This window comes from Streptomyces antarcticus (assembly GCF_026627255.1).
GTDB lineage: Bacteria > Actinomycetota > Actinomycetes > Streptomycetales > Streptomycetaceae > Streptomyces > Streptomyces antarcticus.
Genome location: NZ_JAPNLM010000007.1, coordinates 1 through 115343 on the forward strand (window position 1 = coordinate 1; position 115343 = coordinate 115343).

General features: G+C 71.6%; 87 protein-coding genes and 4 pseudogenes (1 of these 91 running past the window's edge). 57 read left to right on the forward strand and 34 right to left on the reverse strand.

Features of this window, described 5'->3' with window-relative positions; genetic code table 11:
• Nucleotides 1–133 precede the first annotated feature (133 nt).
• The 4 genes from OTB16_RS12855 to OTB16_RS12870 all read left to right on the forward strand — a co-directional run bounded on the left by OTB16_RS12855 (nt 134) and on the right by OTB16_RS12870 (nt 4582).
• Nucleotides 134–286, forward strand: coding sequence for a hypothetical protein (locus OTB16_RS12855; protein ID WP_267720263.1), 153 nt, complete (start codon nt 134–136; stop codon nt 284–286).
• A 77-nt stretch (nt 287–363) separates the two neighbouring features.
• Complete coding sequence (locus OTB16_RS12860; protein WP_324290807.1) at nt 364–2016, forward strand: hypothetical protein; 1653 nt, start codon at nt 364–366, stop codon at nt 2014–2016.
• On the forward strand, nt 2013–4163 hold the full coding sequence (locus OTB16_RS12865; protein ID WP_267720265.1) for an integrase: 2151 nt from the start codon (nt 2013–2015) through the stop codon (nt 4161–4163). Before OTB16_RS12860 ends, OTB16_RS12865 begins: the two co-directional genes overlap by 4 nt.
• A complete protein-coding gene (locus tag OTB16_RS12870; RefSeq protein ID WP_267720266.1) occupies nt 4160–4582 on the forward strand; it encodes a hypothetical protein in 423 nt (140 codons plus the stop codon). Before OTB16_RS12865 ends, OTB16_RS12870 begins: the two co-directional genes overlap by 4 nt.
• A gap of 1982 nt (nt 4583–6564) precedes the next feature.
• Here the strand turns inward: OTB16_RS12870 and OTB16_RS12875 are convergent.
• Nucleotides 6565–6948: pseudogene (locus OTB16_RS12875) on the reverse strand (PIG-L deacetylase family protein); the annotation flags it as partial.
• 147 nt (nt 6949–7095) lie between these two features.
• Between OTB16_RS12875 and OTB16_RS12880 the strand changes: the two are divergent.
• Nucleotides 7096–7257, forward strand: a complete 162-nt coding sequence (locus OTB16_RS12880; protein ID WP_267720267.1) for a hypothetical protein — start codon at nt 7096–7098, stop codon at nt 7255–7257.
• A 97-nt stretch (nt 7258–7354) separates the two neighbouring features.
• Here the strand turns inward: OTB16_RS12880 and OTB16_RS12885 are convergent, their stop codons facing one another.
• The 14 genes from OTB16_RS12885 to OTB16_RS12945 all read right to left on the reverse strand — a co-directional run bounded on the left by OTB16_RS12885 (nt 7355) and on the right by OTB16_RS12945 (nt 23506).
• Complete coding sequence (locus OTB16_RS12885) at nt 7355–8284, reverse strand: carbon-nitrogen hydrolase family protein (protein ID WP_267720268.1); 930 nt, start codon at nt 8282–8284, stop codon at nt 7355–7357.
• A gap of 67 nt (nt 8285–8351) precedes the next feature.
• The gene (locus tag OTB16_RS12890) at nt 8352–8534 is read right to left on the reverse strand and encodes a hypothetical protein (RefSeq protein WP_324290808.1); all 183 of its coding nucleotides are present in this window, start codon (nt 8532–8534) and stop codon (nt 8352–8354) included.
• A gap of 141 nt (nt 8535–8675) precedes the next feature.
• The gene (locus OTB16_RS12895) at nt 8676–9077 is read right to left on the reverse strand and encodes a hypothetical protein (protein ID WP_267720269.1); all 402 of its coding nucleotides are present in this window, start codon (nt 9075–9077) and stop codon (nt 8676–8678) included.
• The gene (locus OTB16_RS12900; protein WP_267720270.1) at nt 9074–11161 is read right to left on the reverse strand and encodes a hypothetical protein; all 2088 of its coding nucleotides are present in this window, start codon (nt 11159–11161) and stop codon (nt 9074–9076) included. The genes OTB16_RS12895 and OTB16_RS12900 overlap by 4 nt, the downstream gene beginning before the upstream one ends.
• Nucleotides 11158–12903 carry a hypothetical protein gene (locus OTB16_RS12905; protein WP_267720271.1) on the reverse strand — a complete coding sequence of 582 codons (1746 nt, stop codon included), beginning with the start codon at nt 12901–12903 and terminating at the stop codon, nt 11158–11160. The genes OTB16_RS12900 and OTB16_RS12905 overlap by 4 nt, the downstream gene beginning before the upstream one ends.
• A gap of 164 nt (nt 12904–13067) precedes the next feature.
• Complete coding sequence (locus OTB16_RS12910) at nt 13068–13643, reverse strand: site-specific integrase (RefSeq protein WP_267720272.1); 576 nt, start codon at nt 13641–13643, stop codon at nt 13068–13070.
• Between the two features lie 117 nt (nt 13644–13760).
• The gene (locus OTB16_RS12915) at nt 13761–14612 is read right to left on the reverse strand and encodes a type 2 periplasmic-binding domain-containing protein (RefSeq protein ID WP_267720273.1); all 852 of its coding nucleotides are present in this window, start codon (nt 14610–14612) and stop codon (nt 13761–13763) included.
• Between the two features lie 209 nt (nt 14613–14821).
• A complete protein-coding gene (locus tag OTB16_RS12920; RefSeq protein WP_267720274.1) occupies nt 14822–15040 on the reverse strand; it encodes a hypothetical protein in 219 nt (72 codons plus the stop codon).
• A complete protein-coding gene (locus tag OTB16_RS39535; protein WP_420717691.1) occupies nt 14970–15821 on the reverse strand; it encodes a CocE/NonD family hydrolase C-terminal non-catalytic domain-containing protein in 852 nt (283 codons plus the stop codon). Before OTB16_RS39535 ends, OTB16_RS12920 begins: the two co-directional genes overlap by 71 nt.
• A 242-nt stretch (nt 15822–16063) precedes the next feature.
• Nucleotides 16064–17224, reverse strand: a complete 1161-nt coding sequence (locus OTB16_RS12925) for an amidase (protein WP_267720275.1) — start codon at nt 17222–17224, stop codon at nt 16064–16066.
• A 327-nt stretch (nt 17225–17551) separates the two neighbouring features.
• Nucleotides 17552–19036 (reverse strand): peptidase M16 family protein, encoded by a 1485-nt coding sequence (locus OTB16_RS12930; RefSeq protein ID WP_267720276.1) that lies wholly within the window; start codon nt 19034–19036, stop codon nt 17552–17554.
• Nucleotides 19037–19294: 258 nt separating this feature from the next.
• A complete protein-coding gene (locus OTB16_RS12935) occupies nt 19295–21007 on the reverse strand; it encodes a glycerol-3-phosphate dehydrogenase/oxidase (protein WP_267720277.1) in 1713 nt (570 codons plus the stop codon).
• Between the two features lie 63 nt (nt 21008–21070).
• Nucleotides 21071–22588 (reverse strand): glycerol kinase GlpK, encoded by a 1518-nt coding sequence (glpK, locus tag OTB16_RS12940; RefSeq protein ID WP_267720278.1) that lies wholly within the window; start codon nt 22586–22588, stop codon nt 21071–21073.
• A 69-nt stretch (nt 22589–22657) separates the two neighbouring features.
• Nucleotides 22658–23506 (reverse strand): MIP/aquaporin family protein, encoded by an 849-nt coding sequence (locus tag OTB16_RS12945; RefSeq protein WP_267720279.1) that lies wholly within the window; start codon nt 23504–23506, stop codon nt 22658–22660.
• A 267-nt stretch (nt 23507–23773) separates the two neighbouring features.
• Here OTB16_RS12945 and dhaK point away from each other — a divergent pair, with 267 nt between their 5' ends.
• From dhaK to OTB16_RS12970, 5 genes are all read left to right on the forward strand, one after another.
• Complete coding sequence (gene dhaK / locus OTB16_RS12950; protein ID WP_267720280.1) at nt 23774–24778, forward strand: dihydroxyacetone kinase subunit DhaK; 1005 nt, start codon at nt 23774–23776, stop codon at nt 24776–24778.
• 88 nt (nt 24779–24866) lie between these two features.
• Nucleotides 24867–25472: a dihydroxyacetone kinase subunit DhaL gene (gene dhaL / locus OTB16_RS12955; RefSeq protein WP_267720281.1), complete on the forward strand. Its 606-nt coding sequence runs from the start codon at nt 24867–24869 to the stop codon at nt 25470–25472.
• A 95-nt stretch (nt 25473–25567) separates the two neighbouring features.
• Nucleotides 25568–25951 carry a PTS sugar transporter subunit IIA domain-containing protein gene (locus OTB16_RS12960; protein WP_267720494.1) on the forward strand — a complete coding sequence of 128 codons (384 nt, stop codon included), beginning with the start codon at nt 25568–25570 and terminating at the stop codon, nt 25949–25951.
• Nucleotides 25952–26376: 425 nt separating this feature from the next.
• Nucleotides 26377–26697: an SDR family oxidoreductase gene (locus OTB16_RS12965; RefSeq protein WP_267720495.1), complete on the forward strand. Its 321-nt coding sequence runs from the start codon at nt 26377–26379 to the stop codon at nt 26695–26697.
• 39 nt (nt 26698–26736) lie between these two features.
• Nucleotides 26737–27186: an MFS transporter gene (locus tag OTB16_RS12970; protein WP_267720282.1), complete on the forward strand. Its 450-nt coding sequence runs from the start codon at nt 26737–26739 to the stop codon at nt 27184–27186.
• On the opposite strand, the gene OTB16_RS39245 is transcribed toward OTB16_RS12970, so the two are convergent.
• The 3 genes from OTB16_RS39245 to OTB16_RS12980 all read right to left on the reverse strand — a co-directional run bounded on the left by OTB16_RS39245 (nt 27114) and on the right by OTB16_RS12980 (nt 29002).
• Nucleotides 27114–27290, reverse strand: coding sequence for a cupin domain-containing protein (locus OTB16_RS39245; RefSeq protein ID WP_324290231.1), 177 nt, complete (start codon nt 27288–27290; stop codon nt 27114–27116). The two genes, OTB16_RS12970 and OTB16_RS39245, sit on opposite strands and share 73 nt — an antisense overlap.
• A 2-nt stretch (nt 27291–27292) precedes the next feature.
• Nucleotides 27293–27418, reverse strand: a complete 126-nt coding sequence (locus OTB16_RS12975) for a cupin domain-containing protein (RefSeq protein ID WP_267720283.1) — start codon at nt 27416–27418, stop codon at nt 27293–27295.
• A gap of 255 nt (nt 27419–27673) precedes the next feature.
• The gene (locus OTB16_RS12980; RefSeq protein WP_420717683.1) at nt 27674–29002 is read right to left on the reverse strand and encodes an eCIS core domain-containing protein; all 1329 of its coding nucleotides are present in this window, start codon (nt 29000–29002) and stop codon (nt 27674–27676) included.
• Between the two features lie 439 nt (nt 29003–29441).
• On the opposite strand from OTB16_RS12980, the gene OTB16_RS12985 reads away from it, so the two are divergent.
• On the forward strand, nt 29442–29585 hold the full coding sequence (locus tag OTB16_RS12985) for a hypothetical protein (protein ID WP_267720284.1): 144 nt from the start codon (nt 29442–29444) through the stop codon (nt 29583–29585).
• 194 nt (nt 29586–29779) lie between these two features.
• Here OTB16_RS12985 and OTB16_RS12990 read toward each other — a convergent pair whose 3' ends face one another.
• The gene (locus OTB16_RS12990) at nt 29780–31387 is read right to left on the reverse strand and encodes a serine/threonine-protein kinase (RefSeq protein ID WP_420717684.1); all 1608 of its coding nucleotides are present in this window, start codon (nt 31385–31387) and stop codon (nt 29780–29782) included.
• A 167-nt stretch (nt 31388–31554) separates the two neighbouring features.
• On the opposite strand from OTB16_RS12990, the gene OTB16_RS12995 reads away from it, so the two are divergent.
• Together OTB16_RS12995 and OTB16_RS13000 are read left to right on the forward strand one after the other, a co-directional pair.
• Complete coding sequence (locus OTB16_RS12995; RefSeq protein WP_267720285.1) at nt 31555–33237, forward strand: FAD-dependent monooxygenase family protein; 1683 nt, start codon at nt 31555–31557, stop codon at nt 33235–33237.
• Between the two features lie 67 nt (nt 33238–33304).
• A complete protein-coding gene (locus OTB16_RS13000; protein WP_267720286.1) occupies nt 33305–33862 on the forward strand; it encodes a pyridoxamine 5'-phosphate oxidase family protein in 558 nt (185 codons plus the stop codon).
• A 100-nt stretch (nt 33863–33962) separates the two neighbouring features.
• Here the strand turns inward: OTB16_RS13000 and OTB16_RS13005 are convergent, their stop codons facing one another.
• The gene (locus tag OTB16_RS13005) at nt 33963–34298 is read right to left on the reverse strand and encodes a hypothetical protein (protein WP_267720287.1); all 336 of its coding nucleotides are present in this window, start codon (nt 34296–34298) and stop codon (nt 33963–33965) included.
• A 200-nt stretch (nt 34299–34498) separates the two neighbouring features.
• Between OTB16_RS13005 and OTB16_RS13010 the strand changes: the two genes are divergently transcribed.
• Entirely contained in the window at nt 34499–35473 is a 975-nt protein-coding gene (locus OTB16_RS13010) for a cysteine peptidase family C39 domain-containing protein (RefSeq protein WP_267720288.1), read from the forward strand.
• A gap of 71 nt (nt 35474–35544) precedes the next feature.
• Here the strand turns inward: OTB16_RS13010 and OTB16_RS13015 are convergent, their stop codons facing one another.
• On the reverse strand, nt 35545–36954 hold the full coding sequence (locus OTB16_RS13015) for an aldehyde dehydrogenase family protein (protein WP_267720289.1): 1410 nt from the start codon (nt 36952–36954) through the stop codon (nt 35545–35547).
• On the reverse strand, nt 36951–37172 hold the full coding sequence (locus OTB16_RS13020) for an MbtH family protein (protein ID WP_267720290.1): 222 nt from the start codon (nt 37170–37172) through the stop codon (nt 36951–36953). The genes OTB16_RS13015 and OTB16_RS13020 overlap by 4 nt, the downstream gene beginning before the upstream one ends.
• Before the next feature lie 101 nt (nt 37173–37273).
• On the opposite strand from OTB16_RS13020, the gene OTB16_RS13025 reads away from it, so the two are divergent.
• The 23 genes from OTB16_RS13025 (at nt 37274) to OTB16_RS13135 (ending at nt 79250) form a co-directional block, all read left to right on the forward strand.
• Entirely contained in the window at nt 37274–38188 is a 915-nt protein-coding gene (locus tag OTB16_RS13025) for a polysaccharide deacetylase family protein (protein WP_267720291.1), read from the forward strand.
• Between the two features lie 257 nt (nt 38189–38445).
• Nucleotides 38446–38751, forward strand: a complete 306-nt coding sequence (locus tag OTB16_RS13030; protein WP_267720292.1) for a phosphopantetheine-binding protein — start codon at nt 38446–38448, stop codon at nt 38749–38751.
• A gap of 99 nt (nt 38752–38850) precedes the next feature.
• Nucleotides 38851–39708 carry a fatty acid desaturase family protein gene (locus tag OTB16_RS13035; protein ID WP_267720293.1) on the forward strand — a complete coding sequence of 286 codons (858 nt, stop codon included), beginning with the start codon at nt 38851–38853 and terminating at the stop codon, nt 39706–39708.
• Nucleotides 39709–39780: 72 nt separating this feature from the next.
• Complete coding sequence (locus OTB16_RS13040; RefSeq protein WP_267720294.1) at nt 39781–42090, forward strand: M20/M25/M40 family metallo-hydrolase; 2310 nt, start codon at nt 39781–39783, stop codon at nt 42088–42090.
• A 51-nt stretch (nt 42091–42141) separates the two neighbouring features.
• The gene (asnB, locus tag OTB16_RS13045; RefSeq protein WP_267720295.1) at nt 42142–44007 is read left to right on the forward strand and encodes an asparagine synthase (glutamine-hydrolyzing); all 1866 of its coding nucleotides are present in this window, start codon (nt 42142–42144) and stop codon (nt 44005–44007) included.
• Between the two features lie 47 nt (nt 44008–44054).
• Nucleotides 44055–45944, forward strand: a complete 1890-nt coding sequence (locus OTB16_RS13050) for a non-ribosomal peptide synthetase (protein WP_267720296.1) — start codon at nt 44055–44057, stop codon at nt 45942–45944.
• A gap of 1 nt (nt 45945) precedes the next feature.
• Nucleotides 45946–48516 carry a condensation domain-containing protein gene (locus OTB16_RS13055; protein WP_267720297.1) on the forward strand — a complete coding sequence of 857 codons (2571 nt, stop codon included), beginning with the start codon at nt 45946–45948 and terminating at the stop codon, nt 48514–48516.
• On the forward strand, nt 48513–53021 hold the full coding sequence (locus OTB16_RS13060; protein ID WP_267720298.1) for a non-ribosomal peptide synthetase: 4509 nt from the start codon (nt 48513–48515) through the stop codon (nt 53019–53021). Before OTB16_RS13055 ends, OTB16_RS13060 begins: the two co-directional genes overlap by 4 nt.
• Nucleotides 53018–54811, forward strand: a complete 1794-nt coding sequence (locus OTB16_RS13065; protein WP_267720299.1) for an ABC transporter ATP-binding protein — start codon at nt 53018–53020, stop codon at nt 54809–54811. Before OTB16_RS13060 ends, OTB16_RS13065 begins: the two co-directional genes overlap by 4 nt.
• Nucleotides 54811–56685 carry an ABC transporter ATP-binding protein gene (locus OTB16_RS13070; protein ID WP_267720300.1) on the forward strand — a complete coding sequence of 625 codons (1875 nt, stop codon included), beginning with the start codon at nt 54811–54813 and terminating at the stop codon, nt 56683–56685. The genes OTB16_RS13065 and OTB16_RS13070 overlap by 1 nt, the downstream gene beginning before the upstream one ends.
• On the forward strand, nt 56669–58273 hold the full coding sequence (locus OTB16_RS13075; protein ID WP_267720301.1) for a class I adenylate-forming enzyme family protein: 1605 nt from the start codon (nt 56669–56671) through the stop codon (nt 58271–58273). Before OTB16_RS13070 ends, OTB16_RS13075 begins: the two co-directional genes overlap by 17 nt.
• Complete coding sequence (locus OTB16_RS13080; protein WP_267720302.1) at nt 58270–62193, forward strand: condensation domain-containing protein; 3924 nt, start codon at nt 58270–58272, stop codon at nt 62191–62193. The genes OTB16_RS13075 and OTB16_RS13080 overlap by 4 nt, the downstream gene beginning before the upstream one ends.
• Entirely contained in the window at nt 62190–64730 is a 2541-nt protein-coding gene (locus tag OTB16_RS13085; protein ID WP_267720303.1) for a lantibiotic dehydratase, read from the forward strand. Before OTB16_RS13080 ends, OTB16_RS13085 begins: the two co-directional genes overlap by 4 nt.
• A gap of 14 nt (nt 64731–64744) precedes the next feature.
• Nucleotides 64745–68290 (forward strand): amino acid adenylation domain-containing protein, encoded by a 3546-nt coding sequence (locus tag OTB16_RS13090; RefSeq protein WP_267720304.1) that lies wholly within the window; start codon nt 64745–64747, stop codon nt 68288–68290.
• Nucleotides 68291–68325: 35 nt separating this feature from the next.
• The gene (locus OTB16_RS13095; protein ID WP_267720305.1) at nt 68326–69897 is read left to right on the forward strand and encodes an amino acid adenylation domain-containing protein; all 1572 of its coding nucleotides are present in this window, start codon (nt 68326–68328) and stop codon (nt 69895–69897) included.
• Between the two features lie 219 nt (nt 69898–70116).
• Nucleotides 70117–71127: a hypothetical protein gene (locus OTB16_RS13100; RefSeq protein WP_267720306.1), complete on the forward strand. Its 1011-nt coding sequence runs from the start codon at nt 70117–70119 to the stop codon at nt 71125–71127.
• Between the two features lie 46 nt (nt 71128–71173).
• Entirely contained in the window at nt 71174–72478 is a 1305-nt protein-coding gene (locus tag OTB16_RS13105) for a nucleotide sugar dehydrogenase (protein WP_267720307.1), read from the forward strand.
• Nucleotides 72471–73457, forward strand: a complete 987-nt coding sequence (locus tag OTB16_RS13110; protein WP_267720308.1) for an NAD-dependent epimerase/dehydratase family protein — start codon at nt 72471–72473, stop codon at nt 73455–73457. The genes OTB16_RS13105 and OTB16_RS13110 overlap by 8 nt, the downstream gene beginning before the upstream one ends.
• A 5-nt stretch (nt 73458–73462) precedes the next feature.
• A complete protein-coding gene (locus tag OTB16_RS13115; RefSeq protein ID WP_267720498.1) occupies nt 73463–74542 on the forward strand; it encodes a glycosyltransferase family 4 protein in 1080 nt (359 codons plus the stop codon).
• On the forward strand, nt 74539–75294 hold the full coding sequence (locus OTB16_RS13120; RefSeq protein ID WP_267720309.1) for a nucleotidyltransferase family protein: 756 nt from the start codon (nt 74539–74541) through the stop codon (nt 75292–75294). The genes OTB16_RS13115 and OTB16_RS13120 overlap by 4 nt, the downstream gene beginning before the upstream one ends.
• Complete coding sequence (locus OTB16_RS13125) at nt 75291–76439, forward strand: DegT/DnrJ/EryC1/StrS family aminotransferase (protein WP_267720310.1); 1149 nt, start codon at nt 75291–75293, stop codon at nt 76437–76439. The genes OTB16_RS13120 and OTB16_RS13125 overlap by 4 nt, the downstream gene beginning before the upstream one ends.
• A complete protein-coding gene (locus OTB16_RS13130) occupies nt 76424–78361 on the forward strand; it encodes a beta-galactosidase trimerization domain-containing protein (protein ID WP_267720311.1) in 1938 nt (645 codons plus the stop codon). The genes OTB16_RS13125 and OTB16_RS13130 overlap by 16 nt, the downstream gene beginning before the upstream one ends.
• A gap of 31 nt (nt 78362–78392) precedes the next feature.
• A complete protein-coding gene (locus OTB16_RS13135) occupies nt 78393–79250 on the forward strand; it encodes an amidohydrolase family protein (RefSeq protein ID WP_267720312.1) in 858 nt (285 codons plus the stop codon).
• A gap of 10 nt (nt 79251–79260) precedes the next feature.
• On the opposite strand, the gene OTB16_RS13140 is transcribed toward OTB16_RS13135, so the two are convergent.
• Complete coding sequence (locus OTB16_RS13140; RefSeq protein WP_267720313.1) at nt 79261–80028, reverse strand: thioesterase II family protein; 768 nt, start codon at nt 80026–80028, stop codon at nt 79261–79263.
• Nucleotides 80029–80154: 126 nt separating this feature from the next.
• Here OTB16_RS13140 and OTB16_RS13145 point away from each other — a divergent pair, with 126 nt between their 5' ends.
• A complete protein-coding gene (locus tag OTB16_RS13145) occupies nt 80155–81465 on the forward strand; it encodes an aminotransferase-like domain-containing protein (protein WP_267720314.1) in 1311 nt (436 codons plus the stop codon).
• Between the two features lie 119 nt (nt 81466–81584).
• On the opposite strand, the gene OTB16_RS13150 is transcribed toward OTB16_RS13145, so the two are convergent.
• Entirely contained in the window at nt 81585–82241 is a 657-nt protein-coding gene (locus tag OTB16_RS13150) for an aspartate/glutamate racemase family protein (RefSeq protein ID WP_384126824.1), read from the reverse strand.
• Nucleotides 82242–82503: 262 nt separating this feature from the next.
• On the opposite strand from OTB16_RS13150, the gene OTB16_RS13155 reads away from it, so the two are divergent.
• The 6 genes from OTB16_RS13155 to OTB16_RS13180 are packed head-to-tail and all read left to right on the forward strand — an operon-like array spanning nt 82504 to nt 95103.
• Nucleotides 82504–83808 carry a condensation domain-containing protein gene (locus OTB16_RS13155; protein ID WP_267720316.1) on the forward strand — a complete coding sequence of 435 codons (1305 nt, stop codon included), beginning with the start codon at nt 82504–82506 and terminating at the stop codon, nt 83806–83808.
• Nucleotides 83809–83813: 5 nt separating this feature from the next.
• The gene (locus tag OTB16_RS13160; protein ID WP_267720317.1) at nt 83814–85211 is read left to right on the forward strand and encodes a condensation domain-containing protein; all 1398 of its coding nucleotides are present in this window, start codon (nt 83814–83816) and stop codon (nt 85209–85211) included.
• Nucleotides 85212–85215: 4 nt separating this feature from the next.
• A complete protein-coding gene (locus OTB16_RS13165; protein ID WP_267720318.1) occupies nt 85216–87825 on the forward strand; it encodes a condensation domain-containing protein in 2610 nt (869 codons plus the stop codon).
• Nucleotides 87822–90752 carry an excinuclease ABC subunit UvrA gene (uvrA, locus tag OTB16_RS13170; protein WP_267720319.1) on the forward strand — a complete coding sequence of 977 codons (2931 nt, stop codon included), beginning with the start codon at nt 87822–87824 and terminating at the stop codon, nt 90750–90752. Before OTB16_RS13165 ends, uvrA begins: the two co-directional genes overlap by 4 nt.
• Nucleotides 90749–91795 carry an alcohol dehydrogenase family protein gene (locus OTB16_RS13175; RefSeq protein WP_267720320.1) on the forward strand — a complete coding sequence of 349 codons (1047 nt, stop codon included), beginning with the start codon at nt 90749–90751 and terminating at the stop codon, nt 91793–91795. Before uvrA ends, OTB16_RS13175 begins: the two co-directional genes overlap by 4 nt.
• The gene (locus tag OTB16_RS13180) at nt 91792–95103 is read left to right on the forward strand and encodes an amino acid adenylation domain-containing protein (protein WP_267720321.1); all 3312 of its coding nucleotides are present in this window, start codon (nt 91792–91794) and stop codon (nt 95101–95103) included. Before OTB16_RS13175 ends, OTB16_RS13180 begins: the two co-directional genes overlap by 4 nt.
• A gap of 71 nt (nt 95104–95174) precedes the next feature.
• Here OTB16_RS13180 and OTB16_RS13185 read toward each other — a convergent pair whose 3' ends face one another.
• Nucleotides 95175–96107, reverse strand: a complete 933-nt coding sequence (locus tag OTB16_RS13185; RefSeq protein ID WP_267720322.1) for a LysR family transcriptional regulator — start codon at nt 96105–96107, stop codon at nt 95175–95177.
• A gap of 138 nt (nt 96108–96245) precedes the next feature.
• Between OTB16_RS13185 and OTB16_RS13190 the strand changes: the two genes are divergently transcribed.
• From OTB16_RS13190 to OTB16_RS13200, 3 genes are read left to right on the forward strand one after another with little or no spacing between them, the layout of a single operon-like run.
• Nucleotides 96246–97343, forward strand: a complete 1098-nt coding sequence (locus tag OTB16_RS13190) for an MFS transporter (protein WP_267720499.1) — start codon at nt 96246–96248, stop codon at nt 97341–97343.
• A complete protein-coding gene (locus OTB16_RS13195; protein ID WP_267720323.1) occupies nt 97331–98134 on the forward strand; it encodes a hypothetical protein in 804 nt (267 codons plus the stop codon). Before OTB16_RS13190 ends, OTB16_RS13195 begins: the two co-directional genes overlap by 13 nt.
• 50 nt (nt 98135–98184) lie before the next feature.
• Entirely contained in the window at nt 98185–98562 is a 378-nt protein-coding gene (locus OTB16_RS13200; RefSeq protein WP_267720324.1) for an SPFH domain-containing protein, read from the forward strand.
• A 146-nt stretch (nt 98563–98708) separates the two neighbouring features.
• On the opposite strand, the gene OTB16_RS13205 is transcribed toward OTB16_RS13200, so the two are convergent.
• The 3 genes from OTB16_RS13205 to OTB16_RS13215 are packed head-to-tail and all read right to left on the reverse strand — an operon-like array spanning nt 98709 to nt 102353.
• Complete coding sequence (locus OTB16_RS13205; RefSeq protein ID WP_267720325.1) at nt 98709–99521, reverse strand: hypothetical protein; 813 nt, start codon at nt 99519–99521, stop codon at nt 98709–98711.
• A 58-nt stretch (nt 99522–99579) separates the two neighbouring features.
• Nucleotides 99580–100896: a tetratricopeptide repeat protein gene (locus OTB16_RS13210; RefSeq protein WP_267720326.1), complete on the reverse strand. Its 1317-nt coding sequence runs from the start codon at nt 100894–100896 to the stop codon at nt 99580–99582.
• Nucleotides 100893–102353, reverse strand: coding sequence for a DUF4331 domain-containing protein (locus OTB16_RS13215; protein ID WP_267720327.1), 1461 nt, complete (start codon nt 102351–102353; stop codon nt 100893–100895). The genes OTB16_RS13210 and OTB16_RS13215 overlap by 4 nt, the downstream gene beginning before the upstream one ends.
• 324 nt (nt 102354–102677) lie before the next feature.
• Here OTB16_RS13215 and OTB16_RS13220 point away from each other — a divergent pair, with 324 nt between their 5' ends.
• The 3 genes from OTB16_RS13220 (at nt 102678) to OTB16_RS13230 (ending at nt 105351) form a co-directional block, all read left to right on the forward strand.
• Nucleotides 102678–103427 carry a hypothetical protein gene (locus OTB16_RS13220; RefSeq protein ID WP_267720328.1) on the forward strand — a complete coding sequence of 250 codons (750 nt, stop codon included), beginning with the start codon at nt 102678–102680 and terminating at the stop codon, nt 103425–103427.
• A 420-nt stretch (nt 103428–103847) separates the two neighbouring features.
• Nucleotides 103848–104891: a P1 family peptidase gene (locus OTB16_RS13225; protein WP_267720500.1), complete on the forward strand. Its 1044-nt coding sequence runs from the start codon at nt 103848–103850 to the stop codon at nt 104889–104891.
• 226 nt (nt 104892–105117) lie between these two features.
• Complete coding sequence (locus OTB16_RS13230) at nt 105118–105351, forward strand: hypothetical protein (RefSeq protein WP_267720329.1); 234 nt, start codon at nt 105118–105120, stop codon at nt 105349–105351.
• Between the two features lie 55 nt (nt 105352–105406).
• Here the strand turns inward: OTB16_RS13230 and OTB16_RS13235 are convergent.
• A pseudogene (locus OTB16_RS13235) lies at nt 105407–105502 on the reverse strand (IS5/IS1182 family transposase); the annotation flags it as partial.
• 194 nt (nt 105503–105696) lie between these two features.
• Here OTB16_RS13235 and kdsA point away from each other — a divergent pair.
• A complete protein-coding gene (gene kdsA / locus OTB16_RS13240; RefSeq protein ID WP_267720501.1) occupies nt 105697–106515 on the forward strand; it encodes a 3-deoxy-8-phosphooctulonate synthase in 819 nt (272 codons plus the stop codon).
• Complete coding sequence (locus OTB16_RS13245; protein ID WP_267720330.1) at nt 106512–107162, forward strand: SIS domain-containing protein; 651 nt, start codon at nt 106512–106514, stop codon at nt 107160–107162. The genes kdsA and OTB16_RS13245 overlap by 4 nt, the downstream gene beginning before the upstream one ends.
• Nucleotides 107163–107518: 356 nt before the next feature.
• Here the strand turns inward: OTB16_RS13245 and OTB16_RS39540 are convergent.
• Nucleotides 107519–107953 (reverse strand): annotated as a pseudogene (locus tag OTB16_RS39540) (DUF4158 domain-containing protein); the annotation flags it as partial.
• Nucleotides 107954–108182: 229 nt separating this feature from the next.
• Nucleotides 108183–108380: a hypothetical protein gene (locus tag OTB16_RS13255; protein ID WP_267720332.1), complete on the reverse strand. Its 198-nt coding sequence runs from the start codon at nt 108378–108380 to the stop codon at nt 108183–108185.
• A gap of 282 nt (nt 108381–108662) precedes the next feature.
• On the opposite strand from OTB16_RS13255, the gene OTB16_RS13260 reads away from it, so the two are divergent.
• Together OTB16_RS13260 and OTB16_RS13265 are read left to right on the forward strand one after the other, a co-directional pair.
• Entirely contained in the window at nt 108663–109271 is a 609-nt protein-coding gene (locus OTB16_RS13260; protein ID WP_267720333.1) for a serine protease, read from the forward strand.
• 832 nt (nt 109272–110103) lie between these two features.
• Nucleotides 110104–110874, forward strand: coding sequence for an ATP nucleotide 3'-pyrophosphokinase (locus OTB16_RS13265; RefSeq protein ID WP_267720334.1), 771 nt, complete (start codon nt 110104–110106; stop codon nt 110872–110874).
• Here OTB16_RS13265 and OTB16_RS13270 read toward each other — a convergent pair.
• Nucleotides 110858–111338, reverse strand: a pseudogene (locus tag OTB16_RS13270) (transposase); the annotation flags it as partial. The gene OTB16_RS13265 and the pseudogene OTB16_RS13270 overlap by 17 nt on opposite strands.
• Nucleotides 111339–111492: 154 nt before the next feature.
• On the opposite strand from OTB16_RS13270, the gene OTB16_RS13275 reads away from it, so the two are divergent.
• Nucleotides 111493–112128: a hypothetical protein gene (locus tag OTB16_RS13275; protein ID WP_267720335.1), complete on the forward strand. Its 636-nt coding sequence runs from the start codon at nt 111493–111495 to the stop codon at nt 112126–112128.
• Here OTB16_RS13275 and OTB16_RS13280 read toward each other — a convergent pair whose 3' ends face one another.
• Nucleotides 112129–113358, reverse strand: a complete 1230-nt coding sequence (locus OTB16_RS13280; protein WP_267720336.1) for an ATP-grasp domain-containing protein — start codon at nt 113356–113358, stop codon at nt 112129–112131.
• A gap of 64 nt (nt 113359–113422) precedes the next feature.
• A complete protein-coding gene (locus OTB16_RS13285) occupies nt 113423–113998 on the reverse strand; it encodes an isochorismatase family protein (RefSeq protein WP_324290810.1) in 576 nt (191 codons plus the stop codon).
• Between the two features lie 220 nt (nt 113999–114218).
• Between OTB16_RS13285 and OTB16_RS13290 the strand changes: the two genes are divergently transcribed.
• Both OTB16_RS13290 and OTB16_RS13295 read left to right on the forward strand, forming a co-directional pair.
• On the forward strand, nt 114219–114986 hold the full coding sequence (locus tag OTB16_RS13290; RefSeq protein ID WP_267720338.1) for an SDR family NAD(P)-dependent oxidoreductase: 768 nt from the start codon (nt 114219–114221) through the stop codon (nt 114984–114986).
• Nucleotides 114987–115010: 24 nt separating this feature from the next.
• Nucleotides 115011–115343, forward strand: the beginning of a protein-coding gene (locus OTB16_RS13295) for an isochorismate synthase (RefSeq protein ID WP_267720339.1). Its footprint extends 927 nt past the window's final position; 333 of the gene's 1260 nt are visible here — the first part of the coding sequence; it begins with the start codon at nt 115011–115013; its stop codon lies beyond the right edge, outside the window.

Sequence of the window (115343 nt, forward strand, 5' to 3'; positions counted from 1 at the left end):
GACGCCCGCGAGATCCACATCGAGTACTGCGACCAGTGGAAGTCATGATCGACAGTCGCCGAGCACGCGCCGGCTACGGAGGGCGAGACAGGCATTCGGACAGTTCCAATACCCCACGTCACCATTAGCACCCGTGTCGCACCTGCAACTGGAGTCCATCCTGGCGGCCGCGGAGACCACTGCCGACGGCCAAGACGTCGAGAGTCTGGACGATGTCTTCGCGCGCCTCGCTCGGGAGACGCAGGGTATCCAGGACATTGACAGCCTCCTCGAGGCGGCTCCGTGAGCCCCCGCGGGCGTCGTGCTGCCCGGCCACCATCTGGGCACCGCGCCGAGGCCCCGCTTGCTCAAGGCACACTGGTGGTGACCGTACTGAACAAAGCGGGCCACGCAAAGGAGTTCGACTTCGCGCAGTTGGCCGTGGCCGCGCCGATGCAGCAGTCCCTGGCTGCCCGTTTCGCCGCCCAGTCCGTCCGGTGGACGAGCCACGGAACGGCGGAGAGTACGTGGAAGAAGCTGCACCTGTTCGCGCGGTTCCTGTCCGAGCTGGAGAACCCGCCGTCGGACTTGGACGGCTTGACTGCGGCCATGCTCAAGCGTTGGCGCACGCAGCACATCGGTTCCAGTGCGGGGCGGAACGCGCTGCAGCTCGTCCGTGCCCTGCTCTGGCGGGATCCGCGACTGGCTGACGGACCGGTGGCCGAGGAGCTTGCCCGGCGCATTCCGAGTTCCAGTCCGAGTAAGCAGTCCTACGACGAGGAGGACCGAGAACGGGTGCGGCTGGCCGCGCAGAAGCAGTTCCGGGCGGCCCTGCTACGGATTCGGGAGAATTCTGAGCTGCTGCATCAGTGGCGGTCCGGCACCCTTGACGAAGGTAGCCGTGAGTGGCGGCTTGGCCAGATCCTCGACGAAGTCGCCCGCACTGGTGACGTCCCTCGCAAGGTCGGCCCGCAGGGCAAAGCCTTCATGAGGAACCACCGTCTCCTGGGCGGGAGGAGGCCCGAGGTCACCTGGGGGCGGCTGTTCCTCACCCGCGGCGAGCTGACGGCGCTGGCCGTCCTCCTTACGGACAGGTTCGGATGGAACCTGTCCGTCTATGACCGCATGCCCACGCCCACCACTGCGCCCGCAGTGGCAGAGACAGCAGCCAAGACCTACCAGATTCAGATCGAGAAGCGCCGCCGTGGCGGCGGACGTTGGTACTCAACGGAGAACATCACCGACTCCGGGGCCGACTCTCGCGGGCGACTGATCACCCAGGCCCTGGAAGCGACCGAGCACGGACGTCATCTGGCCGCCCGCCTGGCCCCAGGCACTGATCTGCTGATGGTCGCCCGCACAGGCCGGATCGGTCAGGAGCACGAGAACCTGGACCGCCCTATGCCGGTCGGTCCGCTCGCCTTCGGCGTCTCGGGCACCGACGGCAAGCGGTGGGCGCGGGCACACCAACTGGGCGGATCGCCGTTCCAGCGGACGCGCAGGACGACGGCGACTCGCGAAGGCCGTCCGTTGCAGCAGACGCAGGGGACACACGAGAGCGTCTACGTCCTGCCGGACAAGCACGTCCAACGAGCCGCCCAGAGCGTCATCGCAGACGGAGCGGCCGAGGCCCTGGAACAGGCCCGGGACGTCGTGTTCAGGGGCCGCCTGAGTCCACAGCGAGTGCCCGGGCACCAAGAAACGGCAACGGCCGACTGCGAGGACGCGGCGGCCAGCCCCTGGCCGGCCGCGGACGGCGACTGCGGGGCGGACTACCTACTCTGTCTGGCCTGTCCCAACGCTCACGTTCACCCTGACCACCACCCTCGTCTGGCCCATCTGCACCAACGCCTTCTCAGCCTGCGCTCCGCACTGCCCGAGGACTCCTGGACCAAGCATTGGCAAGATCACCTGCTCCGGCTGGACGACCTGCGCAGCAAGTTGGGCCCGGCGTCCTGGAGTGCCGCCCTCGGCCAGGTCGACGAGGACGACCACCTCGTCATTGATCTCCTGCTGGAAGGGAACCTCGCTCCATGACCAGCGCCCTCGCCCACCAGGACGACCCCTACACCTTGCCCCTGCCTACGGGCGACACACCGGTGGTGCTTCCTCAGTGGATTCGGCCCGGCAATTCGCACCACAACGCGCGTTTCCGGGACGTGCTCTGGCCGCTGGCACCGCTCATCGACAACCCCGGAGTAGACCTCACCGCGATCAACTGGGAGAAATGCCCCCGAGACCTCCACGGTCAGGTGAAGCTCGCCGCCTGGACCATGATCAACGGACGCCTGAGATCCACGTATCTGCAGACCCGCGGTGCACGGGCCCGAGCTCGCCGCTCCGCCGGCGTGCTTCAGGTCACCTGTCGTGAATGGATGCGGCTGGCCCGCTGGCTTCACGCGCATGGGATCACAGATCTCGCTCAATGCGACACCGACGCATGGCGGCGGTACATTGCCCAGCGCTGGACGGACAGATGCAGCCGGACGGAAGCCGAGAAAATCCTGGGGCGGCTGACAGACCTGTGGCTGTTCGACCAGCTCAGCGCACGTCCTGCCGGAATCGCCCGTCCCCCGTGGGACACCGAGGGCGCCGACGACTTCCTTCCCCCTGCCGACACCGCCAGTGCCGGGACCGAGAACTCGACCGAGCCGCTCGATCCCCAGGTCATCGGACCACTGCTGGTCTGGGCCATCCGCATGGTCGAAGACTTCGCCGACGACATCCTGGCCGGGTGGGCTGAACACTGTCGCCTGCGATCTCTCGCCACCACAAACCGGACAACGCTCTCTGGGCGAGTCGAACTGGAGGCTCTGGTGCTGCCACTTCTGCGCGCAGGGGCCCAGCTGCCCGCCATGGGAAGGCAGGGAACCCACAAACTCGCTCGCGCCTACCTCGCCGGCACAACCGGCGCTAGCCTCGCCCAGGTCGACCAGCTGAATATTCGGCACGGGCTCACCTCGCTCGCCGCCCAACGGCCTGGCCCCTGCCCCATGCAAGTACCGGTCACCGGTCGCATCAAGGGAAGCCCCTGGCGCGAATCCCTTGACTACCACGAAGCCGCCGAGTTGATGCGGCATCTCGGAACTGCCGCCTTGGTGATATGCCTATATTTGACGGGAATGCGTCCGCAGGAAGTCGCAGCCCTGCGGTCAGGCTGCTGTCCTGACCCGCAGCCTGCTTCAGACGGCACCGTCCAGCGCCACCTGATCCGCAGCCGTCACTTCAAGAACGTCACCGATCACGACGGCAACCACGTCTCCGCCGGTGAACAACGCGCTGTCCCCTGGGTTGCGATCACCCCTGTCGTCCGTGCGATCCGAACTCTCGAACGCATGGTTCCCCACGGTGAGCTGCTGTTCAGCGCCACCCATCACGACTTCCTGGGACGACGAGGCCGCCATGGAGCGTTGAAGAAACACGCCCTGAACCTTCGGATCGAGGACTTCATCGCATGGGTGAACCGGGAGGCCCAAGTGCAAGGGCTGTCGGACCAGTCCATCCACCAGGACCCCCACGGCGCGCTCGGCATGTCCCGCTTCAGAAGGACCCTAGCCTGGCACATCGCCCGACAGCCCGGAGGACTGGTCGCGCTCGCGATCCAGTACGGACACCTGCGGACCATCTTGGACGCCCGGACCTCGAGCGGTTACGGCTCCCGAAGCCGCGGAGGCATCCACTCCGTCCTCGACATCGAGACGGCCCTGGCGGCCGCTGACACCGCCGCCCACCTGCGCGACCGTGTCGCTGCTGGGGAGAAGGTCTCCGGCCCGGCCGCTCGCCGGGCATTGACCGCTGCTGCGATGACGCCGCGGTTCGAGGGCCGGATCGTCCCCACGACGTTCGCGAAGAAGGCCGCCAGGTTCCTCGCTCGGGACGGCGTCGTGCTTTACGACAACCCGGACGCCTTTCTGATCTGCGCGTTCAAGCGGGACAACGCGCTCTGCGAACCCGATCCGGGAGCGACCGCGCCGAGGCAGTACGCCTGCCAGCAAGGCTGCGGCAACACCGTCCGCACCGACTCTCACGCACAGCAGATGCGGGCAAAGGCCGACGAGATCGACCTCAAGGCCACCTTCGTCCCGGAGAAGCTCGCCAACCGGCTGCGTCGCAATGCCGACAACTTCCGCAAGATGGCCGACGCCCATGACGCCACCGCCCAGACCGCCGAGGCTCTGAAATGAACCAGCAGAACCAGGACGAACGCACCTTCATCCGCGAGGCGATGGACCGGCTGCTGGCTGGCAAGGCCACAGCTTCCAACGGCAGCCTCACCGCCGCCGCGCTCGCCGCCGAGGCCGGCGTCCACCGCATGGCTCTCTACAAGCGGCACGCAGACCTGAAAACCGAGTTCGAAGAACGCGTCCGCACGGAGACCAAGCAGGTCCCGGAGACGGAGAAGCAGCTGCGGGCGGCCGTCGCCAAGCTCAAGAAGTCGGTCGCGAACCAGAAAGCGGAGATCGAGGATCTCCGTCGGCAGGTGACCCTGCTCGCCATGGCCGGCGCCGTCCTCGTCGACGGACAAGGCACCCCGTCCGCCCCTGAACTGCCTCCCGTCGATGCCCCGGACAACGTCATCCCGTTCCGCCCGCCAACCACCTGAGCTCCTCAACTACGTAGCACGTGAGCGCAGGGCTGCCAGGTTGCCCTACGTCGTCGGGGGTGGGGCGTCAACCGAACCGACCCCTAGGTGCGTGTCAACAAGGCCAAGAACAAGAGGGAGCTCGCCGATCAGGTAGTACTCACGTCCTCGAACTGGCTGCTTCCCATGAGCTTTGAGTTCCCGTAGCAAGGTTTTCTCCAGGAGGGGTGCGTCGTTCCCAGGGAGGTCCGTGAGCAAGCGCACTAGTCGATCGAACCCGTCTGATTTGTGGAATCTCAAGCGCTGTCGTGGGTCACCGGAAGTAATGCCAAACTTTAGATGCCCATCGGACTCGTTCACGACCACGTAAAACACGTTCCATTCGTATCCTGCGCAGAACCTGCAGATTCCCTGCCCTTGCTGCACGCCGGCGGGCCTAACGGTGGTTGTGTGTCCATTCCTGCATTGCACGAGATGTGGGACCTGGCCACCCCGCCAAGATTTTTCCTTGACTCTACCTCCGAGTCCGGCTACCGTCTTCTTGAAATTCTCCCAAGCAGTCTTCGGGTCTTTACCTGCACAGCTGCGGCACATGGTATGACCTTGCTGTATATCGTTAGGCCTCGGCGAGGCTATGTGGCCTTTAGGACACAAAACTTGGTGAGATGCATTAACCCCCTTCCATGCCTTGTAGATGGCGACCCCGCCGAGCTCCTCTATGGCGTTTCGGAAATACGCCTCGGCAGTTTTTGTGTCCAGGCCGACGCAGATTCTACATATACCCCTACCTTTCCCTGCCCCGCTTGGCCAAACTGCTATTTCATGGCCGCCCTTACAGCGAACCTTGTGTGGCGTTCCGGATCCTAGCCACTTTTCCTCTAGGACCTCTGCTCCCAAAGCGGTCATTCTACTTACGAAACTTTCCCATGCTCTTACTGAGTCATTCCCAGAGCAGGTGAAACACATTCCCTGACCGTTCTTTATGGAGCACGGCCTAGGACTGCACGTGTGCCCTTTTGGGCACAAGCATCGGTGAGGGGTCTGCGCCCCCAGCCAAGCCTCTTCCAGAACTTGACCGCCCAAGGTGTCGACCAGTTCCTTAAATTCGCTCAGCATCTCTTTTTCGCGGGCTGCCCTATTGCAGACTTTGCAGATACCGTCCATCTTCAGGAGGTTGATTGGTTTGATTGATGACTCATGTCCTTCTGCGCAGCGGACTGAATACAATACCTTAGTGCCTGCCCACGGATTCAGAACCTCTCCGCCATGGTCGTCGATCTTCTCTTCGAAGTCTTTTTTCATCTGACTTGAAGAGCCCCTGCAGGCCGCACACGTGATGCGTCGCGCCTGCTGCACCGAATTGGGAACTAGAAATAGTTCATGCCCTTCCTTGCATTTCGCACGATGTTTTCCCTTAGATCCCAAATATTCCGATTCGATGACTTCGATGCCGCAGGTGGCAGCCTTGATTCTAAATTCCAGCCAAGAGCGCGCCCGGACTTCATTCATGTTCCCTGTGGGCATCAGCTACCCTCACCCCTCCCCTGTGGATCACTTTCTAGGCGATTATCGCCTAGAAAGTGATCCACGAGGGCCATTTCGTACTGGGCTTCAGCTCATGATGTCGGGGGACGCCTCTATGTCCTGATCCGAGACCGTCGCGCCTTGGACCTGCTTGCGCCAGACCTGCCGCCGCTCCATCGACCGCACGCTCACCCGCAGCACGTCAGTGATCTCGCCGTTCTTCTGCTCGCCTTCAAGTCGCTTGACGGCCGCCGCCGTAGTCGCTCCCGCATGGCTCTCTCAGCGTCGGTCAGCCCGTCACCCTGCGCCTACCTAGCGCCCCTTGCCTACCAAACCCAAGCAAACGTAGCTAGGTGAACGTCCATGACATCACTCAGTCAAGTTCAGTAGCGAGGCCGCTGGAGCCATCACGCTGTGGCGGCCGCGCCTCGTCCCAGGGCCCTTCGAGTAGCCAAAGAATCTGAACACAAGAACTTGACAGGGAAACCCGTCAGCTGGCCGTACGGGTCATGGGTGATCACGATGTCCGGGCGGACCTCACGCAGGTGTCCCACGATCCGGCCGATGACCTCCTCCAGCGGGGCATCGACCAGCCGGGCCCGGCCGGGCGCCGACTCGGGAATCCGGGCGTCGGCGTAGCCGAGCATGCGCGGTGAGCCCGCCCCGAGGGCCCGTACGGAGTGGGCGAGTTCGACGGCACGGTGGCTGTCCGGCGCCCAGGTGGCGGTGACGACGCCGGTCCGTGCCCCCGAAGCGGCGTGCTGTGCGAGGACGCCTCCGGCGACCAGCGCCTCGTCGTCGGGGTGCGCTTGTAGCCGGGGTTGTGAACTGACCGTTGACCGTCTTGATGCTCTGGCACCGATGGAGCTGGTGCCTAGCACAGAGCCGTGCTCTTCACCGTTCAACGAGGTCTCGTCCTGCTGCTGATGTTCGTCACCTTCGAGGCGGATTCAAGGGCTGTCTGAAGTCGTTGGGTGCGGAGGGCAAGGTGCTGGGCTAGGCTCGTAGGCATGGGAATCGACTGGGAGAACATGCTCGGCACAAGCGGCAACGGCCTCAACGACGCCTACGACAGCGCGGTCTCCGCGGTCATCTACAGCGATGACCCGGGGGAGGACCGCCGGCCACTCCCAGTCGGCGAAGAGCACGACGACACCGACGGCCTGCGCTGACCTGAGCGCACACACGAAAACGCCCCGGTGAGCCGGGGCGTTTTCGTTAGGGGTGCTACCAGAGGGTGGGGCCGACGAATCTGGCAGTAAGGCGGTCTCAGAACGCTGTGCGGACATCGCTGCGGGGGTCTCCCACGGGGGTCCGTTCGTCGTAGAGTCCGGCTCGGGCAGAGCGCCTCCAGGGGCGGGCGCGGCGAACGGCCATGTTGATGTCTTCGTCCTGCGAGTCGAGGTCGATGTCCGCGATCGCCAGGGCGGGATGTCCGTTCGCGGGGCAGCGCGCCAGCCACCGGCCGCCGGGTGCCACGATCCCGGACGGCGCTGTAGCGCTGAACTGGGCCGGGATGGCGTAGCCGATCCAGTAGTTGTAGAGCGTTCCGTACGCCTGAGCGACACGGGCCCGGGGCGCGTCGTCGACCATCACCGACAGCAGGACGCAGTCGACGTCCAGGCGTTCGTACTCGGCGAACACCTCCGGGAAGTTGGCTTCGATGGACAGCGCGAAGCCGAGCCGAATGCCGTCCACCTCGATGACGAGCGGCTGGTGTCCTGGGGAATACAGGTAGGACACCTCGGTGTGTGACAGGAACCTCTTGTCGTACCGTGCGACCAGCTGGCCGTGGTCGGAGACGACGTAGAGGCTGTTGTGCGGTCGGTTCGGCGGTGTGAGCGGGTGGATCGATCCGAACACCGTCCACAGGCCGAGCTTTCCCGCCAGCGCGGTGATCGACTCCGCTTCCTCGCGCATCACATCCCACGCGGCACGGCTCCAATCAGCAGGCACCAGCTCGCCGGCCGGGCCCGCCGCCATTACGTGCTTGCTCGGGTAGGTGATCGCCCCCTCGGGGAATTGCACCAACCGCGCACCAGCCTCGGCGGCCTCGACCATCAGGGCCCGGATCTCTTGCCCGGCTGCCCGCAGTGCGCCTCGATCAGTGGGATCTTCCGGCACCGTGCTCTGCGCGACCGCCAGCCGCAATGTCCTGGCTACACTGAGGGGTTCGTCGGGGGCAGAAGTCGTAGTCATCGCTCTCCGATGGGTAGGTGCTTGCTCGTGGGCGCGGTGAAAGGGCGGTCGGCACGCGGCCGAGGTGTCAGTGGGTCAGCTGGACTGGGTCGCCCTTTGCGTCGGTCTGGATGATCCGGTTCCGGTCGGCTTCGGGAAGGCGGGCGAGGATGCCGGGCAGGGGTCGCTCGCGTGCGACTTCGCCGCGGTGCGTGAGGATCGCCGCCCACTTCATGTCGGCCCACGGTGTGACGTCGACGCTGGTGGTCACGTACGAGTCAGGTACCGCGAGGATGGTCTTGCCGACGGCCTCCAGAAGCGGCCCGAGTGGGTTGTGAACTGACCGTTGACCGTCTTGATGCTCTGGCACCGATGGAGCTGGTGCCTAGCACAGAGCCGTGCTCTTCACCGTTCAACGAGGTCTCGTCCTGCTGCTGATGTTCGTCACCTTCGAGGCGGATTCAAGGGCTGTCTGAAGTCGTTGGGTGCGGAGGGCAAGGTGCTGGATCTGAGCTGCGGCGAGGGCAAGCTGAGTGACCAGGTCTCGGTTCTGTCGCCGGAGCTTCGCATTGCGGGCGATGAGCTTGTCGTGCTCAGTTGGCCCGCGGCGAGGAGTGGCGGGTGCAGCCCGCTGTTCGGAGATCTCTTGTGCGATCTCGGGGTAGCGGCGACGGAAGGTTGTGTTGGTCAGGTTGAGGCGTCGGGCCAGCGTGAGGACGCTGGGTCTGGCGTTGGTTGCCCGGCAGGCGTCCAGCATCTCCTGGAGGTGCTTGCGGACCAACGCTTCGGGCAGATCGGGGACTGGGCGGGTCATGCCGGGAGGATCTCCTGCCCGTTGGCCACCAGGAAGGCCACAACCTCAGCCCGCCGGTTTTGATGGAGTTGCTTCAGGCGGGGCGCCAGTGTCGGCCGTGAGTCGAGCCGCTTGTCGATGCGGGCGATCTCGCGTTGCCAGGCGGCGACATTTTCCGGCGTGAGCGTGACATTGCGGCAGGCCAGAGGCAGGCAGCCGCCGTGGGCAGGCAGACCCTCGCTGTTCCCGCGGCGCGCTTTCTCGCAGAGGGCCTTGGCTGGGTCGTTCACACAGGTGATGTACTCGCCGGGGTAGATCGCCGGATCGTTGCGCTTCATGATCCTTCTCAGGCGGTGCTTGTCCAGGGCGAGCTGGCCCTGGAACTGAACTCGATCTCCGAAGTCCGTCAGGCGCCGGGTGGCCTCTTCGGCTGATGGGCCGACGAGGTCGAGGTGCTGGTGGGCTTCGATCATTTCCATGTAGACCTCGCCGCGGGCGATGGCCTGCTCGCTTTCGACCTCGGCTCGGAAGCCGGAGTCGCTGGTGCCGGCGTAACCCTCGAACATCCGGATCGACCGGTGCCGGTATTGCAGGGCGCCGGCGATGACTCCGCCTGGGTGCCGCGCGATGAACCAGGCCAGGGTCCGTCGGAAGTAGCTGGTCTTGAGCTTGAAGGGCCGGCCAGCACTGTCCAAGATGAGGTCGCTGCGACCCCGGTCTGCGCAGAGCTGGTTCACGAACACCACGAGCTCGTTGAGATGTGTGTTGGTCGCTCTATTGCCCACCACCTCGTTCGATGACTTCTTGGTGCCGTTGCCGTGAAGGAGCCCCGCGAAGAGGTAGTCGCAGGTCGTGGGCTGGAGCTTCTCGAGCATCTCAACTGCGCGGACGACAGTTGCGCAGACCGTCCATGTCGCCGGGACGCCCTCCACCTCGTCCTCCCCCTTGAACGCGAGGCTGCTGAGTTTCCAGCGGTAGGGACGGCCGTCTTCGTCGTACTTGATCTCGATGCAGTCCCGCTTGATGTGCTTGACCTCGCTTTCTCGCATGCCACTGAGAAAGGCGATCACCACGTAGCAGGAAGCCTGGAGAATGCGGCCGAGCCGGGCCAGGCCGTTCGCTGTCTCGTGACTGGTAGCGATCGAGTCAACCCACGGTGCTCCGTCCAGACGCCCTTGGATGGTTCCGTTAAGGAATGCGCTGTCGACCACGCCGACGACAGCGGCCGCGGTCGTGAGGGCATCTGGGTGAGGACGGATGCTTCCCTGCCGGCAGCCAAGGAGACGGCCGAATTGGCTGAGGCTCGGCTGTCCGCGCCAGCCGGGCAGCGGACGTCCGGCGTCGACGTGTTCGTCAAGGATCGCCTGCAGACGTGGTCCGACATCGGCTCGGTCCCGGTTTGGGCCAACGCGGATGTCGCGAGTTGCCCGCCATTCCCGATCCGCTTCGAGGATGTCGGGGGCGAAGTCGTCGATGAAACGCAGTGCCCAGACCAACAAGGGCCCCATGACTTCCTCGGGCAGCCGGTCAGTCTTGTTCTCGCCCCGCGCGGTATGAGTCGACTCCCTCCATCCGTCGAGGTGGAGCGGGTCGAACCGCAGCGCATGTTCCCCCATCTGCAAACGCCAACGCCAGAGCACCCGCACTCCGCCTCGAGAGGACTCTCGCTGAGAGCGATTGTTCGGGAAACGGGCCAGGAGGTGTTTGCCGTAGTCCTCGAGATCGCCTGACGACAGCAGGGACAGTTCGTTCTGCTCCGGTGGCCACCGATTGTCGAGCCACATCACGAACCGTCGAATCTCAGTGAACATGCCTCGGATGGTGGCGACGGTTGGGAGTACTTCGCCGTCCGGAGGCTCCAGAGAGAGCAAGGTGTAGAACAGCTGCTTGGCCGCCGGCCGAAACCGCTGAGGCAGGGACAAGAAGTTGATGATCAACGCGTACTCGTGGATCTTGAGGCGCGCGGGCGTCAGATGCCAGACGTCGTGGCTGTAGCGGGAGGTGTCCTCCAGCCGGGTTCCCGGCCGCAGCGGGCGGCCGTGGAGAACGTATGGGTCTTCGAGCGTGACGGCGGTGGGGTTGGAGGCGAAGATCGCAATGCTCACGGCTGTTCCCAGGGTGGTTCGACCAGGTCGAGAAGGGCGTCGGGCAAGGACTGCTCTCGTGCTTTGCTGACCTCTGCCGGGGAGAACTTGGCGAGGATGTCTCGCCGGACTGCGACCCATGCAGGGCCGTAGCGTCTCCACCAGTCGTCCTCGCACACGCGTTGGCGTAGGACGCCCAGGGCTTCCAGCAGGGCCAGGAGCCGGGGGAGATGATCTCGGGTGACTAGGCAGTTTCCGCAGTGGAAGCAGGCGAGGAACGAATCGTCGCAGGGTGCTCCAGTCTCCGGGTTGTGATCGTGGTCCTCGCAGGCCGTCCAGGCGGTGTCCAGGTGCCCGTTGGAGAGATCGCGGGCGGTCTGCGGGGCGAGTCCTGCTTCCTCGAGCTGCTGGGCGGAGGAGTCGTCGGTGATCACCTTGGGGCCGCCGCCGCGGCGTCCGCTCACCGCCGCGTGAGCGTCCATGGCAGCTTGCTCCGCATCCCTGAGAGCCTCGGTGATCACTTCCTCCGCCCACTCGCGGGTGGATTCATCGGGCTTGAGGTAGTTGGTGAACAAGACCTGGGCGGTGTTGCTCTTCGCGGAGGAGGGCAGGTGACCACCCAGCTGACGAGTCCGACGGGCATCCACACTCGTTTTGATCTTGTTGAACGTCACTGTGAGCGGGACCGGAGGTCCTTTCGCCGGGCCATCTTCCGGCGCCTTCGCTTTCGGGGAAGGCCGCGGATCAGCGAGTACCGGTTTGGTCCTCGTGGCTGCCCAAGTAGACATTTCGATCCCAGAACCGAGTGCGAGGTCCATCTCAAACGGAGCGAAATGCTCCGCCCGGCCGCGTCTTGCGACGGCCCAGTTGTTGCGCCAGAAACAGATGGCCGAGGAGGAGCCGCAGATCTCCCGGCTGCGGCTCGTCAGCTCGAGCAGGAGGAGGTAGAGGCCGCCAGGGGTATGCAGCTCACGCGATTTGGGACCGATTTCCCAGGTCACCGTCTCGAACCACCGCTGGACTCCATGGCGCCGTTTCACCAGCACGACCTCGACCGCCCGGTCCTCCAGCAGTCGGTGCCTGACCGGAAGCTCCTTGAGGCTTTCCCCGTTGCGTTCAGTGACCACGGCGAGAAGAGCCATCACGGGTGCCAGGTCCGCCCATGTCATGAACAGATGTCCCGCTAGATCGGCTCTCCGCCGAAGCCAGTTTCGGTCGCCCTCCAGCAGAGGGATCACGCCGGTCTCCGCGATCCGGACGAGAGTCGCCCCTAACTCCCGCTGCTGAGCATCCAAGCCTCCCGGGTCGTCCCGCGCCTGGCGAAGGAGCTGTTCGCCGGCGCGGATGCGCCGGGCGATCCGGGACACGTCTGCTCGGGCCGCAGCCGTCAGCCGCTCCAACTCGCCATGCGAGTAGCCTCCGACTCCCGCCTGCTTGGGCCTGTTCAGCCTGCGCTTGAAAGCATCCCAGGTTTCAGCGGGAAGGCGGCGGGAAATCCGCTGGTTCTCGAACTGCTTGCACATCTCGCGCATCTGGATATGCCGCGTACTTTCGGCAAAGCCGGGGCGAGTGTAGAAGGCATCCACGTGTTCGCGAGTCAGTTCGTCTACGGCTTCCGGCGGCCGCTCCAGCGAGGCCAGGAATTGGATCCAGGCTTTGGCCGAGGACCAACTGGTCCGGCTTCCCGACAGAGTTCGGATCCCGCCGCTGTGCCCGACCCTCAATGCCAGGGCCTCGGCCAGAACCGGATGCCAGCCTGGCATCGCCAACGGTCCGAAGTCGTAACTCGCCCGGCGGTCGTCATCACCATGGAAGTCGACGACCAGACTGCCCGCGTTCCCTTCCCGGACCGGCGGCGGAGCTTCGTAACCACCGGGCGGAAGGGCGGACGGGCGTCCTGGACCAGTGCTGCCACGGCCGCGGCTTGTCATGCCGATGCCTTCATGGGCAGATCCTGCGGCGGCGTCTCGTGCCCGAGATCCATCAGCGGCGTGTCCCGGGGGTCCTCCCAGGCGTCAGGGACCAGGGCCATGCGTGTCTCCATCTCCAGTTCCTGCAGGGCATGCAGATAGATCAGGGTCGAAAGCTGCGAAGCGTGGCCGAGCCTGCGACGGATCCAGTCCATGGGATCGCCGAAGATCCGCTGGTAGTGGAGGCGCTGGGCCTGATTCATGTCGGCGAGCTGGGCGATGTGTCCACGCTGGAGTTGCTCGAGTGTGATGACTGCGAACGTGTGACGCAGGAGGTGGGCATGAGCTCGTAGAGCCAGGCCGGCCTCCTCGCACCGGCGGTTGGCGTCGGTGAACACGTCCTTCCACGTCGACAAGGACAACGGCAGCCCGCTCTCGCCGAGCCAGAACATCGCGGGCTCAAGGCCGTCCTCGGTATCCACCAGCAGTCGGCGTCGCTCACGCGGGTCGAGGAGCCTGACGTTGACCTTCTCGCCGCGGTTGACGCCGCTCGTGTACCGAGCCATGTGCGGAGTTCTCGGATCATCGATCACGAGAGGGCGCCGGATCTTCCCGTAGCGGCCTGCGTCACGGGCCTCCTCGACGACCCACCGTCGGTCCGCGGCCTCGTAGGCGGTCAGATCGCGTCGGACCGACGCAGGCTCATAGACTCAGCGTCCCGAGTTCCGCTTGGCGATCGCCCCAGGCAGCCAGAACTTGCTGTAACCCGCCGGGCCGGGCCCCGTCGGGACTTCCAAGGTGATGCGACTGGCCTGCTCCTCCAGCCTCATCCCCGTGCGGACCAACGAGTCAGTGAAGGCGCCATTGCGCGGTGCCCACCGTCCGCGGAAGTTGTCCCGGGGCAGGCCCTCACGGTCGTAGCCGAGGACGCCGATGTCCCGCCACCGGCGGTACGCCGGCGCAGGCAGCCACTCGAAGGCTTCCTTGCCACCTTGGTCGTGGGAGTACGTCGCCGGCACCGTGTCCACGACGTCGTCCGGCACCGGGCGCCGTCGGCCCTTCTTCTCCTCGTCCCTCGCATCGCGTCGGGGGCGCTGTGGGATCGGGACTGACGGGACCCAGGATTTGGACTTGGCGAAAACGTAGAACTGCTGAATGTGAGAGATCTCCTGGCTCCACGTGTCGCCATCCACGCGTGGCCCCCTCGGATCACGGCGGCGCCAGTGATGGTAGGCCGCGTGATCTTCCTCGGTAGCGTCCCGCCAATCCTTCCCGCCCCGGCTCTTGTGGAGGAAGTTCAGGTTCCGGCAGAGGGCCGACGCCCGGTTGAGCTGACTGTTCAGCGGTCCTGCCATCAGGTTCACCCGATGGAAGTACGAGTTCAGGTCCGTGTCGTAGACGAAGCACGGTGACAGGAGGTAGGGAGTCCCATCAGGAATACCCAGGTCATCGAGCCAAAGCTCCCACTCATCCGACGAAACCTGCAGGTGCCAGGGCCGCAGCTCAGCCTGCGGCAGGTCCCGCGAGCTGTAGTGCACTGACCAGGCGTCTCGTCTCAACACCCGCGGACCGTACATCCAACCGGTCAGTGACCGAACGTGCACAAGTGCGCGAAGACGCCGAGCAGACTCGGTAGTGGCACGGGGGTCTCCCTGTTCGGTGGCGGACGTTGACGGCGGTGGCTCGGGGGGTTCAGGACGGGTGGGCCGAGACGGGGTCTCCGGGCAGCCGTTTGGCACGGCCGGCCGGCCAGCCGCGGAGCGAGGTCCGGTCAGCCGCCGCGGGCGGCGACCTGGAGCAGTTGCGCTAGGGCGACCGGCTCGCCGGTGGTGCCGGCGGGGGTGGTGAGGACGTGGGCGAGGGTGTGGCGGATGCGGATCCGGATGCGGATGCGGATGCGGGGGCGGTCGCGGGGGCGGTCAGGCTGTAGGAGCGGCGACGTGCTCGGCGAGTAGCGCCCGCTCGGCGTCGCCGAGCGGACTGAACCCATACTTGTCGAGGTAGTGCCGCTGCCATTCCTCGCGGACGGCGTATGCCACGGTACTGCTCCTCGACTGGTTGCGGCCGGTGGACAGTGTGCCGGAGGGAGCGGTGGACGGAGCGGTGGACGGTGCGGTCTTCGCGAGCGGCTCGCGGTACGGAGCCGCGCCGGGGTCCGGCGGACGCGCCCCGGCGTCGTGGGGCCCGTCCGCTGGGGGCGAGGCGTCGGACATCCGCCGCGGGCCGCGCAGCGGGGACCGGGCCAGGACCGCGAGGGGGTACGACGAGCAAGCAGGCGCCGGCGGCCAGTGACCGCTCACCCGGGGCCGAGGAGCGGCAGCAGGAGGGTGGAGCTGGCGTGGACGGTGTTCACGGACACCCCGCCGACGGGCTGGTGCTCCATGCCGAGCGCGTTGGGGACGCCGCCGGGCGCGTCGGAACTGCCGACGGTGAGCCGGAGCCGGAGCCGGTGACCGGGTGACCGGGTGACCGGGTGGCAGCCGACGGGCGTTGGGGCACAGGGGAATCCGGTAGCGCACCGTTTCCCCCGGCGGCACGGCCCTGGGCGTCGTACACGCCATCACGGGCCGGCCGGGGCCGCTCTGCTCCTCGTCGGCCTCGCGCAGGGAGGACCGCTGCCAACCGGGGGTGGTGAAGATGGCGTTGCCCTCCTCGACGACGGCCTCCAGGGCCACGATCCATGAGGTGTCGCACTCCGTGATGGCGTCTCGAGCCGCAGCTCGATGTCGCCTGCGAAGTCGAAGCCGACGGGCAGCGGGGGTGTCGTCCAGCTCAGTACGCCGGGAAGGTCCGGCCGGTGCGCGGCTCGTGCGGGACGGGCCACGGTCTCCGCGTGCGCGAGGTAGCTGCGGCTGCCGTCGGGCAGGCTGTCCGGTACCAGGGCGCCGTCGGCCTGGAACGTGAAGGGGGTCGGTACGCCGGGCGCATCGTCACCCTTGACCACACGAACGCCGAAGTCACCTTTCCGGTCCACCGTTCTTCGCGGCACTCGGTCGTGGACGTCGTCAACGGCTCAGACACAGGCGCCGAAGCGGGCCGCCGTGGCGAGGAGCACGGCGTCGGTTCGGTGGCGGGCGACGAGCTGGAGACCGACCGGCGCGCCGCTCGTCGTTCGTCCGGCGGGCAGCGTCAGCGCCGGATGGCCGGAGAGGTTGAAGGCCCAGGTGAGTGCCACGCTCATGCGTGGTCCGGGACCGTCGTGGCCGTGCGGGGGATGCGGGGTGGTGGGGGTGGCGATGATGTCGACCTGGTCGAAGACGGCTCGCAGGCGCTCCTCGTTGGCCGCGACCAGCGCCTCGGTGTCCCGATCGGGAGACCCGGTGCGCAGAGCGGTCCAGGCCGGGGCCGGGTCGTGCAGCTCCACCGGCCGGTCCACGACCTCGCACAGCCCGGTTCGTGCGATCCGGTGCAGGGCGCGGCGGGCGGTGGCGGCGACGTCCGGGTCCGTGTCGGCGTAGCCCAGCGTGGGCGTCCACGCCACCGTCGGGCTCCACGCCACCGTCGGGCCCCCGGCCGGGGGGAGCGGGGTGCCGGTGGGGGCGACAGCGCCGAGGTAGGCGGCGGCGTCCTCCGGGCTGCGGGTCAGCACGCCGGGGGTGTTCAGTCCGGCGCGGTCCCGGGAGGGCAGCAGCCCGTTGGTGGGCTTGAATCCGATGACGCCGCACCAGGCCGCGGGGATGCGGACCGATCCGGCACCGTCGGATCCGGTGGCGAGCGGTACGAGCCCGGCGGCGACCGCGGCCGCGGAACCGGCGGAGGATCCGCCGGGCGACCATGCGGGGTCGAGCGGGTTCAAGGTGGGGCCGCGGTCGGTGGAGCCGTAGGTCTGCCAGCCGGTGCCGGCGCGGGGGACCGAGGTGGCTCCGACCGGCACGCATCCGGCGGCGACCAGGCGCCGGTTCTGGAACGAGCCGCGGCCCTCGCTCGCCTTGACCCCGATCGGTACCCCGGCCAGCGGGAGGCGGGCCCCACGGGCCACCGCGGCGTCGACCTCGGCCGCCGCGGCGCGTGCCGGGTCAGCCCAGAGGGCCGTGAAGGCGCGCAGGGCGCCGTCCCGGTCGGCGCACAGCGTCAGCGCGGTCTCGACGACCTCGCGGGCCGTGACCTCGCCGTCGCGGACCAGGCGGGCGATCGCGGTGGCGGACAGGGAGGCATACAGGTGATCGTCGAGCATGAGGTCCCTCGCGTCTCGTCTCGCCCCGGCCAGCGGCGGCGCGGGCCCTGTGCTCCTGTCGCCGCGACGGGAGCGGCGCGGGTGGGGTGTGGGGCAGGAGGCGGGCCCGAAGCGGCCGACGGTGATGCCGCGCGGGCTCGCCCTGCGGCGGTGGTGTCGGGCGTGCGGCCCCCGTCGCGGCCCTGCTGGCCAAGGCCGCACACCCTTACCTCGGAACCTACTCCGGCCCGGCCCCGCGGCGACGGCCGGGTACGCACCTCGTACCGTGCAACTCGTACCTCGTACCTTCCGGTGATCGTTGAGGCGGCGCTCCCCCCCCCCGTCCCCTCAGGTCCGGTTCGGCGGCTCCGCGCGTTCTCGCGTCCGGGCGGGCGGGACGGCGTCGTCCAAGGCGCGTATCAGGCGGTCCATGCCCTGGAAGTCGCCGGGAACGAGTTCGAGCAGGCAGCCGCAGCGGGCGACGACGCGCCGGGCGTCCCCCCACCGTTCCAGTTCGACGACCTCGTCGAAGCGGTACTCGTGATACCAGTCGTCCTGGCACCAGACGAGCGAGCGCGGGGTGCGCACGATCCGCTCCGCGTCCCCGCCGCCCCCGCGCCTGAGCCGGGCGCGCAGCGGGCGGCCGTGCACCTCGCCGCGGGGCGGGGGCACGTCCCACCGCTCGCAGACCCGCGTGTGCTCCAGGCGCTTGCCGTCCAGGCCGGTGAGCGAGGGGGGTGTGCCGTGGGGGACGACGAGCAGCGCCCCCGCCACGGCCCGCTCCACGGCCTCGCGTACGTCGGCGGGAGTGATCGCCTCCAGCGCCCGCACCATGGTGGGGCCGTCGAGGTAGGGGACGCCGTACAGCTCGCTGTCCGAGGCCGCCTGCAGTTCGGCAGGGACGGACGGCTGCCGGACGAAGCCCTTGCGGCACCAGGCGACCTCCTCCTCCACCTCCTCGGCGGTCGGTGCCTCGCGGGCGAGCCGTACGGCCTCCCCCCACAGCGCGGCGGCCACCGCGTCCTCGCGGCCCTCCTCGGCGTCGAGGAGGAGCATGCGCTCGACCGAGCCGGCGTCGCGGGCCGTCAAGAACGCCTCGACCGCGGTGGCGATGCCCAGCCGGTCCCTGACCAGCCGCTCGACCCGGGTGATGAGGATCTGGTGGCCGATGCGGGCGGCGGCCGAGCCGACCGGCACCTCGTAGGCGAGGGCCACCCCGGTCAGGTCGCGCCGGGCCCATGCGTGGCCGGCCAGCACGCGGGGCGTGCCGCGCGAGGGCCGGGCCCCGTCGGGCAGTGGCAGCCGCAGCCCGGGTGGTACGGGTCCGGTCACCATCAGTGCGGCGTTGGCCCGGGTGAAGTACGTGGCGGCATGGGTGCGGACCATCTCGGGGGTCAGCTCACGGTATCCGGTGCCGTGGTGGCAGGCGAGGCCGAGACCGTGGGCGCCGTACCGGGCTCCCAGTACCTGGGAGATCTGCTCGTCCACGGGGGCGGCCTGCTCGATGTCGAGGCGTCCCGCGACGTGTTCCAGGCGGTCCAGGGGCAGGTCGGACAGGGTCCGGCACACCGCCTCCAGGAAGTGGGCGGCTTCATCGAGGGTGCCGTAGCCGTGGAACCGCGTCTCGTCGAGGCCGAAGAACGATCCGAAGTCGGCCTGGTCCACGGCCGCCAGCCGGTCCATGACCAGGGCTTCCACGAGGTGGGTGCCCCCCATCGTGCGGAACGTCTCGTGCCGCGTGCCGCAGCCGAACCGCAGGGCGACACCGGCCAGCAGGCCGTCCCCTTCCAGGATCGAGAAGACCGGAACGCCGTCGGTTTGGGTGCGCTGCATGGCAGCAACCCTAGGGGGTGTCGTCAGACTCGTTCTTGCCGTGGGGCGCCTGGCACGCACGCTCGCCGCGTTGTCGGGATCGCCCCTGTACATCCGGTACGCGGGCGGCCCTCCGCCTTGCGGGCGCACCGCACCGGACACCGCACGGCCCGCCCCTGCGGGCGTACGGAACTACTGTGACGACACCACTGTGACGACACCCCCTAGCCAGCACCAGGCCCTTTCTCGGGGCGTCTCTTTCGGATCCCCGGCCGCCGGTCAGCGCGGCGGGATGATGTCGGGGGCGCCGAGGCGGACCGCGTCGGCGGTCCGGTCGTCCGGCTGCTGCTGCGCCTCGCGTTCGGCCGCCACCCGCTTGAGGTAGTGGTCGACCTCGCGGTCCTGGTGGGCCCGGTCCCATCCCAGGTGCGGCGCCATCAGTTCCGCGACGGTCCGGGCGGCGTCCACACCCCGGTCCCACGACTCGATGGAGATCCGGGTGCGCCGGGCCAGGACGTCCTCCACGTGGCGGGCCCCCTCGTGGGTCACCGCGTAGACGGCCTCCACCCGCAGGTAGTCGTCGGAGCTCGGCAGCGGCTCCCCGAGCGAGGGGTCCTCCGCGACCATGGCGAGCAGTTCGCGCACCAGTGAGCCGTAGCGGTTCAGGAGGTGCTCGATGCGGGCCACGTGCAGCCCCGAGCGTGCGGCCAGGCCCTGCCGGGAGTTCCACAGGGCCGGATAGCCGTCGGCGCCGAGCAGCGGGACGCGCTGGGTGGTGCAGTCGGGCACCTTCTCGTCCAGGCCGCGGACCGCCTCGTCGACCGCGTCCTTGGCCATCACCCGGTACGTCGTGTACTTGCCGCCCGCCACCACGACGAGTCCGGGTACCGGGTGGGCGACGAGATGCTCCCGCGAGAGTTTGCTGGTCTCGGCCGCCTCGCCGGACAGCAGGGGGCGCAGGCCCGCGTACACGCCCTCGACGTCCTCGGGGACGAGGGGCGTGGTCAGCACCGCGTTGACGTGCTCCAGCAGGTAGCCGACGTCCAGGGAGCTGAGGGCGGGGTGGGCCTTGTCGAGGGTCCAGTCGGTGTCGGTGGTGCCGATGATCCAGTGCCGCCCCCAGGGAATGACGAACAGCACGCTCTTCTCGGTGCGCAGGATCAGCCCGGTGCGGGAGTTGATCCGGTCGCGCGGCACCAGCAGGTGCACGCCCTTGGACGCGCGGACGTGGAACTGCCCGCGGGTGCCGGCCATCGCCTGGGTGTCGTCGGTCCACACACCGGTGGCGTTGATGACCTGCTTGGCCCGTACCTCGGTCTCCTCGCCGGTCTCCAGATCGGTGACGACGGCGCCCACCACCCGCTCGCCCTGCCGCAGGAAGCGGCTGACGCGGGTGCGGTTGGCGGCCAGTGCTCCGTAGGCGACGGCCGTGCGGGTGAGGAACATGGTGTGCCGGGCGTCGTCGACCTGGGCGTCCCAGTACTGGACCGCGCCGACCAGGGCGTCGGAGCGCAGCGCGGGGGCCTCGCGCAGGGCCTGGCGCTTGAGCAGGTGGCGGTGGTGGGGAAGGCCCCGGGACGTGCCGGAGGCGGTGGCCATGATGTCGTACAGGAGTACGCCGGCGCCCACGTACGGGCGTTCCCAGACCCGGTGTTGCAGGGGGTAGAGGAAGGGCACCGGACGCACCAGGTGGGGGGCCAGGTACTGGAGCAGCAGCCCGCGTTCCTTGAGGGCTTCGGCGACGAGCCGGAAGTCCAGCATCTCCAGGTAGCGCAGTCCGCCGTGGATGAGCTTGCTGGAGCGGCTGGACGTGCCCGACGCCCAGTCCCGGGCCTCGACCACGCCGACCCTCAGTCCGCGGGTGACGGCGTCCAGGGCGGCCCCGGCGCCGACGACGCCGCCGCCGACGACCAGGACGTCGAGCTCCCCCTCGCCCAGCCGGGCGAGGGCCTCGGCGCGTGCCCCGGGCGAGAGAGCCACCGGATCCACCATGGTCTCCTCCTGTTTGACCTGTTTGACCTGTTCAACCGCTTCGGCGCATCCGGCCTCGTCGGCCTACTTGACCTCGGCCCAGTCGAGCGTCCGCTCCACCGCTTTCTTCCAGCCCGCGTACCCCTCCGCGCGCTGCTCCTCGGACCACTGGGGCTCCCAGCGCTTGGACTCCTGCCAGTGGGTGCGCAGTTCGTCGGTGTCCCGCCAGAACCCGGTGGCCAGTCCGGCGGCGTACGCGGCGCCGAGCGCGGTCGTCTCGGCCACGACGGGGCGGCTGACCGGGACGCCGAGGACGTCGGCCTGGATCTGCATGCACAGGTCGTTGGCGGTCACGCCGCCGTCGACCTTGAGCACGTCGAGGTGGACGCCGGAGTCCTGCTCCATGGCCTCCACGACGTCGCGGCTCTGGTAGCAGATCGCCTCCAGTGCGGCCCGCGCCAGGTGGCCGTTGTCGTGGTACCGGGCGAGGCCGACGATCGCGCCGCGGGCGTCGGAGCGCCAGTACGGGGCGAACAGGCCGGAGAACGCGGGGACGAAGTAGATGCCGCCGCTGTCCTCGACGGTGCGGGCGAGGCGTTCGCTCTCGGCGGCGTCACCGATGATCTTCAGCTGGTCGCGCAGCCACTGGATCGCGGAGCCGGTGACCGCGATCGACCCCTCCAGCGCGTAGACCGCCGGGCTGCCCTCGAACTGGTAGCACACGGTGGTGAGGAGGCCGTGCTGCGACCGGACCAGCTCGGTGCCGGTGTTGAGTACCAGGAAGTTGCCGGTGCCGTACGTGTTCTTGGCCTCGCCGGGGGCATAGCAGACCTGCCCGACGGTGGCCGCCTGCTGGTCGCCGAGCACACCGGTGATGGGAATGGCCTCCCGCAGCGGCCGGGAGGTCCGGGTCCGGCCGAACGCCTCCGGGTGGGAGGACGGGTTGATGGTCGGCAGCATCGACCGGGGCACGCCGAAGAAGCCCAGCAGCTCGTCGTCCCAGTCGAGGGTCTCCAGGTCCATCAGCATGGTGCGGCTGGCGTTGGTCACGTCGGTGGCGTGGATGCCGCCGTCGGGTCCGCCGGTGAGGTTCCACAGCACCCAGCAGTCGGTGTTGCCGAAGAAGGCGTGCCCCTGCTCGGCCGCTTCGCGGACTCCGTCGACGTTCTCCAGGATCCACTGGATCTTGCCGCCGGAGAAGTAGGTGGCCGGCGGCAGCCCCGCCTTGCGGCGGATGACGTCGCCCTGGCCCGAGCGGTCCAGCGCGGCCGCGATGGAGTCGGTGCGGGTGTCCTGCCAGACGATGGCGTTGTAGTAGGGGCGCCCGGTACGGGGGTCCCAGACGACGGTCGTCTCGCGCTGGTTGGTGATGCCGATGGCCGCGAGGTCGGACGCGGAGAGGTTTCCGTGCCGCAGAGCGTTCTGCATGACCGAGTTGGTCCGCTCCCAGATCTCGACCGGGTCGTGCTCGACCCATCCCGAGCGCGGGAGGACCTGCGTGTGCTCCAGCTGGTGCCTGGCCACCTCGTTGCCTGCGTGGTCGAAGATCATGAAACGGGTGCTGGTGGTCCCCTGGTCCACTGCGCCGACGAAGTCAGCCATGGGATGCCGCCTCTCTTGGGGCTTCTCCTGCGGCGGGGCGGACCGGTACCGGGCCGCCCCGGGATCCGGTCAGCTCTCGTCCGGGGACGGGACCTGCCCGGGCGGTTCCAGCTCGGCGGTCGGCAGGAACCGGCCGATGAAGAACTTGTACAGACCCGCGCCCAGCAGGCCGCCGATCAGCGGGCCGATGATGGGCACCCAGAAGTAGAAATGCCCGTACTGATCCCGCCAGGCTCCGCCGTACCCGGTGAGGAAGCTGGCCAGCCGGGGGCCGAAGTCGCGTGCCGGGTTGATCGCGTAACCGGCGTTGGTGCCCCAGGCCATGCCGATCGCCACGACGATCAGGCCGACGATGAACGGAGCCAGGTTGGCGCCGGGAGGCGTCCCCAGCAGGTCCGTGACCGCGAGGATCAGCAGGAGCAGGATCGCGGTGCCGATGATCTGGTCGCGCAGCGCGCCCCACTCGGTGACCGGCAGGTTCGTGTTCCCGTTGGCCGGCAGCGTGGAGAAGACGCCCTGCGTCTTGATGGTGTGGCCCGGGTCGGCCTTCGCCAGGGCCTCGGAGTAGTTCCACCGTACGATCAGGGCCGCCACGAACGCCCCGGCCGTCTGGGCCAGGGCGTAGGGGGCAACCTTGCTCCACGGGAAGCCCTTGAACGTCGCCAGTGCCACGGTCACCGCGGGGTTGAGGTGGGCGCCGCTCAGCCGTGCGGCCACGTACACGCCCAGAGTGACGCCGAGGCCCCAGGCCCAGGCGATGCTGTCGTGGTTTCCCAGTCCGCCCGCAGGGTCCGTGAGGGCCCCTCCGGCGACCACCTGGGCCACCACGCCACAACCGAAGAGGATGAGGATCATGGTGCCGGCGAACTCGGCCGACAGCTCGCCCACCAGCCCCGACCTCTTGAGCCGCTCCGTCATGGGTGCCCGCTTCCCGCCGGCCCGCAAGACCAGCCGTCGACAGCCCCGAGTTCCCTAACGCATTTTAGTACCGGCTGCGTCAACCGTGCGAGGCGATGGGACGCGCCCTCCGGGGATCCGGTATCCGTCGCGGATTCCCGGGCCGTGGCGGCACACTGGTGGAGGGCGGGCGACGGCAGTGCTCCGCCCGCCCGACCTGTGCTTCCGCCGGCGCGGCGGGCGCACCGGCCGGAGGCCCACCCGTCGGTTCCACCCGGGAGGTACCCGATGAGAATGCTGATCAACAGTGCCGAGACGGTGGTCGCGGACGCCCTGCGCGGCATGGCGGCCGCCCATCCGGAACTGGACGTGGACGTGGAGCGGCGGGTCATCGCACGGCGGGACGCCCGGGAGGGCGGCCGGGTCGGGCTGGTGTCCGGCGGCGGATCCGGGCACGAACCCCTGCACGGGGGCTTCGTGGGGTACGGCATGCTGTCGGCCGCGTGTCCCGGAGAGGTGTTCACCTCACCGGTGCCCGACCAGATGGTGCGGGCGGCCAAGGTCGTGGACGCCGGGCAGGGCGTGCTGTTCGTCGTCAAGAACTACACCGGGGACGTGCTGAACTTCGACATGGCCGCCGAGCTCGCCGAGGAGGACGGCATCCGGGTCGAACGGATGCTGGTCGACGACGACGTCGCGGTGACCGACAGCCTGTACACGGCCGGGCGGCGCGGCACCGGGGCCACCCTCTTCGTGGAGAAGATCGCCGGAGCGGCGGCCGAGGCGGGCGCCCCGCTGGATCAGGTCGCGGCGGTGGCCCGCCGGGTCAACGGGGCCTCGCGCAGCTTCGGCGTGGCACTGAGCGCCTGCACCACCCCCGCCAAGGGCAGCCCGACCTTCGACCTCCCGGACGGCGAACTGGAACTCGGGGTCGGGATCCACGGCGAACCGGGCCGGGAGCGGCGCGCGATGATGTCGGCGCGGGAGATCGCGGAGTTCGCGGTCGGCGCCGTGCTGGAGGACCTGGCGGAGGTGGCTCCGGCCGACGGGCCGGTACTCGCGCTGGTCAACGGTATGGGGGCGACGCCACTGCTGGAGCTGTACGGGTTCCACGCCGAGGTCACGGCCGTGCTGGCGGCCCGGGGCGTGCCGGTGGCGCGCACCCTCGTGGGGAACTACGTCACCTCCCTGGACATGGCGGGATGCTCCGTGACCCTGTGCCGGGCCGACGACGAGATGCTGCGGCTGTGGGACGCACCGGTGCAGACACCGGCGCTGCGCTGGGGCCGCTGACCGCCGCGCCGGGGCCGCCGGCCGTAAGGTGGCGGAGGGACGAGGCAGCCGTCGGACGGGTGGTTCCGGCGCGAGGCGAGGAGATCCGGTGCGAGACGCAGACTTCTTCCGGCGCTGGATGGTGGCCACCGCGGCCGTCGTGGAGCGCGAGGCGGACCGGCTGACCGAGCTCGACTCCCCCATCGGGGACGCCGACCACGGCAGCAACCTGATGCGGGGCTTCACCGCCGTCCGGGCGGCCCTGAACAAGGACACCCCGGCCGCTCCGGGGGCGGTGCTGCAACATGCCGGGCGGACCCTGATCTCGACCGTCGGCGGCGCCTCGGGCCCGTTGTACGGGACGCTGCTGCGGCGTACGGGCAAGGAGCTCGGCGACGCCGCCGAGGTCTCCGACGAGGACTTCCGCGGGGCCCTGGACGCGGGGGTCGGCGCGGTGGCGCGACTCGGCGGGGCCGCTCCGGGCGACAAGACGATGCTGGATGCCCTGATCCCGGGCGTCGCCGCGCTGGGCACCTCCTACCGGGCCGCCGCGGACGCGGCGGAGGGCGGCGCGCTGGCGACGGTTCCGATGCGGGCCCACAAGGGCCGGGCCAGCTACCTGGGCGAGCGGAGCGTCGGGCACCAGGATCCGGGCGCGACCTCGTCGGCTCTGCTGCTGGGGGCGCTGGCGGACGTCGCGGACGGTCTGCTGTGACCGGCCGCGAGGCGGGCGGCCCGGGGGCAAGAGGTTCGGAGGCGGGCGGCTCGGCTGCGGCCGACCCGGCGGGCGCGGGCCCCGGCCCGGTCGGCATCGTGCTGGTCTCGCACAGCGCGGCGGTCGCCGCGTCGGTGGCGGACCTCGCACGGGGTCTGGCCGCCGGCGGCCCCGTGGCGCCGGTGGCCGCCGCGGGCGGTACGGCCGACGGCGGTCTGGGCACGAGCGCGGAGCTCATCCTCGCCGCCGCGCGGGAGGTGGACCGCGGCGCCGGGATCGCCCTGCTGGTGGACCTGGGGAGCGCCGTGCTGACCGTCAAGGCGCTGTTGGAGGACGACGAACTCCCGCCGGGGGCGCGGCTGGTGGACGCCCCGTTCGTGGAGGGCGCTACGGCGGCGGTCGTCGCCGCCTCCGCCGGAGCGTCCCTGGAGGCGGTCGCGTCGGCCGCCGGCGAGGCGTACTCGTACCGCAAGAACTGAACCCGGGCCGCCCGGAGTCACACCGGGGCCGCCCGGAGCCATGCCCGGGCGGCCCGGAGCCATGTCCGCCCGCGTGTAGAGGCGCCCGCCCGGGTGTGTTTCGGCCAATGCCTCGTGAGAGCGGCCCCGGTCGTACCGGCGCGCGCACGCTCACTTTCCGGACTTCTCCCGGCGTCGCCGGTCGGCCCCGTGCCCGAGGGGGCGGACCGAATGCAGGCAGAACCTGGCCGACGCACGGTGTGTCGGCTTGACGCAATTCGGTTCGCCGGGCCGTTCGGTGCGGCTGGGCGAATGTCCGGCAAAGGAACGTCATCGCTTGGAAACAGCGGTGTAACGTCGCCCGGTTTAGCGGCGCAAAGCGTTGGTACGGACCTGGGATGCCATGTTTTCGGTCAAGCTTGGGGATGCGTTGAAGGCCCTGTTCGCTGGTCGCGTGGCCCGGCATCGCCGCGTACAACGCCACGAAGGGCGGCGTGATGATGCTGACGAAGTCGCTCGCCGTCGACTACGCGAAGTACAACATCCGGGCGAACTGCGTCTGCCCCAGCATCATCGACACCCCCATGACCGACACGTCCATCGACCACGACCCGTCGGTCAAGGAGGCGAAGGCGAAGCTGAACCCGATCGGGCGTCTCGGCACGCCCGAGGACGTGGCGAACGCGATCCTGTTCCTCGCCTCGGACCAGTCGTCGTTCATCACCGGAGCCGCCCTCACCGTAGACGGCGGATACACGGCGATCTAGCCGTGCTGTTCGGAAACACCGCAAGAAGGGTTGGTTGGAGTGTCGAACCGATTGAGCGTCGAGAAGGGCGCGGCCAGGTTCCCCTTGCTGGCGGTTCTCGCACTGATGGCCGGCATCTTCGCGGTCGGCTCGGAAGAACTCGTCGTCTCCCCGCTGCTCGTGGACATGGCCGGGTCGTTCGACACGACGGTGGCCGTGATGGCCTTGTCGGTCAGTACGTACGGCGTCAGTACGGCGGTCGGGGCCCTGCTCTTCGCCCCGCTCGGCGACCGCTTCTCGCGCAGGCTGAGCCTGACGATCGGGATGGCCGCGTTCGTCCTGGGCACCTTGATGTGCGCGTTCGCCACCGGACCGGGACTGTTCTTCACGGGAAGGGCGCTGGCCGGTCTGGCGACGGGAGCCTTCGTGCCGACCGCCTACGCCTTCGTCGGTGACCACATCGCGTACGAGCACCGCGCCCGGGCCATGGGCATCCTGGTCAGGTGGTAGGTGACCGGTTCGCCGTGGTGGTGGAAGTGCAGGATGTCGGACCGGTTCAGGTGCCAGTGTCCGACCGGCGACCAGTGGGTGAGCAGGTAGTGGATGGAGGTCAGTGTTAGCGGTCACCGTCCAGCGTCCGGGTCGGGGGGCGGTGGTCCGCCTGGAAGGTGCGACGGAAGTACCCGCCCTCGACATGGGCTTCCAGGCCGAGGGCGTCGATCCAGTGGTGTGCCGTGAGCACGGTGTCCTCCTGTGTGATGGGACCGGATGGAGATCCAACGCCCAACGGACCGATGGTTCAACCCGGTGTCGCCGTCGGCGCTCTGCCGTGCCCGCGCTGGTGCGCGGCGGCCGGCGGCCGGCGGAGTCGAACGGATCGGCGGGACGGCCCCGTGATGGGGCGGACCGGGTCATCGCGGCCGTCCAGGGATCCCACAGCGCCGGAGCTGAGACCGGGCGGTACGGCACCCGCCGGTTCCCTACCGATTCTGGAGGATCACTCACCGTTGAATATCTCGAGCGACCTTCGGTGGATGTTTCCGAGCAGGTTCGTATACGCCTCGTAGAGACCCCACATGACATCCTCTGTCTGGGTGACCCAGTCCTTGAGCTGTGCCTTGCTCACACCGTCCTCCTTCCCCTTCCTGGTGTGGGCATCCTGGTCGAATATGATGGCCAGAAGATCCTGTTTGGTGCCCACGGCAAGTACGGTCTGAGCTGCGGACATGTCCGGCCACGCGTACAGGAGCGGGAGTTCTCTGACCGCGGTCATCATCTGCCCGGCGAACTTGCCGTAGTTCTTTGAGTTGTCGTCGCCCGCCCGTCCGGAACCACCGCCCTTCACGGCCATGGCTGACTCGAACGCGTGATTCGCCCGCTGAGCCTTGGCGTTCTGCGCGAGATTGATCAGCGCTGTGATGGCGTCGTGCTGTCCCGCCGCGGCCTGGGCGGCGGGAGAGCCCTCCTCGAGCCTCTCGATCTCTTCGACCACCTTGAGGATGGTGTCTCCCAGACCGTTGAAGAGGTGGTCCCCCTGCTTGGGTCCGTCCTGCTGTTCTCTGGAACTGCCTTGGGCCGTCTTCTTCCCCGCTGCCTTGGAGCTCTTGGTGTCCTTCGCCCGCTGAATCCCGGTACCGTGCCGCGGCAAGGCGTCGTCGCCGTTGCCGTTGCCGGAGGTCTCCGCGGTGATCTCCGACCGCTGGAGCGAGCCGGTTCCGGCTCCGGCCATCACCCGATGCGCGTTCGCTTCGGCCTCCTGCTCGTACCGGTCGGACGGGTCGCTGACCTTCAGGCCGCTGCCGTTGTCCGTGCCCGCGACGGGGCCTCGGCGCTGCTGGATGACGTGGGTGAGTTCGTGGGCGAGGGTGTGCTTGTCGCTCCCGCCGTCACCGATGACGACGTGGTTGCCGCTGGTGTAGGCGCGGGCGCCGACCTCGGCGGCGGAGGAGCGGGCCGCGCTGTCGTCGTGGATGCGGACGTCGGCGAAGTCGGCGCCGAGGCGGGCTTCCATCTCCTCGCGGAGCGGGGCATCGAGGGGGCGTCCGCTGCCGGCGAGGACGTCGTGAACGGCGGAGCGCTGTACGGGAGCCTGCTCGGTACGCGCTGTGGCCGCTTGGTGGCCGCAGCCCGCGCCGTGCTGGTGCTGCTCGTGGCCGGGTGCCGGGGTGGAGAGGCGGCCGGCGCGTTGCAGGGCTCGCAGGACGGCGGCGTTGCCCGCGCCGCGCTGGAGGGCGAGGAGCCCGGACCGGTCCGCGGGAGCCGGTCTGCGGGGCGCCGCGGATCGGGTTTCGGCGGCCAGTTCAGGGCGGTGTTCGTGCTGCGACAACGGCATGCCTTTCGCGGAGGGGTCACCGCCACCCCACCTGTTCCCGTGGCGGCCGACCAGAGCCGCGAGGGCAGTTGTCGGGGCACGGATCGTGTCCGCCGGGTCATCAGGGCGGGACCCCCCGCATTCGCGGTGCCGCGGCCTTCGACGCTGCCGGGCAGGGGCGTTGCACCGGTGTCGAGTGGATCACGATGCGCGGGGTCGGAGTCCACGCCGTGCGGCCGGGCTGCCGGGACCTCGTACGGTGCGGGATCACCGCGGCACTTGCCCGTGTGCCCCGTCCGGGTGCGGGGCGGGGGCGGGCCGCGATCCGTTGATCTTTTCTGCGGGGGAACACCGTGCGCAGCACCTTCGTCCGTCATGCCGTCCTGTCCGCTTCCGCGGTGTCCCTGGCCCTGGTCACCACCGCCTGCAGCTCCGGCGGCGCTATTCCGTGGTCATGGACCTCGGGGACGGTCAGAAGTCCGCCGGCGACCTGGTGGCCGTGCGCCGGGGCAACACCCTCGGCACGTTCTACACCTTCGGCGTCGCCGCCAAGTTCCCGGGCGACCTCATCGACGTCCAGCACGCGAAGATCGGCTGACGCCCGCCCGCTCGATCGCGCGAGACCTCCGCCCCGGCCCGCTCGCGGGGGTGGGGGTCCGCCTTTTTCCGTACGAGGCGGTGGCCGGACGGAACCGCCAGGTCCGGCGGTCGACGACCTGCACCGCCAGGCGTGGCCATGACGCCAACAACCGCCCCAACGCGTCGGCCCCGGCCCGGCGGAGGGGCAGGGGGTTAGCCGGTGCAGGTGATGGAGAAGGGGACTGGGTTGGAGGTGGTGCGGGTGGGGCTCTGGAGTTCCACGGCCATGCCGGTGGTCAGGGTGCCGGCCTTCGCGTACGTCGTCAGCCGCACGGTGTCGTGCCCGGTGGGGGCGGACTTGTCGCCGATGGACATGGTGCGCCAGTGCGGGTCCACCACCGAGCCGTCGCCGGACACCCAGCGGTAGGAGATCAGGGTGGGCTCGGAGGCGGTGAAGGTCGCGGTGAACGCCGGGGCCTGGCTCTCGGGGGTCGGGCAGCGGCCGGTGTACTTGGTGTTCGCGCCCGCCACCGACATCCGTACGCCGCCCGAACCGGTCCCGGAGTCCGCGTCGCCGTTGCCGTTGCCGTAGAGGGCGTACACCGTTCCGGCGGCGACCAGTACGCAGGCGGCCGCGCCGGCCGCGACGAAGGCCGCCGTACGGCGGTTGCGGGGCGGGTCGGCGGGCGCCGCGGCGGCCACTGCGGCGGTCGGGTGCGCGGGCTGGAGGGGCGCGGGCGGAGCGGACGTGGGCGGAGCGGACGTGGGCGGAGCGGGCTCAGCGGTGGTGGTGGTGGCCGCCGCAGTGGTGGGAGCCGTCGTCGCGGTGGTCGTCTCGGGCGTGGGGGCGGGGGAGGAGGCCGTGGTGCCCGCCGTCGCCGTGGTGCCCGCTGCCGTCGTGGTGCCCGCCGTCGTCGTGGCGGCCGCCGTCGTGGTGCCCGCCGTCGTGGTGCCCGCCGTCGTGGTGCCCGCCGTCGTGGTGCCCGCCGTCGTGGTGCCCGCCGTCGTGGTGGCCGGGGCGGGTCGTGCCGGGGTCGGCAGGACGCGGGCGGCGGCCGTGGTGGCGTCCGGCTCGTGGGCGATGACCCGCAGGGCCGAGGCGACCTCGGCGGCGGGGGTCCGCTCGGCCGGTTCCTTGCGGAGCAGCCCGGCGATCACCGGGGCGAGGGGGCCGGCCCGGGTCGGCGCGGGCGGTTCCTCGTCCACGACGGCCCGCAGGGTGCCGAGCGCTGTGTCCTGCCGGAACGGGGAGATCCCCTCCACGGCCGCGTACAGCATCACGCCGAGGGACCACAGGTCCGACGCGGGGCCCGAGGGGCGGCCCAGCGCCCGCTCCGGCGGCAGGTACTCGGGGGAGCCGACCACCTCACCCGTCGTGGTCAGTGCGGTGCTGCCCTCGACCACCGCGATGCCGAAGTCGCTGAGCACCACGCGCCCGTCCTCGGCGAGCAGCACGTTGGCCGGCTTCACGTCGCGGTGCTCCACCCCGACGGCATGGGCGGCGCGCAGGGCGCCCAGCACCTCCGCGCCGATGTGCGCGACGCGCCGGGGGGCGAGCGGTCCCTCGGCGCGCAGCAGGTCGGCCAGCGACTGCCCGCGGATCAGCTCCATGACGATCCAGGGCCGGCCGTCCTCCATGGCCACGTCGTGGACCATCACCACGTTGCGGTCGGGTATCCGGGCCGCCGCCCACGCCTCCCGCTCCAGCCTGCTGTACATGCGCGCGATGGCGCCGTCCGGCAGATGGGCCGGGGCCCGGACCTCCTTGACGGCGACCTCGCGGTGCAGGGTCTCGTCGCGGGCCCGCCACACGGTGCCCATGCCGCCCTCGCCGAGCCGGGACAGCAGCCGGTAGCGGCCGGCGATCAGCCGCTCGCCGTCCGGCGCGCCCGCACCGGCTGTGGGAGCCGCGCCGGGCGAACCGGGCGCGGCGGCCGCGGTGCATCCGGATCGGTGACGAAACGTTCCTCTACGAGGCGCAGGACTCCATGGAGACGGTCATCGACCTCTCCCTCCTGGACGTGCCCCGGCCCAGCGCCACGGACCCCGGCACGCTGCGGGTCACCGTCAGCGGCGGCGGTCCGGTGGGGCTCGCCTTCGCCCTGGCGCTCGACGAGATGCTGCCCGGGCGGGCCGCCGTCACCGTCTACGACGGGCGCTGGACCCGGAAGGGCTCCTCGGTCGTCTGGAAGGACGAGACCCAGGGGAACTTCCGCCGCCAGCAGGTGGTGACCGTCCAGAGCCGGCAGTACCTCGCCCTGCCCGAGGAGGTGCTCTCCGCCCTCTTCGACGACGGCGCCGCCTACTCGGAGATGTGGCCCGTCGGCCCCGACTCGGTCGACGGCCGCCCGCCCCGCAACATCCGCATCGCCCACATCGAGGACCGGCTGCTGGAACTGGCCAACCGGAAGCCGTCCATCCGCCTGGTCCCCAAGCGGTTCGACGTGGCGGAGGAGCAGGGCCGGATCACCCGCGAACACGTCCTGGCGGTCGCCGAAGGCGGCCGCTCCCGCACTCGGGAGCACTACGCGGACCGCTTCGGCGCGGCCGACGCCTCGATCTACTCGCTCGACGGCGAGCACCTCCAGGACGTCGTCCTGGGGCTGCGCGTCACATCGAAGCTGCCGGACCCGATGAGCGTGCTGCTCACCGTGTCGCAGAACCGCTTCCTGCTCAACTCGCTGCGCGGCGAGGGCTTCCTGAACATGCGGCTCACCCGGGAGGAGGCCCGCAACGTCATCGGCATCGACCCGGTGCGCCACGTCTTCGAGGAGTGCATCGCCGCCCGCCCCTGCCTGATGAGCCGGCAGGAGGAGGACAACGAGTTCCGCTGCCCCACCCACGGCACCCTCTTCCTCCCCGCCCTGCTGCGCGGTTCCCCGCTGTGGAAGGAGATCCGGCAGGGCCTCAGCCTGTTCGGGGTGGCCGAGGAGGACCTGTCCGCGATCACCTCGTTCCGGCTGGACATGGTGCAGCGCCCGCGCTTCACCGCACAGCTGCACCGGCCGACGACGACCACCCCCGGCACCTACGGCTTCCTGCTGGGCGACGCGGCCAACGCGATCCACTTCTGGCCGGGCCGCGGCCTCAACAGCGGTCTTGCCTCGGCCACTTCGCTGGCCCGCTCGCTCAGCCGCGCCTGGCGGGGCAAGCCGCTGCGGGACGCCGACTTCATCCGGCACGAGGCGGCGATGTCCATGCTCCAGTACCGGCACAAGAGCCGGGCCTGGAACGCCATGGTGACCACCGACGAACAGGGCATCACCCACGCCATCAAGGACATCATCGCGCGCAGCGCGGAAGCCTCCGCGGATGCCTCCGCCGCTGCCTCCGCGGATGCTTCCCGCGGTGCCTCCCCCGGTGCCGCGGACAGCAGTGACCTGGACGCCCTGCTGGACCGCATGGCCGGGATCCGCGAACGCCTGGCGCCCCGGATGCCGGGTCTGCCCGGTGACGCGGAGCTCCGCTCCCACCTCGCCTCGATCCCCCCGGCCACCCTCCGCACCCTGCGGGAGAGCGGCGCCTGGGACACCCTGATCGTCGGCGGCGAGGAGGCCGACATCGACCTCTTCTACCAGTCGGACTCCCCGGTCTTCGTCCCCCGCCCGAGCGACCCGGGGCCGAGCGACCCCCGGCCGAGCGACCCCCGAAGCCCCTCCGCGGTCGGCTGACACCGCCGCCGGCGGCGGTGTCCGGGCGGGCGGCCGGTCGTTGTGGGGGGAAACGAAGAAGGACACCATGCCGACCCGTGAACCCGCCGACCGGCCCACGACCGAACTCGACGGCCGCTACAGCTCCGCGCTCAATCCCCGCCCCGGTGCCGACGACGTCACCGCCACCGAATGGACGTCCGCCCAACGGCAGTTGGAGACCGCCGAGATCTTCTGGCTGTCCACGGTGCGGGCCGACGGCCGGCTCCACGTCACTCCCGTGATCGCGGCCTGGCACGACGGGGTCCTGTACTTCTCGACCGGCCCCGGGGAGCAGAAGGCGAGGAACCTCGCGCACGACGGCCACTGCGCCCTGACCACCGGGGGAAACTCCCTCACCGAGGGGCTGGACCTCGTGGTCGAGGGCACGGCGAGGCAGGTGGCCGATCCCGCGGCGCTGGAGCGGGTGATCGCGGCGTACGAGGCGAAGTACGGGGCGCACATCACCTCTCCCGAAGGCACCTTCCACGGGATCGGCGACGCCTTCCGGGCGGGTCACGCGGTGGTGTTCGCGGTGGCCCCGGACACCGCGTACGGCTTCGGCCGGGACGACGGGGTCTACAGCCACACCCGGTGGACGTTCTGAGGACGGGCCCGCGAGCGGGCGCCGGGAGCCTTCGTGAGCCGTCCGGAAGCCGTCCGGAAGCCTTGGGGGAGCTTTCGGAGAGCTGCCAGGCGGCCGGCCCTCACTGCTGCTTCGCGGTGAGTCCGCCGTCGGGGGTGAGGGTGAATCGCGTACGGAACATGCCGCTGGTCTCGCGGGCCGCCTCGCCGTACGCGCCGAGGTGGATCTCCTCGGCCTTGCCGTAGTTGATCCGCGCCTGGGCCGCGTGCGTCCAGGAGTTGATCCGCACGTGCGTCGACCAGACGTCCATCGTCTCGTCCTTCCAGGGGCCCCAGCTGCGTTCGGGGTAGAGTCCCGGCGTCCTGCCCTGCTGGAAGATCACGGCCGTGAGGGCGGGCACCAGGACGGTCAGGAGCCCCAGGCCCCCTATGGTGACGCGGCGAAGGTTCAGTGGCACGGGTCTGACTCCTGGCGGTTGGGAGGCGAAAACGGCCGGCGGGCGCCGCCGCGTGACCGGCTGCGGGACGCGGCCAGCGGTACGGCCCGCGTATGGCCCGTGGCGGGATGACGATGGGCGGGGCGGGGGGAAGCTCTAGGGTGGGAGGTCTGCCGCCGCGGTGTCACACCACCGCCCACGTCATCAGTTCTGAGGTCGCGTTGCATCCCTACATCGGATCCGGTCCGTACTGCTTCTCCAACTCGCTCGCCATGGCCCTCGGGGAGGACGCGCCGTCGCCGTCCGTCATCGAGGTGCTCACCGGGTCCCCCTTCGGGTTCCAGCTGCTGGCCGACGAAGTGCCGTTGTTCGACCCGTTCGGCTGGGATCCGGAGATCGGACTGGACTCCGCGATCGACGTCCTCGGCTACACCTGCGAGCGCAGCGACGGCGGTGACGCCGACGAGGCCCTCGGCAGGCTGCGCGCGGGAACGGAGCGGGGGCCCGTGCTGGTCGGGCCGATGGACATGGGCCTGCTGCTCCACCAGCCCGGCAGCGGCAGCGCCACGGGCGCGGACCACTACGTGGTGGTGCTGGCCGTGGACGGCGGCACGGTGGTCTTCCATGACCCGCACGGCCACCCGTACGCGACGCTGCCGGCCGCGGAGTTCCTCGAGGCGTGGCGCGGCGAGGAGGTGGCGTACCTCGAGGAGCCGTTCGCCCTGCGCACCTCGTTCGCGCGCCGCCGTGAGGTGAGCGCGCACGAGGCGCTGCGCGCGTCGCTGCCCGCGGCCGTCAGCTGGCTGGGAGTGCGCGACGACCGGGACGTTCCCCCCGGTTCGCTCGCCAACGCAGACGGTCTCGAGCGGCTCGCCGACCAGGTCGGCGCGGGCGAACTCGGCACGGAGATCCGGGAGATGCTGGAGAAGTTCTCCGTACGGGTCGGCGCGCGCCGGCTGTCCGACGCCGCAGTGGCGCTGACCGGCGCCGGATACCCGGAACCGGGACGGCTGCTGCGGGAGCAGGCCGCCCTCCTGGGCGGCCTGCAGTACCCGCTCGTGACCGGGGACGACGCCGCGTTCGCGACCGGCCTGCGGCGGCTGGCACCGACGTACGGCCACCTGCGCGAGGTGCTGGCCAAGACGGTCGCCGGGCCGGCCCCGTCGGGTGGCGCGGACGCGACCGGCCTGCGCTGACGCGACGCGACGGGGCGGGGCGCGACGGGGCGGGGCGGGGCGCGACGGGCCGGCCCGGGCCGGGCGGGGTGTCATTCCCGCGGGTCCGCCACGTTCAGCACCTTCGGGCGCGTGTAGGCGAGCAGGCCCAGATGGCCGTACTCGACGCCGACTCCGGAGCTCTTCGTCCCGCCGAACGGGACGTTGTGCCGGAGGTCGCCGTGGGTGTTGATCCAGACCGTGCCGCAGTCGAGCCGGCCGGCCAGTGCGCGGGCCTGCCGCTCGTCGCCCCACAGTGAGGCCCCGAGGCCGAACTCGGTGGCGTTGGCGCGGGCCACGGCCTCATCGACGTCGGCGTAGCCGAGGACCGGGATGACCGGGCCGAACTGCTCCTCCACCTCCAGCGCGGTGCCGGCCGGCAGGTCCGTCACCACCGTGGGCGGATAGAAGTGGCCCGGCCCCTCGGGGACGACGCCGCCCGTGACCACCCGGGCACCGGCCTTCACGGCGGCGTCGACCAGCGAGGCCACCCGGTCGCGCTGGGCCCTGCTGATGAGCGGCCCGTACTCGGTGGCCGGGTCGGCGCCGTCGCCGACCACCGCCCGCCGGGCCAGGTCCGCCAGCAGCCCGGCCAGCCGCTCCCGCTTCTCCTCGGGTACGTAGACGCGCTTGACCGCCGCGCAGAACTGGCCGCTGTTGGCGAGGGCCGCGCCGAACAGCGCCGGGGCCAGGGCGTCCACATCGGCGTCCGGGAGGACGATCGCCGGGTCGTTGCCGCCGAGTTCGAGCACCACGGGGGTGAAGCGCCCGGCCGCGTGCCGGGCGATGCCGCGCCCGGTTCCCACCGAGCCGGTGAAGGAGATGAGCCGGATGCCCGGGTGGGTGGTCAGGGCCTCCCCGAGGGCGTCGGCGCCGGACACCACGTTGAGCACGCCCGGGGGCAGGCACTCCTGGAGGACCTCGCCGACGCGGAGCGTGGACAGCGGGGTCTGCGGCGAGGGCTTGAGGACGACCGTGTTGCCGGCCAGGAGGGCCGGGGCGACCTTGCACATCGCCAGGATGATCGGGAAGTTCGACGGAGCGATGGCCGCGACGACCCCGTAGGGCTCCCGGGTCAGGGTGATGTCGGCGGAGGAGTCCCGTACGAGCTGCTCGGCCGACAGGGACAGCTCCGCGGTGTGGCCGAACCACGCGGCGGACAGGCCGACTTCACCGAGCGCGTCGCGCACGGGCTTGCCCTGCTCGGCCGACAGCAGGCGGGCGACCTCGTCGCCCGCGGCGCCCAGCCGCTTCCCGCACTCCACCAGGTGCGCACGGCGTTCGTCCTCGGTGAGCGCCGTCCAGCGGGGCTGCGCCGCGGCCGCGGCGGCGACCGCCTCGTCCAGCTGGGCGAGGGTGCAGTCGGGGGCCTCGGCGATCACGGCGCCGGTGGCCGGGTTCTCGACGGGCAGCCGGCCGGCGGTGTCCACGCGGGCCCCGGCCACGGTCATGCGTATCGTCACGACGCGGACTCCGCCGTGTCCATGTGCCGGCGAAGGCTCAGCGGCCGCATGTCGGTCCAGACCTCGTCCACGTACGCGAGGCAGTCTTCCTTCGCGCCTTCCTTGCCGGCCGCACGCCAGCCGGCCGGAATCTCCGATTCCAGAGGCCAGATCGAGTACTGCTCTTCGAGATTCACGACGACGCGAAAGGCCGCGACGTTCTCATTCTGCTCGCTCATTGCGCTTCTCCCCTTACCGCGCCGCGCTCGCTATAGTGCGCCGGACCGCGGCCTCGAAAATGACAGCTGCGATGGTGGATCGAACTTCGGAGGTACGTTACATGAGCGAAGTGGCGCAGGGCGACGGGGTGTCGGGCGAAAAGGACCATGCGGTACGGGTGCCTGTTGTCGACTGGCCCGAACGGGCGAAGTCGGGAGCGTGGCTGGGTGATGACAAGGCCGTGGTCGTCATATCCGTGGACGTCGACGCGGAGTCGCCGGTGCTGGCCCGGGGCGAGCACTACATCAACCACTTGACGACCATGTCCCACCAGGCCTATGGTCCGCGGGTCGGTGTTCCCAGGATTCTTGACCTGCTGGAACGCCTGGATGTTCCCTCCACATTCTTCATCCCCGGCGTGAGCGCGGAGCGCTGGCCGTCCGTGGTCGAATCCGTACGTGACCGGGGCCAGGAAATCGGCCTGCACGGGTTCACGCACCGCCATCCCGTCCACCTTTCCGAGGACGAGCAGCGTGCGGAGCTGGAGAACAGCCTGAAGACTTTCGCGCGATTCGGCGTGACGCCGCGCGGATATCGGGCCCCCAACTGGGAGATGACCCGGTACACCCTGGACCTGCTGCCCGAATACGGGCTGTCCTACGACTCCTCCCTCATGGACGACGACCGGCCGTACGTGGTGCTCGCCGGGGCGGGCCGGCAGCGGGTGGCGGAGCTGCCCGTGCACTGGCTGCTGGACGACTGGGAGCAGTACGCCTTCCTGCCGGAGCCCAACATCGGTCAGCTGATCGAGGCTCCGTCGAAGGTGGTTGACCTTTGGACTTCTGAACTCGACGCGATGCGCGAGCACGGCTCGCTGTGTGTCCTGACCGTCCACCCGTTCCTCACCGGGCGTCCCTCGCGGCTTCGTGCGCTGGAGACTTTCATCCGGTTCGCCCAGGAATGCGGAGATGTCCGGTTCGCGACGGCGGGGGAGGTCGCGGACTCCGTCCTCCATACGGATTCTTCTATTCCGTAGGCTCTTACCGGCCAGTATGCCCTGAATCCCCGGTGTTAATTGCCCCAACTCCGGTGCCGCGCTTGAGGACTGGTCGGGACTGGCTCGAAACGGTTCACCGGCAAGCCTTGTACGCAAGATCGACGGTGTGTTTGGATGACGCCATCGAGCGGCACCGGGGGCGCGGCCACTCCATTGCGGGAAACCTGCCGCCTTCCGTTGCGCATTCATGTAACTGCACCAAAGGATTGACGGGTGCAGGTCCTTGAGGGGGTCTGATGAGCTTCGGCGATGCGTCCGACCAGACGCGCCTGGAAGAATTGACCGAAACGGTTGCGAATATCTGGGCGGACGTCCTGGAAATCGAGCGGTCCGCCATCGATCCGCACGAGAGTGACTTCTTCGCGCTCGGCGGATACTCGCTTCTCGTTCTTCAGTCGATATCCCGGCTGCTGACCGAGCAGGGAATCAGCGAGGAGGACGGCCAGGAACTCGAGGGGCTTTTGCTCAACGAGCTCTTCGAAAAGCCGACAGCGGCCGCGCAAGCGGAATGCCTGCTGCGGAACGTGCCGGTGCAGGCGTAGCGAAAATTGACCAGTCAGATAGATGACACCGCGTCGAACATTCTGTGGCAACGCGCCCGTGTGACGCCTAAAGACCAATTCGGCTTCATCCTGAAACTGGTGATCGCCCTCGTTCTGACCGCGGCGGGCGTGCTGTTGGCGCTCTCGCCGTACTGGCCGGCACGGATCGGCGGCGTGTTCCTGCTCGGCGCCATGTACACCCACACGGTGGAGTTGCAGCACCAGTGCCTGCACCACTCCGCCTTCCTCCGGCCGCGACTGCACCGGATCATCGGAATCCCCCTGGGGATACCGCTGTTCGTCGGTTACAGCCACTACCGCATCCGGCACCTTCAGCACCACAGGTACCTCGGAACCCCACAGGACTCGGAGTTCTTCGGTTTCGACACCCGCAAACCCGTGACCTGGGGCGCCCTGTTCCGCGAGATGTTCAACTTCGGCCGGATCCTCGTCGTGCTCGGCGAGGTGGTGCGCAGCATCCGCGGCACCTGGGCGTACGACCTGGGCGAGATCCCCGAGCGGCGGCGCCGTGAGGTCATGAGCGAGTACCGGATCATGGGTCTGTGCCTGCTGGCGGCCGTCGCCGCATCCTTCGCGGGGTTCGGCGAGCAGGTGCTGCTGCTCTGGGCGCTGCCCCTGCTGGTGGCGGTTCCGCTGCACTTCATCGTGGAACTGCCCGAGCACATCCTCTGTGACAACAGCAGTACCGACGTGTTGCGCAACACCCGCACGATCACCGGCAGCCGCTTCAGCACCTGGTACACCAACGGCAACAACCTGCACGTCGAGCACCACGCAGCCATGTCCGTGCCGATCAACCGGCTTCCCGAACGGCACTCGATGGCACGCGAGATGGCCGTGCACACGCACCGCGGCTACCCCGCCTTCTTCCGGCTGATCGCCCAGGAGGCGCAGCGCAACCGGAAGGCCGGCCGGACGGCTGGAGCAGGCCAGTAGCACCCCGCCGGGCTCGGCGGTCGTACGTCCCCATGCACGCACGCACCATGAGCACCACCGATTGGGTACAACGTGGCACGCATCACTCCCGGGAGAACAGCGGTACTCGTCACTCTCCTCGTCATCGCGTTCACCGGGTGGTCGCTGTACACCCTCCAACCCCTCGCCCCGGCGTCCGCCTCGGCCCCCGCGCGGGAGTTCTCCGCTGCACGGGCCATGAAGGACACCGAAGTCGTGGCCCGCACCGCGCACCCCACGGGCAGCGCCGGCGCGGCCGAGGTGCGGGGGCACCTGGAGCGGCGGCTCGCCTCCCTCGGCGGCACCGTGTCGGTGGAGACCGCCACCGTCGCCGTCAACGGCGAGGGCACCGCCAAGGTGGGCGAGGTCTCCAACGTCTTCGCCCGCTTCCCCGGCTCCGGCCCCACGGGCACCGTCCTCCTGGTCGCCCACTACGACTCCGTACCCGCCGGGCCCGGCGCCGCCGACAACGGCGTCAACGTCGCGGCGGTCCTGGAGGTCGTCCGCGCCCTGCGGGAGGACGGGCCGACCCGCAACACCGTCGAGGTCCTCTTCACCGACGGCGAGGAAGCCGGTCTGCTTGGCGCCCACGACTTCGTGGCGAAGAAGGTCGCCGACCCCGCGAACACGGTGGTCCTCAACCTGGAGGCACGCGGCGTCTCCGGCCCCTCGATCATGTTCGAGTCCGGCCGCCGCAACAGCGGCGTCCTGCCCGCCCTGGACGGTGCCGAGCGGCCCGTCGCCACCTCGCTCGCCGACGAGATCTACCGGCTGATGTCCAACCACACCGACTTCAGCGAGTTCAAGGAAGCCGGTTTCACCGGCCTGAACTTCGCCTTCGTCGACGGATCCGCCCGCTACCACACCACGGGCGACGCCGTCGCCAACGTCGACCGCGCCAGCCTCCAGCACCAGGGAGACTCGGTGCTGGCCGCCGCCAGGGCCCTGTCCGGCGAAGCCCTCGGCTCCCTGGACGGCGGCGACGACACGTACTTCACCTTCCTCGGGTTCCTCGTCCACTACGCCCAGTCCCTGGTCCTCGTCCTGGCCGGCCTCGCGGTCCTCGCCTACGCGGCCACCGTCTGGTACGCCCGGCGCACCGGCGCCCTGAGCGGCGGCAGCGTCAAGGGCGCCCTCGGCTTCTTCGGCGCCCTCGCCATCTCCTGGTTCACCGCCTTCTGCCTCTGGTCGCTCGCGGTGCTGATCCGGCCGCAGTACGAGAACCTGCTGATGGGCGACACCTACCGGCCCGAGTGGTACCGGGCCGCCTTCCTGGCCTTCGGCTTCGCCGCCGTCCTGGGGTGGTACCAGCTGCTGCGCCGCCGGATCCCGGTCCTCGCGCTCACCCTCGGTGCCTGGGGCTGGTTCGCCTTCCTGGCACTGCTCACCGCCGTACTCGCACCGGGCGCCGCGTACCTGTTCACCTGGCCGCTGCTGATCGGCTGCGCCGCACTGGCCGCCGCGCTCCGCTGGGGCGGCCGGGACAGCGCCTGGCACGCGGTGGGCGCCTCCGCGGCGGCCCTGCCCGCCGTGCTGCTGTTCCTCCCCGTGATCACCCTGATCTTCCCGACGCTCGGCATCAGCGCCGCGCCCGTCCCGCTGGTCCTCTGCGCCTTCGTGACCGTCCTGCTGGCGCCGCTCGCCGCGGCCCTGCCCCGTCGGGCCCCGGGCCTGACGGCACTGGTCGCCGCGACCGCGGGTGCGGCCCTGCTGCTCACCGGCATGAAGGCGGACGGCTTCGCACCCGACCGCCCCGCCCACACCAGCCTGGCCTACCTCTGGGACGCCGACCGCTCGCAGGGCACCTGGGCCACCTCCGACGCCACCCCGCCCGCCTGGACGCGCAAGGTCACGGGACCGGAGCGCGGCCCGGTCGCCGACCGGTTCCCGACCTTCCCGCCCGTCATGCCCTACGCCGCCCACACCGCGGCCGCGGCCGGGCCCGGGCCGGCCGCACCCGCGGCGACGGTCAGCACCGAGAACGCCACCGCCACGGAGCGCACCGTCCGCCTCAAGGTCACCCCCGCCCCCGGCACCTCGTACATCACCCTGATGGCGGACGTCACCCGGCACACGGTCGAGGAGGCCTCCCTGCTCGGGGTGACGGTGGACGGCGGCGTCAACCGCCCCTTCGCGGAAGGCCCCTGGAAGTGGGGGTTCGTCCTGTGGAGCGTCCCCGAGGACGGCGTCGAGATCACCCTGAAGGTCAGCGGCGAGGGCGAGGTCCCGCTCTGGCTCACCGGCTACACCGCCGGCCTGCCGCAGTCGCCGGCCCTGCCGCCGATGCCCGCCCACCTGACCTGGAGCACCCACGGCGACGCGCTGACCAACGTCACCGCCGCGGGGCGCGGCATCCGGGCCTGACGCCCACTCCACTCCACCGAGCAGAACGACAGACAACAGGGGGGAACCATCATGTGCGGAATCACCGGCGCGGTCGCCCTCGGCGCGGCGCCCGCCGTGGACGCCCGGGCTCTCGACGCCATGACCGCCACGCTGCTGCACCGCGGACCCGACTCCGGCGGCCGCTACCTCGACGACCGGGCCGGACTGGGCTTCCGGCGCCTGAGCATCGTCGGCGTGCACGCCGGCGACCAGCCCATCCGCAACGAGGACGGCTCGCTCGTCCTCGTCTGCAACGGGGAGATCTTCAACCACCGCGAACTGCGCGCCGAACTGGAGGCCAAGGGCCACCGGTTCACCACGATGTCCGACGTCGAGGTCATCGTGCACCTCTTCGAGGAGCACGGCCCCGCGCTCCTGGACCGGCTCAACGGGCAGTTCGCCTTCGCCCTCTACGACCGCCGCCGGCGCAGCCTGATGCTGGCCCGCGACCACATGGGCATCCTGCCCCTCTACTACGCGCGGACCGCCGGGCACCTCGTGTTCGGCTCCGAGATCAAGGCCGTCCTGGAACACCCCGCCGTCGAGCGGGCGGTGGACCTGACCGGCCTCGACCAGGTCCTCACCTTCCCCGGCCCGGTCAGCCCCCGCACCGTCTTCCGCGGGGTGAGCAGCCTCAAGGGCGGCGAGTACCTGACCGTCGAGGACGGCACCGTACGGACCACCACCTACTGGGACCTCGACTACCCCCAGGACGGCGAGGAGGAGCAGCAGAGCGACGAGTACTGGAGCGAGACGCTGCGGGAGCTGCTCGCCACCTCGGTGAGCCGGCGGCTGCAGGCCGACGTCCCGGTCGGCTACTACCTCAGCGGCGGCCTGGACTCCTCCCTCATCGCCGCACTGGTCCACCGGGCCGACCCGGGCGCCGTCCCGCACTCCTTCTCCATCGCCTTCGGCGACAGCGGCATCGACGAGTCCCGCCACCAGCGGATGATGGTGGACCTCCTGGGCCCGAAGCACCACGAGACCCGCTTCGAGACCGCCGACATCGAAGGCGAGCTGCGGCGGATGGTCTGGCACGCCGAGACCCCGGTCAAGGAGACGTACAACACCTGCTCGCTGGCCCTGTCCCGGACCGTGCGCGACTCCGGCACCCGGGTGGTGCTCACCGGTGAAGGGGCCGACGAGCTGTTCGGCGGATACCTCGGCTACCGCTTCGACCACGCCGGGAACCGCGACGCCCACGGCACCGACCTCGAAGGACAGCTGGAGCACGAGGCGCGCCAGACCCTGTGGGGCGATCCCGGGGTGTTCTACGAGCGCGACTACCACGCCTGGCGGGAGTCCAAGCTCGACCTGTACGCACCCGGCCTCGTCGACTCATTCGCCGGCTTCGACGCCCTGCGCCACCCGGTGGCCGACGGCGCGATGCTGCGCGGCCGCCACCCCCTGCACCAGCGCTCCTACCTCGACTTCAAACTGCGGCTCACCGACCACCTGCTCACCGACCACGGCGACCGGATGGCCCTCGCGAACTCCGTGGAGGCCCGCTACCCGTTCCTCGACATCGACCTGGTCCGCTTCGCCACCCGGATCCCGGCCCGCCTCAAGGTCCACGCCGGCACCGAGAAGTACGTGCTCAAGCAGGCGGCCCGCGGACTGGTGCCCGACCCGATCATCCAGCGCGAGAAGTTCGGCTTCCGCGCCCAGGGCAGCCCCGGGCTGCTCCGGCAGAACCCCGAGTGGGTCGGCGACATGCTCGCCCACGACCGCATCAAGCGGCAGGGCTACTTCAACCCCGACGTGACCGAACTGCTGAAGAAGCAGTACACCGAGCCCGGTTTCGAGGTCCACCCGCACCTGGGGGACGACCTGCTGCTGGTCGTCCTCACGTTCGGCGTCCTGCTGGACTCGTTCGGCCTACCCGACCACTCATGACCTGCCGGGGACGGCACCGCCGGCCCCGACCGATGGAGGAAAGCACGATGGCGTTCGACCCGATCCACGCCCTGGTGGGGCAGGCCGCGGAGAAGTTTCCGGAGCACGTGGCCGTCCAGACCCCGCAGGGCGACCTGACCTACGCCGACCTGGCGGCCCGCTCGGACCTGCTGGCGACCCGGCTGCGCGCCGCCGGCGCGACCCCGGGCGCCCTGGTGCCCGTACTCACCACCGACCGGCGCGAGTTCGCCGTCGCCGTGCTGGGCATCCTGAAGACCGGTGCCGTCTTCGTACCCTTCGACCTCGCCGGACCCGGCCTGCGGCTGCGCGACACCCTGTCCGGCACCGCCGCGGAGTTCGTCGTCACCGGCACCGGCGAGGCCGGGCGGGTGGCCGAGCTGCTCGACTCCGCCGTGCCCCAGGCCGGCCGGTTCGTCGTGGACCTGGCCGTGCCCGCCGCCGCCGAGCCCCTCGCCGACCCGCACGTGCCCGACGCGGACGACCCCGCCTACATCTTCTTCACCTCCGGCTCCACCGGAACGCCCAAGGCCATCGCCGGCCGGATGCGCGGCATCGACCACTACATCCGCTGGGAGAGCGAGCTGCTCGGCGTCGAGCCGGGCTGGCGCGTCAGCCAGTTCGCCTCCGTCGCCTTCGACGCCGTGCTGCGCGACCTGTTCCTCCCGCTGACCACCGGCGGCACCGCCGTCGTCCCCCCGCCGGGCCTGCTCCTGGACGGCGCCGGACTCGGCCGCTGGATCGACGCGCAGAAGCTGGACCTCGTCCACTGCGTGCCCTCCGTCTTCCGCGGACTGGCCACGACCGCGGAGTCCGCCGACAGCCCCGGCTTCGCCTCGCTGCGCGCCGTGCTGACCGCGGGCGAGCCCCTCGCCGCCGCCGACGCCGGCCGCTGGTTCGCCCGGCACGGCGAACGCGTCACGCTGGTCAACCTCTACGGGCCGTCCGAGACGACCATGACCAAGACCTTCCACGTCGTCACCCCCGCCGACGCCGAGCGGGAGCTCATCCCGGCCGGCCAGGCCATGCCGGGCGCCCGCATCGCCGTGCTCGACGGGCGTGGCAAGCCCAGCCCGCAGGGCACGGTCGGCGAGATCTACATCCGTACGCCCTTCATGTCCCTGGGGTACTACCTGCGCCCGGACGCCACCCTGGCGGCGTTCGTGCCCAACCCGCTCGGCGACGATCCGGACGACATCGTCTACCGCACCGGCGACTTCGGCCGGATCCTGGCCGACGGATCACTGGAGTTCATCGGCCGCAAGGACCACCAGATCAAGATCGGCGGCGTCCGCGTCGAGCTCGGCGAGGTCGAGCACCTGGTCCGCGCCCACCCCGCCGTCCGCGAGGCCGCGGTGGTCCCCGTCAAGGACGCCGCCGGCGAGGTCGCCAACCTGTGCGCCTTCGTGGAACTCGCCGAGGCCGTCGAGCCCGAGGCGCTCGCCGCGTACCTCGGCGGCCGCCTCCCCGACATCGCCGTCCCCCGGGTGTTCGTCCCGCTGGACCGGATGCCGCGGACCATCAGCGGCAAGGTGGACCGGCGCGCCCTGCCCGCCCCGATCCTGCCGCAGCAGGCCTCCGCGACGCGGTACGTCGCCCCGCGCACGCCCACCGAGACCGCGCTGATCCGGATCTGGACCGAGCTGCTGCCGGTGGAGGAACCGGGCATCCGGCACGACTTCTTCGAGTCCGGCGGCCACTCGCTGCTCGTGATGCGCCTGCTGTCCCTCATCGGTGCCGAGTTCGGCGTCGAGATCCCGCTCCAGGACTTCCTGGCCGGTCCGACCGTCGAGGCCCTCGCCGAGCGCGTCGAAACCGCCATCCTCACCGGCGGCGACTCCCTCGACGACCTCCTCGACTCCCTCGACGACCTCGACGACGCCGAGGCCGAACGCCTGCTCCAGGGTGGAAGTGCCTGATATGACACAGACCGTGACCCCCGAGGGCACCCCGCAGGACCCCGCGACGACCGGCCAGGACCTGCCGTCGGCCGAGAGCATCCGGCTGATCGAGCGCCAGGTCGAGTCCGTGCTCCTCGAGCACCCCGACGTCCTCGACGCCGCCGTCGTCTTCCGCGGCGGCACACTGGAGGACGCACCGGCGGAGATCTGCGTCCGCTGCGGCATGGACGGCCGCTACCCCGGGCTCGACCTCGACGCAGGCACCGGCGTGTGCGGCCTGTGCACGATGTACGAGGAGCACCGGGACGAGATCCACGGCTACTTCGGCGACACCGAGGCCTTCGCCGCCCGCATCCGCGAGCGCGCCGCGGCCGCCGGCTCCGACTACGACTGCCTGCTCCTCTTCAGCGGCGGCAAGGACAGCACGTACGTCCTGCACCAGCTCGTCCGCCTCGGCCTGCGGGTGATGACCTTCACCTTCGACAACGGGTTCATCTCCAAGACCGCGCTGGAGAACGTCGAGACGGTCACCGCCGCCCTGGGCATCGATCACGTCACCAAGACCCGCGCGGACCAGAACCGGGTCTTCGTCCAGAGCCTCAAGGAGCACAAGAGCGTCTGCAACGGCTGCTTCCGCTCGCTCCTGGACCTCGCCAACCAGCTCGCCTACGACCGCGGCATCCCCAGCATCGTCACCGGCCTCTCCCGGGGCCAGATCATCGACGAGCGGCTCCTGTGGTTCTACCGCCAAGGCGACTTCGACGCCGAGCGCATCGAGAAGCAGCTCGCCGTCGGCCGGCAGGTCTACCACCGGGTGGGCGACCGGACCGACTCCGGCTCCGACCGTGCGGTGGACGAGGTCGAGGTCGTCGACTACTTCCGCTACTCGGAGGTCACCAAGGACGGCATCCGGGCGCTGCTCGCCGCGACCTCGGAGATGTGGAGCGCACCCAAGGACACCGGGTTCTGCAGCTCCAACTGCATGATCAACGACGTCGGCGTGTACGTGCACAAGCTGGAGCGCGGCTTCCACAACTACGAGTCGCCCACCCGCTGGGAGGTCCGCCTGGGCCACCTCGCGCGCGCCGAGGCCGACGCCGAACTGCGCACCCCCGTCAACATCCACCGCGTCAAGTCCATGCTCGCCCGCATCGGTTACACCGACCCCGGCACCCGCGAAGCCCTGGGCAGCCGCCTGGCCGCCTACTTCGTGGTCCGCGAGGGCGCGACCGCCGACGAGAGCGAGCTGCGGGCCGCGGCCGCCGCCCGGCTCCCGGAGTTCCTGCACCCCGAGCACTGGGTACGGCTCGACGAGGTCCCGCGCTCGCGGGGCGTCGTCACCCGGCGGGCGCTGCCCGACCCGCTCGACGGCGCGGGCAAGCGGCTCCAGCTGTCGGCGCACGGCAGCGCCGCCCTCGTCGGCGGCGACGACGGCGACGGAACCACCCCGGTGACCGCCGCCCAGCAGGCGCTGCTGGAGTCCGGCCGGGCAGGGGCCCGCGCGCTGCTGCTCGACCTCGACACCCGGCCCGCGCTGGTCGACGTACGCCGCGCCGTCCTCGCCGTCGTCCTGCACCACGAGGCCCTGCGGTCGCGCTTCGCCCTCCGCGCCTCCGACGGCATGTGGCGCCGCGGCACGGCCCCCGCGGCCCCCGCGGCACCCGTGGCCGCCGTCGACCTCACCCGCCGCGCCGAGCAGGACGAGCCCGCCCTGCTGCGCGCGCTGGAACGCAAGCTGCGCGCACGCCTCGACCCCGCCGCCGGCGTCCTGGCCCAGGTGGTCCTCGTCGAGCGCGGGGAGCGGCCCGCGCGGCTGCTGCTCGTGGTGCACGAGCTCGCCGCGGACACGGCCGGCTGGCGGGTGCTCCTGGACGACCTCGCCACCGCCCTGACGCAGGTTCGCGCCGGTACTCCCGTCAGCCTTCCGCCGGCCGCCGCTCCCGAGCGGCCCGCCGGGGGCACCGCCGCCGCCGCCATCGCCGCCGCCGACACTGCCGCCGCCATCGCCGCCGGGGCGGGTGCCGCGGCCGACGGGCACACGGCGCTGCCCCCCGCCGCGGGAACGCCCGCCCGGCACGACGGCGGCTCCCTCTCCCCGGCCCACAGCCGCGCCCTGGCGGCCGCCCCCGGCGGAGCCGCCGCCGCCGTCGCCGCGGGGCTGCGGGACGTCCTCGGCGCCGCGTTCGGCGGTACGGCCCTGTCCCTGGCCGTCGCCGACCACACCGCCACCGCCGGCCGGCCCGCGCGCCTGGTCGCCGCCGCCACCGCGGCGCGCACCGTGACCCTGCCGGCCGCCGCGGCCGGACCGGGCCGGGCAGCCGTCGGCCTGACCCACCTCGGGGACGCGGCCGTGGAGCCCGAAGGCGGCCCCTTCCGCGCCGCCGGGATTCCCGGGCTGCGCCTCGAAGCGGTACCGGCCGTCGGACACCACCCGCTGGAGGTCGTCCTCCAGGAGCGGGACGGCGCCCTGTCCGTCGACTGGTGGAGCGCCGAGCCCCTCCACGGGGAGCTGACCGGGAGCGGGACGCCGCAGCAGCTCGTCGAGTGGCTGACGAGCCACGCCCAGAACATGCAGGAGCACACCCCGTGACCCGACCCGTGCCGGACCTGGAACGGCTGCGCCGGCTCTCGCCGGCGAAGTACGCCCTCCTGATGCGCAGACTGCGCGAGCGGGGGGCGGCCCTCCCGGGAACCACCCAACGCCCGCTGTCCTTCGCCCAGGAACGCCTGTGGTTCCTCGACCAGATGGCCCCCGGCAGCCCGGTCTACAACATGCCGTACGCCATCCGGCTCACCGGCACCCTCGACGTCCCCGCCGTCGGGCGCGCCTTCGGCGCGGTCGTACGGCGCCACGAGACGCTGCGCTCCGCCTTCCCGGCCGTCGACGGCCGGCCCCACCAGGTCATCGCCGAACCCGCCGACCCCGACGTGCCCGTCACCGACCTCCGCGGCCTGCCGGACTCCGAACGGGACGCGGAGGCCGCCCGGCTCGTCGCCGCCCACGGCGCCGCCCCCTTCGACCTGGCCACCGGCCCCCTGCTGCGCGTCGGTCTGCTCCGGCTGGCCGACGAGGAGTGGGTGGCGCTCCTGAACCTGCACCACATCGTCGGCGACGACTGGTCCACCGGCATCCTCGTCCGCGAGTTCGCCCTCGCCTACGGCTCCTTCGCCGCGGGCGGCGGCGACCCGCTGCCCCCGCTGCGCGCCCAGTACGGGGACTACGCGCACCGCCAGCGCGAGCAGTACGGCAAGGACGGCGCCACCGGCCGCGAACTCGACTACTGGACGCGGCAGCTGGCCGGCGAGCTGCCCACCCTGGAGCTGCCCACCGACCGCCCCCGCCCCCCGGTGCAGACCCACGCGGGCGCGGTGCTGACCGAGGTCCTCCCCGCCGCACTCGCCGACCGCGTCCGCGCCCTGGCCCGTGAGGAGGGCACCACGCTCTTCGTCGCGCTGCTCGCGGCCTACGGCGTGCTCCTGCACCGCCACTCCGGCCGTCCCGACCTGGTCGTCGGCACCAGCTTCGCCGCCCGGCACCGCCCGGAGACGGAGCCGCTGATCGGCTTCCTCGTCAACACCCTCCCGCTGCGCCTGCACCTCGACGGCGACGCCCCGTTCCGCCGGCTGCTGGCCGGGGTCCGGCAGCTGTCCCTCGACGCCTTCGCCCACCAGGACGTGCCCTTCGAGCGGATCGTCGAGCAGGTCCAGCCCGACCGCGACCTCAGCCGGGCGCCGCTCTTCCAGACCATGCTCAACCTGCACAACGCCCCCGTACAGGACGCCGAGCTGCCGGGCCTGAGGCTCTCCCACTACGGCGCGGACCGCCGCACCAGCGCCATGTTCGACCTGTCCCTCGACGTCTCCGAGGACCCGGACGGCGGGCTGCGCTGCGACTGGGAGTACAACACCGACCTCTTCGGCGCCGAGACCGTCGGACGGCTCGCCCGCCACTTCGCGAGGGTGCTGGCCGCCGTCACCGCCGACCCCGGGCTGGCCGCCGCGGAGGTCCCGCTGCTCTCCGACAGCGAGCGCCACGCGCTGCTGAGCGAGGCCAACGAGATCTCCGTCGCCGTCGAGCCCGACGAATGCGTCCACCGGCTGTTCGAGGAGCACGCCCGCCGCACCCCCGACGCGGTCGCCGTGGTCGACGGCGACCGGCGCACCACGTACGGCGAACTGGAACGCGGCGCCGAACGCGTCGCCCGCCGGCTGCGCGCCATGAGGGTCGGGCCCGAGGTCCGCGTCGGCCTGTGCGGGCCGCGCTCCGCCGACACCATCGCCGCCCTGCTCGGCGTGCTCAAGGCGGGCGGCGCCTACGTGCCGCTCGACCCGGCCAACCCCGTGGACCGGCTCCGTTTCGTCATCGCCGACGCGGAGGTCAAGGTCCTCCTCGTCGACCGGGCCACCGCCGAGGCGGTGCCCGGCCTCGGCGACGGCGTCCCGGTCGGTCACTTCGACGAGTGGCTCGCCGCCGGGGACGACGGCCTGCCGGACGGGGCGGACCCTGACGGGGCGGACCCCGACGGGGCCCCCCGGCCGGTCGCGGCGAACCTCGCCTTCATCGTCTACACCTCCGGCTCCACCGGCCGCGCCAAGGGCGGCATGATCACCCACGGGGCCCTGGTCAGCGCGTTCCGCTCCTGGGCCCGCGTCTACGAGCTCGGCACCGTCGTCAAGCGCCACCTCCAGGCCGCCAACCTCGCCTTCGACGTGTTCACCGGCGACCTGGTGCGCGCCCTGTGCTCCGGCGGTTCGCTGGTGCTCTGCGGCCGGGACGTCCTGCTCGACCCGGCGAAGCTGTACGGACTGCTCCAGCGCGAGCGCGTCGACTTCGCCGACCTCGTGCCGGTCGTCGTCCGCCTGCTGTCGGGCCACGTGGCCGAACAGGGCAGGCTCCTGGACAACTTCAAGGTGCTCGCCGTCGGCGCGGACATCTGGTTCATGAAGGACTACTGGGCCCTGCACGCCCTGTGCCCGCCGGACACCCGCCTGGTCAACTCCTACGGCATCACCGAGTCGACGGTGGACAGCGGCCTCTTCGAGACCCCGATGCCAGAGCGCGGCCTGGAGGAGTCCGTCCCGATCGGCCGCCCCCTGCCCAACACCGAGTTCTACGTCCTCGACGACCGCCACCAGCCGGTGCCGGTCGGCGTCAACGGCACCCTTTACATCGGCGGCCTCGCCCTGGCTCGCGGCTACGTGGGACGGCCCGGCCTGACCGCCGAGCGCTTCCTGCCGCACCCCTTCGCCAAGGAGCCCGGCGCCCGCCTCTACAACACCGGCGACCTGGCCCGCGTCCTGCCCACCGGGGATGTCGAGGTGCTCGGCCGGGTCGACCGGCAGATCAAGATCCGCGGGTTCCGCATCGAACTCGAGGAGATCGAGGCCGTCCTCGGGAAGCACCCCGACATCCAGGACGCGGCGGTGATCGTCCGCCTCGACGAGCACGGCGAGAAGCGGCTCGCCGGCTACGCGGTACCGCGCCCGGGCCGCACCGCCGACCCCGCCGGTCTCACCGAGCACCTGCGGCGGCAGCTGCCGTACTACATGGTCCCCACCACCCTCACCGTGCTCGACCGGATACCGCTCAACTCCAACGGCAAGCACGACCGCAAGGCGCTGCCCGCGCCCGCCCAGGGCGACGGCGCCGCGGTGCGCACCGGCACCCCGCTGGTGGACCCGGTCGAGCTGCGGATCGCCGAGATCTGGCGCGGGGTGCTCGGCGTGGAGGAGATCACGGCCGAGGACGACTTCTTCGCCCTGGGGGGGCACTCCCTGCTCGTGCCGCGGGTCGCCTTCGAACTCCGCCGCCGCTTCGGCGCCGAGATCCCGCTGGTCGAACTGTTCGCGGCCACCACCGTCGGCGCGCTCGCCCGCCTCGTCGCCGGCACCGGCCCGCGCACCGCGGCGGCCGACGGCGCGCCCGACCTCGGCGCCGCCCTCGACCCGGCGGTCGCCGTCGCCGACGGCGCCGCCCGCACCCTGCCCGGCCGGCCGCGCAAGGTGCTGCTGACCGGAGCCACCGGCTTCCTCGGCATCCACCTGCTCGACGCGCTGCTGCGCGGGACCGAGGCCGTCGTGCACTGCCTGGTCCGGGCCGACGACGCGGCAGCGGGCCTGGAGCGGCTGCGCCGGGTCGCCGCCGAACAGGCCGTCGACGGCCTGGACGAGAGCCGCGTCGAGATCGTCCGCGGCGACCTCGACGCCCCGCTCCTGGGCCTGTCCGAGGACCGGTTCGACGCCCTCGCCGACAACCTGGACGCGATCTACCACAGCGGCGCCCGCGTCAACTTCGTCCTGCCCTACGAGGCGCTGGCCGCGGCCAACGTCCAGGGCACCGAAGAGGTCCTGCGGCTCGCCGCCCGGGCCGGCGGCGCCCGCGTCCACCACGTCTCCACGGCCGCCGTACCGGTGGCCGCGCCCGGCCCCGACGAGCAGACCGCCGCCACGCTCCAGGGCGGGTACAACCAGTCGAAGTGGGTCGCCGAGCGGCTCGCGGTCCAGGCCCGCGAGCGGGGCGTACCGGTCACCGTGCACCGGCCCGACTACGTCTCCGGGCACCGGGTCACCGGCCGCGGCAACCCCAAGGACCTGATCTGGGCCATGATCAAGGGCAGTGTCCAGCTGGGCAGTTACCCGGACGTGGCCCTGCCGGTCCACATGGTCCCCGTCGACGTGGTCGTCCGCGCCGTCGTGGCCGCCTCCCTGACGCGGGACGGCGGCGCGGGCCGCGCCTTCGACCTCGCCCACCCGCGGCCGGTCGCGCTGTCAGAGCTGTTCGGCTGGGTCCGGGGCTTCGGCTACGACCTGCGCCCCCTGCCGTACGCGCAATGGTTCGCCGAACTGGTCGCGGCCACCGAGCGGTCCTGGGACAACGCCCTGCACCCCTTCGTCGCGACGCTGGGCGGGTCCATGGACCAGGCCCCCGCCGGCGCGCCCTGCGCCGCGCCGGCGGAGAACGCCTTCGAGGCGGCGGCGGTGGCGTGCCCGCCCGTCGACGAGGCACTGGTGCGCGCGTACCTGGCGCACCTCGTGTACAGCGGCTTCCTGCCCGCGCCCACGCGCGACGGGAAGCGGAACGAGGAGAACGAATGAGCACGCAGTCCCCCGCGGACCGCGGTCGCGCCGGAGCCCCGACCGACAGCGTCGGGCGCTGGCTCTGGTCCCACGTGTCCCAGTTCAAGGGGCACATCACCGCACACCTGACGGGCAGCGTGCTCTGGCACCTGCTGTCGGCGGGGATCCCGATCGCGGTGGGCGTCGCGATCGACGCCGTGCTCCAGCCCGAGCCGGACATGGCGCGCTTCACCGGCGTCATCCTGCTCATCCTGACGATGGTCCTGCTGCGCGGCCTCGGCGGCTTCGTCAGCACCTACTCGCTGGAGGCGTACGCCAGCGGCACCGAGCGCGACGCCCGCACCGGGCTGTTCTCGGCGCTGCTGCGCAAGGGGCAGTCGTTCTACAACCGGCGCCCGGTCGGCGACCTGTCCGCCCGCGTCACCGGTGACGCCGAGGCGCTCAACCTGATGCTGTCGCCCGGCGCCGACATGACCATCGACATGCTGCTCAGCATCCTGGTGCCGGTGATCACGATCGGTCTGATCGCCCCGGAGCTGCTCCTCTCACCGGTCACGTTCGTCATCGTGTTCGTGCTGGTGCTGCTCGCCCACGGGCGCCGGCTCGAACCCGTCGCCGGACAGGTCCGCGAGGCGAACGGAAACCTCGGTGCCCAGGTCTCCGAGACCCTCTCCGGCATCGAGACCGTCGCCGCCATCGGCAGCGCGGAATCGGCCCGCCGCAGCTTCAACGACCTGGCCCGCGACTACCGCGACGCCACGGTCCGCCAGGCCGACGTACAGTCCCTGTACCTGCCGCCGCTGCTGATCAACCTCGCCGTCGCCGGCGCCCTGCTGCACGGCGCCGTCCTGGTCCGCGAAGGCTCCCTGAGCATCGGCGAGTTCATCGCCTACCTCGGTCTGATGGGCGCCTTGCGCGGCCCCACCCAGCTGGCCGCCTTCAGCATCGGCCTGCTCTACTACGGCATCGCCGGCGCCCGCCGCATCCTGGAGGTCATCAACGACCGCTCCGACGGCGACGACTCCGAGGGCGGGCACGCCGCCCCCGTGGACGGCGAGGTCCGCTTCGACTCGGTCACCTTCGGGTACGGCGACAGCCCCGTGCTGCACGACATCTCGTTCACCGTCCCCGCCGGGGCCTCGGTGGCGCTGGTCGGACCGACCGGCAGCGGCAAGACCACCCTGCTCCAGCTGCTCAACCGGACCTACGTGCCCGGCTCCGGCCGGGTCCTCGTCGACGGCGTGGACGTCGCCGCATGGGACCTGGAGTCACTGCGCGGCCAGATCGCCGTCATCGAACAGGACGTGGTCCTCTTCTCCTCCTCCATCGCCGACAACCTCGCCTTCGGCAGCGCGCCCGGCACCAGCCGCGCCGACCTGGAGCAGGCCGCCCGGGACGCCCGGGCCCACGACTTCATCATGGAGTCCCCGGACGGCTACGAGACCCTGGTCGGCGAGCGGGGCGTCACCCTCTCCGGCGGCCAGCGCCAGCGGATCGCCATCGGCCGGGCCCTGCTCGCCGACCCGCGGATCCTGGTGCTCGACGACTCCACCAGCGCCGTGGACAGCGCCACCGAGCAGGAGATCCACCAGGCGGTCCAGCGGGCCTCGGCGGGACGCACCACCTTCATGATCACCCCGCGGCTGTCCCGTATCCGCTCCGCCGACCACATCATCGTCCTGGACCGGGGCCGGATCGTCGGCCAAGGACGCCACGAGGACCTCATCGACGGCTGCGAGCTCTACCACCGCATCTTCGCGCCGTACCTGGCCACGGCCACGTCCGGGGCCGACGAAGGAGGCCACTGATGGCGCCCATCCTCGAGGGTCTCAACCCCGAGAGCTACGACCGGGCCTACAGCGACGGCGAACTGCTGCGCCGCATCCGGCCGTTGTTCACCGCCCGCCGCTGGACGGCCGTACTGATCTGCGTGATGGTGCTCGGAACGGCGGCGGCCGGCGTGGCCCTGCCCATCGTGCTGTCGCAGGTCGTCGACACCGCCGACTCGGTCGGCGAGAGCCTCGTACCGCTGGTGACGGCCGCCGTCCTCTCCGGCGTCGCCGCCTGGCTGTTCACCTTCGTCCAGCAGCGCGCGGTCGGCCGGCTCGTCGGCGACGTGGTGCTGGAGATGCGCGACCGCACCTTCCACGCCGTGCTCCGGCAGGACCAGGCGTTCTTCGACACCCACACCACCGGCTCCGTCGCCAGCCGCGTCACCACCGACACCCAGACCTTCGCCACGCTGCTGACGCTCACCCTGAACGTCGTCGGCCAGATCCTGATGGTCGGGATCATGCTGCTGGCGCTGTTCGTCATCAACCCCGGACTCGCGGTGGTCACGGGCCTGGTCGCGGCCGTCATCGTCGGCGTCAGCCTCGTCTTCCGCCGCATCTCGCGCCGCGCCTCGCAGCAGCAGCAGCGCTCCATGGCCGAGATCCACTCCTACGTCCAGGAGACGCTGCGCGGCATCGCCGTCGCCCGCAACTTCCGCCGCGAGACGTCGACGTACGACGGACTCGTCGAGGTCAACCGGCAGTGGTTCCGCGCCACCCTGCGCATGAACCGCCTCTTCAGCGGCATCTTCCCGCTGCTGCTCACCCTCACCGGCCTCGGTACGGTCGCCGTGGCCTGGCTCGGCGGCCGCAACGCCGCCGCGGGCGGGCTCAGCGCGGGGGAGTGGGCGCTGTTCTTCGAGGCGCTGACCATGTTCTGGTTCCCGCTCACCGCCATCGCCTCGTACTGGAGCCAGTTCCAGCAGGGGCTCGCCGCGGCCGAGCGCATCTTCGCGCTGACGGACCGCACCCCCGGCGTCGTCCAGAACGACGAGCAGCCGGTGCCGCACCTGGAGGGCCGGATCGAGTTCGAGGGCGTGACCTTCGGCTACGGCGACGGCGACCCGGTGCTCAAGGACTGCGACCTGGTCATCGAGCGCGGCGAAACGGTCGCCCTGGTGGGCCACACCGGCGCCGGCAAGTCCAGCGTCGTCCGGCTGATCGGGCGGGCCTACGAGTTCCAGGGCGGCCGGATCCTGGTGGACGGCCGCGACCTGCGGGACCTCGACCTCGCCCAGTACCGCGCGCACCTCGGGGTCGTCGCCCAGACGCCGTACCTGTTCTCGGGCACCGTGGGCGGCAACATCGGCCACGGGCGCGAAGGGGCCGGCACGCGGGAGATCGAGGCGGCCGCCCGCTCGGTGGCCGGCGGCGACTGGGTCGACATGCTGCCCCAGGGCCTCGACACCCCGACGACCGAGGGCGGGCGCAACCTGTCCACGGGGCAGCGCCAGCTGATCGCACTGGCCCGCCTGGTGCTCCAGGACCCGGCCGTGTTCGTCCTGGACGAGGCGACCGCCAGCGTGGACCCGCTGACCGAGGCCCTGGTCCAGGAGGGCCTCGACACCCTGTCGGCCGACCGGACCACCATCGTCGTGGCCCACCGGCTGCCGACCGTGCGCAAGGCCGACCGGATCGTCGTCCTGGACCACGGCGTGGTCGTGGAGCAGGGGGACCACGACACGCTGCTCGCGCGGGGCGGGGCCTACACGGCGCTGTACGACGCCTACTTCCGCCACCAGCAGCCCGACTTCGCACCCGGCGCCGCCGCGGACACGGCTCCCGCCGGGGACACGGCCCCCGCCGGAAAGACGGAACAGCGGGAGGTGCTCGATGCAGCGACGGGCTGAGCAGGAGCGCGACGAGCCGTCGCTGTGGTCGCTGATCGACGCCGGGGCGCGGACCCGTCCGGAGCGGCCCGCCCTGCGGGACGCGCGGACCCGGCACACCTTCCGCACCCTGCACCGCGCGGTGCTCACCGGCGCGGCCGCACTGGCCCGCGCGGGCGTCCGGCCGGGCTCCACGGTGGTGCTCCTCTTCGAGAACACCGCCGAGTCCGCCGTCGCCTTCCTGGCCGCTGCCCGGCTGGGCGCCCGGCTCGTCCCGGCCGAGCCGGACTCCACGCCCGCGGCCCTGGCGGACCTGCGGCGACGGCTGGGCGCGGCCGGGGAGAACGGCCCGCACGGCCCGGTGCTGGTCGGCGCCGGGTCCCGGCTCGCGGCCGTCACCGCGGCCGGGGCGTGGCCCGCAGAGGCGACGGCGGACACCGCCGAAGCCCCCGCGGAGGCCGGCGCCGAAGCCCTTGCGGGGCCCGACGGCGAGGCTCCCGCCGGGCCCGACGGCGCGCTTTCGCCGCCGGCCGGGGAGGACGGCGGACTGCCGTTCCTGCACCAGTACACCTCCGGGTCGACCGGGGAGCCCAAGGCCGCCGTGCACACCCAGGCCAACCTGGTGCGCGGGGCCCGCATCTACGCGGACGTCCACGGCTACGGCGAAGAGGACCGGGTGCTGCTCGCGGTACCGCTGCTGCACTCCTTCGGCATGGTGTCCGGCCTGGTCACCTCCCTGCTCACCGGTGCCTGCCTCACCCTGCTGGGGCGGTTCTCCCCCGGCGCGCTGCTGCGCGAGCTGGCCGACGTACGGGCCACGGTGCTGGTCGCCACCCCGCTCGCCTACGACCTGCTGGCCCGTTCGGCCGCCGGCAGCCCGGGCTCGACCGGGACGGTCCGGCTCTGCCTGTCCTCCGGATCCGCCCTCGCCGAGGCCACCGCGGAGCGCTTCCGCACCGTCACCGGCCTGCGGATCCAGCAGGTCTACGGCTCGACCGAGGCCGGGATCATCGCCACCCAGCTCGCGGACGACCCGGCCGCCGACCGCGGCGTCGGGCACCTCGTCCCCGGCGTGCGGATCAGCCTGGTCGGCGAGGACGGCGAGCCGGTGGCGGCGGGGGAGCCCGGCGCGCTGCTGGTCCGCACGCCCGCCATGTTCGCGGGCTACCACCAGCGGCCCGAGGCCACCGAGGCGGCGTTCACCGACGGCTGGTACGCCACCGGGGACGTGGCCCGCACCGACGGCGACGGCCGGCTGCACCTGATCGGCCGCAAGGACTCCTTCATCAACGTCGGCGGCAAGAAGGTCAACCCGGCCGAGGTGGAGGCCGTCGTGACCGGACACCCGCTGGTCGCCGAGGCGGCGGTATGGGGCGAGGAACTGCCCGGCGGGGGAGAGCGGGTCCGGGCGACCGTCGTGGCCACCGGACCGCTCGCGGCGGCCGAGCTGACCGCCTACTGCCGCGAGCGGCTGCTGCCCCACCAGGTGCCCTCGGGCACCGAGTTCGTAGCCGCGCTGCCCCGGACCTCCTCCGGGAAGATCCGGCGCGCCGCCCTGCGGCACCCACACGACCACCACGGAACACCGGCACGGGGGAACGACCGATGAACGGGACACTGGTACGGCTGCTGCGCGAGCGCGCCGACAAGCAGGGGGCGGACACCGCCTTCCGCTTCCTCGCCGACGACGGGCCGCGAACGGTCACCTACGGGGGGCTGGAGACGGGCGCGCGCGCCGTGGCCGCCCGCCTCCAGCAGGAGGGCACCGCGGCAGGGGACCGGGTCCTGCTGCTCTACCCGCCCGGCCTCGACTACGTCACGGCGTTCTTCGGCTGCCTGTACGCCGGAGCGGTCCCCGTCCCGGCGTACCCGCCCAGCTCCCTGAGCACCGTCGGCAAGCTGGCCGCCGTCGCCCTGGACAGCGGCGCCGCCGTCGCCCTGACCACCGCGGCGATCGTCCCCGTACTGGAGCGGGGAGTCGCCGGCACCCCGCTGGCGGCCCTGCGCGCCGTGGCCACCGACGTGCTGGAACCCGGCCTCGCCGCCGCGTGGCGGACCCACGACCCCGAGCCCGGCGCCACCGCCTTCCTCCAGTACACCTCCGGGTCGACCGCCGCCCCCAAGGGCGTGGTCGTCACCCACGCCAACCTCCTGCACAACATGGACATGATCAGCCGGGCGTTCGGCGTCACCGCCGCCTCGCGCGCCGTCGTCTGGCTGCCGCCCTACCACGACATGGGCCTCATCGGCGGCATCCTCACCCCCCTGTACGGCGGCTTCCCGGTCACGCTGATGTCGCCGATGAACTTCCTGCGCCGTCCCCTCCAGTGGCTGCGGGCCATCTCCGACGAGCGTGCCGATGTCAGCGGCGGACCCAACTTCGCGTACGAGATGTGCGTGCGGGCCGTCACCGACGCCGACCGGGAGGGCCTCGACCTCAGCTCCTGGAAGGTCGCCTTCAACGGCGCCGAACCCATCCGGCCCGAGACCCTCGACGCGTTCACCGAGGCGTTCGGGGACTGCGGCTTCCGCCGTAGCAGCTTCCTGCCCTGCTACGGGCTGGCCGAGGCCACCCTTTTCGTCACCGGCACCGCCGCCCACCAGGAGCCGGCCGTACGCGCCGTCGACCCCGCCGCGCTCCAGGCCGGCCGCGCCGACGCGCCCGCCCCCGGCGCCCCCGGGCGCACCCTGGTCGGCAGCGGGCGGGCCTTCGCCGGACAGGACGTGCGCGTCGTCTCCCCCGAGACCCTGCGCACCCTGCCCGACCTGGAGGTCGGCGAGATCTGGGTCCGCGGGGGCAGCGTCACCGCCGGATACTTCGGCAACCCCGGGCAGACGGCGGAGGCCTTCGGCGCGGTCCCGGCCGGGGTCGCGGGCGCCGTACCGGCCGAGGTCGCGGGCGCCGTACCGGCCGAGGCCGTCGGAGCCGTCCCGGCCGAGGAGCGGCCGGACCAGGGATACCTGCGCACCGGCGATCTCGGCTTCCTCGACGACGGCGAGCTGTACGTCACCGGCCGCCGCAAGGACCTGATCATCATCCGCGGCCGCAACTTCTACCCCACCGACATCGAGCGGGCGGCCGACCACAGCCACCCCGGCCTGCGCAAGGGCTGCGGAGCGGCCTTCGCGGTCGAGCACGACGGTACGCAGGCCCTGGTCCTCGTCCAGGAGGTGGACGGGCGGGCCGTGCGCGGCCTCGACGGGGAGCGGGCCGTCGCCGCGGTCCGCGCCGCCGTCGCCGAGCAGTGCGAGGTGGCCCTCCACGACGTGGTCCTGGTCAAGCCGGGGAGCATCCCCAAGACCACCAGCGGCAAGATCCAGCGCCGGCTGACCCGCAAGCGCTACACGGCTGGGGAGTTCGAGCCGCTGTGGGCCGGCGGCTCCGGTCCCGCGGGCGGCGATGCGGCCACCCCCGACGCGGCAGCCTCCGACGCCTCCGCCCCCGACGCGGCAGCCCCCGACCGGGCCGCCTTCGCCGCGCTGGACCCGGCCGGGCGTACGCGGGCCGTACGCTCGCTGCTGGTCCGCCGCGTCGCCGGCCTGACCGGCGTCCCGGCCGGATCGGTCGACCTCGACCGGCCGGTGGGCGCCGCGGGCCTCGACTCGCTGGGCGCCGTACGCCTGGCCAACACCGTCCGGGACGAGCTCGGCGCCATCCTGCCGCTGAGCGAGCTGCTCGGCGGCGCCACCCTCGCCGAAGCGGCGGCCGCCGCCTTCCCCGACGACGCCCCCGAAGCCCGGCGGGACACCGCCGCGGCCGCCCCGCTCGGGCCGCGGGCCGCGCCGGGCGAGGTCACCCCGGGCCAGCACGCGGTATGGCAGGCCCACCAGGAGGACCCCGGCGGCGCCGCCTACACCATCGCGATCCCCTTCCGCCTGCACGGACCGCTCGACGCCGACGCCCTCCGCTCGGCCCTGTCCCGGCTCACCCGTCGCCACGCGGTGCTGCGCACCACCTACCGGGTCCAGGACGGGCGGCCGGTGCCGGTGACCGCCGACACGGCCGAGGCGGTCCTCAACCGGGCCGACGCCCGGGACTGGGACGAGCGCCAGGTCCGCGACCGCCTCACCGAGGCCGCCCACGCGCCCTTCGACCTGGAGCGCGGACCGGTCCTGCGCGCCCTGCTGCTGACCCGCCCCGAATCCACCCACCTGCTCCTGCTGACCCTGCACCACATCGCCGGAGACCTGTGGTCCGCGGTGCTGCTGACCGACGAACTCGGCCGGCTCTACCGGGAGGAGGCCGCCGAGGCCGCCGTCCCCGCCGAGGCCCCCGGGACCCCCGAGGCGGATCAGGCGGCCGACCACGGCTACGCCGACCACGTCGCCCACCGGGCCGCGCTGCTCGCCGGCCCCGCCGGGGACCGGATGCGCGCCTACTGGGAGCAGCGCCTCGCCGGAGCGACCACCGTCCTGGAACTCCCCACGGACGCCCCCCGCCCCGCGGTGGCCGACCACCGGGCCGGGCGCCGGGCCTTCACCCTCGCCCCCGAGTTCACCGGCCGGCTCAGGGCCTTCGCGGCCGAGCGCGGCGTCACCCTGTACAGCCTGCTGCTCGCGGCCTTCCACATCACCCTCCACCACGCCGGCGGCCAGGACGACGTGATCGTCGGCTCCCCGGCCGCCAACCGCGGCCGCCGCGCCGACGAGGACGTCATCGGCTACTTCGTCAACCCGCTGCCCGTACGGGCCTCCTTCGCCCCCGGGGACACCCCGGCGACCCTGCTCGGCCGGCTGCACGCGGACGTCGTGCGCGACCTCGACCACCAGGCGTACCCGCTTCCGCTGGTCCTGGAGCACGTCCGGCCGCGCCGCGCCCCGGGCCGCAACCCGCTCTTCCAGGCCGCCTTCCTGTTCCAGAAGCCGCACACCGGGCAGGCCTCCGCGCCGTTCGTCCTCGGCGTCGGATCCGACACCGTCGCCTGGGGAGGCCTGGAGGCCGCCCCGCTGGCCGTGGAGCAGCACACCGCGCCCTACGAGCTGATGCTCACCCTGGTGGACACCGGCGCCGCACTGCACGGCTCGCTGCACCACAGCACGGACGTGTACGCGGGCGGCACCGCCGAGCGGCTCGCCGCCCACTTCCGCCAGACCCTCGCCGACCTCCTCACCAGCCCCGACACCCCCGTCGCCGAGCTGTGCCCGCCGGACCTGCTGGCACGGCGGACCGCCGCCGCCGCAGTCGGCACGGCGGCCGCGGACGACGGCCACACGCCGCCCCGCAACGAGACCGAGCGGATCCTGGCGGCCATCTGGGAGGACATCCTCGACGTCGAACCCGTCGGCGCCCACGACGACTTCTTCGACCTCGGCGGGCACTCCCTCCTCGCCGCCCAGCTCATCAGCGCCGTGCGCGACGCGTTCGGCGTGGAGGTACCGGTGAGGGCCGTCATGCAGTCCCGGACCCTCGCCGAGAGCGCCGCCTTCGTCGACGCCCTGGTATGGGCCCGCGAGAGCGCGGCCGCCCAGGACACCACCACCGAGGCCGGCGCCGCCGGCCCGGACGTACGCGAGGAGGGCGAGCTGTGACCGAGACGACCGAACCCACCGGCCACCTGCTGCCGCTGCCCGGCGGCGACTGGGACGTCTGGCGCCTGCTGGGCGTCCGCGGCGCCGGGTTCCCCGCCGCCCGGGTGCTGCGGCTGGCCGCACCCGGCACGGCCGCCGCCGCCGACCGCCTGTCCCTCGCCCGGGACCGGGCCGCCGCCCGGCGCGAGGACGCCCTCGGCGCCCTGCGCGCCGAGCTGGACGCCCTGCGCGAGAGCGGCGGGTGGGACGACCTGGAGCGCCGCCGCCCCCTGCTGCGCGCCATCTCCCGCCTCAACAAGGGCAAGCTGCCCGGCGCCCCGGCCGACCGCCCGGAATACGCCGCCCTGGCGGAGGCCGAGCAGCAGGCCGAGGCCGAACTCGCGGCCGCCCGCACCGCGTTCGACCACGACATCGAGCGCCTGTCGGAGGCACTGCGGGAGACCGCCGCCGACCCGCTGTTCCAGGAAGCCGTCATCTGGCAGAACCGGGCCGCCTTCACCACCGGGATCAGCCGCCTGGAGCGCCCCGGCGGCGAGCGCCGCAACTCCCGCCGCCGCGAGCACGAGGCGCTGGCCGCCGGCTACCTCCAGCGGTACTGCGTCAAGAACGACTCCATCGGCTTCTTCGGCCCCATCGGCTGGGGCTCCTTCGTCACGGACGGCGCCCCGCTGGCCGTGCGCACCGACAAGGAGCTGCTGGAGTCCCGCGAGGTGTACTTCGAGCAGTGGTGCCTGGACTCCTTCGCCCAGTCCCTGGGCACGGAGCCGTCCACCCGCCGCTGGATGGCCCCGCGCCGGCTGCCCGCCGTACGGATCGACGGGAACCTCCTGCACCGCCCCTCCGGCCCGGTGACCCTGCCCGAGGCCCAGGTCGCCACCCTGGGCACCGTCCTGGAGCTCTGCGACGGCCGCCGCACCGCCGTGGAGGTCGGTGAGCTGGCCGCCAGCCTGCTGCCCGGCCTCAGCGGCGGAGAGCAGCAGGTGATGGGACTGCTCGCCTCGATGTGCGAGAGCGGGCTGATCGCCTGGGACCTGGAGCTGCCGCTGCAGCCAGATCCGGAGTCCGCCCTGCGCCGCCAGCTGGCGCGGATCGGCGACACGGCCCTGCGGGAGTCCGCGGTGGCCCGGCTGGACCTGCTCGCCGAGGCGCGGGCCGGGGTCCAGGGAGCCGCGGGCAAGCCCGCCGAACTGGCGCGGGCCCTGGAACACCTGGAGTCCACCTTCACCGAACTCACCGGCAAGCCGGCGACCCGGGCCCGCGGCGAGACGTACGGCGCCCGCACCCTCGTGTACGAGGACACCCGCCGCGCGGGCGGCGTCGAACTCGGTACGCGGCTGCGGGAAGAGCTCGGCCCCCCGCTCACCCTCATGCTCGACTCCGCCCGCTGGCTGACCCACACGGTCGCGGCCGGCTACCGGGACGTCTTCGACCGGCTGTACCGGGACCTGGCCGCGTCGGGCTCCGAGGTGCGCTTCACCGCCTTCTGGCAGGCCGTACAGCCGCTGCTGCTGGGCCAGGTCCAGCAGCCCATCGACTCGGCCGTCGCCGAACTCCAGCGCCGCTGGGCGCAGGTGCTCGGCCCGTTCGACGGAGCCCGGCGCGTCACCCGGAGCGCGGCGGAGCTGCGCGAGGCGGTCGCCGAGCGCTTCGCCGCCCCCGACGCCGGCTGGCCCGCGGCGCGCCACCAGTGCCCCGACGTCATGCTCGCCGCGCAGAGCCCGGAAGCCGTCGAGCGCGGCGACTACCAGCTGGTCCTCGGCGAACTGCACGCCGGCGCCAACACCCTGCGCAACCTGCTCTTCGTCAACCAGCACCCGCGGCCCGACGAGCTGATGGCGGCCGTGGCCGCCGACATCCCCGAGGCCCGGGTCATCCCCGTGCTGCCCAAGTACTGGCTGTACTCGACCCGCTTCGTGCCGCTGCTCACCTCGGCGAAGGACCACCGGCTGCTGCTCAGCGACGAGTCGTCCTGGTACACGGCGGACGAGCAGGCGCTGCCCGTCGGCTCCCTCGTCGTCGAGCGGTCCGCGGCGGGCGCCGTCGTCGCCCGGGACGTGGACCGCGGGACCGTCTTCGACATGGTCGAGCTGCTCGCCGAGGCGCTCAGCTTCAAGGTCGTCAGCCGCTTCCAGCCGATGGCCGCCCTCGCCCACACGCCCCGCATCAGCATCGACCGGCTGGTCGTCAGCCGCGAGACCTGGCGCTTCCACGCCGCCGAGCTGCCCTTCGGCGACAACGACGACGAGCTGGAGCAGTTCACCGCCGTCCGGCGGTGGGCGCGCGAGCACGACATGCCGAGGTTCGTCTTCGTCAAGGCCGTCCACGAGACCAAGCCGTTCTACGTCGACTTCGAGAGCCCGGCCTTCACCAAGGCGTTCGCCCACGCCGTCCGGGCCGCCCCCGTCCCCGCCCCCGGCTCCCGGCCGGCGTTCACGGTGAGCGAGATGCTCCCCACGGCCGAGGACACCTGGCTGACGGACCAGCAGGGCCATCGATACACCAGCGAGTTCCGCATCGTCGCGGTCGACTCCCAGTGAAGGGAACACCCGAAGTGTCAGTGACCGACCTGATGGCACGCCTGCGGACGCTCGACATCCGGCTGTGGACCGAGGACGGCAGGCTCCGCTACAGCGCGCCCGACGGAGCCCTCACCCCCGGACTCCGTACCGAGCTCGGCGCCGCCAAGGAGGAGCTGATCGCGCTCCTCGGCGCACGCACCGCGCCGGACCCGATCGTCCGCCGCACCGGCACCGGCCCGGCCCCCCTCTCGGCCGCCCAGCAGCGGCTGTGGCTGCTGGACCAGATGGACCCCGGCAATGCGGCGTACAGCATGCACGCCGAGGTCAGGCTGCGCGGCCGCCTCGACGCGGACGTCCTGCGCCGCTGCGTCCAGGAGATCACCGACCGGCACGACGTGCTGCGCACCACCTTCCACGCGGTCGGGGGCCACCCCGAGCAGCGCGTCGCCGCCACCCTGGAGATCCCCCTCGACGTACGCGACCTACGGCACCTGCCGCCGGAGGACCGCGCCGGGGAGGTGGCCGGCGCCGCCGCCGAGGAGGCCCGGCGGCCCTTCGACCTGGCGTCCGGCCCGCTGCTGCGCACCGTCCTGCTGCGCTCCGGCGACGAGGAGCACGTCCTGCTCCTGACGATGCACCACATCGTTTCCGACGGCTGGTCCGTGTCCGTCCTCATCGGTGAACTCGCCGCTCTCTACACCGCCTTCCTCGAGGGGGCGGCGTCGCCGCTGACGCCGCTGGAGGTGCAGTACGCCGACTACGCGACCTGGCAGGCCGACCGGTTCGGCGGCGACGCCACCGGTGCGGAGCTGTCCCGGGCCCACTGGCGCGACCGCCTCGCCGACGCCCCCGCCGACCTCGCCCTCCCGCTGGACCGGCCGCGCCCCGCCGTCCAGACCTTCCGGGCCGCGAGCACCGGGGGCCGCCTCGACCCGGAGGTCACCGCGGCCCTCCGGCGGCTCGGCCAGGAGGAGGGCGCCACCCTCTTCATGACCATGCTGACCGCGTTCAAGGTGCTCGTGGCCCGCCACAGCGGTCAGGACGACCTCGTCGTCGGCATCCCGGAGGCCGGCCGCAACCGTTCCGAGACCGAGCCCCTGATCGGCTGCTTCGTCAACACGCTCGCCCTGCGCACCGACCTCTCCGGCGACCCGGACTTCCGCACCGCCCTGCGCCGGGTCCGCGACACCGCGCTCGACGGGTACGCCCACAGCGAGGTCCCCTTCGAACACGTGCTGGCGGATCTGAAGACCGAGCGCCGGCTCGACCGCACCCCGGTCTTCCAGGTCTTCTTCAACATGGTCCCGTCCTCCCCGCCGCTGCAACTGCCGGGCCTGGAGGCGGAGATCGTCGCCGCGCACGAGGCCGGCGCCAAGTTCGACCTGACCCTCTACGTCAGCGCCGACGGCGGCACGCTCACGCTGGTCCACAACACCGACCTGTTCGACGCGGCACGCGCCGCCGAGCTCCTGGAGCAGTACCGGGCGCTGCTCGTCGCGGTCGCGGCGGACGCCGACCGGACGCTCGCGCGGTACCCGCTGGTCACGGTCGCGGCCCGGGAACTGCTGCCGGACCCGGAGCTGCCCCTGCCGGCCGCGTGGGACCGGCCGGTGCACGAGTCGTTCGCACTCCGGGCCGCGCGGACTCCGCAAGCGCTCGCGGTGCGGGACCCGGCCCAGTCGCTGACGTACGGCGAACTCGCGGAGCGGGCCGCCGGGATCACCGCACGCCTGCGCCGGGCGGGCCTCGCCGAGGGCGACCTCGTGGCCGTGCACGGCCCCCGCGGCGCCGGCCTGGTGGCGGCCCTGCTCGGCGTCCTGGGGGCGGGGGCCGGCTTCGTCGTCCTCGACCCCGCCGAGCCCGCCGCCCGGCTGGCCGGGCAGGTCCGTACCGCGGGCGTGCGCGGCTGGATCGCCGTGACCGCGCCGGGAGCGGGCGCGCCGGAGGCGGCCCCCGAACTGGAGGCCGCGCTGGCCACCACGGCCGCGGTCCGCCTCACGGTCTCGGCGGCGGGGGAGGCGGCCGGTGCCGCGCCCGGTGCCGGGGACGCGCCCGGTGCCGGGGACGCGCCCGGTGCCGGGGACGGCGCCACCGCGGCCACCGGCCCGGCCACCCCGGCCACCGGCCCGGACACCGTCGCCTACGCGGCGTTCACCTCCGGGTCCACCGGCCGCCCCAAGGCGGTGCTCGGCGGCCACGGTCCGCTCGCCCACTTCGTCGACTGGTACGCCCGCGCCTACGCCCTGACCGCCGAGGACCGCTTCGCGCTGCTGTCCGCACCGGGACACGACCCCATGCTGCGCGACGTGTTCACCCCGCTCGCCCTCGGCGCGGCCCTGTACGTCCCCGACCACTCCGCGCTCAAGCCCGGCGAGCTCGCCGCCTGGCTGGACGAGCAGCGCGTCACCGTCGCCAACCTCACCCCGGCCACCCTGGACTTCGTCCTCTCGGGGGCCGACGGGGTGCGCAACACGAGCCTGCGGCTGCTCTTCTTCAGCGGTGACCGGCTCCTGGGCGGCCACGTCGAGCAGGCCCGGACCTACGCCCCGCACGCCCGCTGCGTGAACTTCTACGGCGCGACCGAGACCCCGCAGGCCATGAGCGCGTACGAGGTGCCCGCCTCCCCCGCGGAGGCGGGCGTCCCGGCCGAGATCCCGCTCGGTCCGGGCATCGAGGGCGCGCAGCTGGTGCTGCGCAACCGGGCTGGAGCGCGGACCGGCATCGGCGAGCTCGGCGAGATCCACGTGCGCTCCCCGTACCTGGCCCTGGGCTACCTCGGTTCCCCCGAGGCCACCGCCGACCGGTTCACGCCCGCCGGCGCCGGCGGCGAGCGCGCCTACCGCACCGGCGACCTCGGCCGCTACCGCCCCGACGGCACCGTCCAGTTCGTGGGCCGCGCCGACCGGCAGGTCCAGATCCGCGGGTTCCGCGTGGAGCCCGGCGAGGTCGAGGCGGCCCTGCGGTCCCACCCGGGGGTCGCGGAGGCGGTGGTCACCGCGGCGCCCGACGCGACGGGGCTGCGCCTGGCGGCCCACGTGGTGCCGGCGGCGGGCACCGCCCCCGCCGCCCTCGACCCGCGGGAGCTGCGCGGCCACGTCCGCGGGGTGCTCCCCGACCACATGGTCCCGGCGGTCTGGTCGGTGCTGGCCGAACTGCCCCGGCTGGCCAACGGCAAGCCCGACCTGCGAGCGCTGCCCGAGGCGGCGCCGCCCGGCTCCGTGGAGGAGTACGTGGCGCCCGCCGGAGCCACCGAGGAGGCGCTCGCGGAGATCTGGGCCGAGGTGCTCCAGGTCCCGCGGGTCGGCGCCCGGGACGACTTCTTCGACCTCGGCGGACACTCGCTGCTCGCCACGGTGATCACCCACCGCATCCGCGAGCGGTTCGGCGTGGAGATCGCCATCCGGTCGCTCTTCGAGGCACCGACCGTGGCGGAACTCGCCCGCCGCCTGGAGGACCCCGGCGCGCTGTCCGCCGCGCCGGCGCGGCCCGGCATCCAGGCCGTACGCCGCGCACCCGCCACGGCGAGCCTGGACGACCTCCTCGCCCGCCTCGGCGACATCAGCGGCGGCGCCCGGTGACGCCGCCGGACAGCACCTCATCGAACGGGGGAACCATGGCAGAGCCCGACCGGCACGACGCACCCGCGGGCCGCACGGACCGTACGGGCGGGGCGGCGGGCACGGACCCGCACGTCCCCGACGTCATCGAGGCGTTCGAGGCGCGCGCCGCCGAACACCCCGACGGCCCCGCGCTCACCTGGGCCGCCCGCACCTGGACCTTCCGCGAGCTCGACGAGGCCGCCGAGCGGGTCGCGGCCCGGCTGCGCGCGGCCGGAATCGGCCGCGACGACCGGGTCGCGGTCCTGGCCGGACGGACCCCCCAGATGGTCGCCGCCCTGTTCGGGGTCCTCAAGGCCGGCGCGGGCTACGTACCGGTGGACCCCGGCTACCCCCGGGACCGCTGCGCGCACATGCTGGGGGACTCCGGCGCGGCCGCCCTGCTGACCCACCGCGAGCTGGTGGGCACGGTGCCCTACGACGGGCCCGTGCTGCTCCTGGAGGACCTCGGCCAGTGGCCGGCCACACCGGCCGGCCCGCGGCCGCGGCCGGTCGCGGACCAGCTGGCGTACGTCATCTTCACCTCGGGCTCCACCGGCCGCCCCAAGGGCGTCATGGTGACCCGCGGCGGCATGTCCGAACTCGTGGGGGCGCTGGGCACCCTGGTGGGCCGTGACCGGCTGGACTCGGTCCTCGCGGCCACCCCCACCTCGTTCGACGTGTCCGTGTACGAGATCTTCGTCCCGCTGTGCGCCGGCGGTTCGGTGGTCCTCGCCGACGACGTGTTCGCCGTGTGCGACGCCGACGCCCCCGCGGTGGCCGCGACCGTCTCCAGCGTCCCGTCGGCGCTGGCGCAGCTGTCGGCCCTCGGCGGCCTGGCCGGGCGGGCCCGTACGGTGTTCTCCGGCGGCGAGGCGCTGCCGCGGACCCTGGTGCGGACGATGTGCGAGGCGGGGGTCACCGCCGTCTTCAACATGTACGGCCCGACCGAGAACAGCGTGGTGGCCATCGCCGCCGACGTCACCGCGGAGGAACCCGGCGTGCCGATCGGCCACGCCCTGCCCGCCGTCGCCGCCTACGTGCTGGACGAGGACATGCGGCCGGTGCCGGACGGCGCGTCGGGGGAGCTGTACCTCGGCGGCCGGCAGGTGAGCCGCGGCTACCAGCGCAGGCCCGGACTCACCGCGGAGAAGTTCCTGCCGGACCCGTTCTCGGCGCTGCCCGGCGCCCGGATGTACCGCACGGGCGACCGGGTCCGGCGCCGCCCGGACGGCGGGCCGTACGAGTTCCTCGGGCGCTGGGACGACCAGGTCAAGCTCCGCGGCTTCCGGATCGAGCTCGGCGAGGTCGAGCACGCCCTGGCGGCGCATCCCGGCGTGGTGCACGCCGCGGTCGTCGTGCGCGAGGACCTGCCGGGCGGCCCGCGGATGGTCGCCTACACCACGCCGGACGGCCCGGACGCCCCGGCGGCGGGCGAACTGCGCGACCACGTCCGCCGCATCCTGCCCGAGTACATGGTGCCGAACGTGTTCGTCGCGCTGGACGGGCTCCCGCGCACGCCGGCCGGAAAGATCGACCGGAACGCGCTGCCCAGGCCGGCCGCCCGAACCCGCGTCAAACTTCGCTGAAACGAAGGCGGTTGGCGATCAACTCTATTGGTCAACCGCACTTCGCGCGTTATGGTGAACGAGTAATCCGACGATCGAATGGTCGAGTAATCTATGCGTCTCCTGGCCAATGAACGGCATCACTTCGAATTGCGGTTGCTGAGTCTTTTCGGAGACAAGCTGAGGCCTGTCGAGGAATCCTTCGATATCATCCAGAATTTCAAGGACGGCTCCTTCGCGATGGGGCATCTCGGTCTGATGCTCTACGCCAACGGGTACAACCTGCGTGGCTCCAGCGTCGATTACCGAAACGGCCTGGTGTTCCACGACGGGGAGAACCTCTTCGGGGTCGGCTACTTCAGCAAGGAGGGCCACCTCGCCAAGCACCTCCACATCGTGGCCCCCAAGGGTCCGGGCCGCGTCGAGGCCGTGCGCGGCTTCATCGCCGACATCCGGGAGGCCGGCCTGGCCCCCACGCCGGTCTACGTCCGCCACCTCTCGCCCGCGGACCACGAGCTGTTCCTGAACTCCGGCTTCGCCCCGGTGGACACCGCCCCGTGGCACCCCGACGCGCCGGAGGAGGACGAGACGTACCCCAACCGCGTCTTCTACCTCGACCAGCTCTTCGAGGAGCAGCCGGACGGGGAACTGCGGGTGCGCACCCTCCAGGGCGAGGAGTACCGGAAGTACAAGACCAAGAACCGGCTCGCCTCCCGCCGCTTCGAGAACTTCCTCCTGCGCAACGACCACCTCGACTTCCGGATCCGTCCGTACGGCCACACCGACGGGGAGGCGGCCAAGGCGCGCGGCATCGTCGAGGGCTACTTCACGACCCGCCGCGAGCAGGGCATGGTCGTCGGCTCCACGCCCGAGGACTACATGGCGCTGATCACGCAGAAGCCCGGCGGCGAGAACGAGCGCGACTACTTCGCCTACCTCGGCGGCATGGCCGTCGAGGGCCGCGAGGAGGAGGTGCCGGTCATGTTCTTCGCCGGCGAACGCACGGGGGAGAAGCGGGCGGCGCTCTACTGCACCATGTCGATGCGCTTTCCGGAGAAGCTCACCGACATATTCAAGGACCCCACGGGATTCACCGCCATTCCCCAGTACGTCTGGCTCAACGTGTTCAAGCGCATGTGGGCGCAGGGAATTCGGGAGGTCGACGCCGGCGGGTCCGAGGTAAAGGGCCTGGACGACCAGAAGCGGCAGCTCGGCGGCCGCGCGGAGAAGACCCACTGGGTCGTCGGCTGACGTCCGCCACACCGGACCGATCCACATCATGAGGGGGAAAGCACACATGGAATCGCACACACCGTTCCACGAATTCGACGTATGCGTCGTCGGCATGGGGTACGTCGGCGTCACGCTCACCGCGGCCCTGCTCTCGACCGGCAAGCGGGTTCTCGGCTACGAGGCCAACCCGGCGGTGGCGAGCGAGCTCTCCCAGGGCCGGCTGGTGCTCGCCGAACCCGGCGTGGAGGACCTGATCCGCGACCGTGCCGCCGACGGCACCCTGCACGTCACCGCAGACATCCGGGGACACCGGCTCCCGCCGGTCGTCATCGTCTGCGTCGGCACGCCGATCAAGGACGGCAGCACCACGCCGAACCTCGGCCACCTCACCGCCGCGACCGAGTCCATAGCCGCCGGCATCGACGAGAACACCCTGGTCATCGTCCGCTCCACGGTCCCCGTCGGCACCTCCCGGAACCTGGTCCTGCCGGCCCTGCGCGCCCGCGTCGCCGAGCCGCTCCTCGCCTTCGCCCCGGAACGGACCATCCAGGGCCAGGCACTCGCCGAACTGCTGTCGCTGCCGCAGATCGTCGGCGCGGTGAACGAGTCCGCCGCCAAGCTCGCCGCGGACCTCTTCGCCACCGTCACCGACCAGGTCGTCCCCGTCTCCTCGCTGGAGGCCGCGGAACTGGTCAAGCTGGTGTGCAACTGCCACACCGACCTCATCTACGGCTTCGGCAACGAGGTCGCGCTCATCGCGGAGAAGCTGGGCGTGGACGCCATGGAGGTCATCGGCGCCGCCAATCGCGATTACCCGCGGCCCGACATCCACAAGCCCGGCTTCGTCGGCGGCAGCTGCCTGACCAAGGACCCCTACCTGCTGCGGCACTCGCTGGCCGGCCACGGCCACGTACCCGAACTCATCGGCGCCGCACGCACGCTGAACGAGTCCATGCCGCGCCGCGTCGGCGAACGCGTCCTGGCCGCCCTGTGGGAGGCCGGCTGCGACCCCGCCACGGCCACCGTCCTGCTCACCGGCTTCGCCTACAAGGGCCGCCCGGAGACCGACGACCTGCGCGGCGCCCCGTACGAGCCGCTGCTCGAGCTGCTGCGCGGCCGGGTCGGCGAGATCGTCGGCCACGACTTCGCGGTCCCGGACGAGCGGATCGCCGCGCTCGGCGTCCGGCCCGTCACGATCGAGGAGGGCTTCACCGGCTCCCACGCCGTGCTCATCCTCAACGACCACCTCGGCTACCGCGACCTGGACGCCGACGACCTGATCCCCAGGATGGCCCAGCCCGCCCTGGTCTACGACACCTGGCGGGTCCTGCCGCCCTCGACGAACGTAATGAGGCTCGGAGTTGCGTAAGAAGGTCCTGATCACCGGAGGTGCCGGCTTCATCGGCCTGCACCTCGCCGAGAAGCTCGTCGCCACCTGTGACGTCACGCTCCTCGACGACTTCAGCCGCGGCCGCTCCGACGACCGGCTGGCCGCCGTGCGCCCGCACGTCAGGCTCGTCGAGCACGACCTGACCACCCCCGTCCCCGACGGACTGCTCGACGGGGACTACAGCGAGGTCTACCATCTCGCGGCCGTCGTCGGAGTCGTCTACTCCAACGAGGAACCGCAGCGCGTGCTGCGGACCAACCTCCTGTCGACGATCCACGTCCTCGACTGGTTCACCACCCTCCCCGACGCCACCCTGTGCTTCGCCTCCTCCAGCGAGGCGTACGCCGGCAGCGTCGAGGCCGGCGTCGCCGAGGTCCCCACCGGCGAGGACGTCCCCCTGGTCGTCTCCGACCCCACCGTGGCACGCTCCAGCTACGGCTTCAGCAAGATCGCCGGCGAACTGCTGTGCCGCAACTACGCCCGGGCCCACGGGTTCGCGCTGCGCATGGTGCGCTTCCACAACGTGTACGGCCCGCGCATGGGGTACGAGCACGTGATCCCGCAGTTCATCGAGCGCCTGGAGGGCGGCGCGGACCCGTTCGCCATCTACGGGGCCGACCAGACCCGCGCCTTCTGCTACGTGACCGACGCCGCCGACGCCATCGCCGCGCTGACCGCGCTCCCCACCAAGGAGACCCTGCTGGTCAACATCGGCAACGACCAGGAGGAGATCCTCATCGAGGACCTCGCCCGCAAGGTCTTCGAGACGGCCGGCCGGTCCCCGGCCACCGACGTCCACCCGGCACCGCCGCTCTCCCCGGCCCGCCGCCTCCCGGACCTCGCCCGGCTGCGCGAACTGACCGGCGCCGCACCGAAGGTCGACCTCGCCGAGGGCCTGCGCCGCACCTACGAGTGGTACGCGCAGGACATCGCCGCACGCGCCGCGAAGGAGCGGTGAGCACGATGCGCGTGCGCTACGTCCACCGGGGGTACTTCCCGGCGCGCGCGGGAGCGGAACTGATGATGCAGTACCTCGCGGAGGGCATGGCCCGGCGAGGACTCGACGTCCGCCTGCACGCCGGGCGCCTCGACGAGGACTCCGCCCGGTTCATGGCGGGCGTCGGCGTCCGGACGGAGCCGCTGCCGCGGGCCGCCGACCTCGCCGGGGCCGACCGGCCCGACGTGGTGCACGCCTTCGACGCCTTCCACCCCGAGGACCTGCGGGCCGGCCTGGAACTGGCCCGCGCCTGGGACGTCCCGTTCGCCGTCACCCCCGCCTCCGCGCCGGGGGTCTGGCCCGACCGGGAAGCCGTGCTCGACGCCTGCCGCGCCGCGGACGCCGTCTTCGTCCTCACCGGCGCCGAACGGGACATGCTGGCGGGTGAGGGCGTCCGGCCCGAGTCGCTGCACCTCGTCGCCCAGGGCCCGCACCTGCCCGGCACACCGGACCCCGAACGGTTCCGGCGGGCCCACGGCATCACGGGCCCCATGGTGCTCTTCCTCGGCCGCAAGATGCGCTCCAAGGGCTACACCGTGCTCCTGGAGGCCGCGCGGGCGATCTGGGAGCGGCACCCCGAGACCCGCCTGGTGTTCGTGGGACCGCGCTGGGACGAGGACTGCCTGGAGCAGTTCGCCGCCCACGCCGACCCCCGCGTCATCGAGCTGGGCCTGGTCGACGAGGACGACAAGCACAGCGCCCTGGAAGCCTGCGACCTGGTGTGCCTGCCGTCCACGGTGGACGTCTTCCCGCTCGTCTACGCCGAGGCCTGGGCCTGCTCCAAGCCCGTCATCGGCTCCGACTTCGCCGGCAGCGAGGAGGTCGTCCGCCACGGCCGCGACGGCCTCCTGGTCGCCGCCGCCCCCGGCCCCGTCGCCGGCGCCGTCGTCCGGCTGCTGGACGATCCGGCCGAACGGATCCGGATGGGACAGCAGGGCAACGAAAAGCTCCGCCGCGAGCTGACCTGGGACGCGGTCACCGACCGCGTCCACGAGGTCTACACCGCTCTCGTTTCCGCACAGCGCCACAAGGAGGGGGCCCGATGAAAGCAGTCGTACTGGCAGGGGGAGAAGGGCGCCGGCTGCGCCCGGCCACCCTGACCGTCCCCAAACCCCTCATGCCCGTGGACGGCATGCCGATCCTCCACATCATCCTGCGCCAGCTGAAGAACGCCGGGTTCACCCACGTCACGCTCTCCCTCGGCTACCGCGCCCACATGATCGAGGACAGCTTTGGCGGCAGCCACTGGGAGGGCCTGGAACTCGACTTCCGCCTCGAGACCGAGCCCCTGGGAACGGCGGGCCCGCTGGCCCTGCTGGAACCCTTCGAGGACGCCACCCTGGTCATGAACGCCGACCTGCTCACCGACATCGACTTCGCCGACCTGTGGTCCAGCCACAAGAAGTCCGGAGCCGCGGCCACCATCGCCCTCGCACCGCAGACCATCGACATCGCCCACGGCGTCGTCCGCATCGACCAGGACAGCCAGGTCGTCGACTTCCGCGAGAAGCCCCGGATGGACTTCCTCGTCAGCGGCGGCATCTACGTCCTGGCACCCGAACTCCTGCGCTTCCTGCCGCCCTCCGGCCGCCACGACATGCCCGCCCTGCTGGAGACCGCCCGCGCGGCGGGCGAACGCATCGAGGGCTACGTCTTCGACGGCGAATGGCGCGACATCGGCACCCCCGAACAACTGGAGCGCGCCGAGCGCGCCTTCCGCGCCGACCGGGCCCGCTACCTCGGCGCCGACGAACCGGCCCCGGACCACACCGCCCGGCAGGAGGCCGTACGCCGATGAACGACTGGAAGGTCCCCCTCTACCGCCCCGAGACGGGCCCCGCCGAGGCCGAGGCCGTCGCCGAGGTCCTGCGCTCCAACTGGCTCTCCACCGGACCCGTCACCCAGGACTTCGAAGCCCGCTACGCCGAGACCCTGGGCGTACACGGAGCGGTCGCGGTCAGCAACGGCACCGCCGCCCTGCACCTGGCGGTCCTCGCCCTGGGCATAGGCCCCGGCGACGAAGTGATCATGCCCTCCCTCAGCTTCGTGTCCGCCGCCGCCACCGTCACCCTGGCGGGCGCCACCCCGGTGTTCGCCGACATCACCTCCGGCGACGACCTGTGCCTGGACCCCGCCGACGCCGCCCGCCGCATCACCCCGCGCACCAAGGCGATCGTCACCATGCACTACGGCGGCCACGCGGCCGATCTGACCGCGCTCGCCGAGCTGGCCCGCGCCCATGGCATCCCCCTGATCGAGGACTCCGCGCACGCCCCGGCCACCCGGACCCCGCACGGAGTGCTCGGCACCGTCGGCGACATCGGCTGCTACAGCTTCTTCGCCACCAAGAACCTCGCCACCGGCGAGGGCGGCATGGTCGTCGCGCGCGACCCCGGGCTCCTCGCCCGGATCCGCGCGCTGCGCTCGCACGCCCTCACCGTCAGCGCCCAGGACCGCCACCGCGGCGGACCCTCCGTCTACGACGTGGACGGCTTCGGCCTGAACTACCGGCCCACCGAGATCAGCAGCGCACTGGGCCGGGTCCAGCTCGCGGGCCTGCCCGCCGCCCAGGAGCGCCGCCAGGCCGTGGTGCGCCACTACCGGGAGCACCTCGCCGACCTGCCCGGCATCACCGTCCCGTTCGCCGGGCGCCCCGTACAGGAGAGCGCCCACCACCTCTTCGCCGTCCTGCTGCCCGACGGCACGAACCGGGCGGAGATCCAGGAACGGCTCAAGGGCGCCGGCATCCAGACCGGCGTGCACTACCCGCCCAGCCACCTCTTCACCGCCTACCGCGAGCGGTTCGGCACCGGCCGCGGCGACCTGCCCGTCACCGAACGCGTCACCGACGCCCAGCTCAGCCTGCCGCTGTACGCGGGCATGGACGCCGACGACGCCGCCCTGGTCGTCGAGGCGGTGAGGCAGGCATGGCCGGCGCCGTAGCCCCCACGACCCGCCTCACCCTCGCCGGCGGCGCCCTGCACCGCGAGGGCCGCCCGTTCTTCGCCGCCGGGTTCAACTACCACCCCTCACGGGCCGGCTGCGCCTACTGGGAGAAGTGGGATCCCGAGGTCCTGGACGCCGACTTCCGCCGGATGGCCGAACTCGGCTTCAACACCGTCCGGTTCTTCGTCTTCTGGGCCGACTTCGAACCCGCCGAAGGCGTGTACGACACCGAGAAGACCGGCCGGCTGCGCGAACTGGCCCGGATCGCCGAGCGCCACGGGCTGTACTGCCTGCCGTCGCTGCTCACCATCTGGATGAACGGCCAGCGGTTCGACCCCCCGTGGCGCGGCGGCCGCGACCTGTGGCACGACGAGGCCATGGTCGAGCGCCAGCGCGCCTTCGTCGAGCACATCGCGGGAGCACTGGCCGACGCCCCGAACGTCCTCGCCTACGACCTGGGCGACGAGGTCATCCACGTGGACTCCGCGGCGTCCGCCGCCCTCTCCCCCGAGGAGGTCCGCCGCTGGTGGGCGCTGCTCGCCGCGGCGATCCGCGGAGCCGACCGCGCCGCCCTGGTCCTCCAGGCCAACGAGGCCAGCGCGGTCACCGGCGGCCACGCCTTCCGCCCCGAGAACGCGGGCCCGCTCGACCTCGTCGGCCTGCACGGCTTCCCCGTGTGGACCCCCTTCCACATCGAGGCCGTCGACTCGGTCAAGGCCAGCTCGTTCGTCCCCTACCTGGTCCGCCGGGGCCGCGCCGAGACGGCCGTACTCGTCGACGAGCTCGGCAGCTACGGGTGCGACGAGGCCACGGCCGCCCGCTACCTGCGGGCCACCGCGCACAGCGCCTTCGCGGCCGGCGCGGCCGGCACCGCCGTGTGGTGCTGGCAGGACTTCACCACGCAGGACAAGCCCTACGCGCTGCGGCCCAACGAGCGCTTCGTCGGGCTCGTGGACGCCGACGGCAGGCTCAAGCCCGCCATGGACGCCTACCGGGAGTTCGCGGCCCGGGCCACCGGCGAACTCGCCGGCTTCACCCCCGGCCCGCCCGCCGTCGGCGTCTTCCTGCCCGAGGCCGACCCCGGCGACGCCGCCTACCTCGCCACCGGCGGCTCCGGCGAGGCCGCCGGCTTCTACGCCCATCTGCTGCTCCAGCGCGCCCACCTGCCCTACGCGTTCGCACGGCCGGACGCCCTGGACCGGCACGCCCTGGTCGTCTGCCCCTCCGTACGGCACCTTTCCCTGCCCGACCAGCAGCGGCTGACGGCGTACGTGGCCGGCGGCGGCACCCTGCTCTACACCACGGGGGACCTGCTCCACGCCTTCGGCGGCGAGGAACTGTTCGGCGTCCGGATCCGCGACTACACCCTCGACCCGGCGGCCGCCGACTCCTTCACCTGGCAGGGCATCCGCTACCCCGTGCACCGCCCGCCCGGCCAGATCCCGGTCCTGGAGTCCGTCGGCGCCGACGTCCTCGCCGCCTTCCCCTCGGGCGCGCCCGCGCTGACCCGCAACCGGCACGGCCTGGGCACCGCCTACCACCTGAGCGCCCCGCTGGAAGAGGGCATCAATGCCCCCTACCGGCTGGAGGAGGCGCCCTGGCACCTGCTGTACGCGGGACTCGCCCGGGCCGCCGGCATCGAACCGGAGATCACCGCGGACGAGCCGGCCGTCGAGACGACCGTCCTGCACCGGGGCGACGAGCGCTGCGCCGTCGTGGTCAACCACGCGCCCGTCGCCGTACGCACCACCCTGCTCCGGGCCGGAGCCCCGGCGGGACCCGCCACCGAGGTCGTCCTGGAACCCAAGGGCGTACGCCTCGTCCACTGGCACGCAGGAACCGCGGGAAGCACCGGAACCGCGGGAAGCACCGGAACCGCAGGAACCACCGGAACCGCAGGAACCACCGGAACCGCCTGAACCACCCCCGCACCGAACGGAACGGCCCCACGTGATCATCGATTCCCATGTCCACGCCGGTGAGTACCACCGCCACTACACCGCCGAGTTCGCGGACCAGATGATGGCGACCACCGGAATGCCACCGCAGTCCCTGTCGGCTCCCGAGGCCAAGCTGATCGCGGAGATGGACGCCGCCGGGGTCGACACGGCGTTCCTGCTGGCCTTCGAGGTCAGCCGGGTCGAGGGCTTCTCCGTGCCGAACGAGTTCGTCGCCGCGATGTGCGCCCGACACCCCGGCCGGTTCGTCGGCTTCGCCTCGGTGGACGCCGGCCGCCCCGGAGCCGCCGCCGACCTCCGGCACGCGGTGGCAGACCTGGGCCTGCGCGGGCTGAAGACCGCCCCCTGCTACCTGCGGATGTCCCCGGCCGACCCGCTCTGGTACGACGTGTACGCCACGGCCGAGGAGCTGGGCCTCCCGGTGCTGGTGCACACCGGGTACACCCCGTCGAAGAAGGCCGACGCCCGGTACTTCTCCCCGCTGCTCCTGGAGCCGGTCGCCCGCGACTTCCCCGGGCTCACCCTGATCCTCGCCCACCTGGGCACCCCGTGGACCGGCCCGTGCGTCGAGCTGCTGGCCCGGCACGCCAACCTCTACGCCGACCTCTCGATCTTCGGGTCGTACCGGCCGGCCCCCACGGTGGCCGCGGCGCTCGCGCACGCCCGCAAGGCCGGCGTGCTGGACCGGCTGCTGTGGGGCACCGACTACCCGTTCGCCACGATGACCGACTCGGTGGCCCGGATGGCCGAGCTGGCCCGGGACCCGGAGCCGTGGCCCGACGGCGCCCCGCTGACCCCCGGGGAGCACCTGGCGCTGATGGGCGGCACCGCGGCACGGCTCCTCGGATGACGGGCCCCGGTCAGCCGTGCAGCGGGGCGCCCGCCAGGTGAGCGCCGACCAGGGGAACGAGTTCCTCCCGGTGCTCCACGAGGTAGAAGTGCCCGCCGGGGAAGACGCGCTGCCGCGCGTCCGCGGTGGTCAGCTCCGCCCAGCCGGCGAGTTCCCCGACCGGGCAGGCCGGGTCGCTGTCCCCGCCGAGGGCGGTCACCGGGGCGGACAGCGGCACCGGCCGCTCCGGGCGGTACGCGTTGATCAGCCGGTGGTCCGCGCGCAGCGACGGCAGCAGCAGAGGCAGCAGGTCGGGGTCGTCGTAGGCGGCGGCGTCCTGCGCACCGAGCCGGCGCACCGAAGCCACCAGCCCCGCGTCGTCCGGCGGCCGGACGGGTCCGGGCGCCACCCGGTGCGGCGCGGCCCGGCCCGAGGCGAACAGCCGCTCCAGCACGAGCCCGCTGCGCCGCTCCAGCCTCAGGGCCACCTCGTACGCCACCGAGGAGCCCATGCTGTGGCCGAAGAAGGCCAGCGGCAGCCCCAGGTACGGGGCCAGGGCCGCCGCGATCCGGTCCGCCAGCTCCGCCATGTCCTCCACGCAGCGTTCCTTCATCCGGTTCTGCCGGCCCGGATACTGCACCGCCAGCAGATCCACCCCGGGCGGCAGCAGCGGGCCCCAGTCGCGGTACGCGCTCGCCGCGCCCCCGGCGTGGGGAAAGCAGACCAGCCGGACGTGCGGGGCCGGCGCCTGCCGGTGCCTGAACCACTGCTCCGCTTCGGGAGCCCCATGGAGCGCCACGCCAACCTCCTTGTTGCCCGGTGCCGTTCGCTCCACAGCCTAGGCGGTGTCCGCACCGCCGGGACCCCTCACCCCGTCCGCCCGCCCCGCGTCCCGCGGGGCCCCGTAAGACCGGCAGGTGACGCCGTGCACACCACATCCCTCCGACCGCTGGCCCTGGGCGACTTGCACAGCTCGCTGAGCGATCCGGCTCTGACGTCCATGACCCTGCTCAACGAGATCACCGGCCGTTTCCCCGCCGCGGTCAGCTTCGCCGCCGGCCGCCCCTACGAGGGGTTCCAGGATCCCGATTCGCTCCAGCGGCACATCGGGGTGTTCCGCAGACACCTGGAGACGGACCTCGGGCAGAGCCCCGAGCAAGTCCGGCGCACGCTCTTCCAGTACGGCCGTACCAAGGGCACGATCAGCCACCTCGTCGCCCGGCACCTGGAGGCGGACGAGGGACTGCGCGTCCACCCGGAGTCGGTGGTGGTCACCACCGGCTGCCAGGAGGCGATGGTCCTGGTCCTGCGGGCGCTGCGCCGCGACGAGCGGGACGTGGTCCTCGCCCCCGCACCCACCTACGTCGGCTTCATCGGCGCGGCCCGGCTGGTCGACATGCCGGTGCGCCCGGTGTTCGAGGGCGCCGACGGCGTCGACCCGGAGGACCTGGTCCGCCAGATCAGGGCCGCGCGGGCCGAGGGCCTGCGCCCGCGTGCCTGCTACCTGGTGCCCGACTTCGCCAACCCCGGGGGCGTGTCGATGACGGCGGAGCGGCGCCTGGCAGTGCTGCGGATCGCCGAGGAGGAGGACATTCTGCTCCTGGAGGACAACCCGTACTCGATGTTCCGCACGAGCGGCGGCCGGCCGCCGACCGTCAAGTCGATGGACGAGCACCACCGGGTGGTCTACCTGGGCTCGTTCGCCAAGTCGGCCTTCGCCGGGGCGAGGGTGGGCTATGTGGTGGCGGACCAGCCGGTCGAGGGCGGCAGCGGCGCCGGGATGCTCGCGGACGAGCTCGCGAAGCTCAAGAGCATGCTCACCCTGAACACCTCCACGGTCGCCCAGGCGGTCATCGGAGGCTTCCTGCTGGAGCACGGGTGCAGCGTGGAGAAGGCGGTGTTCCGCGAGGCCGCCGTCTACCGGGAGAACCTCGGGGCCGTCCTGTCCGGGCTCGCCGCGCGATTCCCCGGGGCCTCGGCCGCCGAAAGGGGCGGCGTCGAATGGAATGCGCCCGACGGCGGAATGTTCGTGGTCCTCACCGTCCCCTTCCGGGCCGACGAGGAAGCGCTCGAGGTGTCCGCGGAGCGCTTCGGGGTGTTGTGGACTCCGATGTACCACTTCTATGCGGGCGCCGGTGGATTCCGGCAGATGCGGCTTTCCTTCAGCGTTCTGACACCGGCTTCGATAAACGAGGGGCTCGACCGGCTCGCCGCATTCGTCGCCCACCGCTCGTGACCGTCCGCCCCACCGCGGGGCCGCCGTTTCCCGCCCGGGGCCGCCGGGCGGGACACGGTGCTGTCCGGCGCCGCCGGGCGCGCGGGGACCCCGGGCGCGGCGGGGTCCCGGGGCGGGCGTCAGCGGTAGAGCTCGGCCAGACAGGCGTCGGCCAGGGCGTCCAGGCTGGAGACCATCTGCTCCGCCGGAAGGCCGGCGGCCGCGTGGGCCAGCGGGAGTTCGGTGCAGGCGGCCAGCACCGGCGCGTCGATCTTCTCGCGGAGGTTCCGCACGGCCTCGGCGTAGACGGCGCCGGCCGCGGCCGAGCGGCCCGCCTTGATGAGGACGCTGGCCTCGTGGACCAGTTCCTGCACGTCACCGCCCGGGACGAACAGCGGGTGGCCGAGTTCCTCGGCGCGGCGCTGGTAGAGGCCGCTCAGGACGGTTCCGGTGGTGGCCGCCAGCCAGCTGCCCTCGGGGCTGGTCCGCATCGCCGCCAGCAGCGTGGCGTCGATGATGTGGACGACCGGTACCGGAAGTTCGGCGCGGAAGCGGTCGATGAAGGCGTGGGCGGTGTTGCAGGGCACGGCGAGGAGTCCGGCGCCCCATCCGGCCAGGGTGTGCAGGCCCTCGCGGAGCGGGACCAAAGGCGCTTCGTCACCCGCGACGAGCGAGGCCGTCCGGTCGGGTATGCCCGGATCGGACAGGAGAATGACGCGGGGATGTTCCTGGTCCGTGGTCGCCGGGGCTTTCGCGGCGAAGACGCGAAGGAATTCAGCTGTTGCGGAAGGGCCCATTCCACCCAGAACTCCGAGAGTTCTGACAGGTGTGCGGAGATTCATGAGGATTTCTCTCGGAGATTCTTCACCAGCGAACTCATGGCGGGATCGTACTACACACCATGCCATTGGATTCCTGTGTTCGGAAGCCCAATTGGGCCCTCCGCTTCATCCGGTCGGCCACCCTTGCGGACATGATCACCGGTGTGTTTGGATGGCGGCCCCGCCGAATGAAGGCTAATTCGGGGACGCTCCGGCAAGGAAAGTGAGGTTGCGGTCAATGGCGGAATTTCAGCTGACCCACGCCCAGCAGGGCATGTGGTTCCTGGAGCGGTTCTCGGGCACCTCCTTCGTCGACCCGATGACCTTCCGCCTGGTCGGCGACCTCGACGCGGACGCCCTGCGGTGGAGCCTCCGGGAGCTCGTCGGCCGCCACGAGGCCCTGCGCACCCGCTTCCCGGTCACCGGCGGCCGCCCCGCGCAGGAGGTCGTCCCCGCGGACCGGGCGGGACTGGCCGTGCCGCTCACCGATCTCTCCGAACTCCCGCCCGCAGAAAGGGAGTCGGAGCTCGAGCGACTGCTGCGGGAGGACCAGGACGCCCGCTTCGACCTGGCCCGCGGCCCGGTGGTCAGAGCCGCGCTCCACCGGCTCGGCCCCCGCGAACACGTCGTCCGCATCACCACGCACCACATCGTCTCGGACGCGGTCTCCTGGTGGTCGGTCCTCTTCCGCGAGCTGGAGCGCCTCTACGCGGCCCGCCTGGCCGGCCGTCCCTCCCCGCTGGAACCCGTCACCACCCAGTACGCGGCGTTCGTCCGCTGGCAGCGGGAATGGCTGGAAAGCCCCGCCGCCACCCGCGAACTCGCCTACTGGCGGCGCGAACTGGAGGGCGTCACCCCGCTCCCCGAACTCGCCCTGGCCCGCCCCCGCGAAGACCGGCCCGCACGCCGCGGACCCGTCGCCACCCGCTGGCTGACCTTCCCCCAGCCGCTCTACGACGGCCTCCGCGAGTTCGCCGCGCGCGAACGCGCCACCCCGTACATGGTCCTGCTCACGGCGTTCACCAGCCTGCTGCACCGCCACACCGGCGCCCACGACATCCTCGTCGGCACCCGCGCCGGCTTCCGCGGCCGGCCCGAGTTCGAGCACACCGTCGGCTTCCTCGTGAACCTGCTCCCGCTGCGCACCCGCGTCCCCGAGAACGCCGACTTCCGGAGCCTGCTCCAGGCCGTACGCCGCAGCACCCTCGGCGCCTACGTCCACCGCACCGTGCCGTTCGAACGGCTCGTCGCCGACCTGGGCCTCCAGCGCCGCGGCAGCCGCCCCGTGGTGAACGTCTGCGTCTCCTTCCAGTCCACCCCCGAGGTGCCCCCGGCCCTCGACGGGCTGGAAGCCACCCTCATCAACCACGACCCGTTCAGCGCCTTCGACCTCGACCTCGGCTTCTACGAGGACGACGGGTCGCTGCGGGCCCTGCTGACCCACGACCCCGCCCAGTACGACGACGAAGCCGCGCAGAGCCTGCTCGACGACCTCCAGCAGGTCCTCACGAGCGCCCTGCACCCGATCGCCACGAAGGTGTGACCCCGATGCCCGACGGCCAGAGCCACCAGCTCGCACCGCTCTCCCTCACCCAGGAACAGCTGTGGTTCCTGACCCGACTCGACCCCGGGAGTGCCTTCTACAACACCACCGCGACCTGGACCCTGACCGGCCCGCTCGACACCGGCGCGCTGCACACCGCCCTCGCGCGCACCATGGACCGCCAGCACATGCTGCGCACCGCCGTCACCGAGGTCGACGGCGTCCCCTCCCAGGTCCTCGTCGACGACGTGCCCGTACCCCTGGCCGTCTCCGACCTCACCGGCCTGCCGGAGCCCGAGCGCGCGGCCGCCGCCGACCGCCTCGTCAGCGAGGAGGTACACGTACCCTTCGACCTGGCCGCCGCACCGCTCTTCCGGGTCCGGCTCATCCGTACGGGCCCCGACGAGCACGTCATGGTCTTCGTGATGCACCACATCATCGCCGACGGCTGGTCCCTCCAGGTCCTGATCCAGGAGGTCGCCGACCTCTACGCCGCCGCCGTCACCGGCACCGAAGTGGAACACGCACCGCTGGAGCGGCAGTTCGCCGACTACGCGGTACGCCAGCGCGAGCGGCTGGCCGGACCCCGCCGCGACAAGCTGGTGTCCTACTGGGGCGAACGGCTCGCCGGATCCCCCACCGCCCTGGACCTGCCCACCGACCGGCCCCGGCCCGCCGAGGCCACCTTCCGCGGCGACCGGTACGCCTTCACGGTCCCGCAGGACCTGCACCTGGAGCTGACCGCGCTGGGCCGCGCCGCCGGCGCCAGCCTCTTCATGACCTGCCTCGCCGGGTTCGGCGTCCTGCTCTCCCGCTGGTCGGGCCAGAGCGACGTCCTCCTCGGCACCCCCGTCGGCAACCGCGACAGGCCCGAATGGTCGCCGGTGGTCGGCTACTTCGCCGACACCCTTGTCATGCGCACCGAGCTCGCCGACGACCCCACCTTCGCGGAGCTGCTCACCCGGGTGCGCCGGTCCTCGCTCGACGCCTTCGTCCACCGCGACCTGCCGTTCCGGGTCCTGGTGGAAGAACTCAAGCCCGAGCGGGTCCCGCACCGCAACCCCCTGTTCCAGGTGATGTTCATCCTCCAGAACATCCCGCCGCGCCGCCGGAACGTCGAGTTCGCCGGACTCGTCATGGCCCTGCGCGAGGACGTCCGCACCACCTCGATCTTCGACCTGCGCCTGGACCTCTTCCAGTCCGAGCACGAGCTGCGCGGACAACTGGAGTACAACACCGACCTGTTCGACCGTTCCACGGCCGAGCGGCTCGCCGGGCAGTACCTCGCCCTGCTCGCCGACGCATGCGCCGAACCGGGCACCCGGGTCTCCGCCCTCTCCCTCGGGGCACCGCCCGCCGACCCCTTCGGCTCCGGATTCAACGACGACCTCGAGGAGGCGTAGCAGCGTGGAATGGGCCACGAAGATAGCCGCTCTGTCCGCCCGCGAGCGCCGGGGCCTGGAGGACCTGATGGCCTCCGGCGCCCAGGGACTGAACCTGTTCCCGCTCTCCTTCACCCAGGAATGGGTGTGGTGGAACGCCCGCCTCAAGCCCGGCACCTCCCTGTACAACGCGCCCATGGCGCTGCGCATCGAGGGCGCGCTCGACACCGCGGTCCTCGAGCGGAGCTTCCAGGAGCTCGTCGACCGCCACGAGGTGCTGCGCACCAGCTTCCACCACCTCGCCCGTACGGTCGTCCAGGCCGTCGAGCCGGTGCCGCCGCACTTCGAGCTGCCCGTCGAGGACCTCACCGGGCTCGACCGGGACGAGCGCGACCGGGCCGTCGAGCGGCTCGCCGTCGAGGAGCGCTCACGCACCTTCGACGTCACCCGCGGCCACCTGCTGCGCGGCCGGCTGCTCCGGCTCGCCGCCGACGAGCACGTCCTGCTGCTCACCACCCACCACCTGGTCACCGACGACTGGTCGATGCGGATCCTGCTCGGCGAGATCGTGACCCTGTACGGGGCCTTCAGCGAGGGCAAGCCGTCGCCGCTGGCGCCGCTGCCCATCCAGTACGCCGACTTCGCCGCCTGGCAGCGCGACTACCTCGACGACGCCCGGATGGAAGCCGAGTTCGACTACTGGGCCGAGCGGCTGGCCGGTGCCCCGGTACCACTGGACATGCCCACCGACCGCCCCCGCCCGGCCGGCCGCAGCTTCGGCGCGCTCGTGCACTGGTTCGACCTGCCGCACGAGCTGTCCGAGCGGGTCCGGGTGGTGTCCCGCACCGTGGGCGTCACCCCCTTCATGACCCTGATGGCCGCCTTCCAGCTGTGGCTGCACCGCTCCTGCGGCCACGACACCTTCGCCACCAGCACGCTGACCGCCTACCGCGACCGGGCCGAAGTCGCCAACGTCATCGGTGACTTCGGCAACCTGGTCGCCGTACCGGCCGACCTGCGCGGCGACGGCCTCACCTTCCGCGAGCTGATCGTCCGGGTCCGGGACGCGGTGCTGGAGACCCAGGAGCACGCCGACGTACCCGCCCACCGCCTGTCGCTGCGGCTGGCCAAGCGGCGCGAGGACACCCACAACCCGATCTCGCAGGCCATGTTCTTCTCCGTGCACGCCCAGCACAGCATGGCGACCCTGGAGCTGGCGGGCCTGCGCTTCGAGCAGATCCAGGCCGCCGCCGAGCGCCCCTCGACCCCGTTCGACGTCGAGCTGCGCCACTTCGAGCAGGTCGACGGCATGCGCATGCAACTGCTCTGCAACGCCGACCTCTTCGACGAGGACACCGTGCCGCGCCTCGCGGCCCAGTTCACCGCCCTCCTGGGCGCCGCGCTCGACGGCCCCGACACCCCGGTGGCCGCGCTGCCCGTCGCCGTACGGCCGCGGACCGTACACCCCGACGTCGACGCGGGGGCGGCACCGACCGCCGAGCCCGTGCGGGCGGTGCACGCGCTGGCCGCCGCCGAACCCGGCCGCCCCGCCGTGGTGACCGGGAACCGGACCGTGAGCTACGGCGAACTGTGGGCCCTGGTGGAGGCCGACCCCACCCCGGGGGCCCTCGTGGCGGCCGTCGACGCGCTGGCCGGCACCGGAGGCGGTACCGGCACCGGTACCGGTACCGCCTCCGGTGCCGGTGCCGGTGTCGGCACCGCCCCCGACGGCGGGCAGGCCCCCGCCCCCGTCCCCGCCTGCCCCGACGGCTTGCTCGGGCAGTGGTCCGCGGCCCTTGACCTCACCGCCGCGGACCGCTTCCTGCGGACCGCGCCCGCCGGCGCCCCCACCGCGGCACTGGAGACCCTGCTGCCGCTGGCCGCGGGCGCCGTCCTGTGCCTGGCCCCGCACGAGGGCGCGGGCCTGCCCGATCCGGCGGGCTCCGGAGCCACCGCCGCGGCCCTGCCGGGCCCCCTGCTCGCCGCGCTCGCCGCGCGGCCGGGCGCCCCCCTCACCGGGCTGCGGGTCGCCGTCGCCACCGGCGGCGACCCCGTCCGGCTGCCCGGCGCCGAACACCTGCGCCTCGTACGGGCCCTCGGCGCCCCCGGCCTGCCGCCGCTGCCCTTCGCGGACCTCGGCGCGGGCCCGCGCGGGCCCCTCGTCCCCGACCCGGGGACCGGCTCGGCCCTGCTGGACCCGGCGGGCCGAGAGGTCCTCGACGGCTCCGAGGGCGAGCTGTACGTCGCCGCCGGACCCGGCGCCGACCCGCTCGCGACCGGCCTGGCCGCCCGGCGGCTGCCCGGCGACCGGCTCGAACTCCTGGGCCCCGGCGGGGAGTACACCGAGCGCGACGGCTACCGCGTCCGCCTCGCCGACGTCGAATGGGCGCTCACCGCCCACCCCGCGGTCCACGGCGCGGTCGTGACCACCGGTCCCGACGGTACGATCACCGCCTACGCGGGGACCACCGGGGCGGAGGGGGACGAGGGAGTGCTCCGCGCCCACCTGCGCCGCACCCTCCCCGGCTTCACCACCCCCGACACCCTCGTGGTCGGCGAGCGGCTGCCCCTGACCCCCGACGGCCGCATAGACCGGGCCTCCGCCCGGCTCTCCGGAGGAGACACCGCACCATGAGTACGGCCAGCAGCAACCACGACCGGGACTGGATGGTGCTCAAGGGCGTCCGCCAGCACAACCTGGACATCGCCGAACTGCACCTGCCCCGGCACGGAGTGACCGTCCTGACCGGCGTCTCCGGCAGCGGCAAGTCCTCCCTCGCCTTCGACACCATCTACGCCGAGGGCTACCGCCAGTACCTCGAGAGCCTCTCCGCCTACGTGCGCCGCAAGCTCCCCAAGGTGCCCAAGCCGGCGGTCGACTGGATCAGCGGCCTCAGCCCCACCGTCGCCATCGAACAGAAGACCATCAGCCGCAACCCCCGCTCCAACGTCGGCACCATCACCGAGATCTCCGACCGCCTCCGGCTGCTCTTCGCCCGGGCCGGCCGCCACAACTGCCGCACCTGTGGTGGCGACATCCACCCCCGCGACGCCGCCGAGCACGTGGACTGGCTGCGCGAGCACGCCCGCGACGCCCGGCTGGAAGTGGGACAGCCGCCCGCGGGCGACCGCCCCGGCCGGTTCCTCGCCGCCGTCGGCCCGGACTCCGGCGCCGACGAGTTCTCCGCCGTACGGGAGCACATCGAGTCCGCCCTGCGCACCGATCGCCACCTCGTCGTACTGCGCGGCACCGAGACCGTCCGGCACATCGGGGAGGGCTTCGTCTGCGCCGAATGCGGCACCCGGGCCCGCGCCACGTCCTCCCAGTGGTTCACCCCCAACTCGCCGATCGGCATGTGCGAGGGCTGCGAGGGGCTCGGGTTCATCCTGCGCGTGGACCCCGCGCTGCTCGTCGGGGACGAGAACGAGTCGATCCGCTCCGGCGCCCTGACCTTCTTCGGCGACCGCCGAGGCAGCAAGAAGACCTGGTGGCCGGTACGCGAACTGCCCGACCTGGTCGCCCTCGGCGGCGGCAGCCTGGACACCCCCTGGAACGAACTCCCCCCGGGGCTGCGCGACGTGGTCCTGCACGGCAGCACCGAACGCGACCTGGCGCCGGAACTCGCCGAGCACCTGCGCGCCCGGCCCTTCGACGGGTTCACCGGGCACATCGAGCGCCTCTTCCGGGAGGCGGACTCCCCGGGGCGCAAGCAGTTCTACCAGGTGTTCATGTCGGCCATCACCTGTACGAGCTGCTCCGGCACCCGGCACCACGCCGAGGCCCTCGCCGTCACGCTCGCCGGCATCAACATCGCCGAGGTCAACGCCCTGCCGATCACCCGCCTCGGCACCTGGCTGGGGACCGTGCGCGGCGAACTGGAGCAGAGCTTCCTCTCCGAGATAGCGGCCGAACTCCTCGAGCAGATCTCCGCCCGCATCGAGTTCATGCTCGACGTGGGCCTGCACTACCTGTCCCTCGACCGCTCCGCCCCCACCCTCTCGGCGGGCGAGGGCCAGCGGCTGCGCCTGGCCCGCCAGCTCGGCAGCGGCCTCGTCGGAGTCACCTACGTACTGGACGAGCCGTCCATCGGTCTGCACGCCAAGGACAACGGCCGGCTCATCGCGATGCTGCGCCGTCTGGCCGCCTCGGGCAACGCCGTCCTCGTCGTCGAACACGACCGCGAGACGATGGAGGCGGCCGACCACCTCGTCGACCTCGGCCCCGGCGCCGGAACCCGCGGCGGCCGCGTCATCGCCAGCGGCCCCGCCGCCGACGTCATCGCCCACCCCGACTCCCGCACCGGCGCGTACCTGCGCGACGAGGCGCAGGTACGCTCTCCGCGCGCGACCCGGCGGACCCCCGGCGACCGCTGGCTGTCCGTGACCGGCGCCCGCCTGCACAACCTGCGCGACGCGGACGCCGCGTTCCCGGTCGGACTGCTGACCTGCGTCACCGGTGTCAGCGGCAGCGGCAAGAGCTCCCTGGTGACGCGCACCCTGCAACCCGCGCTCGACGAGGCGCTGCGCTTCCGGCGCGTCCCCGTCGGAGCCTTCCGCGAGCTCACCGGCTGGGAGCACTTCGAGCGGATCGTGACGGTGACCCAGGAGTCCATCGGCGCCTCCTCCCGCTCCACCCCGGCCACGTACATCGGCATCTTCGACGAGATCCGCAAGATGTTCGCGAAGACCGAGGAGGCCGTGCGCCGCCGCTACTCCACCTCCAAGTTCAGCTTCAACGCCGAACGCGGCGGCGGACGGTGCGACCGCTGCCTCGGCAAGGGCGTCATCCGCATCGAGATGCTCTTCCTGGCCGACGTCAGCGTCGAGTGCCCCTCCTGCCGCGGCCTGCGCTACTCCCCGGAGACCCTGGAGATCCACTGCCGGGGCCTGAACATCGCCGAGACCCTGAACCTGGAGGCCGCGCAGGCCCTGGAGGTCTTCCACGACGTTGCGTCCATCGCCGAACCCCTGCGGGTGCTCAGCGACGTCGGCCTGGGCTACCTCAAGCTCGGCCAGGACTCCATGACCCTCAGCGGCGGCGAGGCGCAGCGGCTCAAACTCAGCCGTGAGCTGTTGCGCGGCGGCCAGGGCCGCACCCTGTACCTCATCGACGAGCCCACCACCGGACTGCACTTCTCCGACGTGCAGCTGCTGCTCCAGGTCGTGCACGACCTCGTCGACCGCGGCAACACGGTGATCGTCATCGAGCACAGCATCGAGTTCGCGGCGGCCAGCGACTGGATCGTCGACCTCGGACCCGGCGGCGGCACCGACGGCGGGGCCGTCGTGGCCACCGGCCACCCGGAGTCCGTCGCCGCCGAAACCGCCAGCGCGCTGGCGCCGTTCCTGGCCACCCAGCTGTCCCGGCTCGCGGCAGCCGGCCCGGTGGACCCGCCGCCCGCCGGAGATGCCGCCGGGGAAGCCGCCCGGCAACGCGCCGCGGAACCGGCCCGGCAACCCGCCGGGGAACCGGCCCGGCGATCCGCCGGGGATGCCGCCCGCGGGCACGCCCAGTCCGAGATCGAGATTCCGGCCACCGGCCCGGGGGAGGAACAGTCATGAAGGCCCTGCAGTGGCACGGCGCGTACAAGGTCGAGGTCGCGGACGACATCCCCGCACCCACCGTGACCGCCCCCGGCGACGCCGTGGTCCGCGTGGTCCGCTCCGCCATCTGCGGCACCGACCTGCACCCCTACCGCGGCGAGATCGACTCCTTCACCCCCGGCACCGTGACCGGCCACGAGTTCACCGGCGTGGTCGAGGAGGTCGGTCCCGACGTGCGCCACCTGCGGCCCGGGGACCGGGTCGTGGCCTCCGACGTCATCGCCTGCGGCACCTGCTGGAACTGCCGCCGCGGCTGGCACTACCAGTGCGACCGCGTCGGCCTGTTCGGCTACGACACCGTGGTCGGGACCACCGCCGTGGCCGGCGGCCACGCCGAGTACGTACGCGTGCCCTTCGCCGACGTCGTGCTCTCCCCGATCCCGGAGGACGTCAGCGACGAGCGCGCCCTCCTCATCGGCGACGTCCTGTCCACCGGATACGCCTGCGCCACCGGCGGCGGGGTCAAGCCCGGCGACACCGTGGCCGTCGTCGGCTGCGGCCCCGTCGGACTGCTCGCCATGAAGGCCGCCGGCATCCTCGGCGCCGCCACCGTCCTGGCCGTCGACCCGCTCCCCGCCCGCCGCGCACTCGCCGAGGAACACGGGGCCGTCGGCCTGGCCCCCGGCCCGGACCTGGTGGAACGGGTCCGCGAGCTGACGGGCGGACGCGGGGCCGACGTCGTCCTGGAAGCCGTCGGCACCGACGCCTCGCTGCTCAGCGCCCTGGAGATCGTCCGTCCGCGCGGCACCGTCAGCGCGGCCGGCGCGCACGCCTCCACGGCGATGCCGATGCCCACCGGCCTGGCCTTCGGCAAGGAACTGACCCTCCGGTTCGTCGTGGGCGACCCGATCAGCGTGCGCGAGCCGCTGATGAACCTGGTGCGCACCGGGCGCCTGGACCCCACGTTCGTCATCTCCCACCGCATGCCGCTCGCCGAGGCCGCCGAGGGTTTCCGCCTCTTCGACGCCGGCCTGGCCTCGAAGGTGGTGCTGATCCCGTGACGACCCTGCACGCCCGGGTCGTCGAACAGGCCCGCCGCACCCCCGACGCCCCCGCGGTGCACTGCGGCGACCAGGTGATCGGCTACGCGGAACTCGACCGGCGCGCCGAAGAGCTCGTACCGCTCCTGCACGGCCTGGGCGTCGGCCCCGAGACCCCCGTCGGCATCCACCTGCGCCGCGGCCCCGAACTGCCGGTGGCGTTGCTCGCCGTCCTCAAGGCGGGCGGCTACTGCGTCCCCCTCGACCCCGGGTACCCCGCCGAGCGGCTGCGGCTCGTCCTGGAGGAGGTGGCCGCCCCGGTCGTCCTCACGGTACGGGCCCTGCGCGACGGGCTCCCGCGGCACGGGGCGACGGTGGTGTCCCTGGACGAACCCGCGGATCCCGCGCCGGCGCCCGCGCCCGCCCGGACGCCCGCGCCCGCCCGGCCGGCCGCCCGGCCCGGCGCAGCGGCCGCAGCCACCCACCCCCAGACCCTCGCCTGGGCCTCGTACACCTCCGGATCCACCGGCCGGCCCAAGGGCGTGATGCTCTCCCACGGCCCGCTGGCCTCCCTCGCCGAAGGCATCGCCGCCCGCCTGGAACTCACCCCCGAGGACCGGGTCCTGCAGTTCGCGTCCATCGGTTTCTCGGTCGCCGCCGAGGAGATCTTCTCCACCTGGTACGCCGGCGCCTGCCTGGTCCTGGACCCCGACGAGTCGCTCGCCGACGCCGCGAGCCTGCACGGCGTGATCGAGAAGCAGGGCGTCACCGTCCTCCAGCTCACCCCCGCCTACTGGTACGAGTGGCTGCGCGAACTCGACCGGGATCCCGACGGGGCACCCGTCGCCCCGGAGTCGCTGCGGCTGCTCGTGGTCGGCAGCGAGCAGGTCTCCGCCGACAAGGCGGGGGAGTGGCTCACCGGCGGGGTGCGCCTGGTACAGGAGTACGGCGCGACCGAGGGCACCGTCTCCCAACTCCTCTACGAGCCCTCGGCGCCCGCCGCCGAGGTACGCGCCTGGCCTCGGGTCCCGGTGGGCACCCCCCTGCCCGGAATCTCCGTGCGCGTCCTCGACGAGTCCCTGCGCGCCGTGCCGGACGGGGAGCCCGGCGAGCTGTACGTGGCCGGCGACTGCGTCTCCCGCGGCTACCTCGCCCGCCCCGGCCTCACCGCGGAGCGCTTCCTGCCGGATCCCGCGTCACCCGTCCCCGGCGGACGCATGTACCGGACCGGTGACCTCGCGGTGCGCCGTCCGGACGGCAACGTGGAGTTCCTGGGCAGGATCGACCACCAGCTCAAGGTGCACGGCATCCGGATCGAGCCCGGCGAGGTCGAGGCCGCCATCGGCAGCCACCCTGGAGTCGCCCGGAACGCCGTGCTGGCCCGGGAGTCGGCCACCGGGGCCGCCCAGCTCGTGGCGTGCGTGGTCTGGGAGGGTGCCCCCGACCCGGCCGGCCTGCGCGCGCACCTGCGCGCCCGGCTCGCCCCCGGACTGGTCCCCGCCCGGCTGGTCGCCGTACCCGAACTCCCGCTGAACCCGAACGGCAAGATCGACCGCAACGCCCTGCGCGAGCTCCCGCTCGACGTGCCCGCGCCCGCTTCGGCCGGCTCCGGCCGACGGCCCCGCAGCGCGGTCGAGGCGGCGCTCGCGGGCATCTGGTCCATGCTGCTGGACCTGCCCTCCGTCGGCGCCGAGGACGACTTCTTCCTGCTGGGCGGGGACTCGCTGACCGCGACCCGGCTCTCCGCGCACATCCGCGAGGCGCTGGGCGCGGACATCCGCCAGCACATGGTCTTCGAGACCCCGACGGTGGCCGGACTCGCCGCCCGTATCGAGACGGCGCGGCGCACCGCCGTACGCCCCGCTGCGCCGCCCCCGGCGGCCCTCGGGCCGAAGACGCCCGCGGGCCCGGCCGCGGACCCGGAGTCGGCCGTGGGCCCGAAGGCGCTCACCGTCCCCGACGCACACGCCGTCTCCGACGTACACGCCGTCCCCGACGCGCGGGCCGTTCCGGCCGTCGTCACGGCGCCCGCGACCCCCGCGCAGCGGCAGATGTGGATGGCGCACCGGATGGGCAAGTCCGGAGCCGCCTACAACGAGCCGCTCGTCCTGCGCATGACCGGCCCCCTGGACCCCGACCACGTGAAGGCGGCCGTACGCGGGCTCCTGCGGCGGCACGGCGTGCTGCGTACGACCCTGCGCCTCGCGGACGGCCTCCTGACCCAGTTCGTCGCCCCGCCCGCCTCCGCGGCCGCCCACCCCCTGCCCGTGACGGACCTCGAAGGAGCGTCCCCGGCACAACTCGGCACAACCATAAGCGAGTTGGCCTCGCTGCCGTTCGACCTCGCCCGCGGTCCGCTGATCCGTACGGCACTGCTACGGCTCGGTGCGGAGGACCACGTACTCGTCCTCGTCATGCACCACACCGTCTGCGACGGCTGGTCGCTGGACGTGCTGCACCGGGACGTGTCCCGCCTCTACCGGGAGGCGCTGACCGGCGAGCCGGCCGGCCTGCCCGAGCTGCCCGTCTCCTACGCCGAGCACGCGCGGCTCCGGCACGCGTCGCAAGGCGGTCCGCAGGAAGCGGCCCAGCTCGCCTACTGGGCACGCCGGCTCGCCGGAGCCCCCGCGGTGACACGGCTGCCCGTCTCGCCCGGCGCGGATCCGGCCCGGCCCGGCGGCGTGTCCCTGCCGTTCGCCGTCGACGCCGACACCTCCCGCCGCCTCCGCGCGCTGGCGGCCGCCGAGCGCACCACCCCGTACGTGGTGCTCCTGGCGGCCTTCAAAACCCTGGTGCACCGCACCACGGGGGCCGAGGACCTCGTCGTCGGCGGCCTGTCGTCCGGCCGTGACCTCCCCCAACTCGGCGAACTGATGGGCCTGTTCGTGAACACCCTGGCCCTGCGCACCGAGGTGCCCGCGGGCGGCACCTTCCGGGAGCTGGTGCGCCGGGTCCGCACCACGGTGCGGGAGGCCGTCGGTCACCAGGACGTACCGTTCGACCGCGTAGTACGCGAGGTGTGCTCCGAGCGCGGCCGGGAGCACAGCCCGGTCTTCCAGCTGATGTTCTCCTTCGGCGGCACCGCCGTCAGGGCCCCCGAACTAGAGGGCCTGACCGTGGAACCCCTCACCGTGGCGACCGGCGCGGCGAAGTTCGACGCGGCGGTGATGGTCGAGGAGGCTGCGGACGGAAGCCTGACGGGCACCTTCGAGTTCCGGCTGGCCCGGTACGAGGAGACGGACGCGACCCGCCTCACCGAGCGCTACAGCGAGCTCCTCCAGGACGTGTCCACCAACCCGGACCAATTCCTGACGCCACCCGGCCGATGACCAGCGGGCGTTGCCGGGGCCGTTGCGGCCGGCCGCCGTGTTGCGCAGGCCGTCGGCGTGCGCGGTGCTGCTCACCGCTGTGTCCATGCGGGGGTCCACGTCTCGCTGCCGGTGCGGTCGGGCTGTGTGGAGCAGAGGTGGCTGCGGAGTGTGGTGAGTGCGGGGTGTGGGTTGTCGCGGCGCCAGATCAGTGAGTGCGGGTAGACGGGCGTCGGGTCGGTCACCGGGATGCGGCGCAGGCCGTGGCCGGCGGGCCAGACGAGGCGGGTCTGCTCGCCCATGAAGGTGGCCAGGGCAGGGGTGTCGGCGACCGTGTCCAGGAGCGCGTCGGAGCCGAAGTTGGGGCCGGTCGCCTCGATGGTGAGGCCGAACTCGGCGACGAGATCGTCGTAGTAGGCGGCCCACTCGGTACCGGGGACGATGCCGGGCATCCAGATCCGGTGCCCGGCGAGCTGAGCGACAGTCACCGACCGGGCGCCCGCCAGCGCGTGGGCGGGGCCGGTGAGGAGCTGGAGCGGCTCGTCGAGCACCCGGACGGACTCGATGTCCTCGGGAAGGGGCCGGCCGGGCACGGCGACGGCGCGGAAGGACGCGTCGATCGCACCGGACCGGATGGCGGCGACGGCCGTCTCGATGTCGAACAGCATCAGCACGTCGAGGTCGATCTCGGGGTGCGCGCGGTGGAAGCCGCGCATCAGGCCCGACATCGCGCCGCGCGAGTTGATCACGTCGACGCGCAGCGGACGGCTGCCGGAGCGTACGGACGCGACCGCGCGCTCGGCGACGCGCAGCAGCTCGCGCGCGTGGGGCAGGAACGCCTGCCCGTCGATGGTGAGCTGGGCGCCACGCGCGGTGCGGGTGAACAGGCGCGCGCCGAGGTTGCGCTCCAGCGTGGCGATGCGTTTGGAGACGGCCTGCTGGGTGACCGACAGCTCGGCGGCGGCTTCCTGGAACTGCCCCGCGTCGGCGGCGGCGACGAAGGTCCGGACGGTGTCGAGGTCCATGCCGATCCACCCTAGTGCACAACGTGTGGTTGTGACGTGCTGGCTAATTGGTTGTTTGACCTGCTGTTGTGCTGCGGGTTTTGCTCTCACTGGTCAACGCTGGTGTGTTCGGATGAGGCATTGAGAGGTGCGCTGAGCATGGTGGGCGGGAGACGGCTGGGCCGGCGGTTCGGGTGGCTGTGGGCGGCGTATGGGCTCAGCACGTTCGGCACGTGGCTCGCGTTCGATGCGTTCGCTCTGATCGCCATCCTCGTGCTGCACGCCGGGCCGGCCGAGGTGTCGGTGCTGGCAGCCGCGGGGCTGGCGGTGGGGGCCGCGGTGGCGGTGCCGCTCGGGCCGTGGGTGGAGTTCCGCCGCAAGCGGCCGGTGATGGTCGCGATGGACCTGACCCGGTTCGTGGCACTGATGAGCGTCCCCGCCGCGTACGCGTTCGGCCTGCTCTGTTTCGTCCAGCTCTTGGTTGTGTCCGTCGTCGTCGGCGCGGCCGACATCGCCTTCAACGCGGCCAGTGGCGCGTACCTGAACGCGCTCGTGCCGCCGGAGGACCTGCTCGTCGCGAACGGGCGGTTCGAGTCCACGACCTGGACCGCCACCGTGCTCGGACCGCCCGTCGGCACGGCCGTGATCGGGCTGTTCGGCCCGGCGATGACCGTGGTGGCCAACGCGGTCAGCCATCTGCTCTCGGCCGCGGGAATCCGTGCGATCGGCGGCAGCGAGCCGCCCCCCGTGCGCACCGGCGTGCACGGGGCGCGGCTCCGGCCCGGCGACCTGCTCGAAGGGTGGCGGTACATCCTGACCCACCCGGCCCTGCGCCCCCTGTTCTTCAACACGGTCCTCGTCAACGGCCTGATCCTGGCGACCTCGCCGCTGCTTGCCGTCCTCATGCTCGGCGACCTCGGGTTCACCCCCTGGCAGTACGGCCTCGCGTTCGGCCTGCCCTGCGTCGGCGGCATCATCGGCTCACGGCTCGCCCGCCGGCTCGTCGCACGGTTCGGACGGCACGAGGTCCTGCTCGCCGCCGGGGCACTGCGCGCGTGCTGGTGCTCGGGCATCGCGGCAAGGGCCACAACCGCACCGCGGCCGAGTCACACAGACCGGCCAGCCGTCCCTGGGCCGTTGCCCGCCCCGTACACCAGGCCATCGACCTGCTGGAGACGCTCCACGCAACCGACCTGCTCTTCCCGACCCGCCTGCCCGGCAGCAGCGGCCGCAAGAGCCGTCGAATGGGCACCCTGACGTGGGGCTCCAGCAAGACCATCCGTGAACTGCAGAGGCTCCAGGACTGGGTGAACTCCACCTTCACCGCCGCCGATGGCACAGCGGCGATTCCTCCAGATCCCATCAAGCACCTGCACGGGTCGCGCTTCCGCCGCACCCTCGCGTACTTCATCGTCCGCCGACCCCGCGGCCTCATCGCCGCCGCCCTGCAGTACGGCCATCTCAAGACGAAAGTCACTCTGAACTACGCTGCCACCGGCGACGATTCCTGGCTGGACGACGTCGCTGTGGAGCGACTGGAGATGGTCCTCGAACAGTCCGAGGACGACTGGACCCGTCTGGATGAGGACAACGAGCACGTCAGCGGGCCGGCCGCATCCGAGTACCGTCGCCGCACCGCCGGCGCAGCGACCTTCCTCGGCCGCACCGTACGCGCGCAGGCCAGCGTCAAACGGCTCCTCGAACAGAGCGACACCGACATCCACCACGGCGACGCCATGACCTGCGTCCACCGCGCCGAGACGGCAGCATGCCGCACCGAGAAGCTGCTGCTCGGAGTGCCCGCCGACGACGGGCCCGATGAATCGCTGTGCCGCAGCACCTGCGCCAACCTCGCCTACACCGACCGGGACATCGCGGAACGCCACATGCGGTTGCCCGTCCTGGAGAAGGAAGCCCACGATCCGATGACTCCACGTCCGCGCCGGGACCGAGCCGCAGCCCAGGCAGAGCAGATACGTGTGGTGATCGAACGACACGAAGCGTCGCGGCCGGGCGCACTCGACATGGAAGGCGGCCGGGTCGCATGACGCGAAGGAACAGAGACCGCGATGCGGAGCGCGAGGAGATCAGAGCCGCCGTGGAGCGTCTTCTGGCCGGCACACCGCTGCGCTCGACGGTCGGCAAGCTCACCGGAACCGAGCTGATTACCGAGTGCAGGCTGCGGCGCGACGTCGTCTACGGAGATCACAAGGATCTCGTGGATGAGTTCCGAGCGCGCGCCAAGGCCCAGAACTTCACCCCGCAGGTCCTCCAGAACATGGCCGCGGAGAACGCCGCGCTGCGGGAAGCCTTGGCGAAGACCAAGGCGGATCTCGCCTCAGGGCGAGAACGAGTTCGCGCCCTGAGGCGAGCCGCTGCCGAGCTGTCGCTGGAGCTGGAACAGGCGCGTGAAGAACTCGCAACGGCTCGGCAAATCACCAGGCTGCCCGGCCCGCGAGGAGCTGCGAGGTCGTAGGGCGCGCAGCCGTTGCTGCGCCTTGTTGACGTCGTCGTTGCAGATGATCTCGGTGAAGGATGGTCGCGTCAGCGTCGGCTGTACCGGAGCCAGGTGCCGGGGCCTACTAGGAAATAGAGGGCATGCCGTCTACATCAAACGACCTCTTACAGCGGGAACAGGTTTCGGAGTGTCAGTCCGACCCCGACGAATAGCACTGCCAGGGCAGTGAGGAGAGTTCCGTAGGGCTCCCATTGGCGCAGGGCGAGGGTGAGGTCTCGGCCGGTGGTCAGGTTGGTGAGTCTGTTTTCCAGCGCGGGGAAGAGGACGGGTTCCCTGGCCAGGGCATTGGGTACTGCTCCCGGTCCGGCCGCCCCGTCACCGACGGCTCCAGTGCTGCCGGGCTCGGTGCGCAGTTCTGCGGTGGTTGTGTTGAGCGGCCGGCTCTCTGCTTTCGCCGGGTAGGTACGCAGGGCGCCGCTCACACTGGTCGTCGGGACCGATGAGGTGGTGATGCGCAGCCCGCCGGATCCGGTGGCGGTGATCTCCTTCCATCCGGTACGGGCCGCCTCGGCGCCGGAGGTGAAGGACACGGCGGCGGTTTCGGACAGCGGGGCCGGGGCGCGCAGGGCGCAGGTGAGTCGGGCGATCGGCAGGCCTGCGGCGCCCGTGGCATAGGTGAGGGTGCTGCGCGTGCTGTGCCAGGTCAAGGGGCTTTCGTCGACGGTGGCGTGGGTGCGGCGGGCGAGTTCGGCGCACCGGTGGGTGGCGCGTGCCGCCGCTTCGGCCAGTGAGGTCTGTTCGTCATGGTCGTTGTCAGTTGCTTCGTGGTCTTGGGCCGTGGGAATCTCCGCGGTGTCCACGACGGTGGTGTCCTCGATGTGGTCGGGCGTCAGGCGTAGCCCGTCATAGTGGTTGACGCTGAAATTGCCGAGAGGATGGGCTTGCGCCGGTGGGGCGGCCCACAAGCCGAGCGTCACAGCGACGAGCGGGATCGCGGCCGCCGCGAGGGGCCTTGGGTGTTCATCGGCTTGACCGTCAGTTTCCCGTGCTCGTGCTCATGTCTTCGCCGCCCAGCAGCTTCTGTGCCCGCTGGCAGTGGTAGGGCGAGAAGTGCGGGTTGACCTCGAGTGCCCGTCGCACCCGCCTGTGCCCGTCGGGGAGCCCCAGCGCCGTTTCGATTACACCGCGGTGGTACAGGAACAGCGCGTGGTCCCATCCGGTGCGCGCGGCCGACCGGGCCTGTTCAGCGGCTTCGGCCAGGCGTCCTGCCCGGAAAAGCGCCCAGCCGAGGGCGTCGGCGACGATGACACTGTTCGAGTTCTTCGCCTCGCGGCGCATCAACTCCACCGCCACCTGAGGATCGCCGTGGTCGGCGGCGTAGAGCGCGAGGTGCGGGTCGACCGGGCCGTTTCCGGCCCGCGCCAGACGCAGCTGTGCGTCGAGCGCCGCCCGCAACGGACCGGTGCTCGAGTCCTGGCCCGTTGGTGCGGTGGCGAGGGTGAGTTCCAGCGCCTCCAGAAGGAACTGCGGCGTGGGTGTCCGTTCGACGAGCCGGCCGTAGCGCTGCAGGGCCGCGCCGCCGCGCCTGTGCGCGGCCTCCACCCGCGCGAGCCCCGACTCCGCGTACGGGTGCCCGGGTACGGTGGCAAGGGCACGCCGGAAATGGTGCTCCGCCCGGGTGACATCGCCATCGGACCACGCCAGTTCGCCGAGCCGGTAGGCGGTGTACGCCTTCTCGTCCGGTGTGCTTGAGGCCTGCTCGGCTCGGCCGAGGGCGATCTCGGCGTCACGCTTCCTGCCGTGGGTCTCCAGGTCGTAGGCGGCCCTGCTGTAGGAGGCAGTGGACGGGGCGAGGTCGAGCATCCGCTGCACCGCGTTACGGGCCTGCGGGTAGCGGCCGAGCTGGATCTCGGCGTCGGCAAGGACGCCGTATCCCTCGGCCCGGTCAGGAGCCATCCGGGTGGCACGCAGGGCGAACTCGCGTCCTCGTACGAACTCGTGCCGGGCGTTGGCCAGCAGGCCTTGGCCGGTGACGGCGGCGTAGTTGTCCGTGGCGTCCAGGTCAAGGGAGCGGCGCAGTGCCTGCTCGGCCGTTTCGAGACGGTCTGCGTCAAGGGTGGTGCGGGCTTGTTCGATCTCGGCGCGGGCCAGCTGGGCCCACGCATAGGGGGCCTTCGGATACTGCTGGACCGCGCGGCGGGCCGTGTCGGCCGCGGAGCCTGGATGGGTGGCCGATACGGCCGGTGTTGCCGGCGCTTGGTCGTCGGGCCCGAGTGCCAGGAGACCGGCTGCGCAGGCGAGGACCACCGTGACCGCACCCGCCGCGCTGATCAGTCGTCGTGATCGACTCACAGGGCGTGCGGCAGGTTGAGGTAGGGGAAGGTGTTCTGGGCGTCGGCGGGCTGCAGCGCGATGACCGGCTTCGGCAGCAGGCGGGCGGCCGAGGGTCCGGCGGGCTCGCCTTCCAGCATGCGCAGCAGCGGGCCGTCGATGGTGTCATTCGGGCGGCGCCCGTTGGGGAAGCCCTGAAGGTCGCCTTCGAGGACCCCGTTGGGGTTCGGCTTGACGGTGAGGGGGGTGGTGAGGTTCAGGCGGAGTTCCTCGCCGAGGACCATGTGCTGCGGGTCGGCGTCCGCGTTCATGGTGTGGGCGTTCAGGTCGAAGCCGAACGCAGCGCCGTTGCTCTTGCCGATCCCCTTGAGGAAGAGGGTCTCGATGTCCGTGCGGGGGGTAGCCGGCGCTTTGATGCCCTGGGCTGTCTCGATGCGGTGCGGGGGCGCGGGGTCCCGTACGGCCGTGAGGAACGGCGGATCGAGGGCGTCGTCCTTGGGGACGCGGGCCTGGAAGCGGTCCTCGGGGCCGCCCGGCTGCTGCAGGCCGATGGTGGAGCCGTAGATGGCGAAAGCCACATGCGGCATGCCGTGGCGGGAGATCTGCCGGAACACCGGCTCCTGGTGTTCGAGGCTCCGGCTGAGGTCCGCGCCCGGCCGGGACACGGTCGCCCACACCCCGACCACGGGGTTGCGCTGCGGGTCGCCCTTGAGCGCGATGTCCTTCTTGGGCACCTGAAGGATCAGACTGTTGACGTTCAGCGCCGACAGCGGGTTGGCGTCGGGGCCCCACTTGGGTACGGGGCCTGCCGTGCCGACCGTGTACAGGCCGAAGACCTGAGTGTCCGCCTTGAACGCGTCCGCGGCCTGGGTGGCCAGGGTCTGTCCGCCGCTGGGCAGCTTGCGCACAGCCTGGTTGCGCAGGGCGCTGTAGTTCGGCATGAGTGCGCGGCCGACGTGGGTGGGCGCGGCGATTCCGTCCACCAGCTTCACCGCCTTGTCCTGCCGGACCCGTTCCAGGGTGTAGCGCTGTCGCACGCCCAGCGAGGTGGAGTCGAGCGACGTGACCTGGCCGGGGCCCACCTTGGGGCCCATGCCGAAGGGGCGGCGGTCCTCGTCGTGGAACGTCCAGCGGTAGGAGGTGTCGGGGGCTCCGTCTCCGTCGGCGTCGGTGTGAATCTCGTAGCGGGCGCCGGTCGCGAAGGGGTAGTCCGCCAGCGCGTTGGCCGGGTTGCCGGGGAGTTGGAAGGGGCGGACGTTGGCGATGAGCGTGACGGTGTCGGGGTTGTCGGGGCTGGTGAAGGCAAATACGTCCGTGAGGTCTGCCGGTGAGTCGAGGACCGACGACGGAGCGTCGATGTGCCCACCCGCGCGGCCGCTGTCGGTGAGCGGTCCGAACAGGGCCGCCGTGGAGAGGGCGACGGTGGCCGCGGTAAGCCGGAGGACCCGTCGATGGGAGAGCCAGACGGTTTGGGGCATGGGAGTACTCCGGATTCGGGAGGCGGGGGGCCTCAGGGTTGCAGCGGGGCAGACCCCAACGCGGCGCCTCGGAAACCACGTTGACCCAACCGGTGATTGTTTTCACCCGATCAGACCGAGCAAAAAGCTTTCCTCTCTCCAGGGGTTTCGCTCCTATGCGCCGCTTTGGATAGAAGTGGGTTGTCGCCGCTTCGCCGAGCCGCGCCTCCTTCAGCGCGCTCATCTCTCGTGCCCGCTGTCACCAGGCAAGACGCGTGCGCATGACCGTACTGGGGGCACGTTTCGGCCGCGCGTCCCCTATCCCGAGAAAAGGAACGACGGACCATGCGCTTGCACGCAAAGCTTCGCCTTACCGCCCTGGCCGCCGCGGCCGCTCTCAGCCTGCCGGTGCTTCTTGCCGCAGGATCCGGCTCCGCGGGCGCCGTCACCCCGCAGGCAGCGGCCCCCGCCGCCGTGTCCCGGGCCGGCGAGCCGATCCCGCCGAACCTGTACATCTCCCCGTGGGGTGACGCGCAGGCGAAGATCAGCGACGCGTTCCTGCAGTGGCTGAGGGACGAAGGCGTCACGATGACGGCGATCAGCCCGTTCACGATGGACGCGGACGGCAAGGGCTTCAGCATGCCGATCGGTTCCACCGCCGGCGACGGTCTCGACTCCAAGGGCCGCATCTTCTACCCCGGCGGGCTCCGGCTGAGCCATGCAGAGACGGGCAAGGAGGTCACGCTCAAGCCGACCTACATCCGCGTCATGCCGCGCCCCGGCTGGACCTCGGGCGTCGAGGTCGACGGCAAGATGCTCGCCGAGGAAATGCCGCTCGCAGACACCAAGTACGACGAGGTGATGCTGACCGCCCGCCCCAGCACCACCGGCTTCCGCCTCGAGAAGGTGCCGTTCTACACCAGCCTGGAGCTCGCCCAGACGATCCAGGACCACCTCGGCCGCCCCGGCCCGGCGGCCGGCACGCTGATGGGCACGCTCACGCCGGACTTCCGGTACATCCCCAACGACCCCAACCGTCCCACCGTACCGACGGCACCGACCCTTCCCTCGACCCCGACGCTGCCCGGCTTCTAAGCGCAAGCTTTCCGGCGAACTCGCGGCCAGCCACTGACGGCCACCGCATGCGCAATCCAGAGGACCCCGGTTCGTAGAGCCGGGGTCCTCTGCCACGGAATCACCCCTGTTGGGAAGCTTCAACCGGCATCCCCCTCGCGTGTCAGCACCACGCCACGCAGGTGCGAGCCCGCGTCCGAGTGGTGGACCAGCTCGCCAGGTGTGAGGGGCCGGCCTTGCCGATCACGGTGCCAGAGGCCCATCTCCATGAGTCCAGGACGAATTGGGTTTCCTTGCTGGTGGAGGCGGACCAGCCGACGACGCGGCGGGAGAACGTGTCGACGACGAGGGGGTTGGCAGCCGGGGCCACATCACGGCCTCATGTCTCCGGCCGCGCCCTCGACGCTGGCGACAAGTGATATGCCATGAGCCATGGATTTCATGGAACGCGTGGACGCGATAACGGATGTGGTCGGACTGCGGGTCGGCCATGCGCAGCTCGTGGGTTCCGGTGCGCTTACTGGTACCACCGTCGTGCTGGCCCCCGTCGGCGGTGCCGTGGCTGCGGTAGATGTGCGAGGGGGCGGCCCTGGTACGCACGAGACCGACGCGCTCGATCCACGCAATCTCGTTCAGCGCGTGGAGGCCGTCGTTCTGACCGGAGGTAGCGCCTACGGTCTGGCGGCCGTCCACGGGGTGATGGCCTGGTTGGAGGAGCAGGGTCGCGGGGTATCAGTCGGTCCCCGGCCCGGCCAGGTGGTGCCTGTCGTGCCTGCGGCCGCCTTGCTGGACCTGGGACGCGGCGGCGACTTCGCAGCCCGGCCCGACGCGTCACTCGGTCGTGCGGCCGTGGAGGCCGCGGCGCGCACGGCCCTACGCGCCCCCGTGTTGCAGGGGTGTGTGGGAGCGGGGACCGGCGCGGTCGCCGGAGGTTTGCGTGGTGGTACCGGATCGGCCGGGATCCGGCTGGAATCGGGCATCACGGTGGGGGCGCTGGCCGTCGTCAACGCCGCGGGGTCCGTCGTGGACCCGCATACCGGTGCCCTGTACGGAGAGTTCTACTGCGGGCGGGTCGAATACCCGGAGCCGTCGGTTCACCAGGCCGCGCAGCGGCGCCTGGCGCGGGCGCGGGCCGAGACCCAGAGCCGCCGTCACGGCGCCGAAGGCGAGCACGGCCCGCTCAACACCACGCTTGCGGTAGTGGCAACCGATGCCAGGCTCACCAGGGCACAAGCGCAGAAGGTGGCGGGTGCCGCCCATGACGGGCTCGCGCGTGCCATACGGCCGGTGCACCTGATGAATGACGGGGACACCGTATTCGCCCTCTCCACAGAGGAACGCGAGGTACCCGACACCGCCACCCTGAACGCCGTCCTCGCGGGCGCCGCTGACGCCGTGATGCGGTCCATCGTGAAGGCGGTGCGTGCCGCCGAGGGCTTCGACGGGCCGGGCGGGGTCTTCCCCGCGTACGGCGACCTGTACTGACCGCCGTCACGCGCCGTCTGTCCGATCCTTTTGCGGGCTGCGTTGCCGGCGACCGTGACCGGCGATCTGAAAGGTCACGGTGCGCGGCCGCGCCACCCCCGGTCTGCACGTAACCGACGCGATCCCGTGGTCACCGTCTCCGCCGTACATATTGAGCCGGAACTGATGGGTTGTCTGCTCATTCGGCCTTGGGATCAATCGGGCAGCCGTTAGCGGTACGGACGGCATGCTGCACACTGTGCTGCGCCGCCGGTCGGCGGGCGAGTCCGTCGAGCAGATCCGCCCGGACCTGATCATCCCCACCGGCAAGCGCAAGGGCCAGAACTCCGGCCTGGCCAGCATCTACCGGGCGCTCGCCGAGCACGAGAAGCGCCAGGCCGACCCCGAAGCCACCGCCCAGGCTCACGCCGACTTCACCGACCTCCGCACCGCCGAAGACCCGCGGCGGGCTTACCGCTAACCGTTGCCTGATTGATCGCCGCGCCCGCCCTAGGTTCTGTCGTCAAATGTCCCGCCCACATCAGAAGTGATGCGAGAGCGACGGCGGCTTCGTAGGACTCGGCGGTCTTGTCGTACCGGGTAGCGATGCCACGCCACTGCTTGAGGCGGCACGACCTATGCCTCCTTGACTCGCCCAAGCAACCACCCCACGATCAACCGACGGTGTATCGCGGCGCCGGAGGCACTGCCTGCCGGGGTCTTATTACGAACGGGAGGGGGCTTTCGGGTGGCCGATGACAGCAGGCCGGGCGAGTCGACCGAAGCAGGCGGACGGGCGCCCGGGCATGAGGGGCCTGCGGCGAGGGTGCGGGTTGGCGGGATAACGGTAGCGCAGGACGCACCCTTCGCTTTGATCGCGGGCCCCTGTGTGATCGAGAGCCGGAGCTCGGCGCTGCGGCATGCGGAGCAGATCGCGGCGATCGCGCAGCGGGCAGGTGTGCCCTTTGTCTTCAAGGCGTCGTACGACAAGGCCAACCGGACTTCGGCGGACTCCTTTCGCGGCCCTGGTCTTGAGGAGGGGCTCAAGATCCTGGCCGAGGTGCGGGCCGAGGTGGGAGTGCCGGTGATCACGGATGTGCATGAGCGGCAGGACGTGGCGGCGGTGGCGGAGGTGGCGGATGTGCTGCAGATCCCCGCCTTCCTCTGCCGCCAGACCGACCTTCTGCTGGCGGTGTGCGCCGCGGGCAAGCCGGTGAACATCAAGAAGGGGCAGTTCCTGTCACCCGCGGAGGCCCTGCCGATGATGGCCAAGGCACGTACGGCGGGTAATGACGCGCTGATGGTCACCGAGCGTGGCTTTGCCTTTGGCTATCAGAACCTGGTGGTGGACTACCGGTCGCTGGTGATGCTGCGCGAGACGGGGGCGCCCGTGCTGTTCGACGCCACGCATAGTGTGCAGTTGCCCGGTGGCACCGGGCGGGCCACCGGCGGACAGCCTCAGTTCATCGCAGTGCTGGCCAGAGCAGCGGTTGCGGTGGGTGTGGCCGGTGTTTTCATGGAGGTCCACGAGGATCCGGCGCGGGCCCTGAGCGACGGCACCAACAGCCTGGCGCTGAACCAACTGCCGGGCCTGCTTGCCGAACTCACAGCACTGGACGCCGTGGTGAAGGGGTCGGTGCGATGACGTCCCCGGACACCGAGATGGTGCAGGCAGCGGTCGTGGGGAATGCGGGGCAGGATGCGGCTGTATCGGTGCGTCGGTGGATGCTGCGGGAGGCCGACGCGGTACGGCAGGCCGCCCACCGCCTGACCGGGCCTGAGGTGGGAGACGTGCTCGAGCTGCTGGAGGGCTGCACCCGGCTGGTCACGACGGTCGGCACCGGCGTCTCCGGCACTGTGGCACACAAGCTGGCCGCCGCGTTCTCCTCCTCCGGTACGCCTTCGGTTTTCTTGCACGCCTCGGACGCCCTGCATGGCATGCTGGGCGTGGTGCGCCCGGGAGATGTCGCGGTGGTGGTCAGCAACAGCGGACACACCGAGGAAACCCTGCGCGTGGTCGAGCATCTGCGCGCCGCCTCGATACCGGTGATCGCGCTGACCGGAGACATCACCTCCCCGCTGGCCCGGGCTGCCGACGCCGTCCTGGACGCCTCCGTGGACGCCGAAGCGTGCCCGCTCAATGCGCTGCCTACGGCCAGCAGCACCGTCGCGCTCGCCCTCGGCGACGCGCTGGCCGTAACGCTGGCCGAGCGGCGCCGCTGGTCCCACGCCGACCTCGCGCAGTCCCACCCGGCCGGTGTGCTCGGCCGCACCGCACGGGAGTACTTATGACCATGCCGCACGATCAGGCCCATGAGACTGACGTTGCCCGGATGGGACTTGATGTCCGCCAGCACTGTCTCCACGTCGCCTTCGTCGTCCTCGGCGCTGTCACCGTCCCCCTCGGCCGTGTCGCCTTGGGCGGCGTGGTCGTCGGTCGGGTTGGTGAAGACCAGCGCATCCAGCCGGCGGGGACAGTCCTCTTCCCGCGCGAGCCGTGCGGCGACCTCGGCGACTGCGCGCTCATCAGCCTGGTGCAGCGCGGAGCGGATGATCGTGTCAGTCTGGGCCGCGGTCGGCGGCTCGATCAGGTCCTCGCGCATCTGCCGCCCCAGCTCGGCCCGCACCTGCTCCTCGCGGCGCTCGTCGTGCCAGATCACGTCCACCAGCCGGGAGACGAGCTTGACCTGGTCGGTCGTGGTGCACTCGTGCCAGCCGGTCAGATCCCGCAGCTCGCTGCGGTGCCGTTTGGCTGCGCGGGAGGTGAAGTCGTAGAACCCCAGCTCGGTGGCGGCGACGCCGACCTGCTTGGCGACGTGCTCGACGGCGTCGGGCGGCAGCTCCAGCCGCATCTTGGGAAACCGGCCGCGCCAGATCAAAAACTTGAGCTGGACGGCGAAGCCCAGCCTCGTGCTGCCGGTCTTGTTCCGTAACCAGCCCGCCTCATCACCGGACAGGGTGAAGTGGTCCACCACCCCGTCCAGACCCAGATCCCGCCCCACGTCACAGCCCCTTCCGCACGCCCCCGTGACCACCTGTCGGGCTGGACGGTAGAGGCACCGCTGTACAGCGGGCGCGGGCATCGGCGAAGCACCCCGGCCCAGTCCTCGGACCTGGTAAAAGCACCGCCGAACTGCCAGGCGCCCCGGGCGGGGCCATCACCCTCCCCGCCCGGGGCGCCCGGAGCGTACGGACCCCCACCGTCAGGGCCGGGGCATCGGAAGACCGGGTCACGAGAACGATGCTGTGCTCGACGATGAGACCGTACTGAGGCCCTGGTAGCTCCAGAGCCTCGGCCGAAACTGACGCAGGTTAGTCGCCCTCGCCGATGTCGGCAATCACGTCCAGCTTGTCGACGTACGCCTCCAGACCGCCTGCCGTCGTCAGGTCGGTAAGGATCAGGTCGGAAGGATTCACATCCCTGTCGCCGTGAGCAGCGTAGGCATGTTGCCCGGTTAGCGTCACGGCACAGGCCAACGCAGCGACAGCAACGAAACGGGACATCTTCACGGGGCATTCTCCTGTCAATCGGGGGAACCTCAGTGGTCAACGAGCTCCCCAGATACACGGCACGATGCCGTCTGGCAGTTGCGCCGAACGGCGGGCGTTCCGCGCTGGACGGTGCATGCCGATCGCAGCACGGCTCATTCCCGTGGCCGGCGCCCAGGGGTCGCGCGGCTGTCGGGGCGGGCGGCTACTCGGCCATGGGCACGATGGTGAAGTTCTCGCTGCTGTCCTCTTGCGACAGGTCTGAACGTTCGCGATATTGCCTTCCGCCGCTGCGGCTTCCTCTTGAGGGCGAACAAGGTGGTAACCGCCGCCCACTGCGTCGACGGAGCCACTGCCGGCAAACTGACGGTGAAGTGGGGCGGGCTCGACCGCTCCCACCTGCCCCGGCAGAGCGCGGTCACCAAACTCAATATTCACGAGGGCTGGAACCCCAAGACACTGGCCAATGACGTTGCGGTCCTCACCCTGGCCGACCGGGCCTCGGAAACCGGCACGGTCCGTTTCGCCCACCTCGCCACCGAGGACCCCGCCTTGGGCACGCTCGCCCAGGCCACCGGCTGGGGAGCGATCCACCCAGGCGGTCCCCTGGCCAGGATGCTGCACACGGTCCCCCTGCCTGTGACCACCCACGCCGCCTGCTCAGCCGCATACGCCAGCCGTGATCAGGACAGCACCCCACAGGATCCGAGGCCGGTCCTGACCGACGGCATGCTGTGCGCCGGTTACCCCGAGGGCGGTAAGGGCATCTGCCGCGGCGACGCCGGCGGCCCCCTCGCGGTCAACGGCAAGGTCGTCGGCATCGCGTCCTGGGAACGCGGCTGCGGCCAGGCCAACTCGCCCTCCGTGTTCACCAGCGTCGCCCACTACCGCTCCTGGATCAGCAGCCAGTAACCGGGCGGGCGACAGAGCCGTCACCGGCGCGAAGCCGGCGCCGGCCCTGCCGCCTGCGGTCAGGTTCGCCCCAAGCCTCATTCTCCAGCTCGTTTTGATCACGGTGACGATCAGGTTCAGCACGCCCAGGGCCCAGGTGATCAGGGTTCCGGTGTAGCCGCCGTCGGCCCACAGTTTGGTGATCTTGGGGAAGCGCTGGCAGGACGGGCAGCGCGGTACTGCTGCAAAGACCGGGTGCGGCCACCCGGCGACAGCGGGGAAAGGCGGGCCTTCATCCGCACGGATGAAGCATTCGTCAATTCACATCTCTGATCTCGCTCGTTGGGGTCGCCGAGCCACGGGATTGAGAAGCCGTTGTCCTATCGATCTTGAGTGCGATGTGATCGGAAGTGGCTGCCGGGGCGGGTGAACCTGGTTGTGGCCGTGCATGAGGGCAGGGCCCCTGGTGCAGTTCGGAGTTGCTGAGACACCGATCGCACCTGGAGGCCCTGTTGTCTATGTTGTACGCAGGTGAGGGTGAGGACCTCAACTCATCCGTGGTGTCCTGCTGTTGTCTCGCGCGTGACCCGCCTCCCACCCGAGTAGGGACCATCGCCCCCTGATCCGATGAGGAAGCCTTCCCCTCCCTCATCGGGCCCTCACCTGAATCGTGAGGCAGATGCACGGACGCGCGGGTTTCGACCTCCTCCGCCACCGCATCCCGCTCGTACTGACGCACGGCCGAGCCCTGCGTTCCTGCCTCAGCGCGTCATCGGTCCGCGCGTGACCTCGGTGTCCTCTCTCCGGTTGTGCCTTCCGCCAGGACCATTCACCCCCAGTAAAGGCGGCATGCATGAGGACGAACACGATCACCGCATCCAATCTCACCCGCGGGCTGCTGACCGCGGCGGTGTCCGCAGTCCTGATGGCCGGGGTCCAGCCCGCGACCGCGGCCGGGCCCGGTGACGGAGGCTGGAAGGGGGAGGGCGGGCTCACCCTGGACGCGACCGACAACACCAGGGTCGATGCCTACCTCAACCGGGCACGGGAGGCCGAGCGGTCGATCAGTACGGATGTACGCACCGCCGCCCTGGCCTCGGGAGCGGAACTCATCGGCTTCGACTCCCGGCTGAAATCCCCCGACTCCCTCAAGCGCAAGGTCGCCACCTCCCTCAAGGAACAACCCCAGCAGGACATCGAGGCTGTCCTCGCCCGCCTGAGCGACGCCGTCCGCTACACCCTGCAATGGCCCGACGACACCTACGCCCACGGGGTCACCACCGCATCGGTCCTCCTGTCCGCCTGGGGCAACGAGTCAACCAAGTGGTCCAACACCTGGGGTCGCACCGCCGGCTACAAGGGTCTCAACACAGGCTGGCGTGCACCGGGCTCCGGCCAGCTCTTCGAGGTCCAGTTCCACACCCCCGCGAGCAAGCACGCCCAGGAGGTCACCCATCGTCTGTACGAGGAGCAGCGCCTTCCGTCCACTGGCCCCGCTCGTAAGAAGGAACTTCAGGCGCAGCAGGACGCGGTGTTCGCCGCTGTCCCCGCTCCCTCCGGTGCTGACCGGCTGACCGCGCCTGTGCGCCCCACGGCCCCGCTGACCGTCCCCGTGATGCGTTGAGGCTTCGGCCGTCCGGTTTACCACGGAGCCATTTCCGCAGGTCGGGAATGTCGTAGGCCTTGTCCGGGTGGAGGCGCTGGGGCTTGAAATGCAGGCCGCGGTGGGGGTCGTGTCTCGTTTGGTCGCCCGTGATCATGGGCTTCAGCGCGATGCTGTCGTGGGTGTTGGCGGCGGTGACGCCGACGAGGAGGGGCAGGCCGTTCGCGTCCGACAGGACGTGCATTTTGGAGCCCGGTTTACCCCGGTCCATGGGGCTTGGACCTGTGAGTTCGCCCTTTTTTGGCCCTCACATGGGCGGAGTCGAGGACGGCGCGGGAGAGGTCGAGGAGGCCGGCGTCATCCAGGCGGTGCAGGATCTCCTCGTGTAACCGCCCCCACACTCCAGCCCTCGACCAGATCAGGAACCGGCGGTGAGCCGTCGACTTCGATATCCCGAAACAGGGCGGCAGGGCCCGCCAGGCGCAACGCACGCCGGGGGCGCGCGGGCCGTCCCCGTGCGCCGCGCGGGACATGACGTGCGCCCGCCGATGCATCGGCCCACCCGGTCGGCACCCTTGGCATGTCCACGCCTTGGATCGTGGAATGGTCGCAAAAAGGCGCTGCGGAAGGAGCCGTGTAGTGATCAATACCTCCGAGACCCTGGCCGTGCAGACGATCGAGAACTTTCTCACCCCCGACGAGACCACTCAGGTCACCAAGATCGTGGACGACCAGCTCGCCGCCACCGGCTGGGTGCCCGCCCGGCCCAGCGAGGGACTGACCCCGCCCGAGGCGGCGCAGGAGATCCTCACGGCAGCGATCCGGCGGGCCATGCCCGTTATCCGGCGCGCCTTTCCGTCCGCGCTCTCCGTTGCCCCGTGGCTCTATCACGACCTGAAGCCCGGGGACCAGATTCGCTCGCATGTGCACGGCATGGGCGACCCGGAGGCGCGCCCCGTGCGTCTGGCTCGTGTGGTGTTCAACCTTCAGGATGCCGAGAGCGGGGGCGAGTTCTACCTCGACACCAGTGCCTGTGAGGAGCTCTGGAACGACCGGGTGGCCGGCCCCGGCGGGGTGTTCGAGGCCGGCAGCCGGTTCGTGCACGAGATCACCGCCCGCTCGGGCCCGGTCGACCTGGGTGCCATCGCGGCCACCCGCTGGATCTGCCGCCCGCCGGCCGGCACCACTCTGGTGTACGGGGCGCAGCTGATCCACGGAGTCACTCCGGTGACTGCCGGCCGGTGCCGCAAGCTCATCACGGATCTCTGCGCGTGATCAGGTGTCGGCCAGTGGTGCCACGGTCGGGTTGGCGCCCAGAGCGTCCAGGCCGTGGTCCAGCCGGCCGACGGCGGACTCGACCGGTACCAGCAGCGTGCCGGATGGCAGGCCGCGCAGCCAGGCGCGTGCGGGCGCGGCATGGGCGGGAGGAATGGCGAGCACGGCCTTGTGGAAGCCGGACGTGTACGGGCCGGGGAAGCCGGGGTTGGCGGTGAACGCGGTCAGCGCCGTGCCTGCAGGTGGGGGCGGCAGTGTGGTTCCGTTCGCCACCGGCACCTCCAGGGCCACCTGCTCGGCGCGGGTGCGCGCGGGGAGGAGGCTGTGGAGCACGGCCTGCGCATGCGCGTGGTGCGGGTCGGTGCCCGTGCTGGTCCAGCTCATGTTGGATACGCCGCCGAATCGGCCGTTGAGTTCGATGAGGTTCAGTCGTCCTTCCCGGGTCACGGCGAAGTCGATCTGCCATGGCCCCACCGGCCGGAAGTGCGTCGCGATGTCCCGTATGACGGCGGCCAGAGCGGCGGCGGCATCCTCGGGAAGCGCGGCGGGCTGCACCCTGGCCCGCCGGCCCGGGGCGCAGGCGCTGTCGAGGGTTCCCAGGGAGGCTACCGGCCAGGCGACGGTACCGGAGGGGAGGGTGAGCAGTTCGACGGCGAACTCCTCTCCCTGGACGGCCTGTTGCACGAGCACGGGGTACGTGAGGCCGGCGGCGACCGCGGCGAGCCGCGACGGGTCGGAGATGAAGTGGCGTCCCGCGAAGGACTCGGTGCGGGCTTTCTTGACGAGCAGGGGGAAGCCGACCTTCCGGGCCGCAGGGGCCAGTTGCCCGGGGCCGTCGCAGACGATCGCGGCCGGGGCCGGCCAGCCGCGCTGGACCGCGTACCGGTGCAGCGCCACCTTGTCGCAGGCCAGTGCGGCGAACTTCTTCGAATGCACGGGCATGTGGCGGTCCCCGTCACGCAGTCTCGCGCCTAAACGGGCGTACAGGGCGAGCATCTGCTCCTGTCCGGGGGAGGCCATATTGGGAACGACCGTGTCTGCCCGGTATCTCTCCAGCACGAACATCAGGGTTTCTTCCGTCAGGTCCGGGGGCAGTGGGGCGCACGTCACCTCGGGGCGTAGAAAGCCCGTGAGATCCCCGAACCCGAGCACCGTCACGTCCGCGCCGGACCGCTCCAGGACCGGCACCAGCCGGTCCACCCGGAATTCGCCCAGAACGAGTACGCGCATCGTCTCTCCTACCGCTGGTCGAACAACGCGAGGGCGTTTCGGGGCCGATTGTGGCGACGGTCCGTCACGGATGGCCGCTGATCAGGGCGGGGCCGGTTCGCGGTTCGGGCCTGGCGGACAGGCGGAGCACCTCGTCCGTGACGGTCACGCCGGCGCAGCAGTCCGCCGCGTAGCGCAGCGCCTGCCAGTGCCGCTCCTTGTCGAAGTCGGCCATCGCATCGGCTACGAGGAAAGGCTGGACTCCGCGGGCGAAGGCATCCGTGGCCGTGAGCAGGCAGCCCAGATGGGCGTACACCCCGGTGATCAGCATCTGGTCGCGTCCCCGCGCGGCGAGTACATCGTCCAGGTCGGTGCCGTGGAACGCGCTGTAGCGGTGCTTGGTGACGACCGTGTCCCCTGGTGTGGGAGCGAGGGGCGCGGTGATCTGGTCGTCGTCGGGCCGGCCGCCCAGGCCCGGCCCCCAGAAGTCCACCAGCAGACCTCGCGCGGAGGCGGGCTGGCTGGACGGCTGCGCCGTGTAGATGACGGGGACGCCGGCTTGACGACAGGCGGTGAGCAGGCGGCGGATGTTGGCGGTGGCCGGTCCGGCAGGGCCGGTCTGGGCGAAGGCACGCAGGAAGTAGTTCTGCATGTCGTGCACGAGAAGAACCGCTCTCCCGGGGTCGGGAGCCCAGGTCACACGGTTGAGGGAGAGACAGCGTGCATCGGGTAGTTCGTAGGGTGCGATGTGAGGCAAAGACATCCGTCACTCCCCGCGCAGGGTGTATCCCGCCGTCCCCGTACGGCGGCGTCCGCCCGCGATTGTGCCCCTGCCGCGGCGTCACCGCCCAGGGCGCGCGGACGGCGCACGGCGGGCCGGCATGCGCCTGACGGGCCTGGAGGGGATCACGGCGGTCGTGACCGGCGCCGCAGGCGGCATCGGCGCCCGCGTCGTTGAGTACCTGGCCGCCGAAGGTGCGGCCGTCGCAGCAGTGGACACCGCCCCAGTCGCGAAGGAGGACGCGTTCGGATCCCGCGTCACACACCACACCGCGGACGTCGCCGACGCCACGGCGGCCGAGTGGATCCTTGACCAGGTGGAGGCCGACCACGGTCCCGTGGGCGTGCTGGTCAACGTGGCCGGAGTCCTTCACACCGGCCCCCTGCTGTCCCTTACCGACCAGGCATGGCAGGAAATGCTCACGGCCAACGCAACAGGTGTACTTACCTGGTCAAGGGCAGTGGTCCGGCGCATGACACCGCATCACCGAGGCTGTGTCATCACGGTCGCCTCCAACAGCGCGGGCACTCCACGAGCCGGTATGGCCGCCTACGCGGCGTCCAAGGCGGCCGCCAGCGCCCTGACGCTCGGCCTTGGTCTGGAGGTCGCCCGGCTCGGCATTCGCTGCAACGTGGTCTGTCCCGGCTCCACCGACACTGCCATGCTCCACCGTATGGCCCCCACCCCCGAGGCCATGGACGCCGTCGTGCACGGCGACCCGGCGGCGTTCCGCGTCGGCATCCCGCTCGGCCGAGTCGCGGACCCCGGGGACGTCGCCGCGGCCGTGGTCTTCCTCGCCTCCGAGCAGGCACGTCACATCACTCTGCACAGCCTCTACGTGGACGGCGGAGCCGCCCTGCACGGGTGACCACCTCAAGGAGGTGCCAAGAAGATGTCCCCGCACACCCATCCCGACGCAACCGAAACCGGGCACTGGCTCCTGTCGGCACCGGGTCTCACCCTCACCGCCCGAGGCGGCGACCGCCTGCCCGTGCACGACGGCCCAGGCCAGTTCCGCAGACTCGCCGCCAGCGCGGAGAGCGCCCTGCGCGCAAGCCCGGCGGGCGCCGTCATAGTCGGCGCCGTGCCGTTCGACGAATCCATCCCGGCGCACCTTGTCCTCACCCGCCTCGAACGCCACCCACATCGGCCGGCCAGACGGTCGGATCTCGTGCGCTCCTTACAGGACCCCGATCTTCAACTGCCATCAGTCGCCCCACACACC

Bases quoted from the DNA above. Each gene is read 5' to 3' on its own strand.
- OTB16_RS12865 (WP_267720265.1), top strand. From the start codon at position 2,013: ATGACCAGCGCCCTCGCCCACCAGGACGACCCCTACACCTTGCCCCTG.
- OTB16_RS12870 (WP_267720266.1), top strand. From the start codon at position 4,160: ATGAACCAGCAGAACCAGGACGAACGCACCTTCATCCGCGAGGCGATG.
- OTB16_RS12880 (WP_267720267.1), top strand. From the start codon at position 7,096: ATGGGAATCGACTGGGAGAACATGCTCGGCACAAGCGGCAACGGCCTC.
- OTB16_RS12885 (WP_267720268.1), bottom strand. From the start codon at position 8,284: ATGACTACGACTTCTGCCCCCGACGAACCCCTCAGTGTAGCCAGGACA.
- OTB16_RS12895 (WP_267720269.1), bottom strand. From the start codon at position 9,077: ATGACCCGCCCAGTCCCCGATCTGCCCGAAGCGTTGGTCCGCAAGCAC.
- OTB16_RS12905 (WP_267720271.1), bottom strand. From the start codon at position 12,903: ATGCCAGGCTGGCATCCGGTTCTGGCCGAGGCCCTGGCATTGAGGGTC.
- OTB16_RS12920 (WP_267720274.1), bottom strand. From the start codon at position 15,040: ATGGGTTCAGTCCGCTCGGCGACGCCGAGCGGGCGCTACTCGCCGAGC.
- OTB16_RS12925 (WP_267720275.1), bottom strand. From the start codon at position 17,224: ATGCTCGACGATCACCTGTATGCCTCCCTGTCCGCCACCGCGATCGCC.
- OTB16_RS12930 (WP_267720276.1), bottom strand. From the start codon at position 19,036: ATGCAGCGCACCCAAACCGACGGCGTTCCGGTCTTCTCGATCCTGGAA.
- OTB16_RS12935 (WP_267720277.1), bottom strand. From the start codon at position 21,007: ATGGTGGATCCGGTGGCTCTCTCGCCCGGGGCACGCGCCGAGGCCCTC.
- glpK (WP_267720278.1), bottom strand. From the start codon at position 22,588: ATGGCTGACTTCGTCGGCGCAGTGGACCAGGGGACCACCAGCACCCGT.
- OTB16_RS12945 (WP_267720279.1), bottom strand. From the start codon at position 23,506: ATGACGGAGCGGCTCAAGAGGTCGGGGCTGGTGGGCGAGCTGTCGGCC.
- dhaK (WP_267720280.1), top strand. From the start codon at position 23,774: ATGAGAATGCTGATCAACAGTGCCGAGACGGTGGTCGCGGACGCCCTG.
- OTB16_RS12985 (WP_267720284.1), top strand. From the start codon at position 29,442: ATGGACCTCGGGGACGGTCAGAAGTCCGCCGGCGACCTGGTGGCCGTG.
- OTB16_RS12990 (WP_420717684.1), bottom strand. From the start codon at position 31,387: ATGGGCACCGTGTGGCGGGCCCGCGACGAGACCCTGCACCGCGAGGTC.
- OTB16_RS12995 (WP_267720285.1), top strand. From the start codon at position 31,555: ATGGAGACGGTCATCGACCTCTCCCTCCTGGACGTGCCCCGGCCCAGC.
- OTB16_RS13000 (WP_267720286.1), top strand. From the start codon at position 33,305: ATGCCGACCCGTGAACCCGCCGACCGGCCCACGACCGAACTCGACGGC.
- OTB16_RS13020 (WP_267720290.1), bottom strand. From the start codon at position 37,172: ATGAGCGAGCAGAATGAGAACGTCGCGGCCTTTCGCGTCGTCGTGAAT.
- OTB16_RS13025 (WP_267720291.1), top strand. From the start codon at position 37,274: ATGAGCGAAGTGGCGCAGGGCGACGGGGTGTCGGGCGAAAAGGACCAT.
- OTB16_RS13030 (WP_267720292.1), top strand. From the start codon at position 38,446: ATGAGCTTCGGCGATGCGTCCGACCAGACGCGCCTGGAAGAATTGACC.
- asnB (WP_267720295.1), top strand. From the start codon at position 42,142: ATGTGCGGAATCACCGGCGCGGTCGCCCTCGGCGCGGCGCCCGCCGTG.
- OTB16_RS13050 (WP_267720296.1), top strand. From the start codon at position 44,055: ATGGCGTTCGACCCGATCCACGCCCTGGTGGGGCAGGCCGCGGAGAAG.
- OTB16_RS13055 (WP_267720297.1), top strand. From the start codon at position 45,946: ATGACACAGACCGTGACCCCCGAGGGCACCCCGCAGGACCCCGCGACG.
- OTB16_RS13065 (WP_267720299.1), top strand. From the start codon at position 53,018: ATGAGCACGCAGTCCCCCGCGGACCGCGGTCGCGCCGGAGCCCCGACC.
- OTB16_RS13070 (WP_267720300.1), top strand. From the start codon at position 54,811: ATGGCGCCCATCCTCGAGGGTCTCAACCCCGAGAGCTACGACCGGGCC.
- OTB16_RS13075 (WP_267720301.1), top strand. From the start codon at position 56,669: ATGCAGCGACGGGCTGAGCAGGAGCGCGACGAGCCGTCGCTGTGGTCG.
- OTB16_RS13080 (WP_267720302.1), top strand. From the start codon at position 58,270: ATGAACGGGACACTGGTACGGCTGCTGCGCGAGCGCGCCGACAAGCAG.
- OTB16_RS13095 (WP_267720305.1), top strand. From the start codon at position 68,326: ATGGCAGAGCCCGACCGGCACGACGCACCCGCGGGCCGCACGGACCGT.
- OTB16_RS13100 (WP_267720306.1), top strand. From the start codon at position 70,117: ATGGGGCATCTCGGTCTGATGCTCTACGCCAACGGGTACAACCTGCGT.
- OTB16_RS13105 (WP_267720307.1), top strand. From the start codon at position 71,174: ATGGAATCGCACACACCGTTCCACGAATTCGACGTATGCGTCGTCGGC.
- OTB16_RS13115 (WP_267720498.1), top strand. From the start codon at position 73,463: ATGCGCGTGCGCTACGTCCACCGGGGGTACTTCCCGGCGCGCGCGGGA.
- OTB16_RS13120 (WP_267720309.1), top strand. From the start codon at position 74,539: ATGAAAGCAGTCGTACTGGCAGGGGGAGAAGGGCGCCGGCTGCGCCCG.
- OTB16_RS13125 (WP_267720310.1), top strand. From the start codon at position 75,291: ATGAACGACTGGAAGGTCCCCCTCTACCGCCCCGAGACGGGCCCCGCC.
- OTB16_RS13130 (WP_267720311.1), top strand. From the start codon at position 76,424: ATGGCCGGCGCCGTAGCCCCCACGACCCGCCTCACCCTCGCCGGCGGC.
- OTB16_RS13150 (WP_384126824.1), bottom strand. From the start codon at position 82,241: ATGGGCCCTTCCGCAACAGCTGAATTCCTTCGCGTCTTCGCCGCGAAA.
- OTB16_RS13155 (WP_267720316.1), top strand. From the start codon at position 82,504: ATGGCGGAATTTCAGCTGACCCACGCCCAGCAGGGCATGTGGTTCCTG.
- OTB16_RS13160 (WP_267720317.1), top strand. From the start codon at position 83,814: ATGCCCGACGGCCAGAGCCACCAGCTCGCACCGCTCTCCCTCACCCAG.
- uvrA (WP_267720319.1), top strand. From the start codon at position 87,822: ATGAGTACGGCCAGCAGCAACCACGACCGGGACTGGATGGTGCTCAAG.
- OTB16_RS13175 (WP_267720320.1), top strand. From the start codon at position 90,749: ATGAAGGCCCTGCAGTGGCACGGCGCGTACAAGGTCGAGGTCGCGGAC.
- OTB16_RS13185 (WP_267720322.1), bottom strand. From the start codon at position 96,107: ATGGACCTCGACACCGTCCGGACCTTCGTCGCCGCCGCCGACGCGGGG.
- OTB16_RS13190 (WP_267720499.1), top strand. From the start codon at position 96,246: ATGGTGGGCGGGAGACGGCTGGGCCGGCGGTTCGGGTGGCTGTGGGCG.
- OTB16_RS13195 (WP_267720323.1), top strand. From the start codon at position 97,331: ATGGGCACCCTGACGTGGGGCTCCAGCAAGACCATCCGTGAACTGCAG.
- OTB16_RS13215 (WP_267720327.1), bottom strand. From the start codon at position 102,353: ATGCCCCAAACCGTCTGGCTCTCCCATCGACGGGTCCTCCGGCTTACC.
- OTB16_RS13220 (WP_267720328.1), top strand. From the start codon at position 102,678: ATGCGCTTGCACGCAAAGCTTCGCCTTACCGCCCTGGCCGCCGCGGCC.
- OTB16_RS13225 (WP_267720500.1), top strand. From the start codon at position 103,848: ATGGAACGCGTGGACGCGATAACGGATGTGGTCGGACTGCGGGTCGGC.
- OTB16_RS13230 (WP_267720329.1), top strand. From the start codon at position 105,118: ATGCTGCACACTGTGCTGCGCCGCCGGTCGGCGGGCGAGTCCGTCGAG.
- OTB16_RS13245 (WP_267720330.1), top strand. From the start codon at position 106,512: ATGACGTCCCCGGACACCGAGATGGTGCAGGCAGCGGTCGTGGGGAAT.
- OTB16_RS13265 (WP_267720334.1), top strand. From the start codon at position 110,104: ATGAGGACGAACACGATCACCGCATCCAATCTCACCCGCGGGCTGCTG.
- OTB16_RS13280 (WP_267720336.1), bottom strand. From the start codon at position 113,358: ATGCGCGTACTCGTTCTGGGCGAATTCCGGGTGGACCGGCTGGTGCCG.
- OTB16_RS13290 (WP_267720338.1), top strand. From the start codon at position 114,219: ATGCGCCTGACGGGCCTGGAGGGGATCACGGCGGTCGTGACCGGCGCC.